This window comes from Tenuifilum sp. 4138str, from assembly GCF_041102575.1.
GTDB lineage: Bacteria > Bacteroidota > Bacteroidia > Bacteroidales > Tenuifilaceae > Tenuifilum > Tenuifilum osseticum.
Genome location: NZ_JBGCUE010000012.1, coordinates 1 through 115343, shown reverse-complemented (window position 1 = coordinate 115343; position 115343 = coordinate 1). Strand labels below are relative to the sequence as shown.

94 protein-coding genes, 2 tRNA genes and 1 pseudogene are annotated in these 115343 nt (G+C 40.7%); 58 read left to right on the top strand and 39 right to left on the bottom strand.

What is annotated here, in order from left to right; all coding sequences use genetic code 11:
- Positions 1-198 precede the first annotated feature (198 nt).
- Positions 199-345: a hypothetical protein gene (locus AB6811_RS11490; protein WP_369490608.1), complete on the top strand. Its 147-nt coding sequence runs from the start codon at positions 199-201 to the stop codon at positions 343-345.
- 9 nt (positions 346-354) lie between these two features.
- On the opposite strand, the gene AB6811_RS11485 is transcribed toward AB6811_RS11490, so the two are convergent.
- The 9 genes from AB6811_RS11485 to AB6811_RS11445 all read right to left on the bottom strand — a co-directional run bounded on the left by AB6811_RS11485 (position 355) and on the right by AB6811_RS11445 (position 11308).
- The gene (locus AB6811_RS11485; protein ID WP_369490607.1) at positions 355-1470 is read right to left on the bottom strand and encodes a hypothetical protein; all 1116 of its coding nucleotides are present in this window, start codon (positions 1468-1470) and stop codon (positions 355-357) included.
- 121 nt (positions 1471-1591) lie between these two features.
- Positions 1592-2605 carry a fibrobacter succinogenes major paralogous domain-containing protein gene (locus tag AB6811_RS11480; RefSeq protein ID WP_369490606.1) on the bottom strand — a complete coding sequence of 338 codons (1014 nt, stop codon included), beginning with the start codon at positions 2603-2605 and terminating at the stop codon, positions 1592-1594.
- Entirely contained in the window at positions 2568-3806 is a 1239-nt protein-coding gene (locus tag AB6811_RS11475) for an OmpH/Skp family outer membrane protein (RefSeq protein ID WP_369490605.1), read from the bottom strand. Before AB6811_RS11475 ends, AB6811_RS11480 begins: the two co-directional genes overlap by 38 nt.
- A 9-nt stretch (positions 3807-3815) precedes the next feature.
- Complete coding sequence (locus AB6811_RS11470) at positions 3816-4754, bottom strand: hypothetical protein (RefSeq protein WP_369490604.1); 939 nt, start codon at positions 4752-4754, stop codon at positions 3816-3818.
- Between the two features lies 1 nt (position 4755).
- A complete protein-coding gene (locus AB6811_RS11465) occupies positions 4756-5409 on the bottom strand; it encodes a hypothetical protein (RefSeq protein WP_369490603.1) in 654 nt (217 codons plus the stop codon).
- A 159-nt stretch (positions 5410-5568) separates the two neighbouring features.
- Positions 5569-6633, bottom strand: a complete 1065-nt coding sequence (locus tag AB6811_RS11460; RefSeq protein WP_369490602.1) for a linear amide C-N hydrolase — start codon at positions 6631-6633, stop codon at positions 5569-5571.
- Positions 6634-6820: 187 nt separating this feature from the next.
- A complete protein-coding gene (locus tag AB6811_RS11455; protein ID WP_369490601.1) occupies positions 6821-7345 on the bottom strand; it encodes a PH domain-containing protein in 525 nt (174 codons plus the stop codon).
- A gap of 298 nt (positions 7346-7643) precedes the next feature.
- Positions 7644-9899: a xanthine dehydrogenase molybdopterin binding subunit gene (locus AB6811_RS11450; protein WP_369490600.1), complete on the bottom strand. Its 2256-nt coding sequence runs from the start codon at positions 9897-9899 to the stop codon at positions 7644-7646.
- 11 nt (positions 9900-9910) lie between these two features.
- A complete protein-coding gene (locus AB6811_RS11445; RefSeq protein ID WP_369490599.1) occupies positions 9911-11308 on the bottom strand; it encodes an FAD binding domain-containing protein in 1398 nt (465 codons plus the stop codon).
- A 120-nt stretch (positions 11309-11428) separates the two neighbouring features.
- On the opposite strand from AB6811_RS11445, the gene AB6811_RS11440 reads away from it, so the two are divergent.
- Entirely contained in the window at positions 11429-12292 is an 864-nt protein-coding gene (locus AB6811_RS11440; protein WP_369490598.1) for an endonuclease/exonuclease/phosphatase family protein, read from the top strand.
- 200 nt (positions 12293-12492) lie between these two features.
- Here the strand turns inward: AB6811_RS11440 and AB6811_RS11435 are convergent, their stop codons facing one another.
- The 8 genes from AB6811_RS11435 to mnmE form a co-directional block, all read right to left on the bottom strand.
- The gene (locus AB6811_RS11435; RefSeq protein ID WP_369490597.1) at positions 12493-13914 is read right to left on the bottom strand and encodes a DUF6965 family protein; all 1422 of its coding nucleotides are present in this window, start codon (positions 13912-13914) and stop codon (positions 12493-12495) included.
- Between the two features lie 87 nt (positions 13915-14001).
- Positions 14002-15078 carry an AAA family ATPase gene (locus tag AB6811_RS11430; protein WP_369490596.1) on the bottom strand — a complete coding sequence of 359 codons (1077 nt, stop codon included), beginning with the start codon at positions 15076-15078 and terminating at the stop codon, positions 14002-14004.
- Positions 15075-15380 carry a hypothetical protein gene (locus tag AB6811_RS11425; RefSeq protein ID WP_369490595.1) on the bottom strand — a complete coding sequence of 102 codons (306 nt, stop codon included), beginning with the start codon at positions 15378-15380 and terminating at the stop codon, positions 15075-15077. Before AB6811_RS11425 ends, AB6811_RS11430 begins: the two co-directional genes overlap by 4 nt.
- Positions 15373-15708, bottom strand: a complete 336-nt coding sequence (locus AB6811_RS11420) for a helix-turn-helix domain-containing protein (RefSeq protein WP_369490594.1) — start codon at positions 15706-15708, stop codon at positions 15373-15375. The genes AB6811_RS11425 and AB6811_RS11420 overlap by 8 nt, the downstream gene beginning before the upstream one ends.
- 101 nt (positions 15709-15809) lie before the next feature.
- On the bottom strand, positions 15810-16730 hold the full coding sequence (locus tag AB6811_RS11415) for a hypothetical protein (RefSeq protein ID WP_369490593.1): 921 nt from the start codon (positions 16728-16730) through the stop codon (positions 15810-15812).
- A gap of 21 nt (positions 16731-16751) precedes the next feature.
- Positions 16752-17909, bottom strand: coding sequence for a tyrosine-type recombinase/integrase (locus tag AB6811_RS11410; RefSeq protein ID WP_369490592.1), 1158 nt, complete (start codon positions 17907-17909; stop codon positions 16752-16754).
- A 55-nt stretch (positions 17910-17964) separates the two neighbouring features.
- The gene (locus AB6811_RS11405) at positions 17965-18516 is read right to left on the bottom strand and encodes a helix-turn-helix domain-containing protein (protein WP_369490591.1); all 552 of its coding nucleotides are present in this window, start codon (positions 18514-18516) and stop codon (positions 17965-17967) included.
- A gap of 236 nt (positions 18517-18752) precedes the next feature.
- Positions 18753-20156, bottom strand: coding sequence for a tRNA uridine-5-carboxymethylaminomethyl(34) synthesis GTPase MnmE (mnmE, locus tag AB6811_RS11400; protein WP_369490590.1), 1404 nt, complete (start codon positions 20154-20156; stop codon positions 18753-18755).
- Between the two features lie 382 nt (positions 20157-20538).
- On the opposite strand from mnmE, the gene AB6811_RS11395 reads away from it, so the two are divergent.
- Both AB6811_RS11395 and AB6811_RS11390 read left to right on the top strand, forming a co-directional pair.
- Complete coding sequence (locus AB6811_RS11395) at positions 20539-21828, top strand: hypothetical protein (protein WP_369490589.1); 1290 nt, start codon at positions 20539-20541, stop codon at positions 21826-21828.
- Positions 21829-22126: 298 nt separating this feature from the next.
- Entirely contained in the window at positions 22127-23542 is a 1416-nt protein-coding gene (locus tag AB6811_RS11390; protein WP_369490588.1) for an alanine/glycine:cation symporter family protein, read from the top strand.
- A 721-nt stretch (positions 23543-24263) separates the two neighbouring features.
- Here the strand turns inward: AB6811_RS11390 and AB6811_RS11385 are convergent.
- The gene (locus AB6811_RS11385) at positions 24264-25307 is read right to left on the bottom strand and encodes an oxidoreductase (RefSeq protein ID WP_369490587.1); all 1044 of its coding nucleotides are present in this window, start codon (positions 25305-25307) and stop codon (positions 24264-24266) included.
- A 151-nt stretch (positions 25308-25458) separates the two neighbouring features.
- Here AB6811_RS11385 and AB6811_RS11380 point away from each other — a divergent pair, with 151 nt between their 5' ends.
- The 14 genes and pseudogenes from AB6811_RS11380 to AB6811_RS11315 all read left to right on the top strand — a co-directional run bounded on the left by AB6811_RS11380 (position 25459) and on the right by AB6811_RS11315 (position 39871).
- Positions 25459-26085: a TetR/AcrR family transcriptional regulator gene (locus tag AB6811_RS11380; RefSeq protein ID WP_369490586.1), complete on the top strand. Its 627-nt coding sequence runs from the start codon at positions 25459-25461 to the stop codon at positions 26083-26085.
- An 8-nt stretch (positions 26086-26093) separates the two neighbouring features.
- Positions 26094-27374: a TolC family protein gene (locus tag AB6811_RS11375; RefSeq protein WP_369490585.1), complete on the top strand. Its 1281-nt coding sequence runs from the start codon at positions 26094-26096 to the stop codon at positions 27372-27374.
- Positions 27375-27386: 12 nt separating this feature from the next.
- On the top strand, positions 27387-28280 hold the full coding sequence (locus tag AB6811_RS11370) for an HlyD family secretion protein (protein WP_369490584.1): 894 nt from the start codon (positions 27387-27389) through the stop codon (positions 28278-28280).
- A gap of 130 nt (positions 28281-28410) precedes the next feature.
- Positions 28411-29331, top strand: coding sequence for an ABC transporter ATP-binding protein (locus AB6811_RS11365; RefSeq protein WP_369490583.1), 921 nt, complete (start codon positions 28411-28413; stop codon positions 29329-29331).
- The gene (locus tag AB6811_RS11360; RefSeq protein ID WP_369490582.1) at positions 29328-30068 is read left to right on the top strand and encodes an ABC transporter ATP-binding protein; all 741 of its coding nucleotides are present in this window, start codon (positions 29328-29330) and stop codon (positions 30066-30068) included. The genes AB6811_RS11365 and AB6811_RS11360 overlap by 4 nt, the downstream gene beginning before the upstream one ends.
- 2 nt (positions 30069-30070) lie before the next feature.
- A complete protein-coding gene (locus AB6811_RS11355) occupies positions 30071-31183 on the top strand; it encodes an ABC transporter permease (protein ID WP_369490581.1) in 1113 nt (370 codons plus the stop codon).
- An 11-nt stretch (positions 31184-31194) separates the two neighbouring features.
- Positions 31195-32298, top strand: coding sequence for an ABC transporter permease (locus AB6811_RS11350; RefSeq protein WP_369490580.1), 1104 nt, complete (start codon positions 31195-31197; stop codon positions 32296-32298).
- 79 nt (positions 32299-32377) lie between these two features.
- Positions 32378-33367 carry a CotH family protein gene (locus tag AB6811_RS11345; protein ID WP_369490579.1) on the top strand — a complete coding sequence of 330 codons (990 nt, stop codon included), beginning with the start codon at positions 32378-32380 and terminating at the stop codon, positions 33365-33367.
- 98 nt (positions 33368-33465) lie between these two features.
- Positions 33466-35166 (top strand): hypothetical protein, encoded by a 1701-nt coding sequence (locus AB6811_RS11340; protein ID WP_369490578.1) that lies wholly within the window; start codon positions 33466-33468, stop codon positions 35164-35166.
- Positions 35167-35172: 6 nt separating this feature from the next.
- Complete coding sequence (locus AB6811_RS11335; protein WP_369490577.1) at positions 35173-37221, top strand: molybdopterin-containing oxidoreductase family protein; 2049 nt, start codon at positions 35173-35175, stop codon at positions 37219-37221.
- Complete coding sequence (locus AB6811_RS11330; RefSeq protein WP_369490576.1) at positions 37218-38519, top strand: DmsC/YnfH family molybdoenzyme membrane anchor subunit; 1302 nt, start codon at positions 37218-37220, stop codon at positions 38517-38519. Before AB6811_RS11335 ends, AB6811_RS11330 begins: the two co-directional genes overlap by 4 nt.
- Positions 38520-38659: 140 nt before the next feature.
- Positions 38660-39049 carry a DUF1987 domain-containing protein gene (locus tag AB6811_RS11325; protein WP_369490575.1) on the top strand — a complete coding sequence of 130 codons (390 nt, stop codon included), beginning with the start codon at positions 38660-38662 and terminating at the stop codon, positions 39047-39049.
- 12 nt (positions 39050-39061) lie between these two features.
- The gene (locus tag AB6811_RS11320) at positions 39062-39445 is read left to right on the top strand and encodes a DUF1987 domain-containing protein (RefSeq protein WP_369490574.1); all 384 of its coding nucleotides are present in this window, start codon (positions 39062-39064) and stop codon (positions 39443-39445) included.
- A 12-nt stretch (positions 39446-39457) separates the two neighbouring features.
- Positions 39458-39871, top strand: a pseudogene (locus AB6811_RS11315) (DUF1987 domain-containing protein).
- Between the two features lie 76 nt (positions 39872-39947).
- On the opposite strand, the gene AB6811_RS11310 reads toward AB6811_RS11315, so the two are convergent.
- Together AB6811_RS11310 and AB6811_RS11305 are read right to left on the bottom strand one after the other, a co-directional pair.
- On the bottom strand, positions 39948-41042 hold the full coding sequence (locus AB6811_RS11310; protein ID WP_369490573.1) for a 6-phosphofructokinase: 1095 nt from the start codon (positions 41040-41042) through the stop codon (positions 39948-39950).
- Between the two features lie 393 nt (positions 41043-41435).
- Entirely contained in the window at positions 41436-44357 is a 2922-nt protein-coding gene (locus tag AB6811_RS11305) for an FAD-binding and (Fe-S)-binding domain-containing protein (RefSeq protein WP_369490572.1), read from the bottom strand.
- A gap of 336 nt (positions 44358-44693) precedes the next feature.
- Between AB6811_RS11305 and AB6811_RS11300 the strand changes: the two genes are divergently transcribed.
- The 3 genes from AB6811_RS11300 to buk are packed head-to-tail and all read left to right on the top strand — an operon-like array spanning position 44694 to position 47947.
- The gene (locus AB6811_RS11300) at positions 44694-45905 is read left to right on the top strand and encodes an acetate/propionate family kinase (protein ID WP_369490571.1); all 1212 of its coding nucleotides are present in this window, start codon (positions 44694-44696) and stop codon (positions 45903-45905) included.
- 25 nt (positions 45906-45930) lie between these two features.
- Positions 45931-46836, top strand: a complete 906-nt coding sequence (locus AB6811_RS11295) for a bifunctional enoyl-CoA hydratase/phosphate acetyltransferase (protein WP_369490570.1) — start codon at positions 45931-45933, stop codon at positions 46834-46836.
- A gap of 34 nt (positions 46837-46870) precedes the next feature.
- On the top strand, positions 46871-47947 hold the full coding sequence (buk, locus tag AB6811_RS11290; RefSeq protein WP_369490569.1) for a butyrate kinase: 1077 nt from the start codon (positions 46871-46873) through the stop codon (positions 47945-47947).
- Between the two features lie 276 nt (positions 47948-48223).
- Here buk and AB6811_RS11285 read toward each other — a convergent pair whose 3' ends face one another.
- Positions 48224-48931 carry an SDR family oxidoreductase gene (locus tag AB6811_RS11285; RefSeq protein ID WP_369490568.1) on the bottom strand — a complete coding sequence of 236 codons (708 nt, stop codon included), beginning with the start codon at positions 48929-48931 and terminating at the stop codon, positions 48224-48226.
- A gap of 88 nt (positions 48932-49019) precedes the next feature.
- Between AB6811_RS11285 and AB6811_RS11280 the strand changes: the two genes are divergently transcribed.
- Positions 49020-49613, top strand: a complete 594-nt coding sequence (locus AB6811_RS11280; protein WP_369490567.1) for a hypothetical protein — start codon at positions 49020-49022, stop codon at positions 49611-49613.
- A gap of 54 nt (positions 49614-49667) precedes the next feature.
- Here AB6811_RS11280 and AB6811_RS11275 read toward each other — a convergent pair whose 3' ends face one another.
- Entirely contained in the window at positions 49668-49868 is a 201-nt protein-coding gene (locus tag AB6811_RS11275; RefSeq protein ID WP_369490566.1) for a cold-shock protein, read from the bottom strand.
- A gap of 210 nt (positions 49869-50078) precedes the next feature.
- Between AB6811_RS11275 and AB6811_RS11270 the strand changes: the two genes are divergently transcribed.
- The 11 genes from AB6811_RS11270 to AB6811_RS11220 all read left to right on the top strand — a co-directional run bounded on the left by AB6811_RS11270 (position 50079) and on the right by AB6811_RS11220 (position 63047).
- Complete coding sequence (locus tag AB6811_RS11270; RefSeq protein ID WP_369490565.1) at positions 50079-50573, top strand: FKBP-type peptidyl-prolyl cis-trans isomerase; 495 nt, start codon at positions 50079-50081, stop codon at positions 50571-50573.
- A 283-nt stretch (positions 50574-50856) separates the two neighbouring features.
- Positions 50857-51381, top strand: coding sequence for a hypothetical protein (locus AB6811_RS11265; RefSeq protein ID WP_369490564.1), 525 nt, complete (start codon positions 50857-50859; stop codon positions 51379-51381).
- Positions 51382-51492: 111 nt separating this feature from the next.
- Positions 51493-52779, top strand: a complete 1287-nt coding sequence (locus tag AB6811_RS11260; RefSeq protein WP_369490563.1) for a dicarboxylate/amino acid:cation symporter — start codon at positions 51493-51495, stop codon at positions 52777-52779.
- 50 nt (positions 52780-52829) lie between these two features.
- Positions 52830-53474, top strand: a complete 645-nt coding sequence (locus AB6811_RS11255; protein ID WP_369490562.1) for an ATP-binding protein — start codon at positions 52830-52832, stop codon at positions 53472-53474.
- A complete protein-coding gene (locus AB6811_RS11250; protein ID WP_369490561.1) occupies positions 53461-56487 on the top strand; it encodes an ATP-binding cassette domain-containing protein in 3027 nt (1008 codons plus the stop codon). Before AB6811_RS11255 ends, AB6811_RS11250 begins: the two co-directional genes overlap by 14 nt.
- Before the next feature lie 259 nt (positions 56488-56746).
- Positions 56747-57637 (top strand): hypothetical protein, encoded by an 891-nt coding sequence (locus AB6811_RS11245; RefSeq protein WP_369490560.1) that lies wholly within the window; start codon positions 56747-56749, stop codon positions 57635-57637.
- A 17-nt stretch (positions 57638-57654) separates the two neighbouring features.
- Positions 57655-58119 carry a hypothetical protein gene (locus tag AB6811_RS11240; protein WP_369490559.1) on the top strand — a complete coding sequence of 155 codons (465 nt, stop codon included), beginning with the start codon at positions 57655-57657 and terminating at the stop codon, positions 58117-58119.
- 8 nt (positions 58120-58127) lie between these two features.
- On the top strand, positions 58128-59396 hold the full coding sequence (locus tag AB6811_RS11235) for an OmpA family protein (RefSeq protein ID WP_369490558.1): 1269 nt from the start codon (positions 58128-58130) through the stop codon (positions 59394-59396).
- A gap of 4 nt (positions 59397-59400) precedes the next feature.
- Entirely contained in the window at positions 59401-59778 is a 378-nt protein-coding gene (locus AB6811_RS11230) for a response regulator (protein ID WP_369490557.1), read from the top strand.
- Positions 59779-59796: 18 nt separating this feature from the next.
- Positions 59797-62604, top strand: coding sequence for an ATP-binding protein (locus AB6811_RS11225; protein ID WP_369490556.1), 2808 nt, complete (start codon positions 59797-59799; stop codon positions 62602-62604).
- A 260-nt stretch (positions 62605-62864) separates the two neighbouring features.
- Positions 62865-63047, top strand: coding sequence for a hypothetical protein (locus AB6811_RS11220; protein ID WP_369490555.1), 183 nt, complete (start codon positions 62865-62867; stop codon positions 63045-63047).
- Positions 63048-63826: 779 nt separating this feature from the next.
- Here AB6811_RS11220 and AB6811_RS11215 read toward each other — a convergent pair.
- From AB6811_RS11215 to AB6811_RS11205, 3 genes are all read right to left on the bottom strand, one after another.
- On the bottom strand, positions 63827-65032 hold the full coding sequence (locus tag AB6811_RS11215; RefSeq protein WP_369490554.1) for a sensor histidine kinase: 1206 nt from the start codon (positions 65030-65032) through the stop codon (positions 63827-63829).
- A gap of 3 nt (positions 65033-65035) precedes the next feature.
- Entirely contained in the window at positions 65036-66091 is a 1056-nt protein-coding gene (locus tag AB6811_RS11210) for a cobalamin-dependent protein (protein WP_369490620.1), read from the bottom strand.
- Positions 66092-66173: 82 nt separating this feature from the next.
- Positions 66174-70184 carry a PAS domain S-box protein gene (locus AB6811_RS11205; RefSeq protein ID WP_369490553.1) on the bottom strand — a complete coding sequence of 1337 codons (4011 nt, stop codon included), beginning with the start codon at positions 70182-70184 and terminating at the stop codon, positions 66174-66176.
- A 522-nt stretch (positions 70185-70706) separates the two neighbouring features.
- On the opposite strand from AB6811_RS11205, the gene AB6811_RS11200 reads away from it, so the two are divergent.
- The 8 genes from AB6811_RS11200 to AB6811_RS11165 all read left to right on the top strand — a co-directional run bounded on the left by AB6811_RS11200 (position 70707) and on the right by AB6811_RS11165 (position 83824).
- Entirely contained in the window at positions 70707-72287 is a 1581-nt protein-coding gene (locus AB6811_RS11200) for a peptide chain release factor 3 (protein WP_369490552.1), read from the top strand.
- A gap of 809 nt (positions 72288-73096) precedes the next feature.
- Positions 73097-73288 carry a hypothetical protein gene (locus tag AB6811_RS11195; protein WP_369490551.1) on the top strand — a complete coding sequence of 64 codons (192 nt, stop codon included), beginning with the start codon at positions 73097-73099 and terminating at the stop codon, positions 73286-73288.
- 692 nt (positions 73289-73980) lie between these two features.
- Positions 73981-75309 carry an MFS transporter gene (locus AB6811_RS11190; protein ID WP_369490550.1) on the top strand — a complete coding sequence of 443 codons (1329 nt, stop codon included), beginning with the start codon at positions 73981-73983 and terminating at the stop codon, positions 75307-75309.
- A 4-nt stretch (positions 75310-75313) separates the two neighbouring features.
- Positions 75314-75976 (top strand): beta-phosphoglucomutase, encoded by a 663-nt coding sequence (pgmB, locus tag AB6811_RS11185; RefSeq protein WP_369490549.1) that lies wholly within the window; start codon positions 75314-75316, stop codon positions 75974-75976.
- Between the two features lie 5 nt (positions 75977-75981).
- Positions 75982-78306: a glycoside hydrolase family 65 protein gene (locus AB6811_RS11180; RefSeq protein WP_369490548.1), complete on the top strand. Its 2325-nt coding sequence runs from the start codon at positions 75982-75984 to the stop codon at positions 78304-78306.
- Positions 78307-78355: 49 nt separating this feature from the next.
- A complete protein-coding gene (gene fbaA, locus AB6811_RS11175; RefSeq protein WP_369490547.1) occupies positions 78356-79420 on the top strand; it encodes a class II fructose-bisphosphate aldolase in 1065 nt (354 codons plus the stop codon).
- Positions 79421-79598: 178 nt separating this feature from the next.
- Positions 79599-81422: a glycoside hydrolase family 13 protein gene (locus AB6811_RS11170; protein WP_369490546.1), complete on the top strand. Its 1824-nt coding sequence runs from the start codon at positions 79599-79601 to the stop codon at positions 81420-81422.
- 20 nt (positions 81423-81442) lie between these two features.
- The gene (locus AB6811_RS11165; protein ID WP_369490545.1) at positions 81443-83824 is read left to right on the top strand and encodes an alpha-amylase family glycosyl hydrolase; all 2382 of its coding nucleotides are present in this window, start codon (positions 81443-81445) and stop codon (positions 83822-83824) included.
- Positions 83825-84104: 280 nt separating this feature from the next.
- On the opposite strand, the gene AB6811_RS11160 is transcribed toward AB6811_RS11165, so the two are convergent.
- Positions 84105-84180, bottom strand: a tRNA-Lys gene (locus AB6811_RS11160).
- A gap of 224 nt (positions 84181-84404) precedes the next feature.
- Here AB6811_RS11160 and AB6811_RS11155 point away from each other — a divergent pair.
- The 4 genes from AB6811_RS11155 to AB6811_RS11140 all read left to right on the top strand — a co-directional run bounded on the left by AB6811_RS11155 (position 84405) and on the right by AB6811_RS11140 (position 89072).
- Entirely contained in the window at positions 84405-85232 is an 828-nt protein-coding gene (locus AB6811_RS11155; protein ID WP_369490544.1) for an SDR family oxidoreductase, read from the top strand.
- A gap of 50 nt (positions 85233-85282) precedes the next feature.
- Positions 85283-86758: a cardiolipin synthase gene (cls, locus tag AB6811_RS11150; protein WP_369490543.1), complete on the top strand. Its 1476-nt coding sequence runs from the start codon at positions 85283-85285 to the stop codon at positions 86756-86758.
- Between the two features lie 56 nt (positions 86759-86814).
- Positions 86815-87462, top strand: a complete 648-nt coding sequence (locus AB6811_RS11145) for a porin family protein (RefSeq protein ID WP_369490542.1) — start codon at positions 86815-86817, stop codon at positions 87460-87462.
- A 188-nt stretch (positions 87463-87650) separates the two neighbouring features.
- Entirely contained in the window at positions 87651-89072 is a 1422-nt protein-coding gene (locus tag AB6811_RS11140) for an ATP-binding protein (RefSeq protein WP_369490541.1), read from the top strand.
- Here the strand turns inward: AB6811_RS11140 and kdsA are convergent.
- Both kdsA and AB6811_RS11130 read right to left on the bottom strand, forming a co-directional pair.
- Positions 89059-89883 carry a 3-deoxy-8-phosphooctulonate synthase gene (kdsA, locus tag AB6811_RS11135; RefSeq protein ID WP_439655721.1) on the bottom strand — a complete coding sequence of 275 codons (825 nt, stop codon included), beginning with the start codon at positions 89881-89883 and terminating at the stop codon, positions 89059-89061. The two genes, AB6811_RS11140 and kdsA, sit on opposite strands and share 14 nt — an antisense overlap.
- A gap of 10 nt (positions 89884-89893) precedes the next feature.
- Positions 89894-91174, bottom strand: coding sequence for a replication-associated recombination protein A (locus AB6811_RS11130; protein ID WP_369490540.1), 1281 nt, complete (start codon positions 91172-91174; stop codon positions 89894-89896).
- A gap of 125 nt (positions 91175-91299) precedes the next feature.
- On the opposite strand from AB6811_RS11130, the gene AB6811_RS11125 reads away from it, so the two are divergent.
- Positions 91300-92265, top strand: a complete 966-nt coding sequence (locus AB6811_RS11125; RefSeq protein WP_369490539.1) for a DUF6588 family protein — start codon at positions 91300-91302, stop codon at positions 92263-92265.
- Between the two features lie 46 nt (positions 92266-92311).
- On the opposite strand, the gene AB6811_RS11120 is transcribed toward AB6811_RS11125, so the two are convergent.
- On the bottom strand, positions 92312-94639 hold the full coding sequence (locus AB6811_RS11120) for a PAS domain S-box protein (RefSeq protein ID WP_369490538.1): 2328 nt from the start codon (positions 94637-94639) through the stop codon (positions 92312-92314).
- A gap of 169 nt (positions 94640-94808) precedes the next feature.
- Between AB6811_RS11120 and fabG the strand changes: the two genes are divergently transcribed.
- The 9 genes from fabG (at position 94809) to rimO (ending at position 101310) form a co-directional block, all read left to right on the top strand.
- Positions 94809-95555, top strand: coding sequence for a 3-oxoacyl-[acyl-carrier-protein] reductase (gene fabG / locus AB6811_RS11115; protein WP_369490537.1), 747 nt, complete (start codon positions 94809-94811; stop codon positions 95553-95555).
- 106 nt (positions 95556-95661) lie between these two features.
- Positions 95662-96645, top strand: coding sequence for a DUF6340 family protein (locus AB6811_RS11110; RefSeq protein ID WP_369490536.1), 984 nt, complete (start codon positions 95662-95664; stop codon positions 96643-96645).
- Positions 96646-96784: 139 nt separating this feature from the next.
- Positions 96785-96858 (top strand) — tRNA-Thr (locus tag AB6811_RS11105).
- A gap of 49 nt (positions 96859-96907) precedes the next feature.
- A complete protein-coding gene (locus tag AB6811_RS11100) occupies positions 96908-98152 on the top strand; it encodes a CinA family nicotinamide mononucleotide deamidase-related protein (protein WP_369490535.1) in 1245 nt (414 codons plus the stop codon).
- A 198-nt stretch (positions 98153-98350) separates the two neighbouring features.
- Positions 98351-98584 (top strand): 50S ribosomal protein L28, encoded by a 234-nt coding sequence (gene rpmB / locus AB6811_RS11095; RefSeq protein ID WP_369490534.1) that lies wholly within the window; start codon positions 98351-98353, stop codon positions 98582-98584.
- A 19-nt stretch (positions 98585-98603) separates the two neighbouring features.
- On the top strand, positions 98604-98786 hold the full coding sequence (rpmG, locus tag AB6811_RS11090) for a 50S ribosomal protein L33 (RefSeq protein WP_369490533.1): 183 nt from the start codon (positions 98604-98606) through the stop codon (positions 98784-98786).
- Between the two features lie 11 nt (positions 98787-98797).
- Positions 98798-98950, top strand: coding sequence for a DUF4295 domain-containing protein (locus AB6811_RS11085; protein ID WP_369490532.1), 153 nt, complete (start codon positions 98798-98800; stop codon positions 98948-98950).
- Positions 98951-99039: 89 nt separating this feature from the next.
- Positions 99040-100008, top strand: a complete 969-nt coding sequence (gene ftsY, locus AB6811_RS11080; protein ID WP_369490531.1) for a signal recognition particle-docking protein FtsY — start codon at positions 99040-99042, stop codon at positions 100006-100008.
- Between the two features lie 6 nt (positions 100009-100014).
- A complete protein-coding gene (rimO, locus tag AB6811_RS11075; RefSeq protein WP_369490530.1) occupies positions 100015-101310 on the top strand; it encodes a 30S ribosomal protein S12 methylthiotransferase RimO in 1296 nt (431 codons plus the stop codon).
- Positions 101311-101359: 49 nt separating this feature from the next.
- On the opposite strand, the gene tpx is transcribed toward rimO, so the two are convergent.
- Together tpx and AB6811_RS11065 are read right to left on the bottom strand one after the other, a co-directional pair.
- Complete coding sequence (tpx, locus tag AB6811_RS11070) at positions 101360-101866, bottom strand: thiol peroxidase (RefSeq protein WP_369490529.1); 507 nt, start codon at positions 101864-101866, stop codon at positions 101360-101362.
- 110 nt (positions 101867-101976) lie between these two features.
- Entirely contained in the window at positions 101977-104520 is a 2544-nt protein-coding gene (locus AB6811_RS11065) for an ATP-dependent Clp protease ATP-binding subunit (protein WP_369490528.1), read from the bottom strand.
- Positions 104521-104708: 188 nt separating this feature from the next.
- On the opposite strand from AB6811_RS11065, the gene gyrA reads away from it, so the two are divergent.
- Together gyrA and AB6811_RS11055 are read left to right on the top strand one after the other, a co-directional pair.
- On the top strand, positions 104709-107207 hold the full coding sequence (gene gyrA, locus AB6811_RS11060; RefSeq protein WP_369490527.1) for a DNA gyrase subunit A: 2499 nt from the start codon (positions 104709-104711) through the stop codon (positions 107205-107207).
- Between the two features lie 20 nt (positions 107208-107227).
- Positions 107228-108535, top strand: coding sequence for a tetratricopeptide repeat protein (locus AB6811_RS11055; protein WP_369490526.1), 1308 nt, complete (start codon positions 107228-107230; stop codon positions 108533-108535).
- 80 nt (positions 108536-108615) lie between these two features.
- Here AB6811_RS11055 and AB6811_RS11050 read toward each other — a convergent pair whose 3' ends face one another.
- Positions 108616-109080, bottom strand: coding sequence for a thioredoxin family protein (locus tag AB6811_RS11050; RefSeq protein WP_369490525.1), 465 nt, complete (start codon positions 109078-109080; stop codon positions 108616-108618).
- A gap of 178 nt (positions 109081-109258) precedes the next feature.
- Between AB6811_RS11050 and AB6811_RS11045 the strand changes: the two genes are divergently transcribed.
- The gene (locus tag AB6811_RS11045) at positions 109259-109588 is read left to right on the top strand and encodes a hypothetical protein (protein ID WP_369490524.1); all 330 of its coding nucleotides are present in this window, start codon (positions 109259-109261) and stop codon (positions 109586-109588) included.
- Positions 109589-109603: 15 nt separating this feature from the next.
- Here AB6811_RS11045 and AB6811_RS11040 read toward each other — a convergent pair whose 3' ends face one another.
- The 7 genes from AB6811_RS11040 to AB6811_RS11010 form a co-directional block, all read right to left on the bottom strand.
- Positions 109604-110497, bottom strand: a complete 894-nt coding sequence (locus AB6811_RS11040; protein WP_369490523.1) for a hypothetical protein — start codon at positions 110495-110497, stop codon at positions 109604-109606.
- Positions 110498-110608: 111 nt separating this feature from the next.
- Complete coding sequence (selD, locus tag AB6811_RS11035; protein WP_369490522.1) at positions 110609-111649, bottom strand: selenide, water dikinase SelD; 1041 nt, start codon at positions 111647-111649, stop codon at positions 110609-110611.
- A complete protein-coding gene (locus AB6811_RS11030) occupies positions 111646-111882 on the bottom strand; it encodes a putative Se/S carrier protein (RefSeq protein ID WP_369490521.1) in 237 nt (78 codons plus the stop codon). The genes selD and AB6811_RS11030 overlap by 4 nt, the downstream gene beginning before the upstream one ends.
- Positions 111875-112996, bottom strand: a complete 1122-nt coding sequence (locus AB6811_RS11025; RefSeq protein WP_369490520.1) for an aminotransferase class V-fold PLP-dependent enzyme — start codon at positions 112994-112996, stop codon at positions 111875-111877. Before AB6811_RS11025 ends, AB6811_RS11030 begins: the two co-directional genes overlap by 8 nt.
- Positions 112997-112998: 2 nt before the next feature.
- A complete protein-coding gene (yedF, locus tag AB6811_RS11020) occupies positions 112999-113616 on the bottom strand; it encodes a sulfurtransferase-like selenium metabolism protein YedF (RefSeq protein WP_369490519.1) in 618 nt (205 codons plus the stop codon).
- 15 nt (positions 113617-113631) lie between these two features.
- Positions 113632-114681, bottom strand: a complete 1050-nt coding sequence (locus AB6811_RS11015; protein WP_369490518.1) for a quinone-dependent dihydroorotate dehydrogenase — start codon at positions 114679-114681, stop codon at positions 113632-113634.
- A gap of 26 nt (positions 114682-114707) precedes the next feature.
- Positions 114708-115133: a helix-turn-helix domain-containing protein gene (locus AB6811_RS11010; RefSeq protein WP_369490517.1), complete on the bottom strand. Its 426-nt coding sequence runs from the start codon at positions 115131-115133 to the stop codon at positions 114708-114710.
- Between the last annotated feature and the right edge of the window lie 210 nt (positions 115134-115343).

Below are 115343 nucleotides of genomic sequence, written 5' to 3'. Positions count from 1 at the left end.
TATTAAATAAAAAAATCATCCCTCGCTCTTGTGCGTCTGCGGACGCGTGCAATATACGCCACTCCGTACGGTAACTTTCAGTAAATGTAGTAAAAAATCCACTTGTTCAAGCAAGTACAAAAACTTTTTTATGTCCGGCTGAAGCGTTGCGTTAGTCATGTACTCTGCCCAACCTCGCAAGTTTAATTGGTTGGGTTTATGAAAGGGGTGGGAGTGGTAACGGCTGGGGGTGTGGCAAGTGGGGGAGTGCGGAGCAACGCTTTCGTCCCCCGACGAAAACGCCCGAACTGGCGAAACCGCTCCGAAGTTCCAGTATCAACCCACATTGGCTACACCCATTGTTAGCAACCGTAATTATTTCATTAGATGTTTGAAATGATTTCTAATGTTTTCATACGTTCGCTTACTAGCGTTAAATTTAAACGTTGTTAATACTGCAATCTCTGTCCAACCAATACATCTCAAATATTTGCGAAGTGCATGAATGTTTTTACTTGTATAGAATTCAGGCTCAGAGGTTATTGGTTGGTAGTCCTTAAAAGCAAATTGATAAATATAGCCATCACAATATTTATCTAAAGTAAAATTATCATAGCCTAGAGCATAGTATGAGTCAGTAGAATTTAATTTCCCGAAGGGTGAATTCACAACATCGAACCCAACTCTTTTATCACTATACATATTCATAATGCTATCAATTGCTCCATTTACAGGAAGTACTCTTTGAGCATTCCATCCGTTATCAGAAATCCAACCTGCATGTAAATTTATATTGAATGTTTTAACGTTTAAGGAATCATGAATGATATTTCCCATCCTTGTTTTGGTATAGCCATAAAGAGTATCTCTTTCAAAATCGTAAAGGGGTTGATGATATTTTGTAAAAGCATGAAGATTGCCTGAATATATCAATGCTTTTTGGTTTTGGCTTATAATTTCTTTCTTTAAGACGTTAGCCATATATACATCAGGGTCTAAATTATTCCATGCTCCGCCTTCTTTACATGGGTCGTATGGTGGAGCAAGATTTACAACTCGGAATTTTAAAGAGGAATTAGGGTTTTCTTTATTTACTTTCCATGCAACCTCATATATGTCAATGTATTCCTTATATCCCCAAACTGGATTATTCTTAAAATAAATTGATTTTAACAATTTCCTATCAAAAACAGGCGCTGTTATTATTGAATCAATAACTTCCTGAATATTATAAGCACCAAATTCAATTGCAAGGTTATAAATTTCATTTTCATAGAGTAGAGGAATTAGATTTAAAATCAAATCAACATCGTGTTTAATCCTGTGATACTCTCCTATAAAGACATAGTCATGGTCATTAAATTTGCTAATAACATATTCCTCAGGAGTTTTCCAGTTGCTATCTAGGTACTTACGGAGTTTTTCATAATTTTGAGAAAAAGATTGAATCGTTGTGAATGTTACAATTAAAAAGATTATTGACTGTTTCATATAGACTGCGGTTTTTATGATTGCCAACTGAAAATGCTAAACGCAGGTGCAGGAATTGAAAGTAAAATGCTTCAAATCAGCACAATGCCTGCACTTGTCGTTTAGCATAAGTTACACAAATTTAATCTTTTATACATCGTACAGCATGACCTGCTTTATGGCTGTAAACATCTTCTTTTAACTCTGTATTGAGATGATCTAAACTGTAAAAAAGAGCATCATCTTCATCGTTATCAGTCGAAGTCCAAAACGATGCAGATTTGCCAAACCATACAAATGCCGAGGTGTAATCTCTTGAACCAGCCGGAATTGCAGTAAATCCGCTTGAATTTGTTGCTCCTTCATTGGGCGTTGCCCAATTATTTGTTCCGCTCTCTTTTAATTTTGCGCCAATTAATTCGACATCACCACCTAAATAGTCAATTAGTTTTTTCCAATCTTCTTGCGAAGGAACATGCCAACCGCATGGACATATATTCCTTTTGTCTATTACCACAAACCATGTGTATAATCTACCGTATTTTTCAACGAGGCTTTCATCACCATTTGCAGGCCATTGGTACTTGGGTTTATTTTCTTCATGAATTTCATTATTTGTAGTTGAAATAGGTTCTCCGTTATTGTAGTGTGAGGTTCGGAGATTTTCGGCAAACCATACTTGAGAACCAATTTTAACTGTTTTATAAACATTTCCTTCGATGTCGGTTGTTGTCCCGTCAGCTTCGGATAATGTTGTTACAGTAATGGTATTGCCATAACCTGTTCCTGCTTTATTAGTGGCATAAGCCCTAATGTAATAGGTTGTGTTGGGTTTTAGGCATTTTACATAAAGCTGAAAATTATTGCCCGCTGAATTACTTGTGATTTTAGCATCGGTTATCTCCGGCATCTGTTTTGTATTGCTCCAACAAATGCCTTTTGAAGTTATTGTGCTACCACCGTTATCGGTGATGTTTCCACCTGTAAACACACTGTAATGCGTAATTACAGTAGCTTCGTTAGTTGTTAGCGAAGGCACTTTTGGTGTTTGTGCCACTGCAGAGGAAAGTATCAAAATAAATGATAAAATCCACAGATAAGTGATTGCTTTCATAACTTTAATTATTAATGGTTTGTAAAAGTTTAAATATTTCATACCAAAACGTTTTGTCTTTATATAAATCCAAAATTACATTATCGGTGAGATAACTTACATTATTGGAATAATTCAGTTTTCGGGGTACATCTGAAAATTCTTCATTCATCATATGCCAATGAATTGAAATCAACTGAATATTTTGGGGATTATCAGTTACCAACTCAGGGTTGATTCGGACAAGAGCATCTCCACTTTTAATATACTCTTTTGGAAGTAAGCCGGATACATTGTTGAATTTTTCCATAGCTTCCAACGAATAATATCCTTGTCGTTGTCTTTCTGCTGCTGACATATTTTGTAATTCTTCATTCAACCGTCTGATTTGTTCCTTTTCAAAAACGTTGAAGTTTGTTTCATTATTTGAGCCATTATTCAAATATTGCAATGATTCTTCATAATTTTTTTTAAGTTCTTCGGCTGCATTTTTATCATATTTCAGTAGTTCGTTGTAGGCTTTCATAAATTCTGCTTCTCGCTGTTTTTTAGCTTCTTGACTATAAAACTCTTCCTCTGTGCTTTGTAAATTTTCTTGTTCTTTATTAACCTCTGCAATTTTATATTCCCAGTAATCAATCAGTGTTTTTATAAAATCTTCTTGTGTAACAGGTATAAACAATTGCTTTTGTGAAAAATTTATTATAGTTACTTCTCTACGATTTGTAGCATAAACAGGATTACCGTGAAAATTTCCCACTACTTGAGGACAAGTATAAATATCAGACATTAGTGGTGTTCCGGCTATGTTGTAAGGGTTATTGAGATAAATGTAAAAAATTGAAGCAATATGGAAATCAGTAACCGCTTTTCCGCCAATTTTAAAATAGGGTGCCAAGGCTATTTCAAGGCTAGCGGTGATTTTCGTTTCATCAGAAATCCAATAATCGGTAGGCTTATACTCTTTATTCCAATCTTCAATTCTTTTATTAAAATGAACATCGAAGCCCTTTGGCGGATTAAACAGTGGATGGATCTTAAACGCGGAGATTAGTTTATCAAGTTTACCACTGTATAAAGCCATGGTATTTGCTGGAAGCGTTTGAGTATAAGTTTCGTCATAATAGGTTTCAATTTCAATTGTACCTATATGATTCGGCAGCATTTCGCTTCCTTCCGAATCTGTAACTATACCAGAATTAATTTGTGCAGCAATATTAATCCACAAATTTATTAAAATGATAATTAAAAAATGTTTTTTCATGAGCTTGACCTAATTAGTAATTACTATTTTCCCGTTTATGATTACCTGATGATAGAGTTTTACCTGGTGAAGAGGATAAGTAATTAATACTTTCGGGGAATGGTTATTCGCAGATGTATCTTTTGAAATGATTAATAAGCTATATTCGTTTTTGGGGTCTTGAAAAGCATAAGAATCGGAGTTGATATCTTGTTTTACAAACCTCGGTTCTTTTGCCCCATTTTTCTTAAACCATTCGACAGTTTCGGCAAAACTCAATTTTGATTCAAATAGAAGTTGCGCAGATATTAAATTGACCTCCTTTGAAGAGTTACAGGCATACTGTATAAATGATTTTTCCGGTCGAAACTCGGATTGCTGATGAACGGGGAAATCTAGTAATTCAGCTGGCGGCACAACAGGGTTGGGGTCGGTAGCATAAAACTCCTCAGTAACATAAAGCAGGTCGTCTTCAAAGTTGTTTACCAGCATTATAGTGAACTTTTTTAAGGTGTTCTTTTCCGGCATGCAAAACCATTGAAATGTTACATCAGCGTCATAAACAACCACATCTGATGCTTCACCGGGTTTTAACAGGCTGATATCCTGCTCACGTGTGTTGTTTAGCGTAACAGCTCCCCAATTGTTAATAGGTTTGGGCTGAAAGAGATTTTTATAAAACTTCTGATAAATTTTACCTGCTTTGTCAAATTCTTCGGTTGATGAATAAATATTCGTACTTTGATACTGCAGGTATAACTTAGCGCCTTTTAGTGATTGAGGAAATTTTTTTTGGTCCTCATATTTGAGCATATTCCGATAAAAAGTACCTCTGGAAACCTCACCCTCGGTTTGTTGAAAAGTTGGAGGCACCTTAATCTGGTCAAGTGAGCATGGTACTGTTTGCCCATATCCTATCAAACCTATTCCTACTATAAGAAGTAGAAATAAAACTGATTTTGTTTTCATTCTACTGCATCTCAAAAGAAATACCTGAAGGAAGTTTAAATAATGAAGCTGCAGGTTGATTTTCATTTATTTCTGTAGCTTTCATCATTACTTTTTGTCCTGCAATTTCAGTTTCTGATTTTAAAACAATGTTTTCCCAAACCCAGGAAATTGATTTTGGTTTTTCGGTTGATACTTTCAGACAGTTTTTACCAAGATATTCTTCAAATCCATGCTTTTTAATTCCATAACGTTGAATTTCTCTTTCCGTAATATTGTCATAGTCTGTTTTAGCCTGGTAGTATTTCATTTTTGTTCCGTTTGTTGCATCGAACTGCCACTTGTACTGAAAACCATCAATTATCAAAGTCTTGTCGCCTGACTTTTCACCACCAATAATCATGTAGCTTTCTTCGTATTGTTTGTTTCCATAATCATCGAACCACCATTCCCTGATTAATTCCTGGCCTGCAGTAAGCATGGAATATTTGACATATCCACACTTGATCTTAAAATACTTTTTTTGATTTTGTACAAGCGGTTTCTCTGTTTTAAAGACAACCACATTAACGTCAAAAGATTTTGCAACTGACTGATTATCGCATTTTTGCCCGTTCGAGTATGAAACAGCAACCAATAAGCAGATAATTGTTAAAAGTTTGAACGATTTTTTCATGATTTTCTCCTTTCAAATTATTTTGTGTAACGGATGATGTGTAAGTGCAGTAGCGGTTTTGAAGCACTTTCCTGTCCGTTTATCTCTATGTTTATTAAAAGCACAGACCTTTGATTTACCATTGTAACCGCTATTGCAGGTACACGTTGTTGTGGGCTGTTATTGTTCGCTACACTTTACAGATTCAAAATATTTTGCTGATGCTAATCTAAATTCTTTTGGTACATTATTTTTTAAGAACTCAACGCCGTTTATTACAAATTCAATTATTTCCAAATTAGATTCAAAGGTCAGTTCTTTAAAACTGTCATAATTAACCAAATTATCAGCGATAGGTATGTACAGCTGTTGGTTTTTGCATGCAAAATCAATTTCTTTTAAATCTATTATTTGAATTGTTGAGTTAAGCAACGATTTATAATGAATTTTTAAATTACTAATATCATAAACAATAGTCCATTGGGTATTTGGTTGCGATACATTTTCAAGTATATTAAACGAATAATCCACTAAATTGCTTGTTCCGTTATAATTGTCAATAAATTCGGTAACTTTTACAAATCTGCCAGATGAATTTTTTGTCCAATCATTATATTGAATAGAATCATTTCTTTCTACACTTGATTTATAGCTGAGTGAATTTTGGTATATACAATTTGATAGTACAGAATATGGTAAATCCGATCCTTGATGCACAATCATTTTTCCATCAATATATTCGATAGTTGCAGAATTACCGGAACTATCCGAAACTAAAAAGTGTATATATGATGTTGCCATATAAGATATCCGTATTAATGAGTCGCTAACAATAACTTCATTAACCGTAGCTGAATTGTCTAGGTGATATTGAATCCACTGTAATTCGCTTAATCCATACCGGTTATCGGCAGATGGATATTTTGCTTCTTGAAGCCACATTTGTTCTATTACTAATCCTTTTTCATTGATTCCGCCATATGGGAATTCTTTACCAGCTTGATTAAAAGTAATACTTCCATATTTAGATACCCATGAAAATGCTTTTTCAGGTGGTCTAATAAACGCTGATTTCTTCATATTTTTATAATTAATGTGAATATGTCCTTGCCCAATGGGAAAATCAAAATTTTTACCAAAAGACACATTACCATGCTTATCCTTTAGTACAAAAGTTGTACATGCATATCCAGAATAATTGATAAGCAAAAAAATTATAGTTGTAAAAATTACTTTAAATTTCATATAAGAATGTTTTAAGTTAGTCTGTCGTTTTCTTTAATAGCACACAACGTTTCCGCGGTAAATTTGTCGGCTGGGATGAAGACGCCTGCGTCTTTATCCCCCGACAAATTGAAACTAAGGTACGAAAAGTTTACTTTTCGGCAAGTCAACCCAGCTGCAATTTACCGCGTGTTAGCAATAGTTGGTCTTATTTTAGTCTATTAATAATTCTTTTCTCTCGTTTTATTTTTATTCCTTTCAGAACAGGATTCAATTCGTTTTCAATTAACGGAATTGTAAGATTTGTAATCGCAATATTCTCTCCTGACTTTGTTTTTATTTTAATGAATTCAAAGGAACTCAAAGGATATGTCGCAATCTTTGATTCATAAATTTCAACTGAGTCTATACTTTCATTGCTTATTGTGGTTTCAATGGAGTCTTTTTTGATAAAAAGTTTTCTTTCTGCGATGTCAATTTCGATTTCTTTGTTTCTGTCAATCGCGTCATATTCATAACGCATTCTTAAAATCTGATAGAGAATATAAATGATAATTGAAATAATAGAAACAAATGATAAGAAAATTAATAGTTTCAGATGGCTATATTTTGTAATCAATCCGGCTATTTCTTGAATTACAATGTATCCAAAAAGTCCAATCAAAGCGATAAACGCAAGTTGATAGAACCAAGTGTCTTTGGGTCGTCTGTATTTAAATTGTTTATCGATCATCTTCCAATTATTGCTAACTAGTTTATATGCGCCACAATGTTGCGCCTTATTTCCATTTTTGGGTGTATAGGCGCTATAAAATAGCGTTTTATTGCTAGAACAAGTATAAAAAATTTATTACAAATTATCAAACGGTCTTTTAACTTTTTGCTTACTATTTTACCTAAAAAGTTGTTCGTTGATGATTGATAGTGAACTTAATAGAACGCAGATTACGCTGATTAAATAGTTTTACACCAGTTAAATTAACCAAACACTAAACACTAAACACTAAACACTAAACACTAAACACCAAACCCTACCTCCCCTGGTACAGATGCATCAAAACCCTTTCAGGGGTTAGGGGTGCAGTGAGCTTTATGCTATAGCTTGGGTTAAAGGCCTTAATGGCATTGTGAATGGCGAAGTAGGCTGCTATGCCGTACATAAATGGCGGTTCGCCAATGGCTTTTGAACGTAGTACTGCCAATTCCGGGCCGTTGGTGGGAAGCGGGATGCACTGTATGCTTTTGGGTGCAAAGTGAATATCGGGTACCTTGTAGGTGGATAGGCTATTGGAAAGCAATCGGCCCTTGGAGTCAAAGGCTAACTCCTCAAGGGTTAGCCATCCTATCCCTTGCACTACAGCACCCTCAACCTGTCCAAGGTCAATCAGCGGGTTTATGCTATTGCCAAAGTCGTGTACAATGTAAACATCATCAATGGTATAGGTTCCCCTGATGCAGTCCAACGTTATTGTAACAACCCCTGTCCCATAAACATGGTAGGCAAAGGGGTGTCCTTTCTCCTTGGTTTTATCAAAGTAGATAACCGGAGTGGCATAGTGACCGTTCTCAGTTAGCGCAACCCTTTTCAGGTGCGCCTTTTTAACCAGCTCGTTCCATTTCAGAGCTGTGGGTGCACCGTTACGGATAACCGTTTCGTTTTCAATGGTTAGCTCATCATCGCTACATTCCAGTAGCTCAGCGGCTACCTTAAGCAACCGTTTTTTTAGGGCAGCAATGGCTATTCGTAGAGCATTGCCGTTCAGGTCGGCACCGCTACTGGCAGCCGTTGGTGAGGTGTTTGCAACCCTTGTGGTATTGGTAGAATGAATCTTTACCCGGCTAATATCAATCCCCAGCAGAATGGATGCTACCTGCGCCATTTTGGTGTTCACACCTTGCCCCATTTCAATGGCTCCAGTGCTTACTGAAACGCTGCCATCCTGGTAAATATGAACAAGGGCGCGGGCCTGGTTCATTGCTGTGTTGGTAAACGATATGCCAAAGCAGAGCGGCATAACAGCCAGGCCCCTTTTGCTGTACTTGTTATTTTGGTTGTAATTCTCAATGGATTGACGGAGATTCTCAAGGTCAAACTTTTCCGATGCAAGGGCAAAGCATTTACGGGCGTTTACGTTTTCGGCCTTTTGCCCGTACTGGAATTCATCGTTCTCTTTTAGCAGGTTTGCCTGTTGGATTTCAATTGCGCTTACGCCAATGGTTTCGGCTGCTTTAGCAATGGCGCTTTCAATTACAAACATACCCTGGGGCCCACCAAAACCCCGAAAGGCTGTGTTGGGCGGAAGGTTTGTTTTGCAGCTATACACGGTTACTCGCGTGTTAGGGATATAGTAAGAACCAGTGGAGTGGAAGAGCGTTCGCTCCATGATGGCTGGCGAGAGGTCGGCTGCGGCACCGCCGTTTTGGTACAGGGTTGTTTCAAAGGCCAATATCTTGAGGTCAGCGGTTAGCCCAATCCTAAAATCGCCGCTGTAGGGGTGACGTTTGCCGGTCATTCGCATATCGTCGTGACGGGGTAGAACGAGTTTTACCGGTTTACCGGTGATATGGGCAGCAAGTGCAGCCATGGCTGCAAATCCTGAAGCCTGATCCTCCTTGCCCCCAAAACCGCCGCCAAGCCTAACCACATCAACCTCAATAAGGTTCATGGGTAATCCTAGAACACGAGCAACCGTTTTTTGAACGGCTGTAGGCCCCTGGGTCGATGAGTGAACCTTAATATAGCCACCTTCAACGGGGTAGGCGTAAGCCCCTTGGGTTTCAATGTACAGGTGTTCCTGTCCGCCCAACTCAATGCTATCCTCCACAATGTATTTACATTGGCTCCAAACCTCATTGGGGTTACCCATGCTGAAGGTTCGGGGTGGTATGAGCAGTAACCCCTTTTCCTTTGCAATGCGTGGGTCGGTTACCGGTTCCAGTTCCTGGTAATCAATCCGAACCATTTTGGCTGCTTTGTGGGCGTCGCGCTCGGTTTTTGCAATAACCACAGCTATGGGTTGACCCTGGTAGTGAACTTCGCCCTCGGCAAGCAGGGTTTCGTCCTCAACTATTCCTCCTATCTGGTTTTCGCCCGGAATATCGGTGCAGGTGATGACCTTTACCACGCCATCCAGCCTTAGTGCCTCCGTGGTATCAACCTTTAAAATTTTACCGTGCGCAATGGCTGAGCCTACAACTGCTGCATGCAATGTACCCGAAATGGTTGGGATATCGTCGAGGTAAACCGATTTTCCCGTTACATGACCTATGGTATCGATGTTTTTCATCACTGTTAGCCTTAATAAATCTGCTCAAACTGTTTCCCTAAAAACTTTTGCAGGTGTGCCAGGAAAAGCTGTTTTAACAGCAACTTCTTATACTCTGCGGTTCCCCGGATATCGCTAATGGGCGATATCTCATCGTGCATAATTGTTATTGCTTGGGTTACAGATTGTGAATTGATTTCCTTGCCAGTAAGATAGTTTGATGTTTGGTGCAGATATAAAGGGATTGGGGCAACCCCACCTGCCGATATCCGGCACTTTTTTACCTTCCCGTTCTCGACTTCAATAAGCATTGCACTGTTTACGCTTGCAATATCAAGGTATTTTCGTTTGCTTACCTTTTCAAAGCTGAATTGAGCAGTGCTCTTTGGCAGCTCAAAGGTGATGTACTGAATTACCTCGCCAGCATTCAGGTTCAGTTGCTTGTACCCTTTAAAGAGCTGGGTTAACGGTTGCTGGCGCGTTTTGCCATCGGAAAGCGAGGTTATTTGAGCATTTAATGCCAATAGCATTACACTTAAATCACCTATTGGCGAGGCGTTCACTATGTTTCCCGCAATGGTAGCCATGTTCCTGATGGGCTCCGACGAAACCAGCATCAGGTACTCCTTAAGATGAGGGAAACGCTCCATCAGCTCTGCTGAAGCAATCAGTTCACTCACACGGGTTGCACCGCCAACGGTGCAGGTGCAATCGTTTAATGTAATTTCCTTGGGGAGATATCCATCCAAGGTCGATTTTACTTTTTGTTCGTAGATACTCTCGGGGCGTTGAACCATAAGGTCGGTTCCTCCGGCTATCAGCTGTGAGGTGCTACTGCTTTCATCATCCAAAGCCTTAATTTGCTTAAGTTTACCTGGAACTTCCAGAAAGTAGTTGGGTAGAAAGCCTTTGCCAACAAGCCAACCAACGGGGTTCGATATGCTCTTTTCCTGCATTACCCTTGCAATATCGGCTGCAGCCCGCTCTATGGATTTGTATCCGGTACACCTGCATATGTTTCCGGCCACTGCCTCAATGGCACGCTCAGTAGTAGGAACTTCGTGGTTCATGCAAAATGCGGTGAACGACATAACAAATCCGGGAGTGCAAAATCCGCACTGGGTTGCGGCATTATCGGCCATTGCCTGCTGAACCGGACTAAGCGTATTGCTTAAGTTGATACCCTCAATGGTTACAACATGCTTACCGTGAGCGTTGATTAATGGGTACAAACACGATGTAACGCTTCGGTATTCAACTGTATCGTTTGTAAGTTCGCCTATAAGTACTGTGCAGGCACCGCAATCGCCCTCCCTGCACCCAATTTTTGTCCCGGGTAGGTTTGACTCGTAACGGATAAAATCCAGTAAACTCATTCCCGGGTTACATGAGGTGTTTACAGGCTTGTCGTTAAGTATAAAACTTATCATGGATGTTATTAATATGCTTCACAATATACAAATCAACCATTTAAAAAATCAAGTTTTTTAGTAAAAATGGAATAAAATTGATGTATTTTTAGGGAATTTAATTGAAAAATTCTGGAAACCATGATAAATTTTAGACTTAGCAATATCAGTATTGCTGTTTTGTTTATTGCACTACTTTTTACTGTTGGTTGCAATTCGAACAAAAACGATAGCTTTAGGGTGATGAGTTTTAACATAAGGTTCGATAACCCCGCCGATGGGCTGAATGCATGGCCATACCGTAAGGAACATGTTGCTCAAATGGTTAAGTTTTACAACATCGATATTCTGAACGTACAGGAAGCGCTGCATCATCAGCTGCTTGATATAACGGGGATGCTCAACGGTTATGGTTTTGTTGGAGTGGGCCGCGATGATGGCGATACGCTAGGTGAATACTCGGCAATCATCTACAGAACCCAGAGGTTCGAACTGCTATTCAGTAAAACGTTTTGGTTATCGGAAACCCCCGATACCCCTTCGCTTGGTTGGGATGCTGCCTGTAAAAGGGTTTGCACTTGGGCAATTTTTAAGGATAGGTTAAGCGGAAAAACCTTTGCTCTGTTCAACACCCACTTTGACCACTTGGGAAAGGAAGCACGCAGAAATTCAGCCAGACTGCTGGTAAACCGGATTACAGCAATTGCCGATGGTTTGCCGGTAGTCATAACCGGCGATTTCAATATGATTCCTACTGATAGCTCATTAGTTCCAGTTACATCAAACTTTGCCGATACTTACGATTTGTCACCAATTGGGCACTACGGCCCAGTGGGTACCTGGAACGGGTTCGATTATAGCAGCCCGCTTACCGATAGGATTGACTATTGCTTTGTTGATAGCAATAAAATTGACATTTTAAGGCATGCCCATATCGACGATGCCTTTAGGCAGAGGTTTCCATCGGATCATTTGCCCGTTTTTGTGGAAATGCGGGTAAGGTAGATTACTTTCCTATACAAAAAGTAATTATACTTGTATATCAACATATTAAATATTATGCGGTACAAATAAGGTACAAAACTTGGTTGAAACCCTTGCTAAAATTGTAAATGTATAAACATCGGGTTTAAATGTTTAACAAAATGTTTTTGCGTTCAAAGCGCCTTTTGGGTATTCTGGAAAAATTGACTTTAGGGCTGGTTCTAATTTGCCGAAAGTAATAGTTGTTTAAATTGCTTTAATCGCTCTAAATATGGTAGGAACGTATTGTTCCCTTTGTGCTTTTTAATAGTATTTATGTGGCTTTCAATGAAAAGTTCACAGTTTAAAATTGTTGTAAATTCGTTAAGTTTTATAGGTGTCTTCGGTAATTCAATTTTTGAAAAGTAGTCTTCAAGTTCATTTATTTCAACGCTCCAACTTTTCGATTTATTAACCATTTGCTTGTATGGTTCAGTTCGCGTTTGGAATTGCGTTTGAATACTATTTCCTTTTATTGTGTCCAAATTGTCCAGATTTGGTTTGTTGAGTTCGTCCTTTGGGGGTGTTTCTTGCTTATGGTCTTTATATTTTCTGAATTGTCGCCAGTCCAGTTTTATTAGGTAATCAGCAATATCGTAGCCCTTTGCTTTTTCTTGGTCTTGTACCAACTGCTCCAGTAAGTTCGAAAAAATAAAACGGGTTCCGTGTAAACGGCTTTCGTATTCTTTGGCTTTGGTTTCCCATTCTTTAAAGGTGCTACCGTCATTTGATAGGTCGGGGAAAACATACACAAAACGCCCTTGTAATACTTTCAGCTTGTCAAATGAGAAACTGCTTTTGTTGTAAACTGCCAACCAAACAAGACTTTCGGGCGTTTCAGGTAAACCAAAATATAACGTACCGTAAACGGCTGTTTTCGGGGCTTCAACCAATGCAACCGGGTTGCTGTGGTATTTGCTTAAAAGGTGTTCGCCAAATAGACAAGTAATAATTTTATCCTGTTTCGTGTATGCTTTTAACCATTCAGGCAAGGGCTTATTGCTCCGGGCGTAATGCCTTTCGATTATTGAGTGTAAAAAGTCAGTGCCTGTGGTGTGGTTCTGTTCATCAAATTGCTTTACCTGAACGGCTCTTACATTGCCTTTAATATCAATGAAAGGAAAAGTAATTGCCCCTGCCCTGTAACCGCTTGCAACCGTACCCAACCGGTATAACTGTATAACTTTTGTAACGTCTTCAACATCAAAGGGAAATTGCACCTTATAAAACAGGTTCTGAATAAACGTGTTTTTTTCGTAGCGTTCGGGTTGCAATGTTTGTTTAAAGGTTTCAAAGTCAAAAAACACAGGTTCAGGAATGGGCTGGGGTATGGGTTGAGTGTGAAAAATATTTTGTTTTTGAACAGTAACTTTAGTAACTCCAGTAACTTTTTGTTCTTGCTCCCAAATCATTTTTGCATATCCATCTAAATAGGGGTTGAGGTGATATGAACATTTACTTTCACGGTCGCAACGTCCATACTTTTCGGGTAAATAGTCGCCTGTTTTTCTATCTATGTACCGGACAAACGTCTTTTTATTACAATTGGGGCAATAGTGCTTTTTACTGCCTTTTTCTAATGTATATCGGTGTTCTGTATTCATTTTTCTTTACTTTGCGTTCACGGTGTTCACGGTGTTCACGGTGTTCACGCGTGAACGGTGTGAACGGTGTGAACGGTGTGAAAAATTTTACATTTTCAAATACTTATTTACTGCTCCTAATGAAATACCCAATTCAGTTGAAATTTGCCTTTGTGAACATCCTTTTTTACTCAATTCCTTTACTTGTTCAATAATGCTTTCGCGTTCTTTTTCTGTTACTTGTTTAAGGTGTTCCCGCTCTGCACCAAATCCCAAAAACTCAAACGCAAGGAAATTGTACGGCTTGTTAATTTGACAAACAATTACGTTTTCAGTATCGTAAATCATTTCCGTATTTCGGGCTTTAATCTGCTTTATGTATCTCAAATTTTTATCGGTATTGCTTTGCCCTATTGCGAAACAACTGTCAACAAAATTGTAAAGCATTTTACTACCGCCTAAATCATTTTGGGTTATTGGTCGGCTTAAATCACGTTTAGGTGTGTGTGCAAGTGCTAAAATTGAAAGTCCGTATTTGCTTTTTAACGCCTTCAAATATTTCATTAAGGGTAAAGCATCTTTTGAACGTTCCGTTTCATTTTTGAGGTATGTAATATTATCAATGATTAAGATTTTCGCCCCTGTTTCAACAATGCTTTGCTCTAATGATTGATTAAGATAATTTTCAAAGGTGGTTTCCGTTGGCGGTTCGGCTTCCGGGTTTATTTCAACTCTTAAAAAATTACTTTTGTCAAATTGATAATGGTTTTCAAAAACCTTTAGAGCTTCATTTTTTACGGAATATCTTACTTCAAATTGTTTGGGTGAAAGTTCAAAATCAAAATACAATACTTTTTGCGCTGGAGCTTCCATTTTAAAGCCGGGTATTTGTTGCCCCCTGCTTATACTATCGGCAATTTGAACGGCTAAAATTGATTTTCCTAAATTGCTATCTGAAAATAAAATACATATTTCGCCTTCGTGCCAAAATTTGTCAAATAGCATTTCTGGTATTGGACTTGTTTTTGCAAACTCCAACCATTCGTTGGCTGTCATCATTTTAAAAAGCCCTTTGTTCTGTAATGTTTCTTTGCGTTTTTGCTCCAGTACGTCAAAATGATTAAGCCAAACTTTTGGTTGTTCTAATGGGTTGTTGAGGTCGTCAAATACAGGTGCAAGTTTCATGGCTTAACAGTATTTGAGGGTTCAACAATGGTTGAGAACAGCTCGGGGTTTGTAGTGTAAAACCCTGCTCTATGTTTTGATATTGGACAAAACCCTTTGCGTACTATGCTAATGCGATTTTGCTTTTGCAGTTCCGCAACGTAACGGCAAATATTAGCCCGTAAAATACCTGTTTCAACCGCAACCATCAACATAGTTTTGGGTTGGTTGTAAAACGCCTGAAAAACAATTTTGATTTGTGGGCGTAATCCATTACTTTTGTATTGTCCTTTGTGTTTTGGGAGGTTCTGTGAGTTATTCATGGCGCCCCCCTTTCTTTTTTAGGTATGCTTCGGCTTCCTTTTCAATTTCAGAATTTGACTTTTTACGCCCTGCCTTTAAGTACTCAGTAAGTTCATTTGCTGAAAAATACAAACGCTTGCCCCTTTTCATTACCGGCAATTCGCCTTTGCTTACCTTGCTGTAAATAGTCGGCACCGTAAGGCTTAGGAATTCGGCTGCTTCATAAACAGTCAAAAGCCTTTCGGGTTGCTCTGGGGTTTCAATCGTTTTGGGATTGCGTTTAAGGTCAAGCAGTAATTTTTCGATAACGCTCAACCTTTCCTCGATAGTTTCAAATGGATTGTTCATTTTGCAACAGTTTTTATTGTTACTGCTGCAAATAAATAATGCGAAAAATACCCCAATCAATACCCATTTATGCTATGGGGTATATTTGGGGTATAGTTTTTTTATATTTTTTCGTTTTCAGTTTCCTTTTCCAATTGTGAGGGGGATTTGTAAGGTAACCATTCAGAAATACAAATTCGTTCCTTTTTGCCCGGTTCGCCTTTGCCCTTGTTAAGAATATCCCAAACAGTATTTTCTTTAAACGGTTGGGGTTCTGAATATCCTTTTTTAATAAACATAAATGTTTTACAAATCCAATCCCTTATTTCAGTATCGTTATTCAACAAAAATCCGTTGTATTTGAGTCGCCTAAAAACCTCAACAAATTTGTTTTGGTTATGAGGGAATAAAAGCATTTCGCTTAACTGTTCGCCTTGTAAGACTTTTAATAATTCCTTTTCCTTGTTTGTGAAATAACCCTTAAGTTCAGAATGTATTTTTTTTATCGTTTCGTTGTTTTTGAATATTATCGATTTTCTGTTCGGTTCTGGTTTTTGTTTAGCAATCGGTTGAGGTTGCAACGCTTCATTTTTTGGTTGAGTTTCCTGAAACGCCTTGCTAATTGCTGTTGCTATTACATCTAAACCTTGTTTGTTAATCCGGTAAAACATACCTTTATAGCCGAACTCTATCGGCGTTATATTTTTCCCTTCCTTTTCAATGTACTCAAGTTCTTTTGTACAATACTCTATCGTTTCCCTGCGCTTCTGCTCAACCGTTTTGCCTTCCAAATCGGTGTAAGTTAGAAATCCATTTTCGGCTGCATTTAGCATCAGGTAGAGTTCATTTTTCCGTCGGTATAACTTTTCGCTTATACCCTGTTCAAGTTTTTTTAATGCGTTCATGCAACCCGTAAAAAATTGTTCGGCTTCATAAAATTGCTCTTTCTCAGCTTTCTTATATTCCCTAAAAAAGTACTTGTCTAAGGCTTCACAGTCGTATTCATTGAAATAACCACGCAGTATGATTTCTAAATAGTCCATAGTCCATTATGATTTAAGCGTTTACATATCTAACTTAATTTTATTGGCTGCTTTGCGTTTTGCCTCGTCCACAATCTTTGCGTATACCTGTGTCGTTTTTAGGTCTTTGTGTCCTAACATTTTGGAAACCGTGTAAATATCGGTTCCATTAAAGAGTTGAAGCGTTGCGAATGTGTGCCGGAAACAATGAAAAGTTATGTTTTTAGTTATTCCGGCTGCATCGATCCATTGAGAAAGGTGTTTGTTATAGTAAGCAGAATATTTAAGCCCATCAAATACTGGCTTGTCTTGTGGCATATCATTTGGGTTTTTCTTGCCCTTTGTAATCCCGTACGCTTGTTCTGAAATAGGTAAAACCTCAACGTTTTTGGTTTTCTTTTGCCTAAAATTTAGGTAATAGCCTTGTCCTTCAATGTATTCAAGTTCGCCCCAAACCATTTTTTGAATGTCTGAAAACCTCAACCCTGTAAGGGCTGAAAACAGTGCAGCACGTTTCAATAAATCGTTACTACAGGGCGTTTTTGCAAGTCTATTTAACTCGTCAAGGGTTAAGTATTCCCTATTTGTTTCGGTTGGTTTAATTGGGCTTATTTTGGCGTTTAGGTCGGTTTGCAATATGCCGTCTTTATAGGCTTGTTTTAATGCTGCTTTTACTTTATTGAAATACGAAACGGCTGAATTTTGTGAAAGCGTCGTTTTTTCGCTTTTCTTACTTTTCGTTGTAAGTAGGAATTCTTTAAAGTCCTCTAAAAACTTTTCGTTAAGGTCTGCAAACCTCAACATACCGTTGGTAAATGCTTCAATATAGTTGAGTGCTGAAATCCAGTTATCGTAATTACTTGCTTTTCGCTTATTGGCTAATTTTCTGAAGTACTCTATAAAGTTTTGTTCGCCTAATTCTTTTTTATGTAACTGCTCCCTTTCGAATTCGCAGTAAATTTCAGGTTTATTCAAAAAGTTTTCCCGCTTTTGGCGTATGCTTTCCGCTATTTTCAGGGTTTCCGAATTATGCTGTTTGTCAAACGGTGTTTTGGGTTTCTCAAAAATGTAAAGCCCTAAAAATTCCCTTCTTGTGGGCGTGCCTGTTTTAGGGTGTGGTATTGGCGGGTAAAAGTCAAGGTAAAGGCTTAAACGTCCGGCACTAATTTTCCTTTTTCTGAGTTTAACTTTTGTTAACATTGTCCTTTGTGTTTAGTTACTAAAGTTATTAAAGTTACTTCCTGAAAAAAACTTTTTACGTCAATAACCTTTCAATAATGGTTTTGGGTACAAAAACGTACCAACCCTTATTTATCTTTGGAATGTTTTCCCGTTTAATGAGGTGCTGCAATGCAGTTCTCGAAATGCTGTACTTTTCCATTACTTCGCTAATGGTGTAACAGTCTGAAATATCAAATTGCTTTGTTTTGGGTTTAGGTTGCTCCAGTTGGGGGTGCTCAAAGAGTTTATCAATTTCGGAACGCTTTACCCTTGTTAGTCTTTGCCCTAAGTTTACGGCTCTTATTTTACCGGTTTTAATGTAGTAGTAAGTTGTGCGTACTGAGCAATTAAGCAAGCGAGCAACTTCCTGAACAGTCAAAAACTCTTTGGCTTTCAGTTCCTCAATCGGTTTTGTTTTTACTTGCAAGGTTTCAACGTTTGACTTTTGCACCTTTTCGGCTCTAATGCGTGCCTTGTATGCTGCCTTGCTGCATTTATCGGAACAGTACTTCGTTACTGTGGTACGAGCGGTAAACTCCATTCCGCAATGTTGGCAAATTCTTTGTACCTTAATATTCGAGCTCATTTAATGCCTTTTAATAGAATTAAGTTTACATAAGTGCAATTAAGTGCAAAATAAAAAAGGCTAAACCTTCCATTTTTGAATTTTTATAGTTTAAGGTACAATAAAGGTACAAATTTGTACCTAATAAACAAATAATATCACAAAATAATTATTAACAACATAGTAACAAAAAAGCCCTTTTTACAGGGCTTTACGAGTGTTTTATATTGGTTTGTTATTTGGTTATTTTGTAACGGTTACTTTCCTATACAAAACTTTGAGAAGATGAAGCCAAGCACTTCGTCGTTCGATATTTCCCCGGTAATCTCACCCAGGTAATCAATGGCCTGGTGAATATCAATGGCAAGCAAATCGCCGCTTAGGTTTGCCTGTAGGCCATTCAAAACCTGAACCAGACTGGCTCTTGCTGATTGCAAGGCATTGTAGTGTCTAATACTGGTAACTACAACATCCTCGTTCTCGGGCATATCGGCTTTACCCATGGCTATTAGTAGTTGCTGTAATTGCTCAATATTATGTCCGGCTTTTGCCGAAAGGGCCAGCGCACTAAACCCTTTACCTGTAAGCTCCGAAAGTACCTCCTCAACATGGGCCTGAGTTGACTTATCCTCCTTGTTTACCAGCACAATTAAGTTTTGCGATGGGGAAAGCTTGGTAGCAAAGTCCTCAACCTCGCTAATAATTTCATCAAGGTTGGCTTGAGCATCGGCTAGGTAAAGCACTATGCGTGCTTTTTCAATTTTTACAAAAGCCCTTTCAATACCGATGCTCTCAATCGTATCGGTGGTTTGCCTTAGCCCTGCAGTATCGATAAAGCGGAAGTTAATTCCGCCCAGGTGGATTGTATCCTCAATGGCATCGCGTGTAGTTCCTGCAATTTCCGAAACAATAGCCTTTTCTTCGTTTAGCAAGCGGTTCAGCAGGGTGGATTTACCCACGTTGGGTTTTCCGGCAATGGTTACAGGTATACCCATCTTAATGGCGTTACCCTGACTGAACGATGCCGAGAGCTTGTCGATTTCTGAAATTATACTATTTATCAACGCTTCAAGTTCACCACGGTTAGCAAACTCTACATCCTCCTCGCTAAAATCGAGCTCTAGTTCAACAAGAGCGGTAAACCTGAGCAGCTCATTCCTCAGTACTGCCAGCTTGTTGGAAATACCGCCACGCATCTGGTTTAGCGCCACCCGACGGGCTGTCTCACTAGTAGATGCTATCAGGTCGGCAATGGCTTCGGCCTGCGAAAGGTCAATTTTACCATTCATGAAAGCCCTTAATGTAAACTCACCGGGCTGTGCAAGACGTGCGCCATGGCGCACAAGCAACTCAAGCAGTTGCTGTTGGATAACAGTGGAACCATGGCACGATATTTCAACTACATCCTCGCCCGTGTAGCTATGAGGCGCCCTGAAAAGGCTAACCAGTACCTGATCAACCTCGCGGTCGCCATCAATAATGGAGCCGTAGTGAATGGTATAGGCTTTCTGCTCCTTGAGGCTTTTCCCCTTTTTGGCAGGACGGAAAACAGAACTGGTAATCTCTAATGAGCGTTCACCGCTTAAACGGAGTACAGCTATGGCACCCATTCCTGGCGGTGTGGCTATGGCAACTATGGTTTGTGTGGTATCGAATGTCATGTATTGTTCCCTTAAAATGGTTCTGACAATAAAACTTAGCAAATTGGGCAATGGGATAAAATTACCGCTTTAAATCCCCATTTATCAAAAAATTATATAGTACAAAGGTAAACGCTTTAAGCCATTATGGCAAAAAGTATGTTCAAAAATGGATAACCAATTTAGGGTTAAAGAGGCGGTTCATTAATATCTCGATTTTGTCTTTTAAAACATAAAAAGCTGTAAACTAAAATTCAGTTTTGTTTGGAAAAAGTTGACTTACTATGGAGCAAAATGTAAATTTGCTTCATATTGATCTTCAATCAATATATATTCTAGTAGCTTTTGGTTTCATTTTCCGATAGTTAACTAATAATTACTTACAAATCAAAAATTATTAATCATGAGATGTAAATGGATTGTTTACCTGTTTAGTGCTATACTTATAGTACTAATAAACGGCAGGAATTTAGCAGCTCAGGAAGATGAGAAAGGAAGCGCCGATCATCCCCTGATTTCCAGATTTCCCGGATCCTACATACTTACTTATGATTTGAAACAGTTCAATGAGTATTTGCTTCCGTTGGGAAAAATGTCAAAGGATACCCTGGAAAAAAGCCTTAAACTCGAAGGGAAAGTGACTCAAATAACCTATGCTGCACCCAAGGACAGATCGATATTAGAGATTTACCGTAGTTATGAAACGTTTTTGAAAAATAACGGGTTTATAACCCTTTTCAGTGCCAATAAAGAAGAACTGGGCGATGGGTGGCTAAGCAAGTACATAAGTGCAACCCCAAGGGCATATAGGTATGGGCAACCTGGCCTTGATACACGAATAAGGGACAACTTTGTCTACTTAGTGACCAGAAAAGATAGAAAGGAGGGAAGTGTATATGTTGCCCTATGCGTAGCAACAAGCTGGTATCAGGATTTCCCTGTTATTCAGCTTGATGTAATAGAAACCAAACCCATGGATGCCAGTATGATGAACATAATAAAGGAACCTACCGAAAAACAAGGAGATAAGAAAGTCAGCCTAACCGAACAAATTAAACAGGTTAAAACCTTTGAGGTTAGAGTTGGAATTGGTTGCCACGCTTTTATCGATCCAGTTTTGGCAGGTACCTCATCAAATAATTTTAAGGATAATTCAACGGGTACCGTTACAGGCTCTCTTACAGGATTCAAAATACTAACCGGTCCTTATGTCAATGCAAGATATTTTTTTAATGAGAATATTGGGATTTCTGCTGATATTGGCAGTTTGATAAATAGCATTGAACTTTACACCTCAGAGGCTTACTATTTCAATAAGGCAACCATGTTTTACCAAAAAATTGGTTTTGTAGGTCAAATTGTAGGTAAAATTACCCCGGTTCGCATGTCTCTATCAATGGGCGCTGGAAATTGTATAACTGAGCTGTATAAAAAAACTACCTATACACCCCCGGCTACCGGAACAGATACTTTCCTGCTGGGTAAGGCAAATATGTTTATGGCGTACATTAATTTAGATATATCAGTTCCAATTTACAAGAAACTTTACCTTTTTGGTAACTTTGAGTATAATGTAATGCCGGTATGGGAATTTGTAATGGAACATGATGGTGGAAATGATTACTCTGATACTTACTACGGCTTAAACTATGGCGGTTTCCAAATTAGAGGAGGGTTGAGCTATAGTTTTTAAAGTTCACACTGTTAAACATTTTTTGGTAAATTTGAGTTTGAAATTTGACGTAAAAAAAAATATTATTGACGCACTTTCAGTTTACTTTGATGTAAAAGTTAATCTATGTTTTTTGCAATTTTTAAAGGATAAATTGGAATTGAAAGTTTCTTCAATATTGAATCACTATTATTTTACTAATATTTTCAATTGACTGACCTGGGGTATTTTTTAAACTTATTAACAATAAATCTGTCTATCCTTTGACAGGTTTTTGTTTTTTCTATTTTTGTGCGATAACCTAAACCAAACCATAACCATGAACTCTTTTCTGGAAAGCTTCGATTACGTTATTCAGCTTTACAACGAGTATGTTGGGGGTTACTTGATATTAGCCCTGCTTGTTCCAACCGGCATTTACTACTCAATCAGGCTTAAATTTTTACAGGTAAGCTATTTTAAGCATGCTATCGACTTGGTTCGAGGGAAATACAGCAAGCACGATGATGTAGGAGATGTAAGCCATTTCAAGGCTCTTACCACTGCGCTCTCAGCCACTGTTGGAACCGGAAATATTGTTGGAGTTACCCTTGCAATCTATTTTGGCGGGCCCGGGGCTGTGTTCTGGCTTTGGGTAACCGGTTTCTTTGGCATGATGCTTAAAATGGTTGAATGTACATTGGCGCAAAAGTTCCGTAAAATTAATGCCGATGGCACTGTTTCGGGCGGTCCTATGTACTACATTGAACATGGTCTTAAGGATAAGCTGGGTGTTTGGGCTAAGCGTTTGGCTGTTTTCTTTGCCTTTGCTGGGATTCTTTGTTCATTAGGAACTGGTAATATGGCTCAAGCCAATTCAATCTCCGATGTTTTAAAAACTAGTTACAATATCCCTGTTCTTTACACCGGTATAGCCATTTCAGCGCTGGTGTTTTTAATTGTAGTTGGTGGATTACGTCGCATTGCCAATGTAACCTCAAAGCTTGTACCTTTAATGGCTATTATCTACTTTGGTTCAGCAATTCTTGTCATAGGTGTTCACTTTGCCGATATACCTTCAGCTTTATGGTTGATTGTAAAAAGTGCTTTTACGGGCCATGCGGCTGTTGGTGGTTTTGTGGGTTCAACCTTTTTTATGACGATGATATGGGGGGTTCGCCGGGGTTTGTTTTCCAATGAGGCCGGGCAGGGCTCAGCGCCTATGGCACATGCTGCTGCAAAAACTCCATACCCCATGCGTGAGGGGTTTGTGGCTTCGCTTGAACCATTTATCGATACCATTGTAGTTTGTACCCTAACCGCGTTAGTTATTATTATAACTGGTGTATGGCGAGTAGATGGAGCCGTTAAAGGGGTAGGGATGACAGTTGCAGCTTTTCAGGAGGGTTTGGGTAAAATTGGCATCGGCTTTTTAGCGCGTCATATGGTGGCCATTAGCCTGCTACTTTTTGCGTTCTCCACCATCATTAGCTGGTCATACTACGGAACCAGAACTGCACAGTATATTTTTGGCGATAAGGCCATTAAACCTTACTACTATGTTTTTACCCTATTTGTATTCTTTGGTTCAGTTTGGGGTATCGATTTGGTTTGGCACTTTGTGGATATGGTCATCACCTTTATGAGCATTCCAAACCTGATAGCGCTATTGCTTTTATTCCCAGTAATGAAAGCCGAGGCCGAAGGCTATTTAAAGCGACTTAAAGCAGGGGAATTTAACCTGAACAGAGATTAGCTTAAAGGGCTTGTAAAATATGTGCAGTACACCGTCCATTGTTTGCTAAATGAAATGGAACACGGATGACGCACATGGAAAGTTGATGGTTGACAGTTGATAGTTGATAGTTGATGGTTGTTAGTTGATGGTTGAAGATTGATAATGACAAAAAAGGCGTAATGGACAAAATTCAGGCTATTTTTTAGGTAGTTTGTTCTAATGGACATTTTTCAGGCTTTTTATTTTAATGTTTTTCGAAAGAAGCAAATAGTATTAATAGATTTGTATGTCAGGTAAGCAGAAACAGGCTCTGCTGGAGAGCAACCTGTCAGGAATATCCTGACCGACTGGAATGGTCATAAAGGCTGACACTCGTCAGCCTTTATTTATTGACAATTCCAAGAGCAGATGCCTTCGAAAACTCATTTAATAGTTTTTTTTCAGCTTGACACTTTGCAAAAAAAGCAAATTTTCCATTCAAGGCTTTCAAATTCTCCAAAGTTCGATATTTATTGGAGTTAAACACTATGCCAGCCTGAAAAATGTCTATTAAGCCACAAAAAACAATGCGAAATACTTATATGTGACTGATTACTAAATATTTGGATTTTTCATAACACCAAACATAAAACACGAAACACCTTTTACTTCTATTCCCGCTAACACAGGACGGGTCAACCTTTAACTTTTAACTTTTAACTTTCATCCTTTATCCTTTATCCTTTATCCTTCCCTCTACCTACTCCGCCAGTGGGCACGATTCCGGTTTGGTGTAGCGTTTACAGCGCGGCTGACAATCAATACAAAGGTTTATAGCCTCGCCTGTTTTTGCCTTGGTTACCCAATCGGGGTCGGTTAACATATCGCGTCCAATGGCAACCATATCAGCTAAGCCGTGGGTGACCAATTTATTAGCCCTTTCAGGCGATTTAATTTGGTTAACCACCATTACAGGAACATCTACAAACTTTTTTACCTCTGTTCCCATGTAAACCACATGGTTGTAGTCAAAATTTGAGGGAACTGTGGGGTTAATACCCTTTTCGCCACCGTGCGATACATGAAGGTAATGAACGCCGTATGTCTGGAGCAGTTTGGCATTTTCAATACCATCGTTCAGGGTGGGGGAACAACCAGCTATGCGGTAACCAATAATAAATGTTGAGGGTGTAACCTCCTTAATACCTTCGATGATTTGCCTTGCAAATCGTAACCTGTTCTCAGAGTTCCCACCATACTCATCGGTGCGGTGGTTAATGGCAGAAGAGGCGAACTGGTTAAGTAGGTAACCATGGGCACCGTGTAGTTCAACACCATCAAAGCCCGCTAGGTGTGCCCTTTTGGCTGCGCTTACAAAATTTTCTACCAGTTCACTTACTTGTTCTTTGGTTAAGGCTACGGAACGGTCGTTTTCCGGGTCAACAGAGGGGCCAAAGGCCTTTTCGGCAACAGCTTTCCGTGTGGTAAGTCCTGCATGGTGAAGCTGAATAAGAACCTTGGCGTCGTGCTTATGGACAACCTCAGCAATTCTGGCAAGTCCCTCAATGTGGTTGTCGTCCCATATACCTAACTGGTAGTTGAAAATTCTACCAGTAGGATTCACGCAGGTGGCTTCAACAATAATTAGACCGGTGCCACCCCTTGCAATTCTTTCGTAGTGTGCAATATGCTTGCTACTTACCTTTCCATCGGAGTCGGACCATCCAAAGTTAACAATGGGAGGCAAGGCAACCCGGTTTTTAATTTTTATTCCGTTAATTACAATTGGCGTATGAATATCCATAATAACCTTTATTAGCTAATCACAAATATAGATAATTAGCCGCATACAAAAAAAAATTAACCAAATGGTTAAAAAAGTGACTAAAAAATTTGGAGCATAAAAAAATGTGTTAGATATTTGCCGTATGGTTTAACCAAATGGTTAATGTTGTATGATATCAAAAAAAATAGAGAAAGACACTGAGAGTAAGATACTTGAGGCTGCCAAACGCGTGTTTGTTCAAAAGGGATTGGATGGGGCGCGTATGCAGGAAATAGCCGATGAAGCAAGAATTAATAAGGCTCTGCTGCATTACTATTTCCGTTCAAAGGAAAAGCTTTTCATGACCATCTTTAAGGTTGAGCTGAACAACTTTTTTCCACGGCTCATACCTGTATTACTATCCAAGGAGATGACCTATGAGCAAAAAATTCGGCATTTTGTGGAAGAGTATATCGAACTTTTCCTTAGAAATCCCTTTCTACCTGCTTTTGTACTGCGCGAGGCTAATCGAAATCCCGAAATGATTGCACAGTTCATTACTGAATCGGGCATCAATGCCGAAAAACTAAAAGATGTAATGAAGGTTTTATCCCATGAGTTGGGATTAAGCGTAAACGAGGTGCTTCACCTTATGGTAACTACTGTTAGCTCATGTATTTTCCCCTTTGCCGGTAAACCAATCATTGAACAGGTGCTTTTTAATGGCAACGAGGGCGATTACCAAAAGTTTTTGAGTGAACGTAAAAGGTATGTTGCCGACTTTATGATTTACTTTCTAAAAGGAAGATTAAAATGATTTTAACAATGAGAAAGGCAAGAATTATTTCGCTTACCATTACTTTACTGGCTTCAACCTATATGCTAAAGAGCCAGAACACGGTTACTCTGCCGGGCTTACTTAAAAGCATGGAGCAGTGGAATAAGCTTTACAGGGTTAGTGCGGCAACCGACTCGGTTTACTGGCTTAGGAAGTCGAATATCAAGGTAAACTACTTACCAAAAGTAGAATTGAATGCCGAGGCCACCTGGCAATCGGATGTAACCAAAGTTAACATTCCCATGCCGGGCATTTCAATCCCTACACCCGATAACGACAACTATAAGTTGACTATCGATGTTAGCCAGCTGATTTGGGATGGAGGTGCAACAAAATCGATGCATCAGCTTGAAGATGAATCGCGTAAACTTGAGCAGAACAAGGTTGAAAGCGAACTTTACACCCAAAAGGAAAGGGTGGCTTCGCTTTACTTTGGAATACTTTCCACCGATATGGCAATCAGGCAGCTTAAAGCTATGGCCGTGGAGCTCGATAAGCGAATAGAGGAGCTTGAGGCCGGTGTAAATGCGGGGGTGGTACTGGAATCATCAGCAAACGCTTTAAAGGCTGAGAGGCTTAGGTTGGAGCAAAGCATTGATGCAAACCTTTCGCAAAGGTATAGTTTGGCGGAATCAATTTACTCACTTACGGGAGTAAAAATTGATGAGAGTGCCCAAGGGATTATACCCTCATTAGCTATACCAAACCAGGATGTTTGTTCACGCCCCGATTATAAACTTTTTGACCTGCAGAACGGCTATCTGTCAACAGCAGCTGGTGCCTTGAATAGCAGGCGAATGCCTAAGTTAAGTGCATTTGCACGGGTTGGCTATGGCAAACCGGGACTTAACATGCTTTCCAATGAGTTTGATTCCTTTGCCTTGGTTGGAGCCCGATTATCATGGAGTATATGGGATTGGAATAGCACATCGCGCGAGAGGCAGACCCTGAAAATCCAACAGAACATTTTGCAATATAGGCGCAATGCTTACGATGAAGGATGTAGTGCGCAGGTTTCGTCGGCGCTAGCGCAGATACAATCGTTACAAAGGCAAATACAAACCGATGAAAAAATAGTTGAGCTGCTAGAAAAGTCTGTAAAGACATCAGCATCGCAGCTTAAAAACGGAACCATAACATCATCGGTTTACTTGTCCGACTTCAACAGCTTGCTTAGAGCAAGAATTGATATGGAGTTACATAAAATAAAGCTCTCACAGGAGGTTGTGAAGCTATATTTCACACTTGGCATGAGTATTAACGATTAAAAAATTATACCAATGAATTGGAAAAAACTTATGAAGGTAATTCTTCCCGCTGCAATTGTTATTTCATGCAGCAGGAATAATGGGAAAGCTGATGCTTACGGGAACATTGAATCGAACGATGTAACCATTTCCGCAGAAGTGGGCGGTAAGCTACTGGAACTTAAAATCGATGAGGGGTATAAAGTGGAGAAAAATCAGCTTATTGGAATTGTTGATACCCTACCGCAAGTCCTTAAACTAAAGCAGCTTAATGCCCAGCTAAAGGCTGCCAAGGCTAAGTTGCAAGGTATTGATGCTCAAATTGCCGTTCAGGATGAGCAGCTGAACGTCCTGAAAAAGGAACTTGAAAGGGTAAAAAAATTAGTAGCCGATAGCGCAGCAACACTGCGTCAGCTCGATGATATTGAGGGAAAGTTCAAAATTGCCGAAAAGCAAAAAGCAACGTTTGATGCGCAACGCTCAGGTGTGTTAGCAGAAATTGACGCTGTAGATGCTCAAATTGCCCAGGCCCAGGATTTATTGTGGCGGTGCCACATGGTTTCACCTGTTTCAGGGACAGTAATATCGCGCTATGTGAGCCAGGGAGAGCTGGTTATTACCGGCAAACCGGTTTGCAAAATTGGTACGCTCGATACGGTTTACGCGAGGGTTTATATTGATGAAACTCAACTTCCCGATTTTTCAATTGGCCGTAAGGTGACAATTTTAACCGATACGCCTGATGGTAAGCTCAAGGAGGATAAAGGCGAAATTGCATGGGTTTCATCGGAAGCTGAATTCACACCAAAAATTATTCAAACAAGGAACGAAAGGGTTAACCTTGTGTATGCTGTAAAAGTTCGAGTTCCCAACCCAAATGGCTATTTTAAGATAGGAATGCCCGTGGAGGTTAGGGTTGAAGATTAGTGTGCATTGTTTTGTGTTCTGTGTGCAGAGAATGATAGTCAGTTATGTTTTTTGGGTTTACTCTTTTATCTACTTCTTCCTGACATTATTTTTTGCTGAACACTGACGTTTAATTCTAAACACTATCTAAATGCCAGCAATACAAGTAACTAACATATCAAAATCATACGGCAAGGTAAAAGCGCTTACAGATGTAAGTCTGAGCGTTGAGGAGGGTGAGATGTTTGGTTTAATTGGCCCCGATGGAGCAGGAAAATCAACGTTAATCCGAATTATTACAACGCTATTAGTTCCCGATAACGGGAATGTAACAGTTTTTGGTTTGGATACCGTAAGCCAGTATAAACTGATAAGGGGCGAAATTGGGTATATGCCTGCTGTTTTCTCGCTTTATTCCGATTTAACCGTGGAAGAGAACTTAAACTTTTTTGCCGGGGTTTTTGGAACAACAGTTAAGGAAAATTACGAACTGGTAAAGGGGGTATATCACATGCTTGAACCATTTAGAAATCGCCCTGCCGGAAAGCTATCGGGTGGTATGAAACAAAAACTTGCCCTTTCGTGCGCATTGATTCATCGCCCAAGGGTGCTGATACTCGATGAGCCAACAACCGGAGTTGACGCTGTTTCAAGAAAGGAACTTTGGGATTTGTTACATTCTATTAAGCAACAGGGTATTACAGTTTTTGTTTCAACAGCGTACATGGATGAGGCAAAGCAGTGCGATAGGGTTGCATTGATTCAGAAAGGGCGAATTTTAGGAACTAACACTCCCGAAGGGTTTGCTGAAATGTTTCCCTATAAACTCTTTAGTATTCAAGCAAACAATGCATGGAGTAGTTTAGATGCCATTAGGAATTTAAGTACATGCGAAACCGCCTACATGTTTGGCGATAGTATTCACTTCGCAACTAATTACAATGAGGAAAGTCCTGAAAGCCTTCACGATAGATTGATGTCGGTAGGAGTTGAAGCTAATGTAGCTCAAATACAGGCAAGCATTGAGGATTACTTCATTTACCAACTCTCGGAAAAAAATCTTGTGAAATGACAAATGCCATTGAGGTTGAAAACCTCGTAAAACGCTTTGGAAGTTTTATTGCTGTAAATCACCTAACCTTTAGTGTTGGTAAAGGGGAGATATTTGGACTACTTGGAGCCAATGGTGCAGGTAAGACTACCACAATCAGGATGCTTTGTGGGCTGCTTTCACCCACATCGGGGAAAATTAGCGTTGCGGGCTATGATGCTTACACTCAGCCTGAACAAATTAGGGCCAGCATTGGCTATATAAGCCAAAAGTTTTCGCTTTACAGCGATTTAACGGTTTGGGAGAACATACGATTTTTTGGTGGTATTTATGGGTTATGGGGAAAAGAGCTAAGAATACGTGCACTTGAACTTGTGGAGGAGTTCAAAATGCACGATTTTAAAGACACTAAGGTTGAATCGTTGCCGGTTGGGTGGCGACAAAGAATTTCGCTAGCGGTATCGTTAGTGCATAAGCCCCCAATCATCTTCCTCGATGAACCCACAAGCGGTGTTGACCCGGTTGGACGACGAATGTTCTGGGAAACCATTCATCAAATCTCCTCTATGGGAACAACCGTGCTGGTAACCACTCATTACATGGACGAGGCAGAGTACTGCCATACTGTTCTTGTTATGGTTGATGGAAGAATTGAAGCTCAGGGTGTACCCGCGCAACTTAAATCGACACATGGAGTTGAATCAATGAACGACTTGTTCTTACTACTATCCCGAAATGGTAAATTAAACATTGAGTAGCTATGGCAAAGGGTAGGTTTTCGAATTTTATTACCAAGGAATTTAAGCACATATTTCGCGATACGCGAACGCTGCTCATTGTGCTTGTAATGCCTGTCCTGCAGCTGCTAATTTTTGGCTTTGTTATATCCAGTGAAATCAAGAATGTCAATTACGCCGTGCTTGACTACACCAACGATTATAACACAAAAAAGCTAGTGCAGCGTATTTCATCATCGGGGTACTTTAACTTTAAGGGATATCTGAAAAGCGAAAATGAAATTAATGAAGTTTTCAAGAATGGCGATGCCAAGCTGGTTCTTATTATTGGTAACAATTTCACTCAAAAGCTTCAAAATGAAAACTATGCCAATTATCAAGTTGTAACCGATGCCTCAGACCCCAATACAGCAAGTATTCTGGCATCGTATGCACAAGGAATAGTAAATTCGTTTACTGCGGAGTATTTTGGTTCAAACCAGCAAAAGGAGAGGGTAAACGTTCAAAGCCGAATGCTCTATAATGAGGAAATGAACTCGGCATTCATGTTTGTGCCAGGAACCATGGTGCTTATACTGATGTTAGTTACTGCAATGATGACCTCTATTTCAATTACACGCGAGAAAGAGATGGGTACCATGGAAATACTGTTGGTTTCACCATTAAAACCTTGGCAGATTGTGGTAGGTAAAGTAATTCCTTATATAGGCATTGCATTTACCAATGTTCTGGTAATCATTTTAATGGGCTACACAGTTTTTCATCTGCCCTTAAGGGGAAACTTCCTTTTGCTGATGGGGGTTAGCTCGTTGTTCATAGTGTTAGCCCTATCATTAGGAATTTTAATATCCACTTTGAGCAATAGTCAGGCAGTTGCCATGTTCATGTCAATGTTTGCATTGATGTTGCCCACCATTCTCCTCTCGGGATTCATTTTCCCCATTGAAAACATGCCAAAAATTCTGCAATGGTTAAGCCTGATTATGCCACCACGATGGTTCCTTTCGGCATTAAAAACAATAATGATAAAAGGGCAAGGCTTACAATACGTAATAAGCGAAGTGCTGGTAATGCTAACCATGACAACTGTTTTTATAGCCCTTAGTATCAAAAAGTTTAAAGTTCGTTTGGAGTAATACAGCTTGCTATGAGAAGGATACTAATACTTTTGCAGAAAGAGTTTATTCAGATTTTCAGGAATAAAACTATACTACCAATAATATTCGTATTGCCCATTGTTCAGCTACTCATCCTGGCTAACGCAGCTACACAGGAGATGAAAAACATCAGGTTGACCATAGTTGATTTTGATAATTCATCGGAATCGCGCAGGTTAATAAACGCTTTTGACCAATCAAAGTTTTATACCTTGATACCTGTTAGCGGCAATGTTGACAGGGCTGTTGAACTAATTGATTTAGGTAAAACCGATGCTGCACTGGTAATCCCAAAGCGTTTTGGGGAAAGCCTAGTTGAGGGGGCACCCGTAAATATTCAGCTTATGCTGAATGCCATCAACATTACAGCGGCAGCATTAACACAGAGTTATACCACCGGAATTATTCAGAACTTCGCATCCAGCATTTCAATACAAAATATAAATCCTATCAAAACTAAACAAAGCGTAAGGTATTGGTATAATCCAGAACTGAACTATAAGCTTTACATGGTTCCAGGTATTCTTGTAATTTTAGTTACCATTGTTGGTATGTTTTTAACGGCAATCAATATTGTTAGGGAGAAAGAGCTTGGCACCATTGAGCAGGTTAACGTTACCCCTATTAAGCCCTATCAATTTGTAATTGGCAAGTTACTTCCATTCTGGATAATTGCGTTATTTGAACTGTCGTTTGGGCTACTAATTGCCAGGCTTGTATTTAACCTAACCATTGCAGGCAGCATTCCACTTCTGTTTGCTTTTGCTGCAATATACCTTTTGGTAACACTGGGATTAGGTTTGATACTCTCAACATCGGCTAGCAATCAGCAACAGGTAATGTTTATGGCTTTCTTTTTCATGATTGTTTTCCTGATGCTAAGCGGGTTGTTCACCCCAACTGAGAGCATGCCAAAATGGGCAAACTGGTTTAATACCATCAACCCGCTTTACTACTTTATGAAGGTAAACAGGATGCTCATTCTAAAAGGCTCCGATTTTACAAACCTGAAAGATAGTTTTCTATCAATCAGTCTAATGACAATTGCAGTTCTAAGCATAGCCATACTGCGGTATAGAAAAAAATCAGAATAGTTGCCCAAATAATTGTATTTTTACAGGAGAACCATTTCAATGAGTGGTGCTAAACCGGATTGCATCAAATACTATTCTTTTGGTATTGCTAATTTTTAGCAATTTAGCAGATGGGCAAGCTCTATTTGCCGATAGCTCATTGCTTGATATTAAACTTGAATTTGGCATTCAGCAAGTTTTTGCCGATATAGGCGAAGACCCATCGTACCATAAAGGATATTTAAGCTATGAGAACGAAAATGGCGCTACTATTAGTATTCCCGTTGATATAAGGACTCGTGGAATTTTCCGACGAAAAGCATCAAATTGTTCCCAACCACCGCTGCTCATAAAATTTAAACCAAAAGAGACCTCAAATACCATTTTTGAGGGTATTGAAAAACTAAAATTGGTGGTACCATGCCAAAAATCTAGCAGATACGGGGATTTAGTCCTAAAGGAGTACCTTGTTTACAAGCTTTACCAGATTATTTCACCCTATTCATACAGAGTAAGGCTTTTAAGGTTGAATATGGTAGATAGATACTATGGCGACCAGTCAATTTGTTATGCCTTTGTAATTGAACCGGTTGAAATACTATCAAGAAGATTGGGAGGAGTGGTTAGGGATGCTAAAAACACTCACCCAAACGCCTGCAATAGCTACTACTACAATAGGATGGCCATTTTTCAGTACATGATTGGCCATACCGATTGGTCAATAAAGGCATTGCACAATATCACCCTAATTGAGCCCGAACCCTATGCCCCATCCATTCCCGTTCCTTTTGATTTCGACTTTTCGGGTTTTGTTGATGCTCCCTATGCGCTTCCGGCTGAGCATTTACCCATAAAATCGGTTAGAGAACGACACTTTAATGGCTACTGTAAGCCGGAACAGCAGTTTGCTGATGCCTTCAGCTATTTCCTTAACCTAAAGGATACAATAAACCATACTATTACCACGTTTAACTATTTACCCCAGGCGCAAAGAAATGAGCTAATTAGATATACCAATGAATTCTTCGATATAATAGCATCGGATACAAAACGTAAATCAAGGATTATTACAAAATGTCGAACCGATTAGTTAATTAATTCGTATCACTTTCAAATATTTTTACTTAATTTGTTAGAACTTTTGTCATTTTGCAATTGCTTGGACTGAAAATGCAGAATATGTCGCTCATGAAATCAATAATATCAAAGGCTTTTTTTTCAATATCGGTTATTATCTTACTTTGCCTATCGTCCATTGCTCAGAATGGATTACAGGTATCGGCTAGGCTAATAGTTAAAAAGGGCGATTTACAGGGTTCAAAGGTAACGGTAACCCAAAACGGAAATATAGTTCAAACAATATCGGTTAGCAATAAAGGGGTTTTTGATTTTATTCTTGAGTATAACTCCGAGTATATCATAGTTTTTGAGAAACCTGGCTATATCACCAAAAAGGTTTTAATTGATACCCGGGTTCCTGAAACATTCCGTAAGGATATTCAGCAAATGACCGGATTTGAGGTGGTTCTTGAAAAACAGAGTGAGGACGTTATTAAGGAGTATGCCAATCCTGTTGCAAAGATAATGTATGCAAGGGATATAAGAGACTTTACCTACGATACCGACTACTCTCTTAAAGTGCTTAAAGAAATTGAAAATGAAAACAAAAAGTTAGCAGAGGAGAAAAAGAAGAAGGAGATGGAAGAAAAAGCCCGAAAGGCAGAGGAGGAAAGGCAACGCATTTTAGCTGAAGCCCAAAAACGTAAAGAGGAAGAGGAGGCTAAGCGCAAAGCTGCTGAGGAGGCAAGAAAAAAGGAGGAGGAAAGGTTAAGGAAAGAGGCTGAAGAGCGACGCATTGCAGAGGAAAAGAAAAGGTTGGAAGAGCAAAAGCGTCTGGAGGAACTTAAGAAAAAGGCCGAGGAGGAAGCACGGTTAAAAGCTGAGGAGGAAGCTCGTAAGAAAGAGGAACTCAGAAAACAGGAGGAGGAAAGGCTGAGGAAAGAACAGGAACGTATCCGTCAGGAGGAGGAAGCAAAACGTAAAGCTGCTGAGGAGGCCAGACTTAAAGAAGAGGAAAGGCTGAGAAAGGAAGCCGAGGAGCGAAGGCTGGCAGAGGAAAAAGCAAAACTTGAGGAACAAAAAAGATTGGAAGAGCAACGCAAAAAAGCAGAGGAAGAGGCCAGGTTAAAAGCCGAGGAGGAAGCCCGTAAGAAAGAAGAATTGAGAAAGCAGGAGGAGGAAAGGCTTAAACAGGAGCAAGAACGTGTTCGGCAGGAGGAAGAAGCTAAACGTAAGGCTGCCGAGGAGGCTCGCTTAAAGGAAGAAGAACGCATTCGCAAGGAGGCTGAGGCTCAACGATTGGCCGAGGAAGCCAAACGTAAAGCCGAGGAAGAGGCAAAACTGCAAGAGGCTGAAAGGTTAAAGAAAGAGGCTGAAGAAAGGGCTATTGCCGAAGCTAAACTACGTGCGGAACGTCTGAAGGCAGAACAGGAAAAAGCTCGACAGGAAGCCGAACGGCTAAAACGCGAGGAGGAGGAACGCCGTAGGGCAGAGGAGCAAAAAAAGTTGCTCCTTGAGGAGCAGCGTAAGCGCGATGCTGAGTTACGCCTTAAGCTTGTGGCCGAGAAAATGAGCGCCCAAATTGGCAGGGAGGATGCCGATCAGGTTGTAACCCTGCTTGCTGCCGAGGATATTGCCAAACGATATACCCGTGAACGTACCGATGAGGTTATCCGTTATCCACGAATAATACTTACCCGAACAGTGTTTAACCGGAACAACACAATCACCTTCTACACTCGTGTCGACCATGAGTATGGTGCAGTTTACTACCTAAAGGATGGTTTCTTTATTTCCAAGGAGCAATACCTTGCCGAAACCCAAAAGTAAAGTTAAGTGAAGGAGTTCATCACTGCTTGCCCACGAAACTGCTACAGCACATGTAGCCTTGTTGTGCAGGTTGATAAGGGAAAAGTTGTAGGTATCAACCCTTTACCCTTAAACAGGGCAACTCCTTTTGGGGGATGCCTTAAAGGTTTAAGCTATGTGGAACGAGCAAATTCTCCCGATCGTATTATTTATCCACTCAAAAAGGTAAATGGTTCCTTTAAACGCATTTCATGGAACGAGGCTCTTGAAACTATTGCGGAAAAGCTGATACATTTCCGCGATGTCTATGGTCAAAAATCGGTTTTATTTTACGCTGCCAGCGGCATGGCTGGCTTGTTAAACGATTTCAGCGGAAAGTTCTGGCGTTATGTTTACGGAGGGGCTACAACCGTTTACGGTAATCTTTGCTGGCCTGCAGGTTTGGAGGCTACGCGCTTAACGCTTGGTGAAAATAAGCACAATGTTCCTTGGGATTTAGAGAATGCTAAGCTAATTGTTCTCTGGGGGAAAAACCCAGCTGAGAGCAACGTTCACGAAATGATACCCCTGAACAATGCGCTTGATAAGGGGGCGGAACTATTGGTTATCGATCCACGTAGAACCCAATCAACCCAAAGAGCTACCTTGCTACTACAACCATACCCATCAACCGATGCACCTATTGCATTGGCTGTTGCCAACATAATTATTCAAAACGGATGGATTGATAGCGATTTTATCAAACAGCATGTTCATGGTTTTGATCAATTTGCTGAACATGTTAAACCCTTTACGGCACAATGGGCATCCAATATATCGGGGGTGCCAGTTAACTTAATTGAGAAGCTGGCATGGTACATTGGCAATGTAAAACCAATGACACTAATACCAGGCTATGGCATGCAGCGATATACAAACGGGGGACAGACTGTAAGGGCAATACTTGCACTTAGTGTAATTACTGGCAATATTGGGAAACCCGGCGCATGCTGGCACTACGCTAACCTTCAAAGCTATGTTTTTGACGATGTCCTGGAGCCACTCTGTTACTATCCGCCCGACAAACCCGATGGCATTATGCGTCGTTCCATTTCAACTGCGCGGTTAGGAGAGGACATGCTTGCTACCAAAAATCCTGAGCTAAAAATGATTTGGGTAGAACGCGGAAATCCGCTAACCCAAAACCCAAATACGGGCAAAGTTCTTGAGGCCTTCCGGAAACTCGATTTCAGAGTGGTGGTGGAGCAATTTATGACCGATACGGCTCTGGAAGCCGAAATTATCCTACCGGCTAAAAACATGTTTGAACAATCCGATATAGTTGGTTCGTACTGGAATCCTTACATTCAGCTCAAGCAAAAAGTGGTTGAACCAGCCGGAGAGGTTAAGCCCGAAACCGAAATTTACTGGTGGCTTGCACAAAAACTAGGGTTTAACGAGGCCGATTTATCCAATATTTTACTTCCCCCGGGCGATGAACATGTTGATAGGTACCTTGATAGTAAGCTGCGCGAGTTTAACTTATCGCTCGAAGAGCTCAGGAAAGGTCCAATACTTGCTCCCGGTCTTCAGGAAATTGCATTCTCCGATTATCGATTTCCAACACCCTCGGGGAAAATTGAGTTGTACTCTGAGCAGGTTCAAACTTTATGGGGTGAAAATCCACTTCCAACCTATAAACCAGCCGTAGAGTTATTCCATAACCAAACGCCATATCCACTTTTTTTAATGTCGCCAAACACCAAAAACCGAATACATAGTCAATTCAATAATTTAAAAGTGATATCAATGATTAGTGGCGCACCGGTATTACAAATTAACCCGGCTGATGCCATTCAAAGGGGAATAGGCGATGGCGATCTGGTTGAAATTTTTAACAGTAGGGGTTCGTTCAGGGTTAAGGCACAGCTAACCTATGAGGTAAGGGTGGGTTGTGTGGTTATCCCAAACGGATGGTGGAGAACACAGGGTGCACCGGTGAATGTCCTTTCGGAAGGTAGAGAAACCGATATGGGACACGGATCAGCATTTCATAACAATAGGGTAGAGGTTAAGCTCGTAAAACGTAAACCATGAGCGACAGGGGGTTCATATTCGATTATTCCCGATGCGTGGGTTGTCATGCATGCATAGTGGCATGCTATAACCAAAACCATACCGAACCCCCAATGGCATGGCGAATGGTGGTTAATGGCAACCCCGTAAAAATTCCCTTAAAGGGTTTCATCAACCTTTCAATAGCGTGTAACCACTGTATTGATGCACCTTGCATGACTAATTGCCCTGCAATTGCATATTCAAGGGACGACGAAACTGGAGCAATAATACATAGCTCTCTAAAATGCATTGGCTGCAAGTACTGTACTTGGGCTTGCCCTTATGAAGCGCCAAAATTTAACCCGGATAAGGGTGTGGTGGAGAAATGTAATTTCTGTAACGATCTGCTAAAGGGAGGAGGCATACCTGCTTGTGCTGCAGCATGTCCAACAGGCTCTCTCACCTTTGGTGAAATAAAGATAGAGGCTAATCTATCAAAACCCGGGTTCCCTGAAGTCGCTACTTCGCCTCGCATTAATGTCGCTAATGAAAGTATCAACGATAGTTTACCCGAAATGGCTATTGAGGCCACGGGCCTTCAACAATCCGATTTTGTTGAGACATATAGCCACCGTATTCATCCCACAAAGGAAATCCCTTTGTTTATTTTTACTTACCTTTCAGCTGTATTAGTTGGATGGTTTATCACCTTTTATCGCCTTGAAAAAATCTCATTGTTTTCTAAGATTTCCTTCATTTTATTGTTTGCTTTTGCGGGTTTTGCAAGTTTATTCCATTTAGGCAAGCCTTTAAGGGCGATAAGAGCCCTGCTTCATGTTAAATCGAGCTGGTTGAGTCGTGAAATTGCTCTTTTTGGTTTGTTTGCCTTTTCAGGTCTGCTTTACGTTTTTACTGAAAAACCTCCATTATTTTGGTTTTCGGTGGTTGTTGGAACGGCTTTTCTCATCTCCCTTGAAATGGTTTACCATGTAGTTCGTAAAAACTATAGCACACCTATTCACAGTGCAAATACTTTGCTAACCGCCTCTACGCTATTTTCGTTAATAACTTTATCAAAAGCCTTTGTTCTTCTTGCAACTATCAAGCTATTGCTTTATCTGGTACGCCATGCATACATTCAAAAATTCTACCCTAAAAGGGTGATTTTTTCATTAATAAGATTTTTAGGTATTCTTATACCACTTGTAGGATTACTCTTTGGTTTGATTCCTGCAAACATAGCCCCATTTCTCACCCTCTTTCTTATTGGGGAGTTTATTGACCGGTACGAGTATTACGCTAGCATCGATACCCATAACCCTTTTCAGAGCATTTAAACCTTAGGTTGTTTTAAGGAATTTCCTTGGCGTTTAGTCAAAATTATTTTCAAACAAAAACTTTTTGCTATTGATATTTTGGGTAAAATGTTTATATTTGTTTTATTAAGTTGAAAAGTGATTTTTATAAACATAGCAGTATGGATGCATTAATCATCAAAGGGACTAACGAAACCCCAAATATTACATTCGACAAGGATGCCAATAAGTTCGAAATCACAGGTAAATCGCTACCTGAGGATGTTAAGGAGTTTTATAACCCTGTGCTTAGGTGGTTAAAAGCTTATGCCGACAATCCAAATCCCAAAACCGTTTTAAAGGTAAAAATGGAGTATTTTAATACTGCATCATCAAAAATGCTGCTTGAGGTTTTGGAATTGCTTGATGGAATGTATTCGGCAGGCAAGGACGTTGAAGTTGAGTGGCACTATATGGAGGATGATGAGGATATGCACGATGCTGGTAACGACTATGCCGATATGCTTGAGTTGCCTTTTAAGATGATTAGCTACCAGCATATTTCCAAATAACTTCTAACGTCCATGGAAAGGCTTCACCTCGAACCAACACTTACCACACCCAAAGTTATTTTTGACCGGGATAGCGGTGAGTTTACTATTCAAGGGAAATCCCTTCCGGAAGACGTTAAATCGTTTTACACCCCTCTTATTGCTTGGTTGGACGATTACATGAAAAACCCCAATAAAACCTCACTCTTTGAATTCGATTTTGAGTATTTTAATACTGCTTCCTCAAAAATGATACTGATTATAATGAACCGCATCAAAGAGCTTTTTAAAAAGGGGTATGAGGTTCAGATAGTATGGAAATTTCCTCAGCAAGATGCTGAGCTTGAGGAGGCAGGCGAGGAACTTGCCGAGTTGATATCAGTACCTTTTAAACTTGTACCAAAACCAGAAATGTAAAAACATACCATAATGGAACCATTACGCATTAAAGCCAAAAAGGATTCCCCTGAGATTACACTAGATCCTCGTAGTGGCAATTTCACTATAATTGGGGTTAGTCATCCGGAAAATGTAACTAACTTTTACGAACCTGTAGTAAAGTGGCTCACCCAGTTCAAACTTGAAATTCAAAAGAATGGTGCCAAATCGGTTAGGCCAATAAACTTTAGGCTTTTCTTCAAATACATTAACTCCGCTTCGTAAAAGTATATGATTACCCTTTTCCAGCACATGCAGGAGATATTTGAGATGGGGGTACCAATCCAAATCGTTTGGAACTATGAACCCGGAGACGAGGATATGGCTGAGTCAGGGTGGGAATTAATTGAGTATTCAGGAATTAAAGCCCCCTCGGTTTGCGAGGTTTGCAACGACCCTATTTAGAAATTTGATATTACGGCGAAAGGCAAAAAGAAAAGGGGAAGTGTAAACTTCCCCGTTATGCATATGAGATTGCTTTTTAATCACCAAAACTGATACCCACACCCCTTGCAGTTCGAATTAGGTCGCAATCAGGGTCAACAAAGTTGGGACGGTTTATGGCATCAATAAGGGGCACGGAAATGATATCGGGGTGACGGTAAGCAACCATTTCGCCAAATTTACCCTCAAGCACCATTTCAAAGGCCTTTACACCAAACTGAGTAGCTAAAACTCTATCGTAAGCTACGGGAATACCACCACGCTGTAAGTGTCCAAGAACTGTTTCGCGGATGTCGGCCTCAAAGCCAATGCTCTTAAGGTCTCGTGTAATTTTGTGTGCAACTCCACCAAGTCGCAGGTTATGGTAACCTACCTCATCGCTTTCAGCCGATACCAGTGTGCCACCCTTGGGTAGAGCACCCTCTGCTACTACTACAATGGCATGTCCTTTCCCTTTATTGTAACGACTTTGGAGTCGTTCAGCAACTTTATGGATATCGTATGGGATTTCAGGAATTAAGCAAACCTCAGCACCGCCGGCAATAGCAGCATGCAGTGCAATCCACCCGGCATAACGTCCCATTACCTCTAGAATCAGAACTCGGTTATGGCTAGCGGCCGTGGTAACCAGCTTATCAACGGCTTCTGTTGCAATTTGAACTGCAGTTTGGAAACCGAAAGTAAAGTCAGTTGCTGAAAGGTCGTTATCGATAGTTTTGGGAACACCAATAATATTCAACCCTTTTTCGTATAGCTGTTGTGAAATGCGTTGAGAGCCATCGCCACCAATACTTATAACAGCATCAATCCCAAGATATTGAAGCTTACGGATCATCTCATCGGAACGGTCAACCGCACCCCATGAGCCATCCTTATTTTTAACAGGCCAAGCAAAGGGGCCTCCCTTGTTGGTTGTTCCAATTATCGTACCCCCCTGTACGTGAATACCTGCCACAGCGCGCTCGTCGAGCACCTTGATTTCAGTAGGCTCACGTAGAATTCCATCGAACGACTGAATACTACCAATAACTTCCCAGTCGGGTTCCTGAGAGGCACGTTTAACAATTGCCCGGATCACCGCATTTAATCCAGGACAATCGCCGCCTCCTGTTGCTACTAAAACTCTTTTCATTGGTTTTAATTTCGTTTGTTAAGGTTTTTTACGCTAAAGTCTTTGTTTTAAAAACTGAAGTAATACTGCTAAAAAAAGTTACAAATTGTAATCATTTTTTTCGATTTACCTCAATAATTAAAACTGGTTGTTCATGTTTACCTCATTATTTGGTATATTACAAATTGTAAAAAGCCAAATTTTTTCCACGTTCGCAAAGGTATGAATTTTTTTAAACGTACAATGCTAAAAAGTATCAAAACTCTTGATGTTACAAATAATTATGCACCGCAAACGTGTGAAAACGGGATGGGGAAGAATCCGAATAGAAAGTAAGAAACTAAAATCAGAAAGCAGGAATGTTGAGTAAGTTCTCAAACATTGCAAGGTGGATTGTATTAACCCCCTTAACCTTTAAACCAACGCCTCCCACATCACCTCAATGGGGTGAAGGGCTTTTCGGCCAGTACCATCTTTAATCTGGTGCCTACAGCTTGTTCCGGGTGCAGAAATTATTGTGTCATGGGGTGTTTTACGGATTTCGGGGAACAGAACTAACTCACCCACTTTCATCGATAAATCGTAATGTTCCTTTTCATAACCAAATGCCCCTGCCATGCCGCAACAACCACTCGGAATTTCCTCCACTGTATAGTTTACAGGAAACGATAGCATTGCTTTAGTAGGTGTTGTTGAGGCAATTGCTTTTTGCTGGCAGTGTCCATGTAACTTAATGTGCTGGGCCCTTGTAGTAAACATCTCTGGGTTGATTCTGCCTTTAGCAGCCTCCCTAATAAAAAATTCTTCAAAAAGAAGAGCGTTCTCAGCTAAACTATTTGCCTTTTGCTTGTTTTCTTGGGATACCAAATCGGGATACTCATCTCTAAAACTAAGTATTGCCGAAGGTTCTATTCCAATAAGGGGTGTATCTGGATTTATGATACCCGATAGCTTTTCAATATTGCTGTTGGCAATACGCTTGGCGGTTCTTACCAAACCCTTTGAAATATAGGTTCTACCACTTTCAAAAATATCAACCAGTTCCACCTCATAACCAAGTCGATTAAGCAATTCAACAGCCTTAATGCCTATATGTACGTCGTTGTAGTTTGTAAACTCGTCAGGCAGGAGGTAAACCTTTCCATTGTGTTTAGCTGAATGGCACCTGTTCCGCTTAAACCATTTCTTAAGGGTAGATTCGCCTAGCAGGGGCATTTTGCGCTTAGGTTCAAATCCTATTGCCTGAATCAGAATTTTTGATGTTACCTTATTGGTTAAAAACCAATTGGTTAATCGAGGAAAGTAACTACCCATTCGGTTTATATGGGCAATGTAGGCTACCATCCTACTTCGTATGGGGATGCCGTTTGCATCGTACCAGTGCTGTAAGAATTCGGCTTTAAGCTTTGCCATATCAACGCTCGAGGGGCATTCGTTCTTACATCCCTTGCATAAGAGGCATAAATCCAGTATTTCGTATAGCTCCCTATGATTAAATGGGTTTCTTTTAGGGCTGTATGATAAAAATTCCCTGAGCAGGTTAGCTCGTGCGCGGGTTGTGTTAGCCTCGTTAAGTGTTGCCATGTAGCTTGGGCAAAGTGTTCCGCCCGACAGATGTGTTTTACGGCAGTCGCCTGAACCATTGCATTTTTCTGCAGCGCGGATTATTCCAAGCGAGGACGAAAAATCGAAAATGGTATCAATAACCCTTTCCTTTTGACCGGGAATATACCTTAAAGAGCTGTTCATGGGTGGGGTATCAATGATTTTTCCCGGATTAAAAATATTATCAGGGTCAAAAGCGAACTTCAGTTCTCGCATTAGCTGGTAAACCTCTTCGCCGTAAAAGATGGGTATAAATTCGCCTCGTAATCTTCCATCGCCGTGTTCGCCGCTTAAAGAGCCCTTGTACTTTTTAACGAGCATGGCCACTTCGTAGCCAATGGTATGGAATAGCTCAACATCCTTAGGATCCTTAAGATTAAGCACTGGTCTTAAATGGAGCTCTCCCGTCCCTATATGTGCATGGTAAACGCATTCAAGCCCATATCGTTGCATTATTATTTCGAAATCGTCCATGTAGTAGGGTAGGCTTTCAACAGGAACAGCAGTATCTTCAATAAGCGAAACGGGTTTTGCATCGCCCACAACATTCGATAATACGCCAAGTCCAGCCTTACGCAAATTCCAAACCTTTGAGGTTTCAGCACCCCAAATAACTGGGAAATGGTAACCGTAGCCTGCCTCACGCATATCACTTTCCATTTTCTGGGCAGCGCTTTCAATTTCGCCTTTACTATTGGCAAAGAATTCAACAATAAGTATGGCTCCCGGGTCGCCCTGAACAAAAAAGCGGTTCTTTTGCTGATCAATATTGCCCTTAGTGCACTCCAGGATAATGTTGTCCATTAGTTCCACTGCCCAGGGTTTGTGCTTCAGGGCTATAAGGTTTGCCTTGAAGGCATCGGTGCGATTTTTTAAATGTACAGCGACCACAGCTTTTTCCTTAGGGGGAAGAGGTACCAGGTTTAGGGTGATTTCGGTGATAATGCCAAAAGTTCCTTCACTCCCGGCAATCAATTTTGCAAGGTTAAGCGGTAATTCACCACCAGCAGCCACTGTTCCTATAAGCGTGTCGAGGGCATAGCCCGTATTCCGACGTTTTACACTGGGATCAGGAAAATTCGAGGTAATTAACTTTTGATTTTGCTCGTTACCTATAAGGTTGTGTATAAACCTGTAAATATCCCCTTCGCGATTTGAAAGCCTTAGTTTTTCATCGTATTCGGTTTTATTAACCTCTCCAAAAAGGTATTCATTACCGTCGTCGAGTACCATTTTTACTGAGTAAAGGTGATCGCGGGTGCTTCCGTATACCAAGGAATGTGAGCCGCAGCTGTTATTGCCCACCATACCAGAGAGGGTACACCTATTTGATGTTGATGTTTCAGGGCCAAAGAATAAACCATGTGGTTTAAGGAAGAGGTTAAGCTCATCGAGTATAACACCGGGTTCAACGGTAACCCTTCTCTTTTCAACATCAAGGTTGATGATTTTGCGGAAGTGCTTTGAGATATCAATAATAATGCCTTTGCCAACTACCTGTCCCGCCAACGAGGTTCCTGCTGCACGGGGAATAACTGGTATTTTATGTTTTTTGGCAAAGCGAATAGCCTGTTGGATATCATTTACATCTTGTGGCCAAACTACAGCATAGGGTTTCTCCTTGTATGCCGATGCATCGGTTGAATACTGAATAAGCGTGGATTCGTCCCACTTTACCTCGCAGCTAAGCAGATCGCTCAGCTCATTTATTTTGATTTCCAAATCTTTCATACCTCTTCAAAAATTCATACAAACTTAAAGCAATTTATTTTTCTATGATTTTCTTCCCGTAATTTTGATTCTAATGATTTGATTTTGAAAAAATATAAAACTGGGTATAACATCGTAAGCAATTCAAGAAAATAGAAATACCATGTTGAAAAACATATGCTGCATAATGTAATGCATATCAGAGTGTTAGGTGTATTTTAAACGCCTGTTTTACTATAAATCAACCAGTTAATGCTTTAAAAAGCCTTAAATGCTTTGAAGGGGAAGGTATTTATTCCTAATTTTGCGTATGTAAATTGAATTAACTAATTGTTTGACTATCAAAATAATAAAACAATGATTGTTCTCGTTCTGAACTGCGGAAGTTCATCCATTAAGTATCAGCTGCTAAACATGGCCAACTATGGTCAGTTACTAGCTAAGGGTATTGTTGAACGTATTGGTTTTACCGATGCTATTCTTACTCACAAACCTGAGGGTAAGGATAGGTACGAGGTGGTTACCAGCATCCCCGATCACACAACCGGTATAAATCTTATTCTTGAGGCGCTTGTTAACGAAAAACATGGCGTAATTAAGAGTTTAAATGAGATTACTGCTGTTGGTCACCGTGTGGCTCATGGTGGTGAATTTTTCACCAAGAGTAGCTTAATTGATGATTTCACCAAGAGTGAAATTGAAAAGTGTATAGAGCTTGCCCCCCTTCACAACCCTGCAAACCTTAAAGGGATTCTTTCCATGGAAAAGCTACTCCCGGGCGTTCCCCAGGTAGCTGTATTCGATACATCGTTCCATCAAACCATGCCCAAATATGCTTACCTCTACGCTATTCCTCATGACTACTACGATAAGTATAAAATCCGTAGGTATGGCTTTCACGGAACAAGCCATAAGTATGTAGCCCAAAAGGCATGTCGCATACTTGGTGTTGATTTCGAGAGCCAGAAAATCATTACCTGTCACCTGGGTAATGGCGCTTCAATAGCGGCAATAAAGCATGGTAAATCAGTTGATACCTCAATGGGCTTTACTCCAGTAGAAGGTCTAATAATGGGAACCCGCAGCGGTGATGTTGATGCAGGTATTTTACTTTACCTTGCTGAAAAGGAGAACTTAAGCATAAAAGAGGTTAATGACGTAATCAACAAGAAGAGTGGTGTGCTTGGTATATCGGGTTTATCGTCCGATATGAGAGACCTGGAAAATGCCGCTGCTCAGGGCAATGAGCGTGCTCAGCTTGCACTCGATATGTACTACTACCGCGTTAAAAAGTATGTTGGAGCTTACGCTGCTGCAATGGATGGTGTTGACCTAATCATTTTCACCGGTGGTATAGGCGAGAACGATCCAATTCTCCGCGAAAAGGTTTCAACCGCTATCGATTTCATGGGTATCGATTTTGATACCGAAGCCAATAAAGGTGTACGTGGTGAGGATAAACTACTTACCAAACCTAGTTCAAAGGTTAAAGTGATGGTAATCACCACCAACGAGGAACTTGTGATTGCCACCGATACTGCAAACATTGTAAAAGAACTTGTAAAGTAGTATAAACCAAAAATGCGATAAAGCCATGAGAGTAGAAAAACTTGATCAGCTATTCGATATTCTTCGTAGCAAACCCCGTAAACGACTGGTAGCAGCTTATGCTAACGACCATCACACCATTGAGGCTGTTAGCATGGCTATTGATATGGGTATTGTTGATGCCACCCTGGTGGGCGATGAGGCAACCATCAAGAAAGTTTGCGGCGAACACAATATCGATTTTTCAAAGTTCCGCGTTGTTCAGGAAGCCGATGAGATGAAAGCAGCCCGCAAAGCTGTTGAACTTATAAATAAGGGTGAAGGCGATGTACTGATGAAAGGTCTCGTTAGCACCGATAAGTACATGCGTGCCATTTTGGACAAGGAGAATGGCTTGCTACCTCCTAAGGCGGTGCTCAGCCACGTTACCGTTGTTCAGGTGCCCACATACCACAAGCTTCTTATAGTTGGCGACGTGGCAATCATTCCTGCTCCAGATTTGAACCAAAAGATAGCCATTACCAACTACCTCATCCAAACCGCCCATTCACTTGGCATTGAAATGCCAAAGGTAGCCCTCAATGCTGCAACTGAGCAAATGTCGGCAGGTATGCAGGCATGTGTTGATGCTGCTATTATCTCAAAAATGGCCGATAGGGGTCAGATAAAGGGTGCCATTGTTGATGGACCTCTTGCCCTTGATGTGGCAATCGATAAGGAATCGGCTCAGATTAAAAAGGTTTCAGGTGAGGTTGCCGGTGATGCCGATTGCATTCTTTTCCCCAATATTGAATCGGGTAATGTATTCTTTAAGGCCTGCACAAAGCTTGCTAAGGGCGAACTTGGGGCCATGGTTATGGGCGCTAAAGTGCCTTGCGTGCTAACTTCACGTGGCGATAGCGTACAATCAAAAATGTATTCAATCGCCCTTGCTGCCAACGCTGCAAAATAGAACAAACCAGTAACCTGAAAATATTATAATTAGCATGGAAGAATATAAAATACTGGCTATCAACCCCGGTTCCACGTCAACCAAAATTGCCGTATTCCGGAATAATAAAAACGTTTTCCTGAAAAACATTAAACACTCGGCCGACGATTTGGCAAAGTTTAAGACCATTGCCGACCAGTTTAGTTTCCGTAAGGAAATTATACTTGAGGAGTTGAAGCAGGCTGGTATTGATGTTAATAAAATATCGGCAGTAGTTGGTCGTGGTGGGCTGCTCAAACCTATTGAATCGGGGGTTTACGAGGTTAATGAGCAAATGAAAGCTGACTTACGCAATAGCATAATGGGCGAGCATGCCAGCAACCTTGGCGCTTTAATTGCCGACGATATTGCCCAATCGTTACCCTCTGCTAAGGCATACATTGCCGACCCGGTGGTGGTTGACGAGATGGAGGATGTTGCTCGCATTTCAGGCCATCCCCGTTTCAAAAGGGTATCTATCTTCCATGCCTTAAACCAGAAGGCCATTGCCCGTTTGCATGCTAAAAGTATCGATAAAAAGTACGAGGAGCTCAACCTTGTTATCGCACACCTTGGGGGAGGAATATCGGTTGGTGCACATCGTCAGGGTAGGGTAATTGATGTAAACAACGCCCTCGATGGCGATGGCCCTTTCTCGCCTGAGCGTGCTGGAACCGTACCCGCTGGTCAACTTGCAAAGCTTTGCTTTAGCGGTGAGGTAACCTACGATGAGGTAAAAAAGATGCTTACCGGTAAGGGCGGATTGGTTGCCCATGCCGGAACCAACGATGCATATGAAATTGAGCTAAAAGCTCGTGCCGGCGATGCTAAGGCTAAACTCCTTCAGGATGCTATGGCCTATAACATTGGTAAAGCTATTGGTTCCATGGCTGCAGTGCTGAAAGGTAAGGTTGATGCAATTATTCTTACCGGTGGTATTGCACACAATCCTGACCTGGTTGATTACGTTAAGGAGATGGTTGGGTTTATTGCACCAGTTGCTGTTTACCCTGGTGAAGATGAGATGCAAGCCCTTGCCATGAATGGGCTCATGGTGCTAAAAGGCGAGGTAATGCCAAAGGAGTATAAGTAATATGAATGATTAACAAAGAGGAGGGGCAAATGCCCCTCTTTTTTTTGGGGGTGAGGTAAGGAAAGTCATTGTATATCTAGCATTTGCAATGTCACCCTGAGCGTAACGAAGGATCTTTTGAATAGTGTACAGTGTGCAGTTTACAGGGAAGATGGAGAGTAGTGTTTGGTTTTTAGTTTTTAGTTTTTAGTGTTTGGTGTTTGGTGTTTGGTGTTTTTGCTATCAACTTTCAACTGTCAACTATCAACTAATCCTTTAACCTTTATCCTTTCTTACTTACGGTGTACTAACGCTTACAGGCAGTATTTTCCCATTAAAGAACCTATTCCCGTTCTGTGCAAAGTATGCAATAAAGCTAGCCATTTCCTGAGCGGTCAAGGGAGCCTTGTAGCCAGGAAAAGCATTGCGAAGCATTTCGGTATCGGTAGCGCCTAGAGCTAAGCAGTTAAAAGCAATACCTGTGCTTTTGAACTCCTCGGCAAGGTTCTCGGTTGCGGAAGCTAGGGCTGCTTTTGATGAAGCATAAACCGATAGGCCAGGAAACTTAACGCTTCCCTGAAATCCACCCATACTGCTAATGTTTACCACGTGGCTACCAGCATCCATTAATGGTATTAGCTGTTTTATCAAAAGGATAGGGGCAAGGTAATTAACCTCTAACATACTGCTTATTTGTTCGTATGTAAGCTCAGTAAGGCGTTTTGCATAAAGCAATCCTGCATTATTTATCAGAATATCAACCTTGTCGATATGCTTTCTTATGATTGAGCCAATATCCTCAGTTCCTTGGCAGAGTTTTGTCAAGTCGTAAACTACAGGGATAACGGTTGAGGCTGGGTTAATCTTCGCAACCTCATTCTGTAGTTTTTCTAAGTTATGCCCGTTTCGGGCTATACAGAGAATGGTGTTACCTCCTTTTTGGGCTAGTTCAATCGCAGTTGCATAACCTATGCCCTGCGAGGCGCCAGTAATAACTATGTTCATCGCTAATCTTTTTTAACAGACATAAAGTTAACCAATTAAACATAAATGGCTAATATTGTGTTCATATTAGTAAGTAAACATCAGTATTATGCTGAAAAAATCTATCTTTCTAGTAATATTTGTTTCGGTAAGCACCCTTGCCTTTTCGCAACGAAAACATGGCGATTTCCAACGATTTTCGGATAGAGTATACTTTGGGGGTAGTTTAGGCCTAGCTATTGGAAATCGCATAACCCAAATTGATGTATTGCCCCAGGGTGGCATTTGGATTTTTCCACAATGGTCGGTTGGGGTAGGAGGGCGTTATACCTATCGCAGGGAAAGGTTTAGCTTTGACCCCTCAAACACCAGTATAAAACCGGTAACTACTACCATTTGGGGATATTCTGGTTTTACCGATATTTTACCCATCCCCGATTTTAATGAAGCCTTTGGCGTTAAGCTTCATGGTGGTTTTGTAATTCACGGTGAGTTCGAGAACCTTTACCTTGACCGTAAGTTTTTTGACATTACCTCTACCCAAGGCATGGGATGGATACGGATGTATATGGTAGGTGGAGGCTGGCGTCAACGGATAGGCGATAGGGCAGCCGTTAACTTTTTGGTTCTTTGGGATTTAACCGATAACCGCTATTCGCCATACACTTCAAACCCTATTCTTCGGTTCTCTATCACGTTTTAAAATAAAAAAGGCCTCAAACAGAGGCCTTTTCTTTTATTATGTTAGGAATAAATGTTATTCTAACACAACTACATTTGTGGCCTGTGGACCACGTTTGCCTTCAGAAATTTCGAAGCTAACGTCTTGACCTTCATCTAAGCGTTTAAAACCTTCGCGTTGAATTCCTGTGTAGTGAACGAATACATCGTTACCTTCTTCGGTTTGAATAAAGCCATAGCCTTTTGCTGCATCAAACCATTTTACTTTACCTTTCATGTTACGTTAAAAATAAATTGTGAATAAATTGATTGTTTTAAAACATTACAAATATGTAACTATTATTTGAATAAACAACATCATTTTACCTTTTTTGTTTACCTATAACCAAAATTTATCAACCTTAAATGCGAACAATTAACCTTACACGCTTGTTTATACCAAAAGAAAGTATTTTCTTTGATGAATTAATATTCTAAAACAATTTACATGAACGTTTCCAAAAACAAAGTTGTATCAATTAGCTATGAACTAAAGGTTGATGGCGATTTGATTGATGCTGCACAGGCAGATAATCCACTTGTATTCCTCTATGGGCATGGCCAGCTCTTGCCTCTTTTTGAGGATAATATTAAAGACCTCGCTGAAGGCGATTCCTTTGAATTTATGATTCCAAGCAAGGATGGTTACGGCGAGGTTAACGACCAGGCCATTGTTGAGCTACCCAAGGAGATTTTTGTTATTGATGGTGAACTCCAGGAAGATCTCCTGGTTATTGGCAACCGCTTACCCATGCGCGACTCCGAAGGAAATGCGCTTGATGGAACAGTGGTTGAAGTTACCGATAGCTCCGTGGTTATGGATTTTAACCACCCCCTAGCTGGAAAGGACCTTTACTTCACCGGTAAGGTTGAAAACATTCGCGAAGCTACTGCCGAAGAGATTAACCATGGTCATGTGCATGGAATGGGCCACGGCCACTAACAGATATTTCAGCTTTTGTAAGTAAAAGGGGGTGAATTATTCACCTCCTTTTTTACATTATGTAACATTTTTACTATTTTAGCAGTAATATTTAATTACTTGCCTAATACTTTCAGATTATGAAACACCCATTAAAGGCAGCTTGCACAAACACAGATGAACAACCGAGCGTTTTTTGCGAGCTCGACGAAGTCAAACTATGGGTGTTCCATCCGCTCGATAAAGTTTGTTAAAAGCAAGAAAGTAATTATTTAGTAATTAATAATTAAAATATTTTGTACGGATGAAACGTAAACTTTTAGGAATGGTTCTGATGGCGCTGGCCATTGTAACCAGCTGTAAAAACGATAATGACGACCAGGACATAAATATCATCAGGTTTAACGATGGAGAGTTCACCCTTTACCGGGGCTATAGCCATAAGTATAGCGATGCCCTTGAAACAGGCGCAACTCCATTTGTTATAAACCTGCTTGGTGAGGGAGTAAGCTACAGCACCGATGCCGGTAAATTTACCGGGACTGGATCCTTAGTAACCGGATACTTTTACTCAGAAAACATTGCTGAAGTTAAGAATGGTCTTTACACCATCGACATCTTTTCACAAAAGGAAATATATACTGCCGATTCATGCAAAATATACTACAACTACGATTTTGCACAGGATACCGGCAAAATATACACTATTAAGGCTGGTACATTCGATGTGGTTAACCTGGGTAGGCTAATGAGCTACAAGATTGATATCCAAACCGCTGATTTTATCCACTTTACCGGCGAGTTTAGGGGCACAGTTGATCCTCTTTAGCTATGAAACCAGAAATTTGAATATTATTTGAAATCTGAAATCTGAAATTTTAAACTTTAACCTTTATCCTTTATCCTTTAACCTTTATCCTTTATCCTTAAATTCCTGTCTATGCTTCGCAAATTACCCCTTTACGTCAAGATTTTGATAGGCATGTTCCTTGGCTTGGCATTTGGAATTTTGGTAATTACTTTTGGAATACAGCATTTTGCCACTGACTATATCAAGCCTTTTGGAACCATTTTCCTGAACCTGCTTAAGCTTATTGCCATGCCGCTAATATTTGCATCGTTGGTGAGTGGGGTTAGCGGCTTAAGCGATGTTAGTCGCTTGTCAAAGCTGGGAATAAAAACCATTTCATTTTACATTGTTACTACAATAATTGCTGTAACAATTGGGCTGGTTTTAGTGAGTGTTGTCCGCCCCGGAAGCTATGTTAGTGAAGCAAAAAGAGTTGAATTACTTGAAAAATACTCGTTCGATTTAGCCAAACGGCAACAAGCCGCCGAGGGAATCACACAGCAATCACCTCTGCAATTCCTCGTGGATATAGTTCCTGAGAACATTGTAAACGCAGCATCCAATAACACCTCCATGCTGCAGGTCATTTTCTTTGCCTTACTGTTTGGTGTTGCGTTAATTCTTGTTCCCCATTCAAAGGTGGCGATAGTAAAGGATTTTGTTGCGGGATTGAATGAGGTAATTCTCAAAATAGTGGATATTGTCATGCTTTTTGCCCCTTTTGGTGTGTTTGCATTAATGGTAACTCTTTTAGTCGATTTTGTAGGAACCGATTTAGGGTCATCGGTTCAACTTTTTACCTCGCTGGGGTTATACGCTCTAACCGTAATACTTGGATTGTTATTAATTATCACTTTGGTTTACCCCACATTTTTGAAGCTTTACGCTAAGGTCAACTTTAAAAAATTTTTTCGTGCCATTTTTCCTGCTCAGCTAGTGGCATTCTCTACCAGCTCGAGCGCCGCCACACTACCGGTTACCATGGAGCAGGTGGAGAAGGAATTGAATGTTCCCAATGAAATATCGAGTTTTGTATTGCCGGTAGGGGTTACCATAAACATGGATGGAACAAGTCTATACCAGGCTGTTGCAACAGTTTTCATTGCCGAGGTTTTTGGGGTTGAACTTACTTTAGTCCAACTTCTCACCATACTTATTACGGCAACTTTGGCATCAATTGGCTCAGCGGGTGTGCCCGGAGCGGGTATTGTAATGCTAATTATTGTTCTGAACTCTGTGGGCTTGCCAGTTGAGGGATTAGCCCTAATTCTTGCCATTGACCGTCCACTCGACATGCTTCGCACAACACTAAATGTAACCGGCGATGCAATGATTGCTACAATAATTGCTAAAAGCGAGGGGAAACTTGGTGAGTAGATGAACAACTTTCAGCTTTTTTTATTACCTTAGGCTGACATAAGTTAGCCATGAAACTAAACGATTACTCAAGTCACTCTGAAATTCTACGCCAGGTAGGGTTTGAGTCACGAACTCTACTTAATGGCATTACCGGCCCAATTCAGCTTATACGTTCACTAAGCAACGATCCAAACCTCCTTGAAATACTTCACATTCTGGAATTAAGCACGGTAAGGTTCGAAAAATTCTCGTTACGTTCGCAGCTCCTTTCCGATTTACTCAACCCATCAATGCAAGCATCAAACGAGCGATTTGAATTGGTCGATTTACTAAAACACGCTGTACTTGAGCTGAATGATTTTATCGGTTTCTTTGGCGTTAATATTGAACTAAGCAAGGACTTATCAAGTTTTGAGGTTGAAGCCGATAGAGATATTATTTACCAGTCAGTTCTGATAGCTTTTGAGCAGTTCATGTCAGTTCTTGAAAGTGGTTCTGCCATAAAGGTTAGTGGCGAAGAGCGATCCCAGAAAATTTCCATATCAGCATTCGACAATGGGTATGTTGCCGACAAGTTTACCCAGTTTAGCGATAACCAGTCGGTAGAGATAGATATTGCCCTATGTGTACATAGTTTTAGAAAATTCAGCATACCTTTTTCCGTTTACAAAAAAAATGGCCACACTGTAATGGAAATTTATGGCCAACAATAGCAATGCTATGAACGAGCTTTTGGTAAATTCACAGGTTAACCTTTTTGCTCATATAGTGCTTAATGGCGATGCCAGCCTTCAAAAGCTTGCAGAAATTTACACTGAAGTTCTTTTCACTCGCCTTGTAAATCCCAGGATTGGGAAAAAGCAGAAAGAGGAGCTAAAACTGGTAATCAGGAATAGCAAGCAAACCGATAGTAGCATTGATGTTAATAAGATTTGTAACAAATTAAATAGGGAAAGTTCCATTCAGCAAAGGCTCTTACTACTTATTAATCTCCTTGAATTTGGATTGTTTGTTCAGAAAAATGCAATTCTACTATCAAAATCAAATAGCATTGCCGGTAAAATAAAGCAGATAGCCGATGAGCTAAAAATATCGGCTGAAACCTATAGCTTATGCAGCAGCTTTGTTTCGGGCAAACTTTACGAAGTACACGACCGGAGGAATATCCTAATAGTAAAGTCGGTAAGCCCTGAATTGGAAGGCTTTCATTTTGTAAAAAGGGAACAGATTGATGGGTATTTTGTATTTGTTTACTTTCCCGATGTTTCCACAATCTTTTTCCGTTACCAGGGAAAGGAAAACTTACAGCTAAACTCAAAGCCCATACAGCCAAAGGCAATTTACTCATTTCAGAGTGGGTCAGTTATTTCACAAAATGGCAAACCGCTTTTATACTATGGTAAGGTTATTGGCCAGTTTAAAGGATTATCCCAACATGAATCAATAACTTTGAACCTGAAAAATGTTGAGTTTACCTATCCCCGTTCGAACTTTGGATTACACAACTTGTCGCTAACTGCTACATCGGGTGAGTTAGTGGGAATATTGGGCGGGAGTGGGGTTGGAAAGTCAACTTTCTTTAACCTTCTCAATGGCTCATTGTCACCCAAAAGAGGTAAAATTTCTTTAAACGGTGTTAGCTATAGGGAGGGGTTATCGAAGATTCAAAAGTTAATAGGTTTTGTTCCTCAGGACGATTCGCTTTTTGAAAACCTAACCGTTTTTGAGAATTTATACTATACTGCACGGCTTGCCCTAGGTAATTTAACTGTTGAGCAAACCAAGGAGTTAGTGAATGCTAAGCTCGCTGAGTTTGGACTATACCATATCCGTAACCTAAAGGTTGGAAGTTCTCTATCGCGGAACATTAGTGGTGGACAGCGCAAAAGGCTGAATATAGTTTCCGAAATCATCAGGGAGCCAAAGTTGTTGCTTGTCGATGAGCCAACATCGGGCTTGTCATCGGCCGACTCGCTTAGAGTTATGTCGTTGCTCAAGGAGCAAGCGCTATCTGGAAGGTTAGTGCTTGTAAACATCCATCAACCCTCCAGTGAAATTTATAGGTTATTTGATAAGATATTGGTGCTTGACCAGGGCGGATATATGGTGTACTACGGTAATCCGCTTGAGGCTGTCCGTTACTTTAAGATGCATGCTGGCCGCATTGATGCCGATGAGGTGGAGTGCAGCGTTTGCAAGAACATAAAATCCGATGAGATTTTCGACATAATTGATGAGAAGCAGGTTGATGAATTTGGCCAGCTCACTGAAATCCGAAAAGTAAAGCCCATAGTTTGGAGCAGTCGCTTCATACCTACCGACGAAGGAGAAATCACCATAAATCCATTACCGGAAAGTAAATCAGTTAAAGCAGATTGGGTTAAGCAGCTTGAAGTATTTCTCACAAGGCTTACCCTTAGCAAGTTACGCGATATTGAATTTTTTATTTTCGCTTTTGTTATACCCGTTTTACTTGCTGCCGTTATAGCCCTTTTCAGCAAGTATTCGTTTCCGAATGAACAGGGGGGGTACACCTACATCTTTTACGAAAACTATAACATACCCATTTTCTTTCTTACCAGTATTATTGCGTCCATGTTCTTAGGTATGATAGTAACTTCCGATAGTGTTATTAAGGATGCCAATATCAATAAGCGCGAGGCCTTTCTTTTTCTGAACCGCAAAGCCTACTATAATTCAAAGGTGCTTTTTTACTTTGGCTTAACCATCCTTCAAACGCTAATATACACGGCAATATCTATTTATATCCTCAAGGTAAAGGGAATGTTTTTGGCTATTTGGGTGATACTGATTTTAATGGGATTTTTCGGGAATATTGCTGGCCTCATAGTTTCAACCATTTTCAAATCGTTATCGGCCGCCTATCTTATTGTTCCATTCCTGGTTATACCCCAGATTATCCTAAGCGGTATAACCATTCCTTTTGATAGGATGAACCATCGGTTAGCAAATACTGAGGTTGTGCCGGTAATTGGAGTAGTTTCTCCCTCCATGTGGGGAATGGAAGCCTTGCTTGTTCATCAGTTCAAGAATAATGCCTATGAGCGATATTTTTTTGAAATTGATATGGCCGAAAGCCAAAGCCGTATTCAATCGCAGTACCTAATTCCAAAACTTTTTCAGCTTATTCAGGGCTGTAGCCAGTCCGATAGCATTAACAGGCATAGGCTTAAAAATCTCATTAAAAGCGGTTTAAGTCAACTAAATATCGATATTACTGAATTACCAATGCCAAATACCGTTGAATTCCGTAAGCTTGAGATTATGCTCCATGAGCTTCAGCAAAAACAACAACAAAACTATTCGAGGATTATTAGAAAAAAGGATCAAATTACTACAAAGCTACAGAGCCAGTTCAACAGTGCGGAAGCCTTTTTAGAGTTTAAGCAAATGCATACCAATAGGGGAGTAGATGATTTGACTCTTGCCCGCAAGAATATAACAGCCATTCAGGTGGTTGAGAATAGGCTGGTTCAAACAATCGATCCGGTTTTTAAGATTCCCACGAATAGATGGGGTAGAGCACACTTCCTTGCTCCAGCTAAGCGCATAGCAAACCAGCTATTTGACACCTTCATTTTTAATGTTGCCGTGCTTCTTGTTTTTCTTGTAGGTATTTACCTCATCTTACTATTTGATATTTTACCAAAACTCTCCAATTCAATGGTTCAACTCAAGCTATTTAAGCTAGTAAAGGGTTTTTAGGGAATATTATTAATGCACCCTCGTCCCTATTATATCAAATTGTTATCCTTTATCCTTAATCCTTTAATCTTTATCCTTTATCCTTTATCAGTTCTGTTTCATCTTTTGTGTAAATGTTAAACAAACAATTTGCTACCAAAACTAATTTTCTGAACGTTTACCACATTCTTGCTTTTTATCACTTGCTTTTTTAATAGGAAAAACTTAAATTGGCGATAACTGTTGAACATGAAAATATTGAACCCTAATACCTTGTTTTATGAAACAATTCCGATTTTATTTCGTGGTTTTAGCAATGCTGTTTGCAGCAATGTTTTACTCCTGCTCAGGAGGTAAAACCAATCAAGCTGATGTTGATAATGAATTTAGTGAGGATACACTGATTCAGGATCAAATGGAAATTATGCTACCCACACCTTCGGAGGTGCTGAGCATTGTCCTTTCATCGGGAATTAAGTATTCCGATAGCTACATGGCACCCCTTGGCATTGAGAAAAAAACGGTTATGGTTAAGCATAAGGCACTGATTTTAGGCGTGTACTTTGCCGACTTTGCCTATACCAATTACTACAACCAGAGGAATGCTTCCTCGGAATACTTTAAAGCCTTACAGGAGCTAACTCGCGATTTGGGAATAGGCTCCATACTGAACGATGCTTACTTTCAGCGATTTGATGCTAACCTAAACAACCCTGACTCACTGGATGCCATTTTTGAAGATTTCTCGCAAAACGCATACAACACTATCCTTGAATCTGGCAATAGGGAGTTACTCTCAATGATTGGTATTGGTGCAGCCATTGAGGTATTGCATATAGGGATTAACTCAATTGAGAATGCTGCAAACCCCGACGAAGCAATAGCTACGGTTATTGACCAGAGCGCCGTTTTTGACAATTACTACAATAACTTTATTGCATACAATAGTAATAAACCTGAATTTAAAAGCATAACCGAGGATGTTACTGAAATTTTCAAGTTTTTCAAGGAGAAACTAACTTCAGCTGGTAACGAATCGGTAGTAACTGATAGTAAGGAACATTTCACCATAACTGGTGGCGATACTACAAAGCTTAGCAAAGCCGATCTAGCGCAGCTACGCAACATGGTTGCCAATGCTCGTAAAAAGCTGATTGACCTTAAGTATTAATCTAAAACCTTTCTGCTATGTTTAAGCAAATTATACTTACAGTTTCACTCTTTATCGCGGCTATTGTAACGGTACAGGCTCAATGTTCTGGTTTTCATACAATTAGGGAGTGTACACCTCCCGATATTGAGGATTTTAAGCGGTTTGGCCAGTCCCGAAGCCGTATGGTTGAAGCCAAGAAAACCTTTACCTACCAGGTTGTACTTTTTGGTGGTTACGACTATAAAATTGGTATATGTACCGAAAGGGGTTACTACCCTGTTCAGTACAGAATTATTAATGCAAACGACAATTCGGTTTTTTACGATAATGCAAACGACGACTACGTTGAAACAGTAGGATTTACAGTTGAAAAGACCAAAAACGTTCTTTTTGAAATTACTGTTTTAGCTACTAAAAAGGAGTTTCAGGATGTTTCTGATTCTCGAGTATGTGTCGGCATAGCAATATACTGGCGCAAAGTACCCAAAACAGGTTTTTAACTTTAGGTATGAGAGCTAATATTTACATAATAACTTATTTGTTTTTTTCTTGTTATTCCTTAACGGCTCAGAATCTCATTAGGAATGGCAGCTTTGAAAAATACTATGTTTGTCCCGATAACTATACGGTTGAATACACAAAACGCTTCTTACCCAATTGGGTAATGCCAACCAAGGGTACCCCCGATTACTTTAACCGTTGTAGTAAGGAGATGGTTGGAGTACCCCAGAACTTTATGGGTAGTATTTTCCCGGCCGAGGGCGATGGCTTTATTGGCTTAGTGTTGCTCGACACCCCTGACGTGAAGGAGGAAATTGATTACCGCGACTACGTACATAGCGGCCCCCTTGCACCTGTTACTATAACAAATGCTAACATTAAAAAGCCCGATACCAAGCGTAAGGTTAAACCTATAAACTACAGGGAGTATATTCAAACGCAGTTGGTTACACCCCTGCAGCCTAACCAGCTTTACCGCATTAGCCTTAAGTATGCACTTGCCCAGCACTCTACATTTGTATCGAACAAACTTGGCATTGCTTTTACTGATAAGCCATTAACCCAAAAGGATGGTGTCCTGCCTATCAAACCAGCTATTTTTATTGACACAGCGGTACTACACTGCACACCGGGAATTTGGGTTGAATTTGCCGATACCTTTAAAACCCGTGGCGGCGAGTCTTTTATGACTTTAGGCAACTTTTTCCCTGATAGTCAAACAGCCTATTTTCCAAACGATATTAGTTCCTTAAACACAACCCTTCAGCGCGCCATACTCACCAACCAGGTTGCCTACTATTACATAGATGATTTCAGGCTTGAGCCTGTTAAAAAAGAGGATGTAAAGGTGCTCTCGCCTCGCTTCATTCCCTTTAGCATGCTTAAAAGGCATGAACTTTTAGAAATTAATACCCTAAGTAGATATATTGCTTTACTAGATGAGGTTTACTTTGATATTGGACAACCTGGCACCAAACCCCGTAGCCTCTGCCAGCTATACTGGCTTATCAATTTCTTGGCTCAAAACCCCAACTTAGGAATTGAGCTTAATGGTATCATTCACGAGGTTGAAAACGATACAGTTGATGCAAGTAGCCGACTAAAAGCCATGATGGAGTATTTGCAGGAAATGGGCATTAGTGGTGGCAGGATACGGTTAAGAACTTTTGAGGACTATAAATCCATTTCGCCCAAATATCGATTTTACCGCGAGGGTTTGCCATGCGTTTTCTACTCATCGCTTGTAGCGGTTCGTTTTTTTACCATTAAAGAATAGTGCCATGGAGAATATAAAAGATTTAAGCAATAAAACCATTCTGGTGGTTGAGGACGATAAGTTCACCTCTCTAATTATCCAGAATTTCCTTGCAAAAACAAAGGCTAAAATTGTAACTGCATACAATGGCGAGCAGGCGGTTGAACAGGCACGCGCTCACAACCCCGATTTAATTTTCATGGACCTTAAGCTTCCGGGTATAAGTGGGCATGAGGCAACCCGAAGAATAAAGGAGTTCCTTCCAAACACTATCATTATTGCTCAAACCGCCTTTGTTACCGATGCCGATAGGGCTGAAGCCCTAGATTCTGGCTGCTCCGATTTTTTAACCAAACCCCTTAGCAGCGATAAGATTTACCGTACTCTATACAAATTTCTGTAACCCTTAACATTTTACTTGATGAAACCCGTTGAAGGTAGAAACTGGCATATACTTCTTTACTCATCGAATCAGTCCAATTGTACAGAATGGGTAAAGGAATTGCTTAATCGTTCTGAATTTTCACATTGTAAATTTTTACAGGTTGATTCGCTTTCCGGGGTTAATAATGTTTTAAGCCAGCGTTTCAACGGCGTTTTATTGGTGCATTTAACATCTAATAGTTACGGTTTAATTGAGCAAGCGGTTTCGGTAAGAAATGAGACAGCTCCCCAAGTTCAGGTTGTTGCCTTGCTCGACCATGATGCCGTAAACCTCGATACTGCTAAATTACTCAGTATGGATATTGACGATGTGGTTCATTGCACCAACAAAGAATGGTTACAGGCAACATTGCTTAAATATTACTTTACCAGTAAGGCCGATAGCTGCATATTACCCTACGCTCCATTCAATGGGTATAGCACCCATGTCGATAGAATTCATAGCGAGTTTCCCTTTGGTATTGTAAGGGTTATTCTTAAGCCAGATGTTTACGTTGAATACATTAACAGGGAGGCAGAGCGCATTTTAGGTTTTAACCTTAAGCAGCATAAAGCACAACCAGAGCTTAGGAACAGGTTTATCCCTGATGAACGCATTAAGCTAATCCTTGAAAACGCTGGAACCAGCAATGAATTCATTAAGCGTCGATTCAAGATAAGCGTTGGTAACGAAAATTATAAGTGGGTGGAGGCTATTTATATTCCTGGTTTTAAAAATAACCAGTCATTCCAGTCCATTGAGGTTATTCTAAGGGATGTTACCCGCGAAGAAATTGACAAGGCGCTGCAAAAAGCGGTTTACGATATTGCCCGAATGACCAGCACCAACTTCTCGTTGAACAGGATTTTTACGGTAACCCATAAAATAGTTTCCGATTTAATTAATATCGATAACTTCTATATAGCCCTTTATAATTCCGAAAACAATGAGGTATCGTTCCCTTACTTTGTCGATTCTACCGATATTAAAACCCCAAATCCCCGTAGGGATGGCCATGGATTAACTGAGTATGTAATTCGTACGGGAAAAACTCTTCTTTGCCAACCAAGTTGCTTCGATGAGCTAATTTTTAAAAATGAGATTGACCTAATTGGAACAAAACCAATGGCATGGTTGGGAGTTCCCCTTAAATTCCATGGTAATATACTCGGGGTAATGGCGGTTCAGCACTATACCAATATCAATGCTTTTGGGGAGAGTGAGCAATACATTTTGGAGTATTTCTCCGAGCAGGTAGCACGAACAATTGATTACAAACGCAAGGCCGATACTGTAAAGTTACTTTCCACAGCCGTTGAGCAAAGCCCTGTATCGGTTGTAATTACCACTCTAAAGCCCGAAATTGTATATGTAAACTCTACCTTTACCAAGGTAACCGGTTATGAACCCCATGAGGTTATGGGTAAAAACCCACGTATTTTACAGTCGGGACAAACATCTAAAGAACTTTATGTTGAATTGTGGGATACACTTACTTCCGGTAGCACTTGGAAGGGTGAATTTATCAATAAGCGGAAGAATGGTGAGGTTTTTTATGAGGAATCAATAATTGTTCCTATTACCGATGAACTTGGTAAAAACGCCTATTACCTTTCAGTGAAAATTGACATAACCGACAAAAGAAGATTAATTAACGAACTTATAATTGCAAAGGAGAAAGCAGAGGAGAGCGATAAACTCAAAACGGCTTTTTTGCAGAACATTAGCCACGAGATTCGTACACCCATGAACGCCATTGTTGGCTTTGCTGAAATTCTTGAATCGGACCACGACGATGAAGATAAGATTAGCTACTACACGGGCGTAATAAAACAGCGCTCATACGATTTGCTTGATATTGTTAACGAGCTACTCGATATTTCCCGTATCGAATCGGGACAGCTTAAGGCTGAATTTAAGCCTTTTGATTTAAATGGTATTTTTACCGATCTGGTTCAAACCTTTGAGGGTTACAAAAAACGTATGGAGCGTGAGGAAATTGAGTTAAGGCTATTACCTTTACCCGCTCACGTATCGAACCTGATTGAAAGCGATGAGCCAAAACTACGCCAGGTACTTGTTAACCTTATCCATAATGCCTTAAAGTTTACACATAGTGGTTACATTGAGTTTGGATTCCATGAGCTTACCAACGGTTCAATTGTATTCCGGGTTGCCGATACGGGAATTGGCATACCACACGACATGCAGGATAAAATATTTGAGCGTTTCCAAAAGGTTAGCCCTAAGGGAGTGATTTATGACGGGCTTGGACTTGGACTTACCATTGTTCAAAGTTTGGCTAACCTGCTCAACGGAAAAATATGGCTTGAGTCTGAGGTTGGCAAAGGTACCACATTCTACTTCTCAATACCTTACAAGCCCATAAAGAAAGTTGAGGAAATTGAGATTGAACCTGTGAATCCGGAAGTGATTAAAAATCTGAATCTTTTGGTAGTTGAGGACGATGCTTTCAACATTGCCTACTTCAACGAGCTTTTTAGCGGATTGAATGTAAACTATCACATAGAGAGCACCGGTAGTAGTGCCATCGACCATTTTAAGCAGAACTCATCGTACGATGCAGTTTTAATGGACATAAAGCTTCCCGATATGACCGGATACGATGTAATTGAGGAATTTAAGCGAATTAACCCTAATGTGCCAATCATTGCCCAAACAGCTTATGCTGCTGAGAGCGATAGGAAAAAAGCTTTTGAGGTAGGTTGTGTGGATTACATTGCCAAACCCATATTCCGCGATAAGCTAATTGGCATGCTGCAAAAGCATTTGGTTAAAGAATGATGTTTTTTACATTGTTTGAGCGCGACTTCAGACGCGTGCAATATTTGTCATGAAAAGGCAAATTGCTTTAAACCAGGGTTTTAACCCAAGGTGTTGTGGTATTCAAAATTTTAGGCGATGAACGCAATGCATATTCCAAAGAGCAACACTGAAGCGTTGCATCGCAAAAGAAAAATCATTAAAAAGAATTATTGACTTGTTCTTTCTTGTCTTGATACAAGAAAGAACCAAAGAAAATCAAGGCTGAAAAGCCCGACCCGATGGGTGCCCCGTGGGTGGAACTACCCCGCGATACTATTCGCCACGCCTGCGGCGTGACTCATGTGGTATCGCTTACTAAGCCCACCGCCACGTTCCACCCCCGACCCATTAGCGGGTCAGGCTTTTATGCCACTGCCTGCATCTTCCGCTCCATTCCCTCTCAGGGGAAAGGGCTAGGGTAAGGTCGTTACCCATATAAACCTAGATGACCCCTCGAAATCTCCCCTGAGAGAGGAGACGTTAGCCATGCAAAAAAGTTTCCTAATTGCTTTTCCCCTTTCATATCAGGAGAAGGGCTGGGGGTGAGGTCGTTTTCCACGAACATCGAGCAACGAACAACTCTCCCAGCCCCGTAGGGGCGTAATATTTGTAACCAATAGTTACTCCCTAATGCATAGCGATGCACGCCATGGCATTCCAAAGAGCAAGGGTGAAACGCTGCATCGCAAGGGGAAAAACATTCCAAAAAGCGACTGCTTGGAAACTAATCAAAAGGAATGTATTGGAGGTAAAAAGAGATGATTCGACTGGGCACAGCATGACAATTGTTTCACGAACAACGAACAACTCTCCCAGCCCCGTAGGGGCGTAATATTAGTAACACAATAGTTACTCCCTCATGCATAGCGATGCACGCAATACATTTTCCAAAGAGCAAGGGTGAAACGCTGCATCGCAATGGGAAAAACATTCCAAAAAGCGACTGCTTGGAAACTAATCAAAAGGTATAAATGTATTGGAGGTAAAAAGAGATGCTTCGGCGGTGCTCAGCATGACAGTGGAGTAGAAGAAGTATGTGTTTTGTCATCCCGAGCTTAGTCGAGGGATCTTAGAAAGATAAAAGAAAAAGAGATTCTTTGGTGGAATCTATCCCGATATATCGGGAACTCAGTATGACACGATAGGACGGGGCAATACCAAACAACTATCAACCAACAACTATCAACTAATCCTTTACCCTTTATCCTTTATCCTTTTTCAGTGGCAAATACACAACAAACTCAGTCCCCTTGTTCGGGGTGCTACTTACCTCAATGCGCCCACCATGACCCTCAACAATCTTCTTTACAATTGATAGGCCTAAACCAGTACATTTCTCGCCTGCCGTTCCTTCGGCAGCTATGCGAACAAAGGGTTTAAAAAGCTTTTCAAGCTGTTCCTGAGTCATTCCTATACCCTGATCCCTAACGCTTATGGTTGCAAACTCTCCTTTTCTGTCGATTTGTACATTGATCTCAGAACCGGGAAACGAGAACTTAATAGCATTTGAAATCAAGTTGTTAAAAACCTGTTCCAGCTTTCTTAAATCAGCATCAATGATTATTTCGTCATCGGATGAATAATACTTAATGGCAATTTTTTTTTGCTTTGCCAAATCGATTTGAATGGTAACCCAACGTTCAATGGTGGTATTAAGATTGATTGTGGTCTTTAATAATTCAAGTTTGCCCGATTCAATCTTATTGTAATCGAGCAGATCCTCCACCAGTCCCAACATGAAATGAGCCGATTGCTGAATAACCTCAAGCAGCCAGCGTTGATTTTCAGTAAGCGTATCGGAGGTTTGCTCTGCCAGGAATTCGGCGTAGTTCTGAATTACCCCAAGGGGGTTGCGCAGGTCATGTGCAGCCATGCCAATAAAGCTATTCTTTAGCTCGTTCAATCGCTCAAGTTCTGCATTTTTCCTATTCAGCTCACGTTGTAGGTTAACCAGCTCGTTGTTAATTCGGGTAAGCTCGTTGAAAAGGGTTTGCACCTCTTTATCGTCGGGTGGGGGTGAGGTGAACTTATCTTTCATCAGCTTAAGGATCAGGTTGGCTTGCTCGTTATTGATTTTTTGCATCTCCTCAATCAGCGAAAAGGCTTCCTGGTGGTTCTCAGAGCCAATTATCAGGATTTCATCATTAAGTTTTAGTCCAATAAAATAAAGCCTGTATCTACGGCCGGCGTTCTGTATGGTTAAGTAGTGGTCAAACGAAAAGAGTTTGGTGTTGATATCATCGATAAATCTAAAACCCTTTTCGATACTTGATGGGTGAAGAATAGCCGGGAAATGCCTTCCTTTTATAGAATTCCTATCTTCCAGTAATTCATTATGAATAACGTTGGTAATTATGCCCTTGGTATCGCAACTTAGAACTATTCCCTTAATGCCTTCAGTTGCCATATACTATGCGGCTATTGTATTTCCAACCTCAACAGCTTTTAATGCATTGGGAGCATAGGCATGGGCTCCAAACCAGTTGGGGTTAACGCTTGCTTGGTTAAGAGCGTATCCACCAATAATTATTTTGGTTTTTTGTGGGAGCTTTGGTTTTATTTGCTCAATCACATCCTTGAGTATGCTACGATGAATGGGTAATGCAATGGATAGTCCTAGCAAATCGGCATTCCTCTCGTTTGCCGCTTTTACTATACTTTCAGTAGGAGTATTAGCTCCCAGGTAGTAGGTGTCCCAGCCATCCATCTCAAAGAAGTCCGCAACCATTCGTATACCAATTTCATGGAGTTCATTCCCAACACAAGCTGCTACAAAACTTAAACCTTTACGTTGAGTGGTGAATATTTTAGGGTATAGCATGGACATGGCTTGCTGTGTAACAGCGGTGCAATAGTGTTCCTTTGCAACACTTATTTTGCTTTGGAACCAAAGCTGCCCAATTTGATACTGAGCTGCCTGAAATATTTCCAGGTAAATATCCTTAACCGCTACTCCCTGGTTGGAGAGTTGATTGATGAATTGTAATGCTTCGTGTCTATTACCATTAAGCAGCAATTCAATGTATTGGTTAGCTTGCTCGTTTAAAGGGGTAAGTGTATTGATTGGGAGCAAATGTTTTTGGTTGGTTCTGAGAGCCATTAACGATTCATCAATAACCTGCGAAGCCTTGTAGTGGAGCTCAGGGAATTCACGGCTAATTGTAACTTTTAGGCATTCGAGTGTTTCGTGCATGGTATTTTCGGGTAGCTTTAGGCCTTTGAATAGCTCATCGGCCCACAGCGAGTAATTTACAAGGATTTGTGGATCGTTTGCTACAATGGACTCATACAGGTAGTCCAATAGGTAGCGCGCGTCGCGTAAACTAACTTCGATACCGCTAGTGCCGTATCGGGCCCACTCCTCAGGCCTTAGCTGAAACTGATAGGTAACAAGGCTTAGCGCTATTACCTCCGATTTTTCTTTCAGGATGTTTGCAATATCCATTTTAGTTGTTTTATTCTTTATTAGTTTTTTTACTCAACTAGTATTGCAGCTTGTATGATAAAAACAAATATCAATCTGTTGTAATTTGCTCCATTTTAAATGACTATTTTTTTATCCTCTCCTTTACAACTCTAAGTAGTTCATCTTTTTTTAGTGGCTTGGTTAGGTAACCATCAAAACCATAGGTTTCAATTTTGGTTTTATCTTCACCAAGCACATAAGCGGTTTGGGCTACTATGGGTATTTGGGGTTTAAATTTCCTTATCTCCTCAAAGGCTTTGAATCCATCCATTATTGGCATTTTCAAGTCCATTAGGATAAGTTTTATGTTATCGTTATTTTGAGCGATGCTTACTGCTTCCCCCCCGTTGGCCGCCCTCATACATTTGTAGTTGAATTGCCTTAGTATCTCATTAATATACATAAAGTTAAACTCATCGTCTTCGGCAACCAGAATAAGTTCATTTTCCCCTTTTAGCTGGTCGGGTGGTATTTCCACAAAAACCTCGGTTTTTGGTTCACCGGTTAAGTAAGGTAAAGTAACTGTTACGGATGTGCCTTTTCCAAGCTCAGAGTCTAACTCAATGGTACCACCCAAAAGCTCAGTGTAAGCTTTTGTAATGGCAAGCCCAAGTCCAATTCCACCTACCTTAATGGTTAATGGGTTCTCTACCCTGTAAAATCGCTTAAAAACCATTTCCCTATTCTTACGGTCAATTCCAATACCGGTATCCTTAACATTGAACACCACACGGTTATCCTTTACTTCATAACCGAATGCCACCGCTCCGCGCGGGGTGTATTTTATTCCGTTTGTTATCAGATTTATCAGTATTTGTTGCAGCTTAACCCTATCCGTGTAAATGTATGTTTCCGATGTTGTGTTTGGGGATAAATATATTAGTTCAAGTTCCCTGTTTTCTGAAATTTTTATTTTCAGCTCATTGTAAATATCCTGCATTAGCTGGTCAAGGTTAAAGGTTTCCGGATTGGTTTTAATAAGCCCCGTATCGAGTTTGGCAATCTCTACAGTTTCATTGATAATATCCATTAAACGGAAACCGCTTTTTTGGATAACATCAATGTATTCCTTTCTTTTCTGTTCATCCTGAGTATATTTTAAAAGATCGCCTAACCCCATTATGGCGTTCATGGGTGTTCTAATTTCGTGCGACAGGTTAGCCAGGAAGGCCGACTTTAACCTATCACTTTCCTCAACTTTTTCCTTTGCCTTTACTAGGTCATCTTCAAACCTTTTTCGGTCAGTAATATCGCGGATTACTATAAGTTCCCGTTCAGCACCACCAATTTTTGTGAGGCGTAGGTTAACCTCAACCCAAAAATGCTCTCCGTTCTTTCGCTTTGCCAACCAGTCGAACCTTTGTGGTCCCTCCTTGGCGGCTTTTTGGGAATAATATCCAACTTTATCGTTTGTATATGGCTCAACATTGGCTCCAAGGGCATTCAACCCAATGCTCAAAAACCCTCTTTTGTCATTATACCCATACATTTCAACTGCCCTATTGTTACAATCAACTATAAGGTTAGCATGTGGGTCATAAATCAGAATTGCCTCGGCAGTAGCGTTGAATATCTCGCTGTACTCCTTCTCGCGTCTTTCAATTTCATGCTGGTGGGCAATACGTTCGGTAATATCGCGCACTACAGCCATAAGTCTATCAACCCCTCCAATATTTGATTTTTTGAGCGATATCTCTACCCAGAATGTTTCGCCGCTTTTCTTTTTACCAAGCCAGGTGTAGGTTTGTGGTCCAACTGTCAACGCTTTCTCAACCCATTTTGTGGCTTCAGCAATATTGTACTTTTGATCGTTTGCACTAAGGGTGCCCAAATGTTTACCAATTAGTTCATCCTTGCTGTATCCGTAAAGCGTTTGAGTTTGCCTATTGCAGTCAACAATTTTACTGGTTTCAATGTCGTAAATCAAAATGGCTTCAAGGGTTGAGTCAAAAATTTCGCGGAGTTCATGTTCGCGTTGTTTTAATTCGGTCAAATATTTTTTTCTTTGGCTAATATCTAAAACAATTGCATTGTAAACATCGATATCTGAAGCCTTTGTTTTCTCAACATAGACCTCAACGGGATATTCAGTACCATTCTTACGGCGATGTATTGTCTCAAAATATATCTTAGATGAAGTTCCGTCGTTAAGAGGTTTTAACAATTCGTTAAATTTTTCAGCTGTTAGGTATGGTTTTAAATCAAGTGCGGTAAGCTCAAGTAATTCCTCTGGTGAATAACCTAAGTTATTCACAGCAGTTTTGTTAAATTCAATAAATTTTAGATTGTCGCATCGGAAAATATATACTTCGTTTATACTCTCATCCAATATCTTTAGTAGTCTCTCAATTCGATTTTGCTTGTTTTTTTGATCAGATATATCGCGCCATACAGCATATATCATCCGTTTTCCATTAAATACAATTGGTGTTAGCGACACCTCTGCCCAGAATTTTTGTCCATTTACTTTTTTATGGAGCCATTCAAATTTGTTAAAACCCTGTTCAAGTGCAATTTCAATCATTTTGTTGGCTAGCTCATACGATGAACTCCCACAAGGTTGAGTTTGTGGACTTAGAGTCGAAGGGTGAGGTGAGTTTTTAAGCAGTTCAATACGCGATTTAAAACCATGGAGTCGTGCCGCAGAGTCATTACAATCAATAAAGTGAAAATTTTCATCCAGTATTCCAATTGCATCCTTTGAGAAATGCATTACACGTAAAAACCGTTGTTCACTTTCAATAAAGTTTTGCTCTGTCCTTTTTCTATCCGAAATATCTCTTATAATGGCCATTACCCTATTAACACCTCCAATTTCAACTAGCTTGAGTCGCACGTTAACCCAAAATGTTTCCCCATTTTTTTTACGTGCTAGCCATTCAAAATCCTGGGGTTCGCCTTTAATGGTTTTTTTTATGTACTCTTGAGCTTTTTCTTTGGTAAAGGGTTCTATGTTTGCACTTAAATCACCAATAATCCCATTAATAATTTCTTCCTTTGTGAAACCATACATCTCCATTGTAATATTGTTACAATCAATTATTTTTCCACTTTCGGTGTCAACTATTTGAATGGAGTCAAATCCTGAGTTAAATATCTCCCTGAATTCTTGTTCTTTCTGGCTTAGTAATTTATGCGACTTAACCAATTCACTTACATCGCTAACCATGACATGTTTCGCTGGTCTTCCCTTGTAAGTAATTCTATGCGATGCTACTTGAACATGTATAATTTCACCGTTCTTTTTCTTATGTATGCAGCTAAAGGATGTTTGATAAATACCGTCAAGGGCTTGTATGTCACCATTCAATTTTGAAAGGTCATCTTCATGTCTGATGTCTTTTAGAGTCATGTTTAAAAACTCTTCCCTGGTATAACCGTAATGAGTAATGGCAGCCCTATTAACTTCCAAAAAATTTAGTGTTTCAAGATCTTGAATCCACATGGGATTGGGATTGTTTTCAAAAATCAAACGGTATCGCTCCTCGCTTTCCTTAAGTTTATCTTTCTGTTTCCAGTTTTCCTTCCTACTAAAAAGTAGCTTTGCTATTAGGACTGTAGCTAAAGGGTAAATTAGTATTACTGGCCACCATATTACAAGCAGGGTGGCCATTCTGTTTTCTTCGGGTAAGAAAATTGTGCATCCAAGCATCACCAGGTGAACTATAATGCTAACCAAGTAAACCTCACCAAGGTTTTTATTCGCAATTATGTCTGGACGAACTTTCCGCCAAAGCAGGCTGATAAGCGATGAACTTACTATTACTGCCACTCCCATATACATCCCAGCACCACCCATCATCAATCGGGATGTAGCAACAATTACCGCTGCAACCACTGTGGTTACCCCGCCAAAAAACAGTCCCGAAATGGTGAGCAATACCGATCGGGTATCGAATACTATCCCTTCAACTAATATCCATGGGCTATTCATAAGAACTATACCTATTCCCGCAATGAGTAGGCCAAGCAAAATCTGTGTGCGAATCTTTCTACTTTTATCGGACTTTAACCAAATAAAATCGTATAGAACTGCAGATGCAATTAGTATTGCTGCATTTTCAAGTATTCCAATAACTATGGGATTTTCCATGGATGTAAAAAATTTGGTATCACCATAAATTTAGGCAATATTTTATCTTAAATCAATAATCAATAATCAATAACCAATATTCTTTAGTTATTGATATATGTCATATTGAGTCCTGATATACCAAGAAATACTCCATTGAAACATCTCTCTTTTATGCTGAACCCTGCCGAAGCATCACTTTACCTTTATAACCCATTAATGGATCCCTGGCTGCGATCTGAATGACAAAAGGATTTGACGGTTGATTGACTCAAAATTGAACGCAAATTGCACTTATTAAGTTGATTTACACAGGTTAAACTAACCAAACCCAAAACACTAAACACCAAACACAATCACCCCTGTACACTGAACACTGCACACTATAAATAAAATCCCTCGCAACGCTCAGAATGATTAAAGGGATGTAAACTATTTAAGGCTAATCATCATAAATCATCAACCCTTACTTTCTTTTTCTTCGCACCTTAATTCATTTAAAGGCTAATAATTGCTAATTTTGCAAGCCATAAATGAAGATATATGATTTTTGAGGACGAAGTTAAGCGCCGCCGAACATTTGCCATTGTTAGCCATCCCGATGCCGGTAAGACAACCCTAACCGAAAAGTTGCTGCTCTTTGGCGGAGCAATTCACATTGCAGGTGCCGTTAAAAGCAATAAGATTAAAAAGACTGCCACGTCCGATTTCATGGAGATAGAGCGCCAGCGTGGTATTTCGGTTTCCACATCGGTAATGGAGTTTGAGTATCAGAACTATAAAATTAACATTCTCGATACACCTGGTCACCAGGATTTTGCCGAGGATACATATCGTACCCTTACTGCTGTCGATAGCGTTATAATTGTTATTGACCATGCAAAAGGCGTTGAGGCGCAAACCCGCAAGCTCATGGAGGTTTGCCGCATGCGTAAAACTCCCGTAATCATCTTTATCAACAAGCTCGATAGGCCTGGCAACGACCCATTCGACCTGCTCGATGAGATTGAGAAGGAACTTCAGATTAAGGTACGCCCGCTTAGCTGGCCAATTAGCCAGGGGCCATCGTTCAAGGGGGTTTACAACCTTTTTGAGCAGAAACTCTTCCTTTTCTCCGGTGAGAATAAGCAAACCATTGCCGACGATATAGTTGAGATATCTGATTTGAACTCGCCTGAACTGGATTCTTACATTAAGCCCTACACCAATAAGTTTCTTGAGGAGATTGAGATTGTTAACGAGGTTTACCCGGAGTTCGATATCAAAACCTACCTTTCCGGCGAGGTGGCTCCCGTTTTCTTTGGTAGTGCCCTAAACAACTTTGGGGTTAAGGAACTCCTGGATTGTTTTGTACAAATTGCTCCCCATCCCGGCCCTATCACTACCGATACCCGTACGGTTACACCATTTGAGCAAAAATTTAGCGGATTTGTGTTTAAAATTTTTGCCAACATGGATCCCAATCACCGTAACAGGATAGCATTCCTAAAGATATGCTCTGGTCGGTTTGAGCGTAATGTTCCATACTTCCACGTAAGATTAGGAAAATCGTTCCGTTTTTCCAGCCCCAACGCATTCTTGGCCGATAAAAAGTCGATAGTGGAGTTTGCATACCCCGGCGACATAATTGGCTTGCCCGATTCAGGCAATTTCAAGATTGGCGATACCCTTACTGAGGGCGAGGTTATGAACTTTAAAGGTATCCCTAACTTTGCCCCTGAGCTTTTCCGCTACATTGAGAATGCCGACCCCTTAAAGTATAAGCAACTGGCAAAAGGAATTGAGCAGCTAACCGATGAGGGTGTAGCCCAGCTCTTCACCCAAAAATCCAATGGTAGGAAGATTATAGGTACAGTGGGTGCTTTACAGTTTGATGTTATTCAGTTCCGGTTGGAGCATGAGTATGGTGCTAAATGCCGCTACGAACCCATAAACCTTTACAAGGCTTGCTGGATTGAAACCAATAACAAGGCCCAACTCGACGATTTCCGTATTCGAAAGTATAATAACCTTGCCCTCGATAAGCATGGGCGTGAGGTATTCCTGGCCGATTCACCTTACTCCCTACAAATGGCTATTGAAAAGTTCCCCGATATTAAGTTCCACTTCACTTCAGAGTTTTAATATAGGTTGTTAGTTGTTTGTTGATGGTTGATAGTTATTACAAAATGTTTGACACAGTAAAGTACTGTGAAACCCTGTATTAATTTGTGATACCTGATAAACTTTATTGAGGAAATTTTTTCAGGTTTACCGTGAACAGTCCTGTAGGAGCTAAACATTTATAACTCCATTGTCATTCCGAGCAAGTCGAGGAATCTCATTAAATACGGGATGATAGCACATAGAGATGCTTCGGCAAGCTCAGCATGACACGATAGGACGGGGTTACACCAAACTATCAACAATCAAACAACAACCATCAACTTAAATCGTTTCACAGGGTAAATCCACCCAATCTGCGTCATCTGCATTCCATTGCATTAGCAAGTATCACAGAGTTACACAGTGTAACACGGTGTTTCACAGAATTGCAATCACGAACAAGCATCAACTTTATATTTGTCATCCTGAGCGCAGCGAAGGATCTCTAATCGACACATTGAGATGTTTCGCTTGCGCTCAACATGACAATAGTTTCACGAAAAACGAGCAACGTTTCCAGCCCTCTCGTTTGAGCGCGTCTCCCGACGCGTGCATCATTTGCCCTGAAAAGGCGAATCACATTAGCCCAGGGTTTTAACCCTGGGTAATGTGGTATTCAAAATTTTAGGCGATGCACGCAATGCAAAGTCCAAAGAGGAAGGGTGAAACGTTGCATCGCAAAGGAAAAACATGGCAAAGAGCGGTTTACATGTTCTTTCTTGTCTTGATACAAGAAAGAACCAAAGAAAATCAAGGCTGAAAAGCCCGACCCGATGGGTACCCCGTAGGTGGAACTGCCACGCGATACTATTCGCCACTCCATCGGAGTGTCTCATATGGTATCGCTTACTAGACCCACCGCCACATTACACCCCCGACCCAATGCCGGGTCAGGCTTTTATGCCTCTGCTTGCTTCTTCCGCTCCATTCCCTCTCAGGAAAAAGGGCTAGAGTTAGGTCGTTTCCCACATTCAACCTAGATGACCCCTCTAAATCTCCCCTGAGAGGGGAGACTTTAACGGTGCACCCCTCTCCTGTCAGGAGAGGGGCTGGGGTGAGGTCGTTTTAAACGAGCATCGAGAAACGAACAACGAACAACTCTCCGAGCCCCGTGGGGGCGTAATATTTGTAACTCCATGGAACTCCCGTATGTAAGGCGATGCACGCTAGGACACTGCAAAGAGCAGTACTGATGCGTTGCATCGCAACAGCAAAACATAGTAAAGAGCGATTGCCAAAAACAAATTAAAAAGAAATAAAGGTAGTGAAGGCATAAAGCGATGCTTCGGCAAGCTCAGCATGACACGATAGGACGGGATTACACCAAACTATCAACTATCAACAATCAACCAACAACCATCAACTTAAATCGTTTCACAGTGTAAATCACTATAATCTGCGTCATCTGCGTTCCATTTAAATTCAATATCAAAACACACCCATCGATAAATTTACCGCAAACGTTTACGGTTGATTTTACGCGGTTTTCCTGATGTTCAAGGGTTTCAGTATTGAAAATTTTTGAAATATTTCTTCAACCCTTCGTAAACGATTGAAATGCCTCTTTCATGTTCTGAAACCCTTATTTCACAAGGGTTTTAACTTTGTGTTATGTTTTTTTTAAGATTTTTTTACTTTAATTTTGGACACCTTGAAAACTAAAAATAGCTTTATGGCAAAGAAACCTAAACTCAGCTTTTGGCAAATTTGGAACCTTAGCTTTGGCTTTTTAGGGGTTCAGGCAGGTTTTGCCCTGCAAAATGCCAATGTTTCACGCATACTATCAAACTATGGCGCTGACCTACATCACCTCTCTTTTTTCTGGCTTGTAGCACCAATCATGGGGCTAATCATTCAGCCATGGGTAGGAGCAGCGAGCGATAGGACTTGGACTAGAATGGGGCGCCGTAAGCCTTTTATTTTTGGAGGTGCTATTGCAGCTTCATTAGGAATGTTTTTTATGCCTAACTCACATATTGCAATAGCCATTCTGCCTCCTGTAATTTTTGGAGCAATAATGCTGGCATTAATGGATGCTTCGTTCAACGTTACTTTCCAGCCTTTTCGCTCTTTGGTTGCCGACATGACCCCCGATGAGCAAACTAATACTGGTTATTCAATTCAAACCCTGCTTATCAATCTGGGTGCTGTTATTGGTTCTTTCCTACCTTTCGTCCTCACTAATTTGCTTGGAGTGGGTAATACCGCTCCTGAGGGACAAGTTCCCCCTTCAGTGGTTTGGTCGTTTTATATTGGTGGTTCTATTCTGTTGATATCGGTTTTGTGGACTGTGTTCACAACCAAGGAATATAACCCCGATGAGTTTAAACAGTACAACCAATCCGATAGCGTTGTTGTTGAAGCTGAGAAAAAAAGTTTCTGGCAAACTTTAACATCAATGCCGGGTATAATGGGCAAACTAGCCATTGTTCAGTTCTTTTCTTGGTTTGCTCTGTTTGCCATGTGGGTTTATACAACACCAGCCGTAGCCCAGCATATTTGGGGAACAGCCATTGGCGATTCCACCTCTCCTGAGTATAACGAAGCGGCTAACTGGGTAGGGGTTCTTTTTGGATTATATAGCGTTTTTGCGGCCATTTTTGCCATTTTCCTCGACAAGATAGCTAATCGCTTGGGTAGAGTAAAAACCTATTCCATTTCGCTTCTTTTTGGCGCGTTAGGCTATTTATCGATGTACATATTTACCGGTCAATATGCTCTTATTCTTTCAATGGTAGGTGTTGGAATTGCTTGGGCTGCCATTCTGGCTATGCCTTACGCAATTCTTGCGCGTTCGCTACCAGCCGATAGAATGGGAGTGTATATGGGCATTTTCAACATAACCGTGGTAGTACCGCAAATTGTAAGTGGTTTACTGCTTGGAACTATTCTCAAATTTGTTTTCAACGAAAAGGCAATCTATATGATAGTTCTTGCTGGTTTATCGATGCTTTTAGCTTCGGCAAGCGCTATTCTTTTTGTTAAAGAGAAAAAGGCTTAACCCGATGAATGAGATTAAGGCTTGTATTTTCGATTTAGATGGGGTAGTGGTCGATACTGCAAAGTATCACTACTTGGCTTGGAAGCGCCTTGCGCAGGAGTTGGGCTTTGAGTTTACCGAGCAGCATAACGAGCGCCTTAAAGGAGTTAGCCGTATGCGCTCCCTTGAAATTTTGCTGGAGGTTGGTGGTTTGTCGTTTCCATTGGATGAAATGGAACGAATGGCTGCCAAGAAAAATGCCTGGTACGTGGAGTACATTGAACGAATGACCCCCGATGAGATTCTTCCTGGCGCAAAGGAATTGCTGGAAGAGTTAAGGGCTAATGGCATAAAAGTTTCTCTTGGTTCTGCAAGCAAAAATTCGCCCCTTATCCTTGAACGGATTGGTTTAAAAAATCATTTCGATGCTGTAATTGATGGTAACTCGGTTACAGTAGCCAAACCGGCACCTGATATCTTCCTGGTTGCTGCAAAATCGCTTGGGGTAAATCCTGAGTTTTGTGTTGTATTTGAGGATGCCGAAGCCGGTATTGAGGCTGCAATTAATGCAGGTATGCGCACTGTTGGTATTGGCAATCCTCAAATTCTGAACCGTGCCGATGTGGTTGTGCCTAATCTTAAAGGTTTTACATATAGCAAATTAATTGAACTATTCTTAAAAAAGTAATCGATATGAACCCTTATCTTAAACACGACGAGTGGTGCATCATTGAAGAGGGATTTATTCCTGAAAATACTCGCGCTTCGGAGAGTATTTTCAGCATTGGAAATGGTGCTATGGGACAGCGTGCTAACTTTGAAGAGAAATTCACCGGCAGCACGCTTCAGGGAAGCTACATAGGTGGCGTTTACTACCCCGATAAAACCCGAGTGGGTTGGTGGAAAAATGGCTACCCTGAGTATTTCGCCAAGGTTATCAACTCTACCAACTGGATTGGAATCAATGTAATTGTAAACGGCGAGGAGCTCGACCTGGCCAAGTGTAAAGTTCAGGATTTCCGTAGGGTACTCAACATGAAGGAGGGATACCTTGAACGTTCATTTATTGCCGAGCTACAGAACGGTATAAAGTTGGCCGTTAAGTCAACACGATTTTTAAGTATGGTCGATTCTGAACTTGGCGCTATACGTTACTCTGTTAAACCGCTTAATGCCGATGCTAATATCGAGGTTCACCCATACCTCGATGCCGATGTTCACAATGAGGATTCCAACTATGGCGAGAAGTTCTGGGAAGTGGTCGATATTAAAGGCACATCAGCTTTCAGCTACATTGTAAGCCGTACTAAAAAACTCGATTTCCACGTTGGCCATGCCATGCGTAACTTTATACACGTTAATGGTCAGCATCAGAATGTTCAGCCGCAAGTAAACACCTCAGCTATGTATGTCGACAACAGGTTTACTATTAATGCAAAGGCTGGCGATGAGGTAACCCTCTACAAGTATGCTGCTGTAATTTCAAGCCTGAACCATGAGAAGGGAACTTTTCCCAAGGTTCTCGAAAAGCTTATCGATACTGCCGTATCGAAAGGTTTCGATAAAATGCTTGATGAGCAGCGAAATGCTTGGACTGAGATTTGGCAACATAGCGATATCACCATTGAGGGCGATGTGGCTGCTCAGCAGGGTATCCGCTTTAATATTTTCCAGCTCAGCCAAACCTATACGGGCAAGGATGAACGCTTGAACATTGGCCCAAAAGGCTTTACAGGTGAAAAGTATGGTGGATCAACCTATTGGGATACCGAGGCATACTGTTTACCTTTCTATATGGTTACACACGGTCAAAAGGTTGCCCGTCAACTTCTGCTCTACCGCTACAAGCAACTTGGAAAGGCTATTGAAAATGCACAAAAACTTGGCTTTACCGATGGTGCAGCCCTTTATCCAATGGTTACCATGAACGGTGAGGAGTGCCACAACGAGTGGGAAATTACCTTTGAGGAGATTCATCGTAATGGTGCCATTGCTTTTGCAATTTACAATTACGTTCGCTATACAGGCGATAAAAGTTACTTGGTAAACTTTGGCCTTGAAGTGCTCATTGCAATTGCTCGTTTTTGGGCACAGCGTGTGAACTTCTCGCAGGAAAAGGGTAAGTACGTTATGCTGGGTGTTACCGGCCCTAATGAGTATGAGAATAACGTTAATAACAACTGGTACACTTCAACCATTGCTTGCTGGTGCATGGAGTATGCTGAGGAGGTAGCATCTTACGTTAAATCAACCGATCCATCCAAGTATGCTGAGTTGACTAAATCAATCCATTTTGATGAATCTAAGGAGATAGCCAAGTGGCGCGATATCCGTAACAATATGTTCTTCCCTGTTGATGAAAAGTTAGGAATATTCCTGCAACAGGAAGGGTATATGGACAAGGAGCAGATTCTTGTTAAGGATCTTGATCCCAAGGAGCGTCCGTTAAATCAGAAATGGAGTTGGGATCGTATTCTGCGTTCCTGCTTCATTAAGCAAGCCGATGTTTTACAGGGATTATACTTCCTTGAGGACAGGTACGATACCGATACCATTAAACGTAATTATGAGTTTTACGAGGCCCGAACAGTTCATGAATCATCGCTTTCACCATGCGTTCATAGCGTTCTGGCATCTCGTATAGGCAATGTTGATAAAGCTTATGAGCTTTACCTACGAACAGCTCGCCTCGATCTCGACGATTACAACCGCGAGGTTAAGGAGGGACTCCACATTACCAGTATGGCCGGCACCTGGATTTCCATTGTTGAAGGTTTTGGTGGAATGCGCGTTCGAAACAACATGCTCACTTTTAACCCGCTTATTCCCGATAAGTGGAAATCGTATAGCTTTAAGGTTTGGTTCCGCGATAACATTCTTAAGATAATGGTAACCAGTTCACAAATAACCATTAACAATGAAAGCGGGAATGCAATAACCCTTAAGATTTACGGTGTTGAGCATTCAGTTCCTGCCTCCAGCTCAATAAGCGTTCCGGTTCAGAAACAAATTTTCTAAGCCTGAAAAAAGATTACCTTTGCGTTGTATTTCTTAAAACTACAAAATCATGAAACGTTTTAAACCAGGCGTAATAACCGGAAAAGAGTTACAGGAACTATTTGCAATTGCTAAGGCTGAGCAGTTTGCTCTACCTGCAGTTAACGTTACTGGAACTAATACAATGAATGCCGTGCTGGAAACCGCCCGTGAGTTGGGCTCACCGGTTATTATTCAGTTTTCAAACAGCGGGGCATCGTTTATTGCAGGCAAATCGCTATCCAACGACGGTCAACAGGCTAGTATACTTGGGGCAATAAGCGGAGCTAAGCATGTTCATTTGCTGGCCGAGGCCTATGGTGTTCCCGTTGTACTTCACACCGACCACGCTGCCAAAAAACTTCTTCCATGGATTGATGGCTTGCTCGATGCGGGCGAAAAACATTTCCGCGAAACAGGAAAACCTCTTTTCAGCTCACACATGCTCGATCTTTCCGAGGAATCGCTTCATGAAAATATCGAAATCTGCAAGCGTTACCTGGAGCGAATGGCCAAAATGGGAATGACCCTGGAAATTGAGCTTGGCGTTACTGGCGGCGAGGAGGATGGCGTTGATAATACTGGTGTTGACAGCTCAAGATTATACACCCAACCCGAGGAAGTGGCTTACGCATATGAGGAGCTGATGAAAATTAGCCCCAATTTCACCATAGCAGCATCGTTTGGAAATGTGCATGGCGTTTACAAGCCCGGCAATGTGGTTCTTAACCCAATTATCCTTAAGAACTCACAGGAGCTAATTAAGCAGAAATATGCTACAGCCGATAAGCCTGTAAACTTTGTATTCCATGGTGGTAGCGGTTCCGAAAAGGAAAAAATTACTGAGGCCATCAGCTATGGAGTAATAAAGATGAATATTGATACCGATTTGCAGTGGGCTTTCTGGGAAGGCATCAAAAACTATTACGAGGCCAAGAAGGGTTACCTGCAGGGTCAAATTGGGAATCCCGAAGGGGAAGATGCTCCCAACAAGAAGTATTACGATCCTCGCGTTTGGCTTCGCAAAGGCGAAGAGTCAATTGTTGCCCGTCTCAAGGAAGCTTTTGCCGATCTTAATGCTATAGGTCGTGGGTAATGAATAGCTTATTCCATATTCCGGATTTTTGTCCAGCTGGTAATAAAAGTATTCATATCCAAATAGTTATTTATTAGAATTTGGGCTGTTGGGGGTTTCCCTGACAGCCCTTCTTGTTTTCAGGAAAAATCACTCAAAAAAACCAATAACCATGTTTAAAAACCTCTTATCTTTACTGATGTCTACTATGTTTGTGGTGATGACATCACTTGCTCAGAAACCGGTTGAGCGTATCGAACCCCCTTGCTGGTGGGTTGGTATGAATAATCCAAACCTTCAGCTTCTGGTTTACGGGAAAAATATTGCCTCGGCACAGGTTTCTATCAACAACCCCAATATCGATCTTGTTGGTATCGATAGGGTTGAAAATCCAAACTATATCTTCATCAACCTAACCGTTAAACCCGATGCCAAGCCAGGGAGTATTGATATTAAGTTTACCTTTCCTAAGGGTAAACCACTAACTTATGCTTACGAACTTAAAGCCCGTCAAGCTGGCTCAGCCAACCGCAAAGGCTTTGATAATTCCGATGTGGTTTACCTGGTTTACCCCGACAGGTTTTCCAACGGAAACCCTGCAATTGACCAAGTTAGCGGATATACTGATAAGGTTGACCGCAATGAACCTTACGCCCGTCACGGCGGCGATATTCAGGGTATTCTGAATCACCTCGACTATTTTAAACAACTGGGAGTAACAGCGCTTTGGTTAAATCCTGTGCTCGAGAGCAACCAGCCTTCGTGGTCGTACCATGGCTATGCCATTACCGATTTTTACAGGGTTGACCCCCGCCTGGGTAGCAATGAGCTTTACAAGGAATTCATTGATAAAGCCCACGCCCAGGGCATTAAGGTAGTTAAGGATATGGTTTTCAACCACTGCGGGGGTGAGCACTGGTGGATGAAGGATGTGCCCATGAAGAACTGGTTCAACCTTTACCCCGATTACAAACGGACAAACTACCGCATTCCTACCACCTTCGACCCGCATGCTTCGGTTGCCGATAGCAGCCTAATGGCCGACGGTTGGTTCGACGGCCACATGCCCGACCTTAACCAGCGAAACCCATACCTTGCCAACTACCTAATACAGAACAGTATCTGGTGGATTGAGTATGCCGGGTTGGATGGCATCCGAATGGATACCCATCCTTATTGTGATAAGCATTTCATGGCCCAGTGGTGCGCTGCGGTTCAGAATGAATATCCTAACTTCAGCATTGTTGGCGAAACCTGGGTAAACTATCCTGCTTGGGTGGCATACTGGCAAAAGGATGCCAAAAACCGCGATGGGTATAACTCGAACCTAGAGATTGTAATGGATTTCCCCCTGATGTTTGCCATGCACAAGGCATTTGATGAGAAGGATGGATGGGATACGGGACTGGCACGCCTTTACGAGATTATTGCCCACGACTTTGTTTACCCAAATCCCGATAAACTTTTCATCTTTGCCGATAATCACGATATCGGCCGTTTCCAGCGCGATTCTTCTCAGGCATTAGGCCGTTTAAAGCTCGCCATGGCATTCCTGCTTACCACACGTGGCATTCCTCAAATTTACTACGGAACTGAGATTTTATTGCCCGGCGATGATGCCAAGGGGCATGGCGATATTCGCCGCGATTTTCCCGGCGGATGGCCAACCGATTCCAAGTCGGCTTTTACCCCTGAGGGTAGAACAAAGCGCCAAAATGAAATCTGGAACTACATGTCTACCATCCTGAATTGGCGCAAAACGGCTACTGCCATTCACAACGGAAAATTAACCCATTTTATCCCTGAGAATGAGGTATATGTTTATTTCCGCCATAACTCAGAGCAAACCGTGATGGTTATTCTTCATAACGGTTATCAACCCAAGGTTTTGGATACCTCTCGCTTTGCTGAGTTCCTTTCCAACAAAACGAGCGGAATTGATATTATTTCCGGAAATAAGGTTGAAAACCTTGCAAAGATTCAGCTTTCGCCCCGCTCGGCTATGATAATTGAGTTGAAGTAAATCTTTAAAATATTATGTATATGAAATACAGATTATTAGCATTGATTACCGTAACCTTTTTAGTAAGTTCATGCCAAAAAAGTTTACGGATTGAACATGCTACTACCAGCCCGGCAGTTCATGATTTGCTTTCAGTAATTCAGCTTGCTGGCGATAGTACATTGGTTTACCTAACCGATTACTTCCCTGATCCTCAGGTGATTGATTCAGTATCTATACCCTCACATTTTCAGTATAGCATTTCCGATAGTAAGGCATACCTTACTTTGAAAGCTGACAATCAGTCATTGCCATGGCTCTCATATATTTTTATCTGGGCTAAGGGCGATAAATACTGTTTATTGGTTCGGAAAAATCGTAAACTTCCTGTAACCTTCACCTTCGATCCTCAGGGGAAAAAGGTAAAAAGCGTTCAGCTTGCAGGGCAAATAAACGACTGGAATCCCAGTTCTACCAATCTTACATTCGATGGAAAGGTTTATAAAACTACTAAGCTTTTAAATCCGGGGAAATACCATTACCAGGTTGTTATTGACGGCAAGTGGATGCTTGACCCAGCAAACCCCACTTTTGAAGATAATGGAATGGGTGGGTATAACTCAGTGTTAGTTGTTGGCAACACAAATCCTGAGGAGCTACCCAAACTCGTTCCATTCTCAACGGATGGAAATAAATTGTTTATTAAAGCGATAGGAAATATAGATAAGTTTATTGTGCTGTGGCAGAATTACTTAATGGATGATAAATTTATTACCTCTAAGGAAGGATTTTACGAAATAACAATACCTGAAAATGCCCGAGGTTACAAGCGATCCCATATACGCATTTGGGCCTACAACCAGCAAGGGGAATCGAACAATCTACTTATACCGCTTGAGGGAAATAGGGTGGTAATAAATCCATCGCAGCTTTCCCGTAGCGATAAGCATACTCAAATCATGTATTTCCTTTTGGTTGACCGCTTTAAGAACGGCAACCCATCCAACGATTTCAAGGTGAACGATCCCGAAATACACCCCAAGGCAAATTACTTTGGTGGCGACCTGGCTGGCGTTACCCAAAAGGTTAAGGATGGATATTTTACCAAACTGGGAATCAATACTATATGGCTTTCACCAATTACTCAAAACCCCTTAGGGGCATGGGGATTATATCCACAACCCCGCACCAAATTTTCGGGCTACCATGGCTACTGGCCGGTTTCTTCTTCCAAAGTCGACTTTAGGTTTGGGACTGAGAGTGAACTTAATGAGCTTATTGCTGAAGCCCATAAGCGAAACATGAACGTTATACTCGATTACGTGGCCAACCACGTTCACCAGGAGCATCCCCTTTACAAGCAGCATCCCGACTGGGCTACATCGCTTTACCTGCCCGATGGTTCACTAAACACCGAACGCTGGGATGAGTATCGCCTTACAACTTGGTTCGATACGTTTCTTCCAACGCTCGACCTGGAACGTCCTGAGGTTTATGAACCCATGACCGACTCAGCTTTATTCTGGGTTTCCCATTACGACCTCGATGGATTCCGCCACGATGCCACTAAACATATTCACGAGAATTTCTGGCGTAGGCTTACCCAAAAAATCAAGCTTAACCTACCCAATAAACCGGTTTACCAGATTGGCGAAACCTATGGCAGCCACGAACTCATTGCAAGCTACATTGGCAGCGGCATGCTCGACGCCCAGTTCGATTTTAACATTTACGATGCCTCGGTAGCCGCTTTTGCCCGCAACGACTACCCCTTTACTAAGCTTGATGGAGCACTGCACCAAACATTCAGCTATTTTGGCTGGATTAACCTTATGGGCTATATCTCAGGAAATCAGGATAGGGGTCGTTTTATTTCCTATGCCGGTGGAGCCTTACGTTTCGGTGAGGATGCCAAAAAGGCTGGTTGGACCCGCGAAATTGGCGTTGGCGATAGTACTGCTTATGCTAAACTCTGCATGCTTAACGCATTCAACATGACCATTCCCGGTGTTCCAACCATATACTACGGCGACGAGTTTGGGATGCCCGGTGGCAACGACCCCGATAACCGCCGCATGATGAAGTTCGATGGATTATCAACCCTTGAGCAACAAACCCTTGAAACTGTTACAAAGCTTGTAAACATCCGCAGAAATAACCTGGCTCTGGTTTACGGCTCATTCCAAACCATCCTCGTAAACGATAATGTTTACGCTTACGTTCGTAAATATTTTGACAATACTGTAGTTGTAATCTTCAACAAGTCGAACCAGGAACAAGTTATCGACTTACAAATACCTGAATATATGAGTGATAGCATATTATATCCAAACTTCAATTCTAAATATTCAATCCAAAACGGGAAACTTGAAGTTACGCTTAAGCCAAACAGTTTCGAAGTATTCACATCCAGAATAAATTAGGCTAATGAAATTCTAACAATTAAAAGGTCGGATTAACAATAATCCGTCCTTTTTTACTTTTGGAGAGCTAAAGGTTGTGTTTAGGATTTTGCTTTACGATACTTCTTGTGGGTTTATTTTAATTGAATCAAAAAAGCCGAAGGTTTGATTTACATTAGGTGCAAAACAAGTAAATTCCCGGACGAGGCACTCTTTAACTTTTTTTTCCCCTTTTATCTTTATCCTTTATCCTTTATCCTTTATCCTTAATACAAAAGCCCGACGTTTCCATCGGGCTTTTTGGTGATTCAGCTGGGATTCGAACCCAGGACCCCATCCTTAAAAGGGATGTGCTCTACCTGCTGAGCTACTGAATCTACCTATTTTATTGAGAACTACTTTTGTTTTTTGCGTTGCAAAGATAGACTCTTTCTCTAAAATATACAAATTTTTCTTTCATTTCAAATGTAAATATTGTTCTATACATTGATTATCAGATTGATGAATTATGTTAAAAAGATTAAATGTTACACTTTAACAGTAATTCAAACTCATGTAAGCCATTATTTAATAGATTAGCTGAACAATATTTGAAATAACCATGACAAAGGCATTAAAAAAATTAACGGGAAAAGTAGTTGTTATTACTGGTGCATCATCGGGCATTGGAAAGGCTTTAGCCTACGAGTTTTCAAGGTATAACGCCAAGCTGGTTATTGGCGCTCGTAACATCGATGAGTTAAATGTTATTGCATCTGAACTATCCTCAGTTGGGGTAGAGGTACTGCCTGTAAAAACCGATGTGACCAGCGAGGGTGACTGTAAAAATTTAATTGAACAGGCCATAAGCAGGTACGGACAAATCGATATTCTGATCAATAACGCCGGCATTTCCATGCGTGCCCTTTTTAAGGATGTTGACCTTAAAGTTATTCGGCATCTCATGGATGTAAATTTTTGGGGTACGGTTTACTGTACAAAGTATGCATTACCCTATTTGCTTGAGACAAAAGGTTCAGTTGTAGGTGTGAGTTCCATTGCTGGATTCCACGGATTACCAGGCCGTTGTGGGTATTCAGCATCAAAATTTGCAATGCATGGTTTCCTGGAAACCCTACGTATCGAAAATCTCAAGAACGGTTTGCATGTAATGATTGCGGCTCCTGGGTTTACAGCTACTAACGTCAGATTCTCGGCTTTAACCGCCGATGGTACCCCTCAGGGTATGTCGCCTCGCGATGAGAAAAACATGATGACTCCCGAGGAGGTAGCAAAAATAATTGTTAAAGGAATTGTTAAACGCCGTAGGAATATTATCATGGGTACCGAAGGTAAAATATCGGTACTGGCCCAACGCATTCTGCCCACCGTGATCGATCGGCTTCTATACGGATACATGGCAAAAGAGCCTAATTCGCCCTTTAAATAGGTTATTTGCATAATTTCCCGAATTTTTCTTAATTAGAGAAAAATTTGGGTATGGTTGTCTTGAACATACTAAACGAAACGTTTTTAAACCATCTAACCACGCTGCTATGGACGGTTTATATCATTACCGTGCTTTCTACAGCCGCAATGATTATCCATGAAAAGCGCGATCCCGCTAAAACGTCCACTTGGGTTTTACTTCTTATCACATTACCAATACTTGGTTTATTACTTTATATCGTATTTGGCCAAAACCGTAGAAAGGAAAAGCTGTTTAGCCGTAAAGAGATTCAGGATATTGAACAAATAGAGTATTTAAGCCATAAACAAGTTATCCGTTTTTCCTCTAAAACCGATATTCACCATAAGCTTGCTGATCATTTAAGTATTATCACCCTTTTGCTCAACAACAGCAAGGCCCTGCTAACTGAAAAGAATGAGGTTGAGATTTTCCAGACAGGTAATCAAGCCTTCGACTCCATAATAGAATCACTTTACTCAGCAACTTCAAGCATTCATATCGAGTTTTATATTATAAATGACGATAAGCTTGGTAACCGAATTAAAAATATCCTGATAACAAAGGCTAAAGAGGGCGTTAAGGTTAGAGTACTATTCGATGATGTAGGCAGTTGGAGCCTACCCAAAAGGTATGTCAAGGAGCTAAAAGATGCTGGCATAGAGATCTATCCGTTCATGGAGGTTCGATTCCCCTTGCTTACCAGTAGGGTAAACTACCGAAACCATCGAAAAGTAGTAGTGGTCGATGGAAAAGTTGGTTATTTAGGTGGAATGAATATTGCTGACCGGTACATCGAGGGTACCCGAAGGCTTGGGCAGTGGTACGACACCATGTTGAAAATCGAGGGTGAGGCAGTTCATTCACTTCAGGTTATCTTTCTGATTGATTGGTACTTTGTTACTGGAAAAATCATAAGGGAGCGTAATATTTACTTTCCTCAGCCAACCGTTACCAGTTACCATCCCTTACAAATTGTAACAAGCGGTCCCGATTCCGATTGGGCAAGTATCATGCAAGCCTTTTTCCATGCCATAACACGTGCCAATAAGCATATTTACATATCTACGCCTTACTTTATACCTAACGAAAGTATCCTAACAGCCCTTAAAACAGCAGCACTAAGTGGGATTGATGTTAGGATTATTTTACCCGGAAAATCCGATTCTACCGTTGTTTACTGGAGTTCACTCTCTTATGTTTCCGAGCTACTGGAGGCTGGTATCAAGGTTTACCTTTACCAAAATGGCTTTAACCACTCCAAGGTGATGATGATTGATGGTAAGCTGGCCATGGTGGGGTCGGCTAATATGGATATCCGCAGCTTTGAGGATAACTTTGAGGTGGCGGCTTTCATTTACGATAATCAGGTTACTGAGAGGCTTGAGGAAAATTTCTTATCCAACCTGGTACAAAGCCAGGTTATTACACCCCAAAGCTGGAGTAAACGTCCGCTGAAAAATAGTTACAAGGAAGCGCTGGCACGATTAATTAGTCCACTCTTTTAAATCTAGCACACAATTTGATAATAGTAGATCATTAAACCTTTTTAAATTCAATTACTATGAAAAGAACACTTTTTATTTTAGCACTCACAAGCCTTTCCCTGTTCTCTAACGCTCAGTTCTTTAGAATGGGGCTTAAGGGCGGCATTAGCTCATCCAATGTTAAGTTTAGTAAGGCAACCATTACCGACGGTGCAAACCAATACATTGTGGAGCAGGGCGATGCTAAACTTGGATTTCACGCTGGGCTATTTGCCCGGGTGCAAATTATGGGTTTCTTTATTCAACCCGAGCTGCTTTTTTCCCGCTCGCAGGGCGAGGTTATGCTTAAGGATGTTACCCTAAACGATGTTTACAACGAAATGCAAAAGTTCAACAAGTTCGATATTCCAGTTATTGTTGGATGGAAATTTGGTCCTGCTAGGGTTGGACTTGGACCGGTTGCAACAATCTTAATCTCTGAAAACGATGGCCTTAAAGATAAATTAGCCGATTTGACCAACCAAACAGTGAAAAATAATTTCAGGTCGGCAACTTTTGGGTACCAGGTAGGAGTAGGGCTCGATATTCTTAAAACCCTTACCCTCGACCTTAAATACGAAGGCAACCTCAGCAAACTTGGGACTGGCATCACTTTGAGTGGTACCGACTACTCATTCGATCAACGCAACCCACAAATCATCATGAGTGTTGGCTTCTTCTTTTAGACTTTATTTAATGTCAGAAGGTTTCTTTAGAATGATTCTAAGGAAACCTTTTGTCATTTAAAACGTGTCGTTTATTTAAACTATAAATCTATTCAAGGAATTCTTAGGCTTTTTAGGCAAATATCTTTGTAATTGTATTTAAAAATTTGAATATTTGAAATCGTGTAAAAAAAAATATGTCAGTTTTAATGGGTATCGGTATTATAATCTTTGTGGCTTTATTTTCAACAGCCACTACATATTTCATTACGCACAATTACCTTAAAAGAAAATTATCTGCAAATGCAGTTAATAGTTCATCCGACTCGATTTTGCTTGAACAGCTTAGGGAGGAGATTCAAAAGTTAAAGATTCAATGTAAAGAGTTACAAATTGAAAACGATGAACAGGCCGATACACTTGCAAAAGCACATCTAGAGATACAACGACTCGAAGCAGCAGTCCAAAATGCCAAGATTAGGGCCGAGGAAGCCGATATCCTCAAATCAAACTTCCTGGCCAATATGAGCCATGAGATTCGCACCCCAATGAATGGCATTTTAGGATTTGCCCAACTCCTAAAGAATGAGGAATCGCAGGAAAAGCGCGATAGGTATATCGATATCATTTACCATAACGGCATGATGCTGGTTAATCTCATAGATGATATTATCGATTTATCCAAGATTGATGCAGGACAGCTAACCGTTAATCCTGCCGACTGTAACCTCGACAACCTGATGTTTGAGGTTTACACATTTTTCAACGAGATTAAGTTCAAGCAGGAAAAAGAGCATATTAATATTCGCTTACTCAACCTGAACGACGATGAATCAAATATTCTATACACCGATGCCCAACGTTTACGTCAGGTTCTGGTTAACCTTATTGGTAATGCTCTGAAATTTACTGAAAAAGGATCGGTTGAGTTTGGTTACCTGATTAACGAGGATAAGAGTAATATTGAATTTTTTGTAAGGGATACAGGAATTGGCATTCCAAAGGATAAGCAGGATATTATTTTCGACAGGTTCCGTCAGGTACAGGAGGGGTCAACCCGTAAATACGGCGGTACTGGCATCGGGTTGTACATTTCTAAACATATCATTGATTTACTCGGTGGCGATATCTGGTTTGAGTCGGAAGTCGGGCAGGGGACTACATTCCACTTTTCCCTCCCTTACCACGAATCAAAGAGCGTTAACGATGGTTCTGTAATTTTCAAAGCCAAAAATCCTGAATATAAGTGGGAGGGCGTAACTATCCTGATAGCTGAGGATATAGATACCAACTATAAATACCTTTCCACTGTTCTAGCCGATACAAAAGCCAAAATTCTTTGGGCAAGGAATGGCGAGGAAGCAGTATCCATGGTACTCAATGGTTCACCGGTTGATATTGTTCTAATGGACATTCAAATGCCTGTAGTTGATGGGTATGAAGCAACTTCAAGAATTAGAGAAAATTATCCTGATTTACCAATTATTGCACAAACCGCATACGCTCTGCCTCACGATAATCTTAAATGTTTTGAGGTGGGCTGTAACGACTATGTTTCAAAGCCTATTAACGCCCACCTCCTAAAGAAAAAGATTAACGATTTGCTAAACGTTCACGTTAAAAGTTCTTAACCACTTGCCTGATTGCAACTAGCCGCTCAAGTAATCCTTCCAGGTACTTAATATTTAGCATGTTTGCCCCATCCGATAATGCTTCGGCTGGGTTAAAATGGGTTTCCATAAAGAGCCCATCGGCTCCTGTTGCAATGGCAGCACGGGCAATGGTTTCAATCATATCGGGCCTGCCACCCGTAACCCCGGTGGTTTGGTTTGGTTGCTGAAGCGAGTGGGTAACATCAACAACAACAGGAAATCCAAATGCTCGCATGGTTGGTATGGCCCTAAAATCAACTATTAGATCATGATACCCAAACATTGTTCCTCTGTCAGTTAGAATAACGTTGGTATTGCCTGAATCAACAACCTTTTGCGCTGCAAATTTCATGGAGTCGGGGGAAACAAATTGCCCTTTTTTGATATTTACAAACCTTCCTGTTTGGGCTGCTGCAATCAGTAGGTCTGTTTGTCTGCATAGGAATGCCGGAATCTGAAGAATATCAACATATTCAGCCGCCATGGCAGCTTCTGGAGCACTATGAATGTCTGTAACAATGGGTAAGCCAAATCGCTCATTTACTTCTCCTAGAATTTTCAGTGCCTTTTCATCGCCAATACCAGCAAATGAATCGATTCTTGAACGGTTTGCCTTGCGGTACGAGGCTTTAAAAATGTAAGGGATTTTAAGTTTGTCTGTGATGCTCGATACAGTTTCTGCAATCCTCATTACGTTATCGCGGCTTTCAACTACACAAGGTCCAGCCATCAAAAAAAAGTTGCCGGATTCAATGTGCTTAATTCCTTTAATCTTTGCAATAGTGATCATATTATTAGCATTACTTGTTATACTTACCTTTCCATAGTGCCTTTATCCTTGCAGCAATTTCCTGCTCACGGCTATTGTCCTGCGGTTTATATATTGAGGTTCCGGAAAGCTTTTCGGGTAGGAATTCCTGCTCCACAAAATTTCCCGGAAAGCTATGGGCATACTTATAGTCAATACCATAGCCAATATCCTTCATCAACCTGGTTGGTGCATTGCGGAGATGGAGTGGCACGGGCAAGTCACCGGTTTCTTTTACTATCCCTTGTGCTTTGCCAATTGCCTCGTAGGCTGAATTGCTTTTTGGGCTTGTTGCTAGATAAATGGTTGCCTCGGATAGGATAATTCGTGACTCCGGCATACCAATCATCTGAACTGCCTGAAAACAGCTGGTGGCCATGAGTAACGCATTTGGGTTGGCTAAGCCTATGTCTTCAGCAGCTAATATAACTAACCTGCGTGCAATGAATTCGGGGTCCTCGCCACCTTCAATCATACGCGCCAACCAGTAAACAGCAGCATTGGGATCGCTACCCCTTACCGATTTAATAAATGCCGATATGATGTCATAGTGCTGCTCTCCGTTCTTATCGTAAATTGCCAGGTTTTGCTGCAGCACATCAACTACGGCTTTATTGGTTATTACAACCTGGTTATTGGTATTTTGTGTTGATGTTATAAGTTCAATGATATTATATAGCTTGCGGGCATCGCCTCCTGAGAATCTGTAAAGAGCATCCCTTTCACGGAGTTCAAACCTAAATTTTTTCAGCTCATGATCGGTGGTTGTTGCTCTAACAAAAAGTAGTTCAAGTTCCTCATTGGAGAGCGGTTTAAGTATATAAACCTGGCAACGTGAAAGTAATGGTGTAATCACCTCAAATGAGGGGTTTTCGGTTGTAGCACCAATTAATGTGAAAACACCTTGCTCCACGGCGCCAAGCAGTGAGTCTTGTTGCGACTTACTGAATCGGTGTATTTCATCAATAAAAAGAATGGGCGAGGGTGAGTTGAAGAATTTTTGTGATTTTGCCTTTTCAATCACATCCCTAACATCTTTTACACCTGAACTTATTGCGCTTAGGGTGTAAAAGGGTCTATTTAACTCGTTGGCTATAACCCTAGCCAGAGTTGTTTTTCCTACGCCCGGAGGGCCCCATAGAATAAACGAGGTTATAGTACCTCTATTTACCATTTCCCGAATAACCCCTTTGCTACCCACAAGATGCTCCTGCCCTACGTAATCGTTCAGATTACGGGGTCGCATCCTTTCAGCTAAGGGTATTGTCGGCATGGGAAAAATATTTCCACAAAATTAGGTAATAATGCCTTTTTTACGGTTCATTTTTTAATAAATATTGACATTGAACTCTTTTTATGCTTTATTTGTTTAAAATTAAACCCTTTAAAAAAATAGATATGAAGCTGTTAAGGAAATCTATCGTCCTGCTTCTAAGCCTAATAGCAGGAACGCTTTACGCACAGGAAGATGTTGCAAAATTCCTGAAAGGAAGCCTGAACGATGCCGAAAAGCTTAGTAAAGCATACCTTGAACCTTTTGGTAAGAGTTTGGGAACAAGTTTGAATTCTGGGTGGTACAATTCTGCAAATCCTCATGGAATTTTAGGGTTCGACATCACCTTTACAGTACCAATTACAATACCACCAAGTTCCGATAAAACGTTTGACGTTTCAAAGTTAAACCTGGAATACTGGCAGGTAAAATCTGGTTCTAGTTCTACCTCACCAACAGTAACGGGTAAAAGTTCAAACACCATTTTAACCGATAAAGCAACAGGGCTAAGCGAGTTAAACATGCCCGATGGGGCCAACCTTAAATTTGTTCCTGCCCCAATGATTCAGGTAGCAAAAGGATTGCCCTTTCATACCGAGATAGTTGGTCGTTTCTTACCAACCATAAACATTTCAAGCGTTGGAAACTTTGGTTTGTGGGGTGTTGGTGTTAAAAACGAGTTCAAGGAATTTATTCCTTTTGTAAAACGATTGCCTTTCAGTATGTCGGTTCTTTTCGGATACACTCAGTTCACTTCATCGTTCGACATCAATAAGGCACAAAAGCAAAAGCTTAACTTTAAATCTTCGGGTTATACGGCTCGTTTACTTGTTTCTAAGTCCATTCCAGTATTAACCGTTTATGGCGGTTTGGGGTATAACCATTCAACAACCGATATTTCACTTAAGGGAACCTATAACGTTGACGGCGTTGGGACTGTTACTGACCCCATTGCTTTCGACTTTGCAAATAACGGTTTTACTGCCAATCTTGGGTTAAGGCTTAAGCTAGCAATCCTAGCTTTCCATTTCGACTACTCACTTGGCAATTATGGTATCTTTAATGCCGGGGTTGGAATTAATTTCCGATAAAGAACTTTGTTTAAGTTAAAAGGCCGGGATTACCCCCGGCCTTTTTTTATTTCTTCTTTGTTTTCCCCTCTGGATTTTCATCAATAAAATCGGTTATGTTGTGAGCTATCTTCAGAATCTTCACAACCCTTCTGTTTTCATCAAGAATGGGAGAGTAGGTCTCAATGAATGTATAGGTTTTACCACCAATCTTAACCTTAGATGTTTCCTTTTTAATCATTCCATTGCGGAGGTCCTGCCAGAACTTTTGGTAGGCATTTTTCTGTTCGGAGGTCATCTCCAGGTTGTCGGCATGGTGAGTTCCAACAATATCTTTCTCGGTTTGCCCAGTTAGTTTTAGGTAGGCTTCGTTTACAGTTATAATGTTGCCATTCAAATCGTACTCAATAACGTAGCTGGAAGAATGCAAAGCATTGATTAGACTTTCCATCTCGGCCGACTTGCGAGCCGATTCCTCCTGGGTTGCCTGTAGCTCTTCCATGTTTTGTCGCATCTCTTCCTCCTGCGATGCGAGCTCCTCCGATTTTATCCTTGATTCTTCAAGTAATTTTGCAGTCCTGATGTTTATTTTAATACTTGAGATGGTTGCGGCAAAGCTTTCGCCTATCTTTTCAATAAATTTAATTTTATAATCCTCAATAGGCTCAAACGAGGCAATCTCAATAACCCCGTGAACTTCATCGTTAATCTTCATAGGGACAAGGAGTAACTCGGTGGGTTCATCCTGCCCAAGCCCTGAGGCAATTTTTATATATCCGTTGGGTATTTCGGTCATGTATATGGTTTCTGCTTCCTGTGCGCATCTTCCAACAAGGCCTTCACCCATTCGAATGACTTTCTCCTCGTATTTTCGGCGCTCGTAGGCATAGGTTGCCATCAACTCAAGGTAGATATCATTTGGATTATCATTATTGATAAGAAATACAGCACCAATTGTGGCATCAACATACTTTGTTAGGTTTCGAATGGTTTCGTAAGCAAAGTCGTTTAGGTTGCTGTTATTGTGCCTCAATATTTCAGCAAACTTAGCCATGCCCTCGTTGTACCATCTATTCTTGTTTTCCTCAGCTTTCCTTTCCTCATCAATCTTTTTAGCATACTCCAGGCTCTTACGCATTTCAAGTAGCGCATCACCTAAAACGTCGTCATCGGAAAGTTTTGAGTATTTTGCTTGTAAATTACCTTTTCCTATTTCCCTGGCAAACTGCGAGGTTTTAAACAAACTGTTAATTAAAATGTTAATTGAGCTTGCAATATCCTCAATCTCATCACCAGTCTTTATCTCAATCTTTTTGGCTGGGTCTATCTTACCAAGGGAGAGTTCACCTAGTACTTTTGTTGCCCTTACTAATGGGCTTGTAATGCTGTAGGCAATAATCCAAAGCACAATTGCTAGCACTATTAATCCTATTACCATTACAATTCTAACCTGGCTTGTTATGGTGCTTATTTGTTCATTGATTACTTTCTCGGGCACGAATATACCAAGGCTCCACCTTTCAGCAGCTTGACCTGCAGTAAAAGAGTTAAAGGTAAGGTAGTACTTACTTTTTCCCTCTAACACTGTTTCTGAGTATTTCCCATTGGTAATTACGCTGTTAATTATTTGTTTTCCGTTAGTCAAAACCGTATCGGCCAGTGCACCAAGCAATGTGGAATCGGGATGCGCAACAATGGTACCGTTATTCGAAATTAGAATGGCGTAACTCCCTTCGTAGGGTTTTAGATTCTTTATCATTTCCTGATAAACTGAGAGCTCAATGTCAAAGCCAAAGAGCGCAGCAAATCTGTTGTTAACTACCAACGGCACGCATACGCTGGTTTCCAGTACCCTTTTTTGACTTCCGGCATAGGTGTACCAGTATGGATCAACCAGTGCTTCTTTTTTTTCGGTTTTAAGTTTATAGTACAAACTACTCGGGTTATCACCGGTCTCGTTTAATCTTTCAAATATCTGTTTAAGTTCATTGTTTTCCCTCAGGTAGGTGTACCTATCTCTGCCGTAAGGCTTATCCCATTCCCTATCTAAGGCCCAAAGTTCCCAGCTTGCCCAAACCGACAGTAAATCAGGGGTGTTTTCGGCAATTCCTTTTAGTAGCCTTAAAGTATTTAGCTTAACATCTTCGGGATTTCGTTGTTCAAGGTCGTAAAAGCTATAGGTTATGGTTCTTGCTAAGGCAAACTGCTTATCAAATTCACCCTTAATTTGAGTGGTGTAGGTTTTTGATGTGGCATCAATGTATTCATAAATGTTTGTCCGAGTAAACCTATCAACCCTTTTGTTTAAAAAAGCAATGCTTGCCCAAAAAACAACTGCTGTAACCGTAAGTACAGCGATTATCAACTTTACTCTAATATGAATTTTCACCTTCATGGTAAATGTTTTTTGAAGAAAAACAATCAACTTTTAATGTGTGAATATAGCACTTTTGAAATAAACAAGCAATAATAGGAGCAATAAGTGAGCTTTGATACTTAAAACAGAAGTTTAATTACCAATATTTATTACATTTGCGTTTGAAAATCATTCAAAAATTAAACCTATGAAGTTACTTGAAGGAAAGACTGGCTTGGTTACAGGTGCGGCTCGGGGTATAGGGCGCGCCATTGCAATTGCCTTTGCTCAACATGGAGCAAATGTAGCTTTTACCGACATTGCTTACGATGACAACATGAAATCGCTTGAGCAGGAGCTAACCGCATTAGGCGTAAAAGCCAAAGGATACGCTTCCGATGCTAGCGATTACGATAATTCCCAGAAAATTGTTGATGAAATAGCCAAAGATTTTGGCCAAATCGATATCCTGGTCAACAATGCAGGTATCACTCGCGATACATTGCTTATGCGTATGACCGAGGAGCAATGGGATTTAGTGATTAAGGTTAACCTAAAGTCGGTTTTTAACCTTACCAAGGCCGTTCAAAAGTATATGCTTAAGCAGAAAAACGGTTCAATTATTAACATGAGCTCAGTGGTTGGAGTTTCAGGTAATGCAGGACAGGCCAACTATGCAGCGTCAAAGGCTGGAATAATTGGATTTACCAAAGCTGTTGCCCGCGAGCTGGGCTCACGTAACATCCGTTGCAACGCAATTGCTCCCGGATTCATTATCACCGAAATGACCCACAAGTTACCCGATGAAGTTCGCGAGGATTGGATAAAGAAAATACCCCTTCAGCGTGGTGGTACCCCCGACGATGTAGCCAATGTTTGTGTATTCCTGGGTTCCGACCTATCGTCGTACGTTAGCGGACAGGTTATTAATGTTTGTGGTGCAATGAATACCTAGTACTTGTAGCATTATAAATTAAGTTGAAAGCAGGCAAACTAATACTTAAGCTGCTTGTTTTCAACTTTTTTATTTTATGAAATGTCAAAACCCTATTAAAAAGTTTATGTGGATAAAAAAGTTTAAATGGTTAGTATTGTTTTTCTCATTAACATCTTGTATATCATATAGTTATATTGATATTGAGTTTTACGATTCACCCCAAAAATCGATTGTTGTTCCGGGTGAAAACCTGCTAGTGGTTGAAAATCTTCACCTACGAAATACCGATACTCCCATTCGAGAACTTGATTGGGCTTTGGATAGCGTTGCTTCAAATGAAGCAACCGATGCCCTCATAAGCCTGTTTAAAACTTCTCCGTGGTACGCCGGTATTAGCCTTTTCAAACATATTTATTACCGTAACGATTCTTCAAGGGTTGTTCTTCCCCTTTCTTGGCAAGTAATCGATAGCCTCAGCAATGTTTACAATAGTAAAATGGTTGTCTCGCTTGAGTACTTAAAAGTGCGTCCATACTATGATACATACCCTTTGTGGCGTGGCGATTTTAAGGAATATTACGGATTCATTCAGGTATCAAGCTATACCTATTGGCGCATTTACAATGTTGAAACAAGAAAGATTAATTTAGGCCAGTTACTTACCGATACCCTTTTATGGGAAAAAAACGATTGGATTGAGGTTACACCTGGCAACCAGCTTCCGGGTATATTCGAGGCTTGTGCATTTGCTGGAGCCGATGCCGGCGAGCAATTCGCACAGCTTATTGCTCCGCAATGGCAAAAGGACAGCAGAGCAGTATATGTTCCCAACACTAACAAGGAGATGAGCAGAGCATACCAACTTGCCATGCATGGAAACTGGTTAGATGCCGCCGCGATTTGGCAAAGGTTATCTTCATCAACCAGTAAGGAATTGGCTGCACAAGCAGCATTTAATATGGCCCTAGCCAACGAGATGCTAGGCAAATTCCAGCTATCCATTGAATGGCTCGACTTTGCAAAATCTAAATACCCTCACCTTAAGTTTCTAAATGAGTATAGGGATATTTTGCAGCACCGAATAGAGAACAATAAACCCCAAAAGTAAGCTTAATATTCTAAAATTACTAGTAAAGTAGAAAATGTTAATATTCATTATATCAATTAATTATAAATTATTTTTATTTCTTTCCTATAGCCTGTTTTGCGAATTGTTATCTAATTGATATTTTTGCAGCGATAATAATGCCTCTTTAGCTCAGTTGGTTAGAGCGGCGGTTTCGTAAACCGCAGGTCGCGGGTTCAAGTCCCGTGAGAGGCTCTGGTAGGACAGGGCAACCTGTCCTTTTTAAATTTAGTGGTGCAAGCAAATGAGAGCATCAATCCTAACCATTGGCGATGAGTTACTTATCGGTCAGGTTATCGATACCAATTCGGCCTGGTTGGCCGATAGCCTTAGCGAGCTTGGGTTTGAGGTAACCAAAATCCTTAGCATTTCCGATAGCTCACAAGCTATTGCCGAAGCTGTTAAAGAACTAATGGGCCAGTCGGATCTAGTTATTTCCACAGGCGGGTTAGGCCCTACTAGCGACGACCGGACAAAGCCAACGCTATGTGAGCTATTTGGTGGTCAGCTTATGCTCCATGCACCCTCCCTAAGCCTAATTGAACAGATTTTTCACAAACGCGGTCTTCCTTTAACTGAGACCAATAAGAACCAAGCATTAATTCCCTCTTCGTGCACACCAATTCTTAACTATCATGGAACGGCTCCTGGAATGATATTCAGGAAAGGCAATTGCTTTCTGATTTCGCTTCCGGGAGTTCCATTTGAAATGAAGAATATGTTTACTGAGGGGGTTCGGCCATTTATTGAGCAAAATTTTACCCTTCCCGCAATAGTTCGGTTAAACGTCAACACTTTTGGAATCCCTGAATCTTTCCTTTCCGATAAGTTAAAAGACTTTGAAAAATTTTTAGCCGATAGAAGTATTGCGCTAGCCTACCTGCCAAGCCCTTCGGGAATCAGGTTACGTCTTACTGCAACTGGTGACAATAAGGGTAGGCTAAGCAACTTGTTGGATATGGCAGTAAATGAACTTAAGGGTTTGGTTGGTGAAAATATTTTTGGTTTCAATGACGAAACACTTCCGTCGGTAGTGTCTAAAAAACTTAGGGGAAAAAATGAAACCCTAGCAGTGGCCGAAAGCTGTACAGGTGGCTATATTTCGCATTTAATAACTCAGCTGCCCGGCAGCTCCGATATATATAAGGGAGGTATTGTAGCATACTCAAACGAGATTAAACAAAACGTGCTAGGGGTAAGCCATGATTTGCTCATAAGTCATGGAGCTGTTAGTCAACCAGTAGTTGAGGCCATGCTCGATGGTACACTAAGAGTTTTCCAGAGCGACTATGCCATTGCAGTGTCCGGCATCGCCGGACCAACAGGAGCAACCGCCGGTAAGCCTGTGGGCACCACCTGGATTGGTGTTGCATCAAGGGAAACGCGACGGGTAGAACTCTATGCTTTTGGAAACCTCAGGGAGGTTAATATTCAACGCGCAGCATATACGGCTTTGTACCAATTGCTAAAACTTATGGATAAGGATTAGTGTATAAGTTTAAATATTTCATGTAAATAGATGAATATAATATAGATATGAATAATGTAATTTTATCATTAAATGAGAAGGTATCTAAATTAAGCTAATTTTCAGCAATTTTTTTATCAAAATATTTGAATAATTCATAAATAATGACGTAATTTGCGACCTGTTTCGAAAAAAGTAAAAACGGTAAAATATACAGCGATGTCAAGAGTTTGTCAGTTAACCGGAAAAAGAGTAATGGTGGGAAACAACGTTTCGCATTCAAAAAGAAGAACCAAACGCAGATTCCTGCCTAACCTTAAAACCAAAAGGTTGTTCCTTGAAAGTGAAAACCGTTGGGTTACCCTTAGGCTTAGCACTTCAGCTATGAGAACCATCGATAAGGTTGGTTTAGATAATGCCCTGAAGAAATTTGCTAAGAAAGGTCACATTTAATTTTTAAAAAAGTATAGCAATGGCAAAGAAAGGTAATAGAGTTCAGGTTATTCTGGAATGTACCGAACATAAAGAAAGTGGTTTACCTGGTACTTCAAGGTATATTACCACTAAGAATAAGAAGAATACACCCGATAGGCTTGAGCGTCGTAAGTACAACCCGATTCTCAAGAAGGTTACACTTCATCGTGAAATTAAATAACACTTTTAGATATGGCAAAGAAAGTAGTTGCTTCGCTTCAAAAAGCCACGAAAGATCGTGTGAAGTGCATTAAAATGGTGCGTTCACCCAAAACTGGCGCATACATGTTTAAGGAAGAAACAATGGATAAATCCGAATCGGCCGATTTCTTCAAACAGAAATAGTTTTCTGAATTATATCTTACAAATAAAAGCTTTTCGGTTTATTCGAAAAGCTTTTATTGTTATTTTAGCGCCCGAAAATAATATTGTATATGGGTATTCTTAACATTTTTAATCCCGATAGTAAGGACAATAATAACTCCAGTTCCCTTGACCAGGGTTTGGCCAAAACAAAGGAGAACCTTTTCAAAAGAATTTCAAGGGCTGTAGCCGGTAAGTCCAGGGTTGACGACGAGGTCTTGGACGAACTTGAGGAGGGACTTATCTCCGCCGATGTTGGCGTTGAAACCACTCTCCGTATTATTGAACGCATCCAAAAGCGTGCTGCTGCTGAGAAGTACCTGAATACTGCAGAATTAAATACTATACTTAAATCCGAAATACTATCGTTACTTGCCGAGAATTCCGAAAATTCTTCCCTTACAATTAGTGGTGATCTTCCTAAACCCTATGTAATTATGGTAGTTGGTGTTAACGGGGTTGGAAAAACTACTACTATTGGCAAACTGGCATACATGTTTAAGAACCAGGGAAAAAGGGTATTGTTGGGTGCTGCCGATACCTTCAGAGCGGCGGCCGTAGAGCAGCTTACCATTTGGGCTAATAGGGTAGATGTTCCCATTGTTAAGCAGCAGATGGGTTCCGATCCCGCTGCTGTTGCTTTTGACACCCTAAACTCTGCCAAATCTAACGACACCGACGTAGTAATTATCGATACCGCTGGCCGTCTTCACAATAAAGTCAATTTAATGAACGAGCTTTCCAAAATACGTAGGGTAATGCAAAAAGTTATTCCCGATGCACCACATGAAGTATTGCTCGTTCTGGATGGTTCAACAGGTCAAAATGCCTTTGCACAGGCACGCGAGTTCACTTCGGCAACCGATGTTACAGCCATTGCTCTCACCAAGCTCGACGGTACGGCCAAAGGGGGTGTTGTGCTTGGCATTTCCGATCAATTCAAGATACCCGTAAAGTATATCGGAGTGGGTGAAAAAATGACTGATTTGCAGATATTTGACAGGGTTGCGTTTGTTGAGTCGCTATTTCGTAACGTTTAGCCAGACATGACGAAAAAAATCAATGTTGTTACCTTGGGGTGCTCAAAAAATGTTGTTGACTCCGAGGTGCTTATGCATCAGCTCGATAGAGGGGGATGGAAAATTGTTCACAATTCAAACGATCCATCGGCAAGGGTTGTTGTGATTAACACTTGCGGTTTTATTGGCGATGCTAAGGAAGAATCGGTTGAAACTATTCTTGGCTTTGTCGATGCCAAAAATAGGGGGATGATCGACAAGGTTTACGTTATGGGATGCCTTTCGCAACGCTACCGCAATGAGCTGGAAGCTGAAATCCCCGAAGTAGATGGATTTTTTGGAGTTTCCGATTTACCTCTAATTGTTGCTGAGCTCAATGTGAAGTATAACGAAGCAGAGCTGAATAAACGCTGGCTTTCAACCCCAAGGCATTACGCTTACCTGAAAATATCCGAGGGTTGCAACTGGGGATGTTCATTCTGTGCAATACCACTTATTAGAGGTAAGCATGTTTCCCGACCCATTGAATCATTAGTTAACGAGGCAAAAGAACTTGCCAAACAGGGCGTTAAGGAGCTAATTGTAATTGCACAGGACACTACCTATTACGGATTTGATTTATACGGTGAACGCCGAATTGCTCAGCTACTCAATAGCCTTAGCCAGATTGACGGTATTGAATGGATTAGGCTTCACTATGCATACCCATCTGGTTTTCCCGATGACCTAATTGATGTCCTAAAGTCGAACCCGAAAATTTGCAAGTATATCGATATTCCATTACAGCATATAAATACTCAGGTACTTAAAATGATGCGTAGGGGAATAAGCCGAGAACAAACCATTGATTTCATTGAGAAGATAAGAAAGAATATCCCCGAAATTGCTATCCGAACCACTTTTCTGGTTGGCCACCCAGGGGAAACCCCTGAGGCTTTCAATGAACTGATTGACTTTGTTAAGGATTACCGGTTCGACAGGGTAGGTGTATTTGCATACTCTGAGGAGGAAGGAACCTATGCTGCACAAAACTTTACCGACTCCATACCCGATGAAGAGAAAAAACTTAGAGTTGAAAAGCTGATGGAGGTTCAACAAAGGGTATCTTTTGAGCTAAACCAGCTAAGAGTTGGTCATACGTATAAGGTTATAATTGATGCAATTGAAGACCATTACGCAGTTTGCCGAACGGAGTTCGATTCACCCGAGGTGGATCAGGAGGTTCTGGTAAAGCTTAACGGTAAAAATGTAAAACCCGGCGAGTTTCATACAGTACGTATTGTAGAGGCCCAGGAATACGATTTAATCGGTGAGTTTGTATAAAAAATAAAGGTCGTTGTTAACGACCTTTATTTCAATTTAATGTATCATACTACTTAACTAATTCTTTTAAAACTTTAATTGCAGCATCGTAGTTTGGTTCTTGGGCAATTTCAGGTACATACTCCACGTATTTAATGATATCATCCTTATCTATTATCACAACACCACGGGCAAGAAGCCTTAATTCCTTTATCAGAAAACCATAGTTTGTACCAAACTCCAGGTCTCTATGATCCGAAAGGGTAACTAAGTTGGTAATTCCCTCAGCTCCACAAAAACGCTTTAGGGCAAAAGGCAAATCGTTCGAGATCGCTAAAAATACCACCTTATCGCCAAATTCCGATGCGGTCTTGTTGAACTTGTGGTTCTGAACCGAACATACGCTGGTGTCAATGGATGGGAAAACGGAAATTAGTTTTACTTTTCCCTTAAAATCGCTCATTTTTACAGGCTTTAGAGAGTTATCAAGGGCCGTAAATTCTAAAGCTTTATCGCCTGCCTTAACCTGTTCGCCTGTTAGGGTTACGGGATTTCCGCCAAATGTTACTGTTTTCATAATTCTATTTGGTTAGTTTGTTACTAATATAACAATTTTGCTAGGGGAATGTTCAAAAAAAAGAGACGCACCATTTGTTGTGCGTCTCTTACTTATTGTATTACAAATTATTACTCTTCATCAGCGTTGGTAACCTCCTCTTCAGCTTTTGCTGTTCGAATGGTAATTTCGTCATTCTTTTTACTATAGCCAACCAGGAATACTGCACCAGGTTTTGCATCGCTCTTTATTAAGGCTTCAGCTAATGGATCCTCCAGATACTTTTGAATGGCTCGTTTTAGTGGACGGGCGCCATACTGAACATCATATCCCTTTTCCGTGATGAAATCCTTGGCTGCAGTCGAAATCTTAATGGTATAGCCTAAACCAGCAACCCTGTCGAATAATCCTTTAAGCTCAATATCGATGATTTTGTGTATATCGCTCTTGGTAAGCGAGTTGAACATAACAATGTCATCAATACGGTTTAAGAATTCGGGGGCAAAGGCTTTTTTCAGTGCCTTTTGGATTATACTTTTCTCGTAATCGCTTTTTGCCTCCGACTTGGCTTTTGTGGCAAAACCAACACCCTGTCCAAACTCCTTCAAATCACGGGTTCCAATGTTGGAGGTCATAATTATTATGGTATTCTTAAAATCAACCCTACGTCCTATGCTGTCGGTTAGTTGGCCTTCGTCCAAAACCTGGAGTAGAATGTGAAAAACATCGGGGTGTGCTTTTTCAACTTCATCGAGCAATACCACCGAGTAGGGTTTTCGACGAACTTTCTCAGTGAGCTGACCTCCCTCTTCGTAACCAATGTATCCCGGAGGCGCACCAACAAGCCGCGACACGGAGAATTTCTCCATGTACTCGCTCATATCGATACGTATTAGGTTATCGGTAGTATCGAAAAGGTATTTTGCCAGAACCTTTGCAAGCTGTGTTTTTCCAACACCGGTTGGTCCAAGAAAGATAAACGAACCAATAGGACGATTCGGATCCTTTAGCCCGGCGCGGTTACGTTGAATAGCCTTAACAATCTTATCAATTGCCTCGTCCTGACCAATAACTGAGCGCTTCAGCTCATCGGCCATTTTGAGTAGACGTGCGCCTTCAGCCTGAGCTATACGCTGAACGGGAACCCCAGTCATCATGGCAACAACTTCGGCTACCTTTTCTGCATCTACAGTTTCGCGATGTTTAGTTAGCTCTTTTTCCCACCGCGCTTGCTCTGCTTCTAGCTGTTCAATAAGTTTTTTCTCGTTATCACGATACTTTGCCGCTAGCTCAAACATCTGGTTCTTAACTGCTTTGATCTTTTCCTTTTTGGTCTCCTCAATGAGTTTTTCCAGCTTGAGAATACTCTCAGGAACCTTGATGTTTGAGATATGAACGCGCGAACCGGCCTCATCCAGGGCATCTATTGCCTTATCGGGCAAATGCCTGTCGCTGATGTATCGCATGGTAAGCTTCACACATGCCTCAATGGCGTCGGGGGTATAGGTAACGTTATGGTGTTCCTCGTATCTCTCCTTAATGTTATTGAGTATGTCAATCGTCTCTTCAGGTGTTGTGGGTTCAATCATTACCTTTTGGAACCGACGCTCAAGCGCTCCATCTTTCTCAATGTGCTCACGATATTCATCAAGTGTAGTTGCCCCAATGCATTGGAGTTCGCCACGGGCAAGTGCGGGTTTGAGCATGTTGGCGGCATCGAGCGAACCGGTGGCTCCGCCTGCTCCTACAATTGTATGAATCTCGTCAATGAAAAGAATAATGTTTGGGCTACGGGTAAGCTCATTTAGTATGGCTTTCATGCGTTCCTCAAACTGTCCCCGATACTTTGTGCCGGCAACTATTGATGCTAAATCGAGTGCGATTACCCGTTTGTTGAATAGCACACGCGATACTTTCTTTTTAACAATTCGTAGGGCTAACCCTTCAGCAATAGCCGATTTACCAACGCCAGGCTCACCAATGAGGATTGGATTATTCTTTTTCCGGCGGCTCAGTATTTGCGCTATTCGCTCTATTTCCCTCTCTCGTCCGATTATTGGGTCTAAACGACCCTCCTCGGCGGCTTTGGTAAGATCAATCCCAAAGTTATCCAATACTGGGGTATCGGACGACTTAGAGGATGATTGACCTGAACGCCCCATGTTGCCAAAAATACCACCTTCGCCTTCATCATCCTCGCTGCCACCGCCGGAAAAGTCATCTTTATCACCCGAATCCTCCACAATCAAATGTTTACGAACCGTTTCGTAATCAACATCATGCTCTAGTAGCAGCTGGGTGATATAGCTGGTTTCATCCTTTAGAATTGCGAGTAAAAGATGGGCTGTATTGATAGTATCGCTTTTAAGCGAACGGGCTTCAAGTATTACGATTTTTAAAACCCTTTCGGTTGATTTGTAAATACTAATGTCCTCAGACTCATCAATACCCGAATTATTATCAGCGGGTTGTAACAACCGACTGTCAATTGACTTTTTTAGATCGTTTAGATTTAAACCCTCCGAAAGCAGAATATTGATTGCTTCGCCCTCACCATCACGAAGAATACCCAAAAAAAGATGATCGGGGGTAATGGCTGTATTACCCAATCGGATAGCCTCCTCGCGACTGTATGCTATAACATCTTTGATTTTTTGTGAAAACTTTTGTTCCATAAATACTTCTCCAAAAACTTTTACTAAAGTAATAGACATAAACGTAACAACAATGCTTTTGTTAATAAATTTAGTATTTTTTTAATAAATAATGAACAACATCATAAACCATTCTTTTTTTTACGCTTAAATAGCTATCTTAGCACGTTATTTCTGAAGTAAAAAATGACTTTTTAAGCTTTTATTATATGTCTGAGGGTGAAAGGATTATACAGATCAACATTGAGGAGGAAATGAAATCATCGTACATTGACTATTCAATGTCGGTGATAGTATCAAGAGCATTACCCGATGTGCGTGACGGTTTAAAACCCGTTCACAGAAGGGTTCTTTTCGGAATGGCCGATCTGGGGCTCAATGCAGGTAAACCATTCAAGAAATCGGCACGTATAGTGGGTGAGGTCCTGGGTAAGTACCACCCTCATGGCGACTCTTCGGTTTATGAGGCAATGGTTCGCATGGCTCAGGATTGGGCAATGCGCTACCCGCTGGTTGATGGACAGGGTAACTTTGGTTCAGTTGACGGCGATAGTCCTGCAGCCATGCGTTACACGGAGGCTAGGCTTACCAGAATTGCAGAGGAGACACTTGCCGATATCGACAAGAATACCGTTGACTTTAAGCTAAACTTTGACGATACCCTGGAAGAACCCACGGTGCTTCCTACCAAAATACCCCTTCTTCTGGTTAACGGCACATCAGGTATCGCCGTAGGGATGGCCACCAACATGCCTCCCCACAACCTCTGCGAGATTGTTGACGCCATTTGTGCCACTGTGGATAACCCCGAGATTACCATAGATGAACTGCTTAAATATGTTAAAGGACCCGATTTCCCAACAGGTGGTATAATATATGGTTATCAGGGAGTTAAGGAAGCATACCTTTCCGGAAAGGGTAGGGTGGTGATCCGCTCCAGAACGGAAATCGAACAAACCGAATCCGGACGCTCCAAGATTATTGTTACGGAAATACCCTATATGGTAAATAAGGCCGAAATGATTAAGAAGATTGCCGACCTTATTAACGATAAGAAAATTGAGGGTATCAGCTATATTAACGATGAATCCGACAGGCAAGGAACCCGCGTTGTAATAATCCTTAAAAAAGAGGCAGTTGCCAATGTTGTATTAAACAATTTATTTAAGCACACTCAGCTGCAATCTACTTTTGCTATCAACAATATAGCTTTGGTGGATGGACGTCCCAAGCAGCTTAACCTGAAGGATTTAATTGTACAGTTCATTAAGCACAGGCATAACATTATCCTGCGTCGTACACAATATGAGCTAGATGAAGCTCAAAAACGGGCCCATATCCTGGAAGGATTACTAATAGCCATTGACCATATCGATGAGGTGATTAACCTTATACGTGCTGCTTCTTCGCCTAACGAAGCCAAGGAAAAGCTTATGGAAAGGTTTGGTCTTAGCGAAGTTCAAGCCCAAGCCATCATCGATATGCGCTTAAGGAGCCTTACCGGGCTTGAGCGTGAAAAGGTTAAGCAGGAATATGAGGAACTTCTAAAGCAAATTGCTTACCTCAAAAAGGTTCTAGAGGATGAAAACCTTCAGAAAAAGATCATCAAGGATGAGATGATCGAGATGAAGGTAAAGTATGGCGATAATCGTAAAACTGAGATTGTGCCTGATGCTGAAGAGTTTAACCCCGAAGATTTTTATGCCGACGAGGAAGTGGTTATCACCATTTCCCACATGGGTTATATCAAGCGTACTCCACTATATGAGTACAAGCTTCAATCCAGGGGGGGGGTAGGCTCAAAAGGTAGCACAACCCGCGATGAGGATTTCATTGAGCACATCTATGTAGCATCCATGCATAACACCATGCTTTTCTTCACTGAAAAAGGCAAGTGTTACTGGTTAAAAGTGTACGAAATACCTGAAGGTAACAAGGCTTCAAAGGGCAGGGCTATCCAGAACCTTATTAACATTGAGAACGACGACACAATACGTGCATACATTAATGTTAAAACATTAACCGACCCTGAGTACCTGAATAACAACTATATTGTTCTTAGCACAAGGAATGGTATAATTAAAAAGACATCGCTAGAGGCGTATAGCCGTCCACGACAGAGTGGTGTAATGGCAATTACCATCAAAGAGGGCGATCAGCTCATAGAGGCATGCCTAACCAATGGTAACAAGCAAATCATCCTAGCTGCTCGCGAAGGAAAAGCCATTCGTTTCCACGAAAAACTTGTACGTCCAATAGGTAGAACCGGAAGTGGCGTTAGGGGAATGAATCTAGCACAAGGCGATTCCATTATTGGCATGATTTGTGTTGAAGAAAATGAAAACAAGGATATACTGGTTGTAGCAGAAAACGGTTATGGTAAACGTTCTAAACTTGACGATTACCGAGTTACCGGTAGAGGTGGAAAAGGTGTTAAAACAATAACTATTACACCAAAAACAGGTAAACTTATAAGCATTAAAGCCGTTGACGACAATAACGACATAATGATTATAAACAAGAGCGGTTTAACCATCCGATTGAGTGTAAAAGAACTTCGAGTTATTGGCAGAACAGCACAGGGTGTTAAGCTAATTAACCTCAGGAAAAACGATTCCATTGCAGCTATAGCCAATGTGGAGGCAAGCGATGAAGAAAATATCGATCAACAAGAAACCATTGATAATGACGAATCAGTAAACGAGTAACTTAATTTAACAATTATCTTATGAAACGACTAACAATTTTAATTTCAATGCTCTTTGTTGCTGTAATGGTAACAGCGCAAACCAGCAAGGAAATCAATTTCGATCAGTATGCCAAAAAGGTTGAAAAAAGCAACGCCGAAATCCAGGATCCCAAAAAGAATACCAAGGATGCCACATGGATTAAGAGGGGTGAGCTTATGATAGACCTTTTTGATGCTCAAATCCTTAGGGCATACGTTGGAATGGATCCAAATACATTTACGCTTGTTGTTGGAAAACCCATACAGCAGGAAAAAGTTGAAGTTGATGGGGTTCAACTCGATAAGTATGTTATGGAAAGGGTTAACTTCTACTTCAACAACGGTCAACTTGAACGCTGGGAGGTTACTAAGCCCGTTATTGATAAACCTTTGGATTTGGCCCTTGAAAGTTTCATGAAAGCAATTGAGATCGACACCAAGGGTAAGAGCACCAAGAAATTGCAAGAATACCTTGTAAAGCTAAAAGGTCTATACGTTAACGAAGGTTCAAACCAGTATACTCTAAAAGATTATAAGGGTGCCTTTGAATCCTTCAAAAAGGTTATAGAAATTGGAACACTTCCAATACTCAACCAGAAAGACACTGCAATTTATTACTATGCAGGTTTATCGGCTCAACTTGCCGGATTACTTGAGGAATCAATTCCATACTACCAGAAATCCATTGAACTTGGTTTTGCCAACGATGGTGCTGTTTACTTTAATATATTTGATGCCTACAAGAACCTTAATAAAGGCGATGAAGGTCTAAAATACCTAGAGGAAGGTTTCATAAAGTATCCCAAAAACACAAACGTATTGTTCTCTCTAATTTCTTACTATATCGATAAGCAAGAAGATCCTACTAAGATTCTTGTTTACATTGATAAGGCAATTGAAACCGAGCCAAACAACTCATCGCTTTACTTTGCAAAGGGTACATTGTACGATAGGCTGGGAGATGGCGAAAATGCCCTTGAAGCCTACAAAAAAGCTATTGAGATTGATCCTAATTTCTTTGATGCTTACTACAATATTGGTGCGCTTTACTTCAATAAAGGTGTAAAGTACATTGAGGAAGCTAATAAGGTTCCTGCTCGTGAACTCGATAAATACGATGCTCTTATGGAAAAGGCTAATGCAGAATTTAAGAACTCAATGCCTTACATGGAGCAAGCATATAAAGTAAATCCCAATAGCAAGGAAGCTGTTGAAGCTTTGAAAAATATCTATTTTCGCTTCCGTAACGAGAGCCAGGAAATGTTGGATAAGTACAATGAATTCAACGAGAAGGCAAAACAGATGTAATTCTGATAAAGTAATAAAAGCCCCGAAATGGGGCTTTTATTTAAAAAACATTATTTAACATAATATTAATTATATGACTTTTATTTAAGTGCTTCTGGTGTCCAGTTCTTTAGGAAATTCAGAACTTTTCTTCGGTCGTAACCATCGCCAGACTCTAGCAAACCCGAATCCTGAGTGTGGATTCTGTTTCCATTGGAATTTAAAATCACAAGAACAGGAAAACCAAAACGCTGCGGTTTTTCAAGCTTTTCCAGAACATCTAAATTTTTATTTTCCTTGCTGTAGTTAACCTTAACCACAACGTAGTTTTTGGTTAGGATTTCGGATATAGTTGAATCTGCGTTCATAAAATTATGGAGTTTAACGCACCATGGGCACCAATTGCCTCCAATTTGAATAAAAACATGCTTGTTTTCCTGTTTTGCTTTGTTAATTGCGGCTGCAATTTCAGCCTTAGCGTCGGCATTGGGATTATATATGTTTACCTGGGCATAAGCCATCAATCCCAATAAAATTAATAGATTTAGTAGCAATAATCGTTTCATAGTATTTAATTTAGTACACTCAAAGATATTAATATATTGGAATCGCATATTCAAAAGCAAAAAATCCTATTTTAACACTCTGATATTGTGTTATATAATATTTTTTGAAAAAAATATTCACAACTCCCCTTGCAATTTCTTTTTTTGCACTATAATTGCGGAAAATTTTGAGCGATTTATGAGTAAGAAAAGAGCAGCAGTAAGTCTTAGCAATTTGTCTCCTGAGCTTTTAAAAATATTCAAGGAAAGGTTCCCCCATGGGTATCAGGACTTTGTTTTCAAGGTTGAGAAGCCAAATGGCGATTTTTTCCATGCCGTTACCCTTGAAACCGAGGATGCTATTTACCTGGTAAAGGTTCCAGTAAAAATTGACACAAAGATAAAGGATGAGGATGAGGAGAAGGAATTTTTCGGCAGCCTAGCCGATGATACCATCGGAACCGAGGGCGATGAATTCCCTGATGATATTAGCGATGAGGAGCCTGCTGAGGAGATGGCTGATGAGTAATTATCTTAACTTAAGCTACATGCGGACGATTTCGAGTAGAGGTCGTCCTTTTTTGTACCCTAAAACTTTACAGCTAACGCTTTTCCCTACACTGTACGATGAGGTATTCTCAATTTGTACGCCACACTTCATGCCAAATTTATCATACACTACCACAACCCTACTACTACCTAGTTCATTACTATAATCCTCTTCAATTCCTGCAATCTCAAATTGATATACCCCACCTACCTTATAGTATGGATGTTCTGGGTCAATCATCAAAAATCCCCTGTTATCAGTACCTCTATAACTGGCAACAATAGGAATCCCTTCTTTGAAACCATAATGTTTATAGTGCTTTACCTTTAACAAGGCTATACAATTCGATTTTGATTTTAGCAGGTAATACTCCTCGTTCTGAATAACTACTACCTTACTTAGAAAAAGCAATATCTCCTGTCCATTACTAAAGGTATCGGGGCAAATGTCCCATTTAGCGCTTGCTGAAAGGATAGGAACTCCTTTTTTAACGCTAAGCACTTTAAGCTTTACCTCCTCTTGTCCATCATCAATGGCACCTTTAGGAACTAAAACTTCAATTTCATTACCAAAAATATCGCATACAATTATACTCTGTACCTCTTCAATTGCAGTATCGCTAATATGTTTAATCTTAAAAGTATATGTACTCCCGGTTTTGTAAACCGGATGTGCTGGCTCAATAAAAATTTGACCCGTGCAGTTTATCTTATCTATCCTGCATTGAATGGTAGAGTTTTCTTCTATATTGTACTTATCATAATATTGAGCCGGCAATAGCAATTTTTTGCCCGATTCATGGGAAAGAACGAATTGCTTGCCGCTACCAGGCACATCTATTACTTTAGTAACCTTAAAATTATACCACTCCCCTTCCCTAAAAATCATAAAAAACAGTATGTTGTTTTACAATGAATTAGCATAAAATAATTGATAAGAATGATAAAATTAAAGTTTGATTCAAAAATATTAACATATCAGTTCCAGAAACAAAAATATCTAACTAGTAATCAATATATTATCACCTTCAAAAACCTCCCCTACTACTGCCGAATACGTTAAACCAGCCTCTTTTAAAAGACTAAGGGCCTCATTAACCCTTTCAGGCTTAACACCCATTAGTATTCCTCCCGACGTTTGTGCATCGCACATCAGCATTTTAATATTGTAGTCAACATTTGGGTCACCATTCAAATGGCCGCCTACAAACTCGAGATTACGGAATGCAGCACCGGGAATGCAGCCCTCATCCACAAGTTGATATACCTCAGGAAGCAGGGGTATTTTGCTTGTGTAAAGCTTAACACCAACGCGGCTTGCCTTAGCCATTTTGTATACGTGGCCAATAAGCCCAAACCCGGTAATATCGGTAGCACCTTTAACACCAACGGTTTGCATGACCTGTGCGGCAGTGTTGTTAAGCTGTTTCATCCAGAAAAGGGCCTCGCTGTAAGCTGTTTCGGATACAATACCTAAGCGCTTAGCGGCTACCACTACCCCAGTGCCCAAAGGTTTAGTCAAGATCAAAGCATCGCCAGGTTGTAAGCCGGCATTGGTAATCACCTTATCAGGATGAACTCTACCCACCACGGCTAACCCATACTTTGGGGGATAGTCGTCGATGGTGTGACCACCAATAATAATTGTATTTGCTTTTTGGGCTACACTTGCCCCACCCTCAAGGATTTGCCTGTAGGCATCTAAAGGGATTTTACTAGAAGGAAACATGGCTATGTTGAGCGCAAGGAAAGGTTCGCCTCCCATGGCGTAAACATCGCTCAATGAATTGGTTGCAGCTATTTGTCCAAACTCAAACGGATCGCTACATACAGGGGGGAAAAAATCGGTGGTGAGAATTATGGCTAAATCCTCATTTATCCTGAAAACCCCAGCATCGTCGTGGGTATCAATATCTACCAACACATTGGGATCGGTCACCTTGGGCAGGTTAAGCAGAATGGACTCGAGCACCGAAGCTGGAATCTTAGCCGAACAGCCACCGTACTCCACATTGGTTAACAAGTCGAAATTGGTACTCATGAATCTACTTTTATTACTATGTTAAACGATAATCTATCTAGTTGTAATTCAGCTAAAAGATTATTGCTATCAGAACAATCAATTTCAATACACATTCCACATTCAGAGCTGTACTCCTTGGGTACTGGAATTATTTGATACTGCACGCCTAAACCTGCAATAATATGCTCAGCTTGCATTACCTTATGAATACTCTGAAAAAGGAGTAAACATTTTCCTTTCCGTTCATCCATGATTGAGCTCTTTCAGGGCAGAGTAAAGGTAATTCAAATCGGTTGAATTATGGTATTTGGAAAGCGAAAACCTGACAGTACCCATAGGGAACGTCTTTAGGGTTTGGTGCGCAAGCGGTGCACAGTGAAGACCACTTCGGGTTTCAATGGAGTAGCGCTTGAAAAGCTGCTCCGACAGTTCTGAAGGGCTGTATTTATTGGAAGTTATTGAGAATAACGATGCCTGATGGTTAACATCAAGGGATCGGAACACTTTAAATGATTTTAAACGCTCAACCCTATCGAGTAGGTCCATAAAATGTTCGTGCTCATAGCAATTGGTTACATTTGCCGATAGGGCTCCATATAAACCGAAAATACCCAAAACATTAGGGGTTCCGGCCTCAAACCTATCGGGTAAAAAGTCGGGCATCAGAAAGCTATCGGAACGGGAACCTGTACCCCCATGTATTAACGGGATGATTATTTCGGGGGAGCGAACAAACAGGCAACCTGTTCCGGTTGGTCCCATCAACCCCTTATGCCCAGTTAATGCTAGCATATCGATGTTCCAGGTATCCACCTCAATAGGAATATGCCCTGCCGACTGACTTGCATCGACAAGCAGCGGAATATCACCCAGCAGAGCTTTTAGCTCAGCAATAGGCTGTACAACCCCATTCACATTACTAACATGGTTAACAATACACAGATCGTATGATTTTAGATCGAATAGCCTGAGGCCTTCAAGATTTATTGAACCATCGGGGTTGTAAGGCATGATATCGAACTCAAGTCCAATAGTATTCTGCAGGTGCAACACAGGGCGTGTTACCGCATTATGCTCCAAGGGGGAAATAAGTACTCGTTTTTTCCGGTAGGAAAAACCCTTTATGGCATTATTGAGTGCATGGGTTGCGTTATATGTAAACACTATATTTTCGGTAAGGCTAGTGCCTAATAGCCTAGCGAGTAAGGTTCGGGTATGCTCAACTATCCTAGAAACATTAATGACCCTATCGTATGCACTACGTCCATAGGTGCCACCAAGCTTCAGGTACTCATTGATGTATTGGGCAACATCAGGTGGCTTAGGGTGACCGGTAGCCGAATTATCGAAGTAATAGTTCGCCATTACTACGGTTTAACAGTATGGATTCCTGAGCTAAGCCTTTCAGCAATATAGAGCATATTAGAGATTGTTCCCACCTCAATTTTATCCTTTATACTAAAGAAATCGACACAAGTTCCGCAAAGTGTGATTTTAACACCCATTTCCATGAGTTTTACTAGGCTCTGAGCAGTATCGCTACCCTTTACAGCAAGTGTAACTGCGCTGTTGTAACAAATGATCTCCTCCGGAAGCCCTTCGAGACTGGGTAGAGTGTTTAAAAAACCTTTCATGAGAATTTTTCCCAGATCATTGTCTCCATTTCCCATTAAATGGCTGGTAAGAACAACAATGTATTTTTTGCTTCTGGGTGGAAAACTGACCTCGCAGTATTCCTCTGCCTCTTTCTTGGTATTAAATTCCGAATCGGTTGGATTGATTGTTAGGGTAAAAAGTCCATTCTGTTCATCAACGGTAAATGGGATTGCGTTATCGGCTAAAAAACGGGAAACATTCTGGCACGATGTTGCGTTGTCAATTAAAACCTGAATCGTTTCATCCTTAACCGATTCTTTCAGAGCCTTTTTAGTATTGATAAGTGGCTGAGGACATAGCTGTCCACGACAATCAATAATTTTTGTCATATTGGTTTCTTTAGTTTATGCTATATCACTATTTATCAATGCTTTATTAATGTGCTTAACAATAGCCGGTCCCTCGTAGATGAACCCTGTGTAAACCTGAATGAGTGTAGCACCGGCTTTCAGTTTCTCTATTGCATCGTTAGGAGAATGAATGCCACCAACCCCAATAATGGGTTTTGCCCCCTGGGTAAGGGTATGAATAAGCTTGATTACTTCAGTAGAGCGTTTAGCCAAAGGCTTACCGCTTAAACCCCCGTTCCCAATGGATTTAACTTTTGCTTTAGGGGCTTGAAGGTTATCGCGTGATGTTGTAGTATTGGTTGCAATATACCCATCAATCCCTTCTTCTTCAGCAATTTTAATTGTTGCCGTCAGGTGTTCATTGGTAAGATCCGGTGAAACCTTTAGAAGTATTGGTTTATAGAAATCGTAGTTCTTTCGTTCGGTAGTAATAGCCTTAAGTAAGTTTTTCAGACTATCATCGTCCTGCAAATCGCGCAGATTTGCTACGTTAGGACAACTAACATTAACCACAATGTAGTCCACATGGGGGTATAAACAATGGAAAACAGTAAGATAGTCATCGATTGCATTTTGGTTTGGCGTTAACGTATTCTTTCCAATGTTACCACCTATTATTAAATTTTTTGGACGACGCTTTCTTGACAAGTTCAACTTAACATAATCAACACCTTTATTATTGAATCCCATTCGGTTTACCAAAGCATTGTCGGCAATTAAGCGGAATAAACGTGGTTTGGGATTTCCAGGTTGAGGTTTTGGTGTAACAGTACCAACCTCAATAAATGAAAAACCAAAACATGCTAACTCGGGAAAGTAATCAGCATTCTTATCGAATCCAGCGGCAAGCCCTACGGGATTGGAAAAATGATAGCCAAAGACCTCGCGCCGAAGCGAAGGGTGAGATACCGCGAACATTTTAAAACAAAGAAAACGCACACCGGGAATGGTAAAGGCCACTTTAAGCGTTGCGACCACTAACCTATGAGCAAATTCAGGATTTAAGAGGAAAAATATTGGTCTGATTAACTTCTTGTACAGCATTTTTTTTGCAAAACTAACAAAAATAGTTAATCGGACTTTGATGGATAATATATTTCAAAAGTATTATCTGAATAGATAAAAATAATTTGCTTTACAACTTTTGGCGAAACCGGAATGTTTACATTTGTAAATTTAGGCGATTTATGCAAATCATCATTTTTATCGTTGGCTTTAGAGCTGGTATTATCTGTTTTAGGGATTAAAGGTGATGGTGGATCGAAAAGCGACTGTTGAACTGCAACCTTGTACATATTACCCTTGCCGGTTATAATCCAATCAATATTCAACCTTGGGAAATTTGTGGCTAGCTTTTGAATAAAGTCAAAACTTGGCTTATTTCGCCCTGAAAGTATATGGGAAATGGCGCTGGGTTGAACCTCTAATATATCGGCCAGCTTCGCAGCAGTTACCTTTTCATGCTCCATAAGTTTAAGCAATCTTTCATTAACCATAATCGTAGTGTTTTTGTACATATCATTTGCGGGGTTCACAAATGTAATTATTCGAAAAATTTTATCAAAATACATATGTAAACATAGTAAAAATAATTACGTTTACATATGTAATCTTAATTACCAGGCTTTATTTATTATCATAGGAATTGGTTAAAACCCTGCAATTTCATTGCAGGTACTTTAGTTTCTATAAATTTCATAGATTTA

Bases quoted from the DNA above. Each gene is read 5' to 3' on its own strand.
- AB6811_RS11100 (WP_369490535.1), top strand. From the start codon at position 96,908: ATGAGAGCATCAATCCTAACCATTGGCGATGAGTTACTTATCGGTCAG.
- AB6811_RS11050 (WP_369490525.1), bottom strand. From the start codon at position 109,080: ATGAAACGATTATTGCTACTAAATCTATTAATTTTATTGGGATTGATG.
- AB6811_RS11465 (WP_369490603.1), bottom strand. From the start codon at position 5,409: ATGAAAAAATCGTTCAAACTTTTAACAATTATCTGCTTATTGGTTGCT.
- AB6811_RS11380 (WP_369490586.1), top strand. From the start codon at position 25,459: ATGATATCAAAAAAAATAGAGAAAGACACTGAGAGTAAGATACTTGAG.
- AB6811_RS11445 (WP_369490599.1), bottom strand. From the start codon at position 11,308: ATGATAAGTTTTATACTTAACGACAAGCCTGTAAACACCTCATGTAAC.
- AB6811_RS11295 (WP_369490570.1), top strand. From the start codon at position 45,931: ATGAGAGTAGAAAAACTTGATCAGCTATTCGATATTCTTCGTAGCAAA.
- AB6811_RS11475 (WP_369490605.1), bottom strand. From the start codon at position 3,806: ATGAAAAAACATTTTTTAATTATCATTTTAATAAATTTGTGGATTAAT.
- AB6811_RS11430 (WP_369490596.1), bottom strand. From the start codon at position 15,078: ATGAAACTTGCACCTGTATTTGACGACCTCAACAACCCATTAGAACAA.
- AB6811_RS11385 (WP_369490587.1), bottom strand. From the start codon at position 25,307: ATGGATATTCATACGCCAATTGTAATTAACGGAATAAAAATTAAAAAC.
- AB6811_RS11030 (WP_369490521.1), bottom strand. From the start codon at position 111,882: ATGGATGAACGGAAAGGAAAATGTTTACTCCTTTTTCAGAGTATTCAT.
- AB6811_RS11350 (WP_369490580.1), top strand. From the start codon at position 31,195: ATGAGAAGGATACTAATACTTTTGCAGAAAGAGTTTATTCAGATTTTC.
- AB6811_RS11235 (WP_369490558.1), top strand. From the start codon at position 58,128: ATGAGAGCTAATATTTACATAATAACTTATTTGTTTTTTTCTTGTTAT.
- AB6811_RS11155 (WP_369490544.1), top strand. From the start codon at position 84,405: ATGACAAAGGCATTAAAAAAATTAACGGGAAAAGTAGTTGTTATTACT.
- pgmB (WP_369490549.1), top strand. From the start codon at position 75,314: ATGAATGAGATTAAGGCTTGTATTTTCGATTTAGATGGGGTAGTGGTC.
- AB6811_RS11260 (WP_369490563.1), top strand. From the start codon at position 51,493: ATGCTTCGCAAATTACCCCTTTACGTCAAGATTTTGATAGGCATGTTC.
- rpmG (WP_369490533.1), top strand. From the start codon at position 98,604: ATGGCAAAGAAAGGTAATAGAGTTCAGGTTATTCTGGAATGTACCGAA.
- AB6811_RS11120 (WP_369490538.1), bottom strand. From the start codon at position 94,639: ATGAAGGTGAAAATTCATATTAGAGTAAAGTTGATAATCGCTGTACTT.
- AB6811_RS11145 (WP_369490542.1), top strand. From the start codon at position 86,815: ATGAAAAGAACACTTTTTATTTTAGCACTCACAAGCCTTTCCCTGTTC.
- AB6811_RS11355 (WP_369490581.1), top strand. From the start codon at position 30,071: ATGGCAAAGGGTAGGTTTTCGAATTTTATTACCAAGGAATTTAAGCAC.
- AB6811_RS11085 (WP_369490532.1), top strand. From the start codon at position 98,798: ATGGCAAAGAAAGTAGTTGCTTCGCTTCAAAAAGCCACGAAAGATCGT.
- AB6811_RS11420 (WP_369490594.1), bottom strand. From the start codon at position 15,708: ATGAACAATCCATTTGAAACTATCGAGGAAAGGTTGAGCGTTATCGAA.
- buk (WP_369490569.1), top strand. From the start codon at position 46,871: ATGGAAGAATATAAAATACTGGCTATCAACCCCGGTTCCACGTCAACC.
- AB6811_RS11245 (WP_369490560.1), top strand. From the start codon at position 56,747: ATGAAACAATTCCGATTTTATTTCGTGGTTTTAGCAATGCTGTTTGCA.
- AB6811_RS11300 (WP_369490571.1), top strand. From the start codon at position 44,694: ATGATTGTTCTCGTTCTGAACTGCGGAAGTTCATCCATTAAGTATCAG.
- AB6811_RS11370 (WP_369490584.1), top strand. From the start codon at position 27,387: ATGAATTGGAAAAAACTTATGAAGGTAATTCTTCCCGCTGCAATTGTT.
- AB6811_RS11270 (WP_369490565.1), top strand. From the start codon at position 50,079: ATGAACGTTTCCAAAAACAAAGTTGTATCAATTAGCTATGAACTAAAG.
- fabG (WP_369490537.1), top strand. From the start codon at position 94,809: ATGAAGTTACTTGAAGGAAAGACTGGCTTGGTTACAGGTGCGGCTCGG.
- AB6811_RS11425 (WP_369490595.1), bottom strand. From the start codon at position 15,380: ATGAATAACTCACAGAACCTCCCAAAACACAAAGGACAATACAAAAGT.
- AB6811_RS11215 (WP_369490554.1), bottom strand. From the start codon at position 65,032: ATGGCAACTGAAGGCATTAAGGGAATAGTTCTAAGTTGCGATACCAAG.
- AB6811_RS11225 (WP_369490556.1), top strand. From the start codon at position 59,797: ATGAAACCCGTTGAAGGTAGAAACTGGCATATACTTCTTTACTCATCG.
- tpx (WP_369490529.1), bottom strand. From the start codon at position 101,866: ATGAAAACAGTAACATTTGGCGGAAATCCCGTAACCCTAACAGGCGAA.
- AB6811_RS11485 (WP_369490607.1), bottom strand. From the start codon at position 1,470: ATGAAACAGTCAATAATCTTTTTAATTGTAACATTCACAACGATTCAA.
- fbaA (WP_369490547.1), top strand. From the start codon at position 78,356: ATGAAACGTTTTAAACCAGGCGTAATAACCGGAAAAGAGTTACAGGAA.
- AB6811_RS11455 (WP_369490601.1), bottom strand. From the start codon at position 7,345: ATGATCGATAAACAATTTAAATACAGACGACCCAAAGACACTTGGTTC.
- AB6811_RS11240 (WP_369490559.1), top strand. From the start codon at position 57,655: ATGTTTAAGCAAATTATACTTACAGTTTCACTCTTTATCGCGGCTATT.
- AB6811_RS11340 (WP_369490578.1), top strand. From the start codon at position 33,466: ATGAAATCAATAATATCAAAGGCTTTTTTTTCAATATCGGTTATTATC.
- AB6811_RS11130 (WP_369490540.1), bottom strand. From the start codon at position 91,174: ATGCCGACAATACCCTTAGCTGAAAGGATGCGACCCCGTAATCTGAAC.
- AB6811_RS11045 (WP_369490524.1), top strand. From the start codon at position 109,259: ATGAGTAAGAAAAGAGCAGCAGTAAGTCTTAGCAATTTGTCTCCTGAG.
- AB6811_RS11450 (WP_369490600.1), bottom strand. From the start codon at position 9,899: ATGAAAAACATCGATACCATAGGTCATGTAACGGGAAAATCGGTTTAC.
- AB6811_RS11460 (WP_369490602.1), bottom strand. From the start codon at position 6,633: ATGAAATTTAAAGTAATTTTTACAACTATAATTTTTTTGCTTATCAAT.
- ftsY (WP_369490531.1), top strand. From the start codon at position 99,040: ATGGGTATTCTTAACATTTTTAATCCCGATAGTAAGGACAATAATAAC.
- AB6811_RS11015 (WP_369490518.1), bottom strand. From the start codon at position 114,681: ATGCTGTACAAGAAGTTAATCAGACCAATATTTTTCCTCTTAAATCCT.
- rpmB (WP_369490534.1), top strand. From the start codon at position 98,351: ATGTCAAGAGTTTGTCAGTTAACCGGAAAAAGAGTAATGGTGGGAAAC.
- AB6811_RS11325 (WP_369490575.1), top strand. From the start codon at position 38,660: ATGGATGCATTAATCATCAAAGGGACTAACGAAACCCCAAATATTACA.
- AB6811_RS11440 (WP_369490598.1), top strand. From the start codon at position 11,429: ATGATAAATTTTAGACTTAGCAATATCAGTATTGCTGTTTTGTTTATT.
- cls (WP_369490543.1), top strand. From the start codon at position 85,283: ATGGTTGTCTTGAACATACTAAACGAAACGTTTTTAAACCATCTAACC.
- AB6811_RS11470 (WP_369490604.1), bottom strand. From the start codon at position 4,754: ATGAAAACAAAATCAGTTTTATTTCTACTTCTTATAGTAGGAATAGGT.
- AB6811_RS11110 (WP_369490536.1), top strand. From the start codon at position 95,662: ATGTGGATAAAAAAGTTTAAATGGTTAGTATTGTTTTTCTCATTAACA.
- AB6811_RS11365 (WP_369490583.1), top strand. From the start codon at position 28,411: ATGCCAGCAATACAAGTAACTAACATATCAAAATCATACGGCAAGGTA.
- AB6811_RS11250 (WP_369490561.1), top strand. From the start codon at position 53,461: ATGGCCAACAATAGCAATGCTATGAACGAGCTTTTGGTAAATTCACAG.
- AB6811_RS11410 (WP_369490592.1), bottom strand. From the start codon at position 17,909: ATGTTAACAAAAGTTAAACTCAGAAAAAGGAAAATTAGTGCCGGACGT.
- yedF (WP_369490519.1), bottom strand. From the start codon at position 113,616: ATGACAAAAATTATTGATTGTCGTGGACAGCTATGTCCTCAGCCACTT.
- AB6811_RS11360 (WP_369490582.1), top strand. From the start codon at position 29,328: ATGACAAATGCCATTGAGGTTGAAAACCTCGTAAAACGCTTTGGAAGT.
- AB6811_RS11230 (WP_369490557.1), top strand. From the start codon at position 59,401: ATGGAGAATATAAAAGATTTAAGCAATAAAACCATTCTGGTGGTTGAG.
- selD (WP_369490522.1), bottom strand. From the start codon at position 111,649: ATGAGTACCAATTTCGACTTGTTAACCAATGTGGAGTACGGTGGCTGT.
- AB6811_RS11375 (WP_369490585.1), top strand. From the start codon at position 26,094: ATGAGAAAGGCAAGAATTATTTCGCTTACCATTACTTTACTGGCTTCA.
- AB6811_RS11165 (WP_369490545.1), top strand. From the start codon at position 81,443: ATGAAATACAGATTATTAGCATTGATTACCGTAACCTTTTTAGTAAGT.
- AB6811_RS11415 (WP_369490593.1), bottom strand. From the start codon at position 16,730: ATGGACTATTTAGAAATCATACTGCGTGGTTATTTCAATGAATACGAC.
- AB6811_RS11275 (WP_369490566.1), bottom strand. From the start codon at position 49,868: ATGAAAGGTAAAGTAAAATGGTTTGATGCAGCAAAAGGCTATGGCTTT.
- AB6811_RS11305 (WP_369490572.1), bottom strand. From the start codon at position 44,357: ATGAAAGATTTGGAAATCAAAATAAATGAGCTGAGCGATCTGCTTAGC.
- AB6811_RS11170 (WP_369490546.1), top strand. From the start codon at position 79,599: ATGTCTACTATGTTTGTGGTGATGACATCACTTGCTCAGAAACCGGTT.
- AB6811_RS11390 (WP_369490588.1), top strand. From the start codon at position 22,127: ATGAACTCTTTTCTGGAAAGCTTCGATTACGTTATTCAGCTTTACAAC.
- AB6811_RS11040 (WP_369490523.1), bottom strand. From the start codon at position 110,497: ATGATTTTTAGGGAAGGGGAGTGGTATAATTTTAAGGTTACTAAAGTA.
- AB6811_RS11025 (WP_369490520.1), bottom strand. From the start codon at position 112,996: ATGGCGAACTATTACTTCGATAATTCGGCTACCGGTCACCCTAAGCCA.
- mnmE (WP_369490590.1), bottom strand. From the start codon at position 20,156: ATGACATTCGATACCACACAAACCATAGTTGCCATAGCCACACCGCCA.
- rimO (WP_369490530.1), top strand. From the start codon at position 100,015: ATGACGAAAAAAATCAATGTTGTTACCTTGGGGTGCTCAAAAAATGTT.
- AB6811_RS11125 (WP_369490539.1), top strand. From the start codon at position 91,300: ATGAAGCTGTTAAGGAAATCTATCGTCCTGCTTCTAAGCCTAATAGCA.
- AB6811_RS11310 (WP_369490573.1), bottom strand. From the start codon at position 41,042: ATGAAAAGAGTTTTAGTAGCAACAGGAGGCGGCGATTGTCCTGGATTA.
- AB6811_RS11200 (WP_369490552.1), top strand. From the start codon at position 70,707: ATGATTTTTGAGGACGAAGTTAAGCGCCGCCGAACATTTGCCATTGTT.
- AB6811_RS11435 (WP_369490597.1), bottom strand. From the start codon at position 13,914: ATGAATACAGAACACCGATATACATTAGAAAAAGGCAGTAAAAAGCAC.
- AB6811_RS11490 (WP_369490608.1), top strand. From the start codon at position 199: ATGAAAGGGGTGGGAGTGGTAACGGCTGGGGGTGTGGCAAGTGGGGGA.
- AB6811_RS11190 (WP_369490550.1), top strand. From the start codon at position 73,981: ATGGCAAAGAAACCTAAACTCAGCTTTTGGCAAATTTGGAACCTTAGC.
- AB6811_RS11320 (WP_369490574.1), top strand. From the start codon at position 39,062: ATGGAAAGGCTTCACCTCGAACCAACACTTACCACACCCAAAGTTATT.
- gyrA (WP_369490527.1), top strand. From the start codon at position 104,709: ATGTCTGAGGGTGAAAGGATTATACAGATCAACATTGAGGAGGAAATG.
- AB6811_RS11480 (WP_369490606.1), bottom strand. From the start codon at position 2,605: ATGAAATATTTAAACTTTTACAAACCATTAATAATTAAAGTTATGAAA.
- AB6811_RS11055 (WP_369490526.1), top strand. From the start codon at position 107,228: ATGAAACGACTAACAATTTTAATTTCAATGCTCTTTGTTGCTGTAATG.
- AB6811_RS11010 (WP_369490517.1), bottom strand. From the start codon at position 115,133: ATGGTTAATGAAAGATTGCTTAAACTTATGGAGCATGAAAAGGTAACT.
- AB6811_RS11255 (WP_369490562.1), top strand. From the start codon at position 52,830: ATGAAACTAAACGATTACTCAAGTCACTCTGAAATTCTACGCCAGGTA.
- AB6811_RS11280 (WP_369490567.1), top strand. From the start codon at position 49,020: ATGCTGAAAAAATCTATCTTTCTAGTAATATTTGTTTCGGTAAGCACC.
- AB6811_RS11285 (WP_369490568.1), bottom strand. From the start codon at position 48,931: ATGAACATAGTTATTACTGGCGCCTCGCAGGGCATAGGTTATGCAACT.
- AB6811_RS11180 (WP_369490548.1), top strand. From the start codon at position 75,982: ATGAACCCTTATCTTAAACACGACGAGTGGTGCATCATTGAAGAGGGA.
- kdsA (WP_439655721.1), bottom strand. From the start codon at position 89,883: ATGATCACTATTGCAAAGATTAAAGGAATTAAGCACATTGAATCCGGC.
- AB6811_RS11065 (WP_369490528.1), bottom strand. From the start codon at position 104,520: ATGGAACAAAAGTTTTCACAAAAAATCAAAGATGTTATAGCATACAGT.
- AB6811_RS11140 (WP_369490541.1), top strand. From the start codon at position 87,651: ATGGGTATCGGTATTATAATCTTTGTGGCTTTATTTTCAACAGCCACT.
- AB6811_RS11405 (WP_369490591.1), bottom strand. From the start codon at position 18,516: ATGAGCTCGAATATTAAGGTACAAAGAATTTGCCAACATTGCGGAATG.
- AB6811_RS11395 (WP_369490589.1), top strand. From the start codon at position 20,539: ATGAGATGTAAATGGATTGTTTACCTGTTTAGTGCTATACTTATAGTA.
- AB6811_RS11220 (WP_369490555.1), top strand. From the start codon at position 62,865: ATGGGTGCCCCGTGGGTGGAACTACCCCGCGATACTATTCGCCACGCC.
- AB6811_RS11330 (WP_369490576.1), top strand. From the start codon at position 37,218: ATGAGCGACAGGGGGTTCATATTCGATTATTCCCGATGCGTGGGTTGT.
- AB6811_RS11265 (WP_369490564.1), top strand. From the start codon at position 50,857: ATGAAACGTAAACTTTTAGGAATGGTTCTGATGGCGCTGGCCATTGTA.
- AB6811_RS11205 (WP_369490553.1), bottom strand. From the start codon at position 70,184: ATGGAAAATCCCATAGTTATTGGAATACTTGAAAATGCAGCAATACTA.